Below are 104783 nucleotides of genomic sequence, written 5' to 3'. Positions count from 1 at the left end.
CTTCCGCGGAGCAGCACTAGTCGTTCAGCGGGAGTTGTACGACGAGCAGCTTGCCCGCCATCGTCACGCCGCCGTCCATCGCGATGGCCAGGCCTTCCGCGTAGACGTGCGGGCCCACCACGGCCTCCGGGCCGCGCGATTCGTCGCCGTCCTCGGTGCCCACCTCGCCCAGCAGGTACGGGATGGGGCTGTGGCCGTGCACGACGCGGCTGCCGCCGTAGGCGCCGAGGAGCTCGCGTACGGCCGCCGGGCCGCTCTCCTCGTCCCGGAAGGCGAAGCGCTTGGTGAACTTGCGGAACAGGTCCCAGGTGATGTCGGCGTCGTTGCGGTTGAGCAGCTCGTGGATGGTGTCGTTGACGTCCTCGACCGAGTCGCCGTAGTCGCGGTAGGCGGTGGTGTCGGAATGCAGGAGCAGGTGGTCCTCCACCAGGACGGCCGCGTCCAGCCGGGACATCCACTGCAGGTGGACGTCCTGGAGGCGCTCCATGTCGGTGCGCTGGCCGCCGTTGAGGAGCCAGGCGGCCTGGAAGGTCGCGGTGCCGGCGCCGGAGACGACGGGGGTGTCGCCGAACCGCTTGGCGCCGATGAGGAGCAGCTCGTGGTTGCCCATGAGGGCCTTGCAGTAGCCGCCGGCGGCCGCGGCCTCGGCGGAGAGCCGCATGACGAGGTCGATGACGCCGATGCCGTCGGGTCCGCGGTCGGTGAAGTCGCCGAGGAACCAGAGCCGGGCGTTGCCGGCGGACCAGTTGAGGTCGGCGTCGATGAGGCCCTGGGCCTGGAGCTCGGTGACGAGCTCGCCGAGGTAGCCGTGGACGTCGCCGACGACGTAGAGCGGACCCGGGCCGTCCGCCGTGGCGTCCTGGGGCACGTACTGGACCTGGACGGTGTCGCCGGGGCCGCCGACGGAGCCGCGCCCGATGACGGGCAGGTCCCGCCGCGTCGGGGTGTAGCCCTCGTCGGGCTCGCCCTCCTCGGCGGCGTGGCCCATGGCGCGCACGGGTTCACCGCTGCCCGTGCCGTACGCGGCTTCGTGACCGGAGCCGTACGGGTCTTCGTGACCGGAGCCGTGCTGCGCGGCCGGCCGCGCGGGACTCTCGTACCGGTAGCCGTACGCGTGCTGCGCGGGGACGGGGGACGGGCTCCCGTCGTAGTACGCGGGGTACTCGCCGTAGACGGGCGCGTCACCGGGAAGCCCGATGGCCGCCACGGTCACGGCATATGGGGCTGGTTCGGCGACTGGCAACCGGAAGTCCCGCTCGGTGTCCGTCCGCACCGCGGGTCCCTGACCGGCCCCCTGAGTCATCGACCCCTCCACCACCGTCGCGCTGCCGTACACCTGCGGACCTTCCTGCCTCCGGGGCGGAGGGTCCGTGATGTCGTGCGCCCATCATAGGAATGCGGCTCGCGCTCTGTGACGCACCAGGGGTGGTGAATCCTGTGCGGAGCCGATCGTTCCTACCGATTTCTTCCGATATCGGTGTTGCAGAAATCCTCGGCGGGGCCGGCGGCCCTGCCGAGGAGCCGGCGTGGTGGTCAGTCCTGGGCCGGGGAACGGGGCGGGCTGACGGTCGTACGGGGCTGCCTGCGCTGGGAGGAGGTGCGGATGATCAACTCGGTCGGGATGACCTGTTCGACGGGGCCACCCGTGTCGACGCCCTCGATGGCGTCGATGAGGAGCTGTACGACGGCGGTGCCGATGCGGCGCGGTTTGAGGGACAGGGTGGTGATGGGCGGTTCGGTGTTGGCGTACACGGTGGATTCACTGCAGCACACGAGCAGCAGATCCTCGGGAACACGCAGGCCGTAGCGCCGGGCGGCGGCCAGCAGGTCGGTGCCGTTGGGGTCGAAGAGCCCGTACACGGCATCGGGCCGGTCGGGCCGGGCGAGCAGCCGGTCGGCGGCGACGGCGCCGGCGCACGGGTCGTGGGCGGGGTAGGACTCGTAGACGGGATCCTGGCCCACGCGCTCGCACCAGCGCAGGTACGCGGTGGTGGAGAGCCGGGTGTAGGTGTCGGTGGTGGTGCCGGTCAGCAGCCCGATGCGGCGGGCGCCGGCGGCTGCGAGGTGGTCGAGGAGGCCCAGTACGGCGGCCTCGTGATCGTTGTCGACCCAGGCGGTGACGGGGAGCGAGCCGGCCGGGCGGCCGTCGGAGACCACGGGCAGGCCCTGGCGGACCAGTTCGGTGACGACGGGATCGTGGTCGGAGGGGTCGATGACGACGGTGCCGTCGAGGGCCACGTTGGACCAGACGTCGTGTCGGGAGGTGGCGGGGAGGATGACGAGGGCGTAGCCGCGGGCGAGCGCGGCGGAGGTGGCGGCTCTGGCCATCTCGGCGAAGTACGCGAATTCGGTGAAGGTGAAAGGTTCATCCCCGTACGTCGTCACGGTCAGGCCGATGAGGCCCGACTTGCCGGTACGGAGGGTGCGGGCCGCCGCGGAGGGGCGGTAGCCCAGCCGGTCTGCGACTTCGCGAACGTGGCGGCGGGTGGCGTCCGGAAGGCGCCCCTTGCCATTGAGCGCGTCGGAGACGGTCGTGATCGAGACGCCCGCCGCGGCGGCCACGTCCCTGATGCCGGCCCGGCCTTGTCGGCCGGCGGCCCGCCGGGTGGTCTCGGTCCGGCTCACCTGATGCTTCCCTGCTGCTGTCATGGCGAGCCGATAGTAGGGCGCGGTGGGCCGGGTGGTCCGGGTGCATATGCAGGCGTTGACAGGCACGATTCTGCATGGTTCGCCACCCCCAATGACCTTGGAAACAAAGGTTTTTGGTTGCAGAGAGTGTCGGGTGCACTTGTCGTCGGGCCCGAGCATGCCAAAACGGAGGGCTCTCGGGCCGGTCTCAACTCACCTGTACGAGGGACGCGCGCCACGGCGCAGGCCACCGGCGCACGCATATATGCGTGCGCTCTCCCGCATTCCTGGCGCCTGCCGTTCTCGGATGGACGGAATCCTCATAAGGTGAGGAGTATTGAGTCGACGGTGACGTCGTACGGGACGGTCGAGGAGGACCTGCGGTGAGCGAGAAGAGCCCGAGGCTGCGCGCCGAGCTGGACGGCATCCCCACCTACAAGCCCGGGAGGCCCGCCGCGGCGGGCGGTCCCGTGGCGTTCAAGCTGTCCTCGAACGAGAACCCGTACCCGCCCCTGCCTGGGGTGCTGGAGAGCGTGGTCGCGGCGGCCGGCCAGTTCAACCGCTACCCGGACATGGCGTGCACGGGCCTGTCGAACGAGCTCGCGGATCGGTTCGGGGTCCCGGTCGAGCACATCGCCACCGGCACCGGATCGGTCGGGGTCGCCCAGTCGCTGATCCAGTCGACCGCGGGTCCCGGCGACGAGGTCATCTACGCCTGGCGGTCTTTCGAGGCTTATCCGATCATCACGCAGATCTCCGGTGCGACGTCCGTCCAGGTCCCGTTGACCGACGGCGACGTGCACGACCTGGACGCGATGTTCGAGGCGATCACCGAACGCACCCGGCTGATCTTCGTCTGCAACCCGAACAACCCGACCGGCACCGCCGTGCGCCGCGCCGAGCTGGAGCGGTTCCTGGACCGGGTGCCCTCCGACATCCTGATCGTCCTCGACGAGGCGTACAAGGAGTTCGTCCGCGACGTCGAGGTGCCGGACGGCATCGAGCTCTACCGCAACCGCCCGAACGTCGCGGTGCTGCGCACGTTCTCCAAGGCGTACGGGCTCGCCGGCCTGCGCGTGGGCTTCGCCGTCGCACACGAGCCGGTGGCCGCGGCGCTGCGCAAGACGGCGGTGCCCTTCGGCGTCAGCCAGCTCGCCCAGGACGCGGCGGTCGCCTCGCTGCGCGCCGAGGACGAGCTGATGGGCCGGGTCGGCTCGCTGGTCAGCGAGCGCACCCGGGTCTACGGGACGCTGCTCGCCCAGGGCTGGACGGTCGTGCCCGAGACGCAGGCCAACTTCGTGTGGATGCGGCTCGGGGAGCGGACCGCCGACTTCGCGGCGGCCTGCGAGAAGGCCGGAGTGGTGGTCCGGCCCTTCGCGGGCGAGGGCCTGCGGGTCACGATCGGCGAGTCCGAGGCGAACGATCTCTTCCTGCACGCCGCGGCGGCCTTCTTCAAGGAGTTCTAGCCGGGCTCCCCGGCCGGGTCTCCCGGTCGGGGTTCGCCGGGATTCGCCGGGATTCGGGCCGGGGTCGCCGGCCGGGTCTTGCGGCCAGTGCCCAGGCCGGTTCCACCCAGGCCGCTTCCACCCAGGCCGCTTCCACCTATGCCAGTTCCACGCGGATCGGATCGCCGTCGCGGACGGTGGACAGCAGGCGGGGGTCGCCGTCGAACGAGCCGAGCACGTTGCACGGGCTCGCCAGGCGGCTCTCGCCACCGCGGGAGATGGGCGTCGGACCGTAGGGCAGCGCGAGCGCGTCCCCCTCGGTCCAGAACGCGACGGTGCCCGGCTCGACGACCTGCCGGGCGTCGTCCTCCAGCGACACGGAGACGCCGGTGTCGAAATAGACCTCCTCGCCCCAGGTGTTGGCGGACGCGGAGATCGGCAGTGCCTCGGAGAGCGCCTTGGCGGTCGGGGTGTCGTCGAGGGTCGCGGTCAGGTGGCCGGAGGGCCAGGAGATTCGAATCTTCATGGATCGCATTCAACAATCTGTTGAATTTATTCGCTAGGGGGACCCCCCCTGAAAGACGCCGGGAGCAGTGCGACATAATGCTTGTGAATGTGAACGCGTTCACAAGCGTGTCCTGCTTCCTCCCGGATTGAGTGGGACACAAGAGGCAAAGTGCAGCTGTGACCACGACGAAACGAAGGAGACGACGACGTGGAACTAGCTCTGGCACCAGAGACCCTGGCGCGATGGCAGTTCGGTATAACCACCGTCTACCACTTCCTCTTCGTCCCCTTGACGATCTCGCTGGCCGCGCTCGTCGCGATCTTGCAGACGGCCTGGGTGCGTTCGGAAAAGGAGAAGTACCTCAAGGCCACCAAGTTCTGGGGCAAGCTCTTCCTGATCAACATCGCGATGGGTGTCGTCACCGGCATCGTCCAGGAGTTCCAGTTCGGTATGAACTGGTCCGACTACTCGCGGTTCGTCGGTGACATCTTCGGAGCCCCACTGGCCTTCGAGGCGCTCATCGCCTTCTTCTTCGAGTCCACCTTCATCGGCCTGTGGATCTTCGGATGGGACAAGCTGCCGAAGAAGGTCCACCTGGCCTGCATCTGGATGGTCTCGATGGGCACCATCCTCTCCGCGTACTTCATCCTCGCGGCCAACTCCTGGATGCAGCACCCGGTCGGCTACCGGATGAACGAGGAGCGCGGCCGGGCCGAGCTCACCGACTTCTGGCTGGTGCTCACCCAGAACACCGCGCTGAACCAGTTCTTCCACACCATGACGGCGGCCTTCCTGGTCGGCGGCGCGTTCATGGTCGGCGTCGCGGCCTTCCACCTCGCCCGCAAGAAGCACGTAACCGTCATGCGGACCTCGCTCAGGCTCGGCCTGGTCGTCATGGTCATCGCGGGTCTGGGAACCGCCATCAGCGGAGACCTGCTCGGCAAGGTGATGTTCAAGCAGCAGCCGATGAAGATGGCCGCCGCCGAGGCGCTCTGGGACGGCGAGGCGCCGGCGCCCTTCTCCCTCTTCGCCTACGGCGATGTCGAGAAGGGCCACAACAAGGTCGCCATAGAGATCCCGGGACTGCTGTCCTTCCTGGCCAACGACGACTTCACCTCCTTCGTCCCCGGCATCAACGACATCAACAAGGCCGAGCAGGAGAAGTTCGGGCCGGGCGACTACCGGCCGAACATCCCCGTCGCCTACTGGGGCTTCCGCTGGATGATCGGCTTCGGCATGGCCTCGCTCAGCGTGGGTGCGCTGGGGCTGTGGCTGACCCGCAAGAAGTTCTTGCTGCCGCCGGGGCTGCGCACCGGCGAGGACGAGGTCCCGCACCTGGTCCTCTTCAAGAAGGCGCTGAACCCGAAGTTCTCCCGGCTGTACTGGCTCGTCGCCCTCTGGACCATGGGCTTCCCGCTGATCGCCAACTCCTGGGGCTGGATCTTCACGGAGATGGGCCGCCAGCCCTGGGTGGTCTACGGGGTCCTGCGCACGAGGGACGCGGTCTCGCCGAGCGTCTCCCAGGGCGAGGTGCTCACCTCGATGATCGGCTTCACGCTGCTCTACGCCGTGCTCGCCGTGATCGAGGTCAGGCTCCTCCTGAAGTACGTCAAGGCCGGCCCGCCGGAGCTCACCGAGGCCGACCTCAACCCGCCCACCAAGATCGGCGGGGACGACAAGAACTCCGACCGGCCGATGGCCTTCTCTTACTGAGGCTGAGGAGACCACACCATGCAACTTCACGACGTCTGGTTCGTGCTCATCGCCGTCCTGTGGATCGGCTACTTCTTCCTGGAGGGCTTCGACTTCGGAGTCGGCGTACTGACCAAGCTGCTCGCCCGCGACCGCAAGGAGAAGCGGGTCCTGATCAACACGATCGGGCCCGTGTGGGACGGCAACGAGGTCTGGCTGCTCACGGCCGGCGGCGCGACCTTCGCCGCCTTCCCCGAGTGGTACGCCACCCTCTTCTCCGGCTTCTACCTACCGCTCCTGATCATCCTGGTCTGCCTCATCATCCGCGGCGTCGCCTTCGAGTACCGGCACAAGCGGCCCGAGGACAAGTGGCAGACCAACTGGGAACAAGCGATCTTCTGGACCTCGCTGATCCCCGCGTTCCTGTGGGGCGTGGCCTTCGCCAACATCGCGCGCGGCGTGAAGATCGACGAGCACAAGGAGTACGTCGGAAGCTTCTTCGACCTGCTCAACGTCTACTCGATCCTCGGCGGCCTGGTCACCCTCACCCTGTTCACCTTCCACGGCGCGGTGTTCACCTCGCTCAAGACGGTCGGTGACATACGGGACCGCTCGCGCAAGCTGGCCGCCCGGCTCGGGGTGGTGACCGCCGTCCTGGCGCTCGTCTTCCTGATCTGGACCCAGGTCTCGCGGGGCGACGGCTGGAGCCTCGTCGTGATGACCGTCGCGGTCCTGGCACTGCTCGGGGCCCTCGGCTTCAACTTCAAGGGGCGGGAAGGCTGGGCGTTCGCCCTGTCGGGCGTCACCATCGCGGCCGCCGTCGCGATGCTGTTCCTGACGCTCTTCCCGAACGTCATGCCGTCCTCGCTGAACGACGCCTGGAGCCTCACGGTCACCAACGCCTCGTCCAGCCCGTACACCCTGAAGATCATGACCTGGCTCGCGGCGGTGGCGACCCCGCTCGTCCTGCTCTACCAGACCTGGACCTACTGGGTGTTCCGCAAGCGCATCGGCACCCAGCACATCGCCGACGCGCACTGAGTCCGACGCGCACCGAGTCCGATCGGCTTGCCCGGCCCCGACTGACTCCGCCTGGGGGATGTTTCACGTGAAACCGATCGACCCGCGCCTGCTTCGGTACGCCCGTTCCACCCGCCTCTTCCTGGGGGCGGTGGTGGCCCTCGGGCTCGCCGGGGCGGGGCTGGTCGTCGGCCAGGCGATGCTGATCGCCGAGATCGTGGTCGGCGCCTTCGAGGACGGCCTGGACGGCGAGGCCCTGCGGACCCCGCTGCTGCTGCTCGCGGCGGTGGCGCTCGGCCGGGGCCTGGTCGCCTGGCTGACGGAGCTGGCCGCGCACCGGGCGAGCGCGGCGGTCAAGTCGGAGCTGCGGGGCCGGCTGCTGGAGCGGGCCGCGGACCTCGGCCCCGGCTGGCTGAGCGGCCGGGGGACGGGGTCCCTCGTGGCCCTGGCCACCCGGGGCGTGGATGCGCTCGACGACTACTTCTCCCGCTATCTGCCCCAACTGGGGCTCGCGATCGTGGTCCCCGTGGCGGTGCTCGCCCGGATCGTCACCGAGGACTGGGTGTCGGCGGCCATCATCGTGGTCACACTGCCGCTGATCCCGCTCTTCATGATCCTGATCGGGATGGCCACCCAGTCCCGGATGGACCGCCAGTGGCGGCTGCTGTCGCGGCTGTCGGGGCACTTCCTCGACGTGGTGGCCGGCCTGCCGACCCTGAAGGTCTTCGGCAGGGCGAAGGCGCAGGCGGAATCGATCCGCAAGATCACCGATGACTACCGGCAGGCGACGATGCGCACGCTGCGCATCGCGTTCCTGTCGTCGTTCGCGCTCGAACTGCTGGCGACCCTGTCGGTGGCGCTGGTCGCCGTGACCATCGGCATGCGGCTGGTCCACGGGGAGCTGGACCTGTACACCGGGCTGGTCATCCTGGTCCTGGCGCCCGAGGCGTACCTGCCGCTGCGCCAGGTGGGTGCGCAGTACCACGCGGCGGCGGAGGGTCTGGCCGCCGCGGAAGAGATCTTCGAGGTGCTGGAGACCCCGCTCGCCGCGTCGGGCGGGACGGCCGCCGTGCCCGCTTCGGGGCTGCGGATCGAGCTCGACGGGGTGGCGGTCCGGTACGAGGGCCGGGGCGAGGACTCCCCCGCGCCGGTCTCGCTGTCCGTCGGACCGGGCGAATGCGTGGCCCTCACCGGGCCGAGCGGGGCGGGCAAGTCCACGCTGCTGCAGGTGCTGCTGGGGTTCGTGACGCCGAGTGCGGGCCGGGTGCGGATCGACGGCACGGACCTGGCCGGGCTGTCGGCCGAGCAGTGGCGGGAGCGGATCGCGTGGGTGCCGCAGCGGCCGCACCTGTTCGCCGGGACGATCGCGGAGAACGTCCGGCTGGCCAGGCCGGGGGCGGCCGACGCCGAAGTGAGCGCCGCGCTGGAGGATGCCGGGGCATGGGAGTTCGTACGGGCCCTGCCGCGCGGCGCGCAGACGTCGCTCGGCGAGGGCGGGGCCGGCCTCTCCGCCGGGCAGCGGCAGCGCCTCGCGCTGGCGCGGGCTTTCCTGGCGGACCGGCCGGTGCTGTTGCTGGACGAGCCGACGGCGGCGCTGGACGGCGAGACCGAGGCGGCCGTCGTGGACGCCGTACGCAGGCTCGCGGTCGGCCGGACCGTGCTGCTGGTGGTGCACCGGCCGGCGCTGCTGGCGGTGGCCGACCGCGTCGTACGGGTAGAGGCGGGCCCCGCGGGGCTCTCCCCCACCGTGCCCCTTCCCGCCCCCGCGGGCGAAGGCGCGGCCGGGCCGCCCGGGGCCGGGCCGGGAGCCGGACCGCGCGATCCCGGGGAGTGGATCCTCGGGACGGCCGCGGAGCGGCCCGACGGCACGGACGCGGCCGAGGCCGGCGGGCAGGATCCGCTCGGGCGGGTGCGCGGGGTGGCCAAGGCCTGGCAGGGGCGGTTCAGGCTCGGGCTGTTGCTCGGGGCGCTGGCCGTCGGGTGCAGCGTCGGGCTGATGGCCGTCTCCGGATGGCTGATCTCGCGGGCCTCCGAACAGCCCCCCGTGCTCTACCTGATGGTGGCCGTCACCGCCACGCGCGCCTTCGGCATGGGGCGTGCCGTCTTCCGGTACGCGGAGCGGCTCGTCTCCCACGACGCGGTGCTGCGGATGCTCGCCGACCTGCGCGTCGCGGTGTACCGCCGGCTGGAGCGCATCGCGCCCGCCGGGCTGCGCGCGCAGCGGCGCGGCGACCTGCTGACCCGGCTGGTGGCCGACGCCGACGCCCTGCAGGACTACTGGCTGCGCTGGCTGCTGCCCGTCGGCACCGCCGTGCTTGTCGCGACCGGCTCGGTGGCCTTCACGGCCTGGCTGCTGCCCGGGGCCGGGGCCGTCCTCGCCGTGGGGCTGCTCGTCGCCGGGGTCGGGGTGCCGCTCCTCAGCGCGGTCTGCGCGCACCGCACCGAGCGCCGTCTCGCGCCCGCCCGGGGCGAGCTCGCCACCCGCGTGGCCGATCTGCTCACCGGAACCGCCGAACTGACCGTCGCCGGCGCGCTGGGCGGCCGGAAGGCGGCCGCGAAGGACAGCGACCGCACGCTGACCGGGATCGCCGCCCGCGCGGCCGCCGTCACCGGACTCGGGAGCGGGCTGTCCGCGCTGGTGTGCGGACTGACCGTGGTGTGCGCCGCCGCCGTCGGCGCGAACGCCGTCGCCGGAGGCCGGCTGTCCGGGGTCGCCATGGCCGTGGTCGTCCTGACCCCGCTCGCCGCGTTCGAGGCCGTCGCCGGGCTTCCGCAGGCGGTCCAGTACCGCCAGCGGGTCCGCCGCAGCGCCGAGCGGGTCTACGAGGTCATCGACGCTCCCGTCCCCGTCGCCGAGCCGGAGCGGCCGCTGCCGCTGCCCGCCTCGCCCTTCCCGCTGCGGCTGGCCGGCCTCGCCGCCCGCCACCCCGGGCAGGAGCGTGACGCGCTGTGCGGGCTCGACCTGACCCTGGAGGCGGGCCGTCGGATCGCGGTCGTCGGCCCCTCGGGATCCGGCAAGACCACGCTGGCGCAGGTCCTGCTGCGCTTCCTGGACCAGCACGAGGGCTCGTACACCCTGGGCGGGACCGACGCGCGCGCCCTCGACGGCGACGACGTGCGCCGGGTCGTGGGCCTGTGCGCCCAGGACGCGCACATCTTCGACAGTTCGGTACGGGAGAATCTGCGCCTGGCCCGGCCCGGGGCGAGCGAGGCGCAGCTGCGGGAGGCGCTCGCGGCGGCCCGGCTGCTGGAGTGGGCCGACGGGCTCCCGGAGGGGCTGGACACGCTGGTCGGCGAGTACGGCGAGCGGATCTCCGGCGGCCAGCGACAGCGCCTCGCGCTGGCGCGGGCGCTGCTCGCGGACTTCCCGGTCCTCGTGCTGGACGAGCCGGCCGAGCACTTGGACCTGGCGACGGCCGACGCGCTGACGGCGGATCTGCTGGCCGCGACCGAGGGCCGCACCACCGTGCTGATCACGCACCGGCTGGCCGGTCTGGAGGAGGTCGACGAGGTGCTCGTGCTGGACCGCGGAGCGGTCGTCCAGCGCGGTGCGTACGCGGAGCTGGCCGCCGACCCGGGGCCGCTGCGGAGGCTTCTGGAGCGGGAGCGGGAAGCGGAGGGGACCATGGCCGGATTCCCCCGGCCTCGGCTTTCCTCACTCTCGACTTTCCTCACCAAACCGGACTAACTACTCTCAAGACCATGTCAGCGCAGCAGTCCCAGGAATCGCCCGAGTCGTCTCCGGAGCCCTCGCCGCAACAGCCCGACGCGCTGGAGGCCGCGACTGCCGCCACCTGGAGTCTCCAGGGGCTGTCCACCGAGCTCACGGCCCGGGTGCCGCAGCTGCTTGAGGCCATGCGGTCGGTCGGTACCGGCCTCGAACTGCACTCCACGCTGGACCGGATCTGCGAGACGGCCGCCGAGCTCGCGGGCGCCCGCTACGCGGCCATCGGCGTCGTCGACACCGAGGGCCGGGGACTCTCGGACTTCGTCACCTTCGGCATCAGCGACGCGCTGGCGAAGAAGATCGGACACCGCCCGGACGGGAAGCGCGGACTGCTCGGCGCGCTGATCTCGCACCCCGACACGGTGCGCCTCGGCGATCTGAGCAAGGATCCGCGCGCGGCGGGCTTCCCCGAGAACCACCCGCCCATGAAGACCTTCCTCGGCGTTCCGATCCGGGTGCAGGGCGAGATCTTCGGCAATCTCTACCTCGCCGAGAAGAACGGCGGCGGCGAGTTCAACGACTACGACGTCCACATGGTCCGGGTGCTGGCCACCGAGGCGGGCATCGCCATCGGCAACGCCCGCCTCTACGAGGCCGCCACCCAGCGCGAGCGCTGGATCGACGGCTCGGTCGCCGTCACCACCGCCCTGCTGTCGGGCGGGGACGCGGACGACGCGCTCGCGGTCGTCGCCGAACAGGCCCGCCGGCTCGCCGACTCGGCCGCCGGGATCGTGATGCTGCCGGCCGAGGACGGCGGGATGGAGATCGTCGCGGTCTCCGCGGAGAACCCGGCCACCTCGCTCGGCGTCGTCATCCCGGCCGAGAGCCCCGTGGTGGCGCGGCTGCTGGAGGGCGAGCCGGTCTTCGTGGACGACGTCTCCTCGGACCCGCGCATGATCAGCCGGCTCACCAGCCAGTACGGGGCCTGCATGATGCTGCCCCTGCACAGCGGCGGCCGGGTGCTGGGCGCGCTCGTCACGCCCCGGGCACGCGGCAAGCGGCCGTTCAGCGAGGCCGAGCGGACCCTGGCCACGCAGTTCGCCTCCCAGGCGGCGCTGGCGCTGATGATGGCGGAGGCGCAGCGCGACCGGGAGCGCCTCGCGGTCTTCGAGGACCGCGACCGGATCGCCCGCGATCTGCACGACCTCGTCATCCAGCGGCTCTTCGCCACCGGGATGATGCTGGAAGGCGCACAGCGCCGGTCCATCGTGCCCGAGGTGCGCGACGGAGTCGGCAAGGCCGTGGACGAGCTCGACGTGACGATCCAGGAGATCCGCACCGCGATCTTCGCGCTCCAGCAGGGACCGGCGGAGGCCCCGTCGGGTCTGCGCACCCGGGTGTTGCGGGAGATCAACATGGCTGCCGTGCCGCTGGGCTTCAAGCCCGCGCACCGCTTCCTCGGGCCGATCGACGCGGTTGTCGGCGAGCTGGTCGGGAAGAACCTGATCGCCGCCCTGCGCGAGGCCCTGTCCAACGCCTTCCGGCACTCGGAGGCGTCCCGGATCGAGGTGGTGCTCGACTCCACCGTCACCCTGGCCGACGGCCGGCCCGGGGTCCGGCTGGAGGTCGCCGACGACGGCGTGGGCATCGCGGAGGGCGGGCGGCGCAGCGGGCTGCGGAACCTGCGCCGGCGGGCGGAGTCGCTCGGCGGCGCCAGCTCGTACGGCCCCGGCCTCGGCGAGGAGGGCGGCGGGACCACCCTGGTGTGGGAGGCCCCGCTCTAGACACCGCTCAGGGCCCGGGCCCTGGTGTCGCGCTACGGCCGGGCGCGGGCGGCCCGTTCGGCCAGGATGCGCTCGATGACGAGGGCGACGCCGTCCTCGTTGTTGGCGACCGTACGGCCCGACGCGGCCGCGATCACATCCGGATGGGCGTTGCCCATCGCGTACGAGGTGCCCGCCCAGGTGAGCATCTCCACGTCGTTCGGCATGTCTCCGAAGGCGACCACCTCGGCCGGCGAGATACCGCGCTCCTCGCAGCACAGCGCCAGGGTGCTGGCCTTGGAGACATCCGGACCGCTGATCTCCAGCAGGGAGGTCGGGCTGGAGCGGGTGATCGAGGCGTACGCGCCGGCGGTGGAGCGGGCCAGCGCCAGGAACTCGTCCGGAGCCAGCTCGGCGTGGTGGGCGAGCACCTTGAGGACGGGCGCCGAGTCGTCGTCCCTGGCCTCGTCGAGCAGCTGCTCGGCGGTGGCGACGTTGGCACCCGGGTCCTGGAAGAAGGGCGGGTAGGCCGGCTCGTAATTGATGCCGGTGGTCAGTTCCACGGCGAAGGAGGTGCCGGGGGCGGCGGCCCGCAGGGCCTCCACCACCTTGAGCGCCGTGATCCGGGGCAGCGGCCTGACCTGTACGAACTCCCGGCCGGTGGGGACCGGACCGATGGCGTGCAGATCGACGACGGCGGCGCCGTTCGCGCAGATCGCGAGGCCGTGGCCCTGTACGTGGTCGCTGACCACGCCCATCCAGCGGGCCGGCCGTCCGGTCACGAAGAACACCGCGATGCCCGCCTCCTCGGCGGCGGCGAGTGCGGCGACCGTGCGGCTCGAGACGGTTTTGTCGTCGCGCAGCAGGGTGCCGTCGAGATCGGTGGCGATGAGCCGGGGGATGGGGGTGGGCCGGGAGGTGGGGGTGGGCCCGTCCGGGCGCTGGGGAGCCGAGGTCACGCGTCCATCTTCGCGCATGCCGCCGGGGCGATGTTTCACGTGAAACACGGCTCATGCCTCAGGGGGCCGGGGGGCGATGTTTCACGTGAAACATCGCCACATGGTTGTCAGTGGTGGGTGGAAGGATTTCCTCGCCGGTTCCGACGACGTCACACGGGGGGCGCCGTGCTCATCCCTTCAGCCCGGAAGTCGGACTGTGACGCCTGCGGCGGCCCGCACGCGAAGTGGGTCGCGAGCCTCTGGATGGCGCTCTGCGCGGTCTGTGAACGGGTGGGCGCCGCCCGTCCGGAGCGCGAACCGGTCCGGGTGGGCGAGATCCTGGCCGGCGATGCGTACGCCCGGTTCCGCTCGTGCCGTGGCGAGGGCGCACCCGGTGCGCGGCGTGACGAGAGCCCGGGCGGCGGTCGTGGGCTCGGGGCATGACTCTGCGCCTGAGCACCGTGATCCTTCCCGTCCACCGCTGGCACGAAGGCGGACGCGACCGCTGGCAGCGGGCCGAGGAACTGGGGTTCCACGCCGCTTACACCTACGACCACCTGTCCTGGCGGACCTTCCGGGACGGGCCGTGGTTCGGCGCGCTGCCGACGCTCACGGCCGCCGCGACGGCAACGGAGCGCCTGCGTCTGGGCACCCTCGTCACGTCAGTCAACCCTCGTTCGCCTATCGCATGTTGACCTGCGAAAGCGCTTGTTGAGATCGGCTGGGCCTCGTCCTGGCTCAGATCGCGATGAGCCGGACTCGGCTGCCACAGAGTTTGGCCATGTCGTCGACGTCCGAGGTGAGCATCGCCACGGGTCCCGGCCGGCGGAGCGCCATCTCGGCGACGGTCGCATCGATCGCATACTTGTGGCCGTGCAGGCTGGCCTGCTTCAGCAACTCGGCCGACGCTCGTGCGGCCTGCTCGGTGACCGCCTCGATCTTGACCTGCGAGAGCACCCAGTTCAGCCGTGGGGTGTTCACCCGTGCGTGCACGACCTCCACGATGGTGTTGGCGCAGACCACCAGATCGGCTGCCATGGAGTGGAAGGACCGGATCATCGCGAGCACGCTGCGGTCCTGCGAGATCCAGGCGGATACTCCCTGGGAGTCCAGTACGACGGTCTCAACGCGCCCGCTCACGCGGCGTTCGCCGTGCTCTCAGGTTCGGCCGAGCCGAAGATCCTTGCCTGTGCGGCAGCAAGCTCCTCCTCAGTGAACGCGCCGTGCTCCTCCTCGTAGCGGCGCAGTTCCTCGCCGAGCAACTGGTGCCGGATCTGGCGGGCCACCGCCTCTGCCACGTACCCGGAGACGTTGTCCGTGAGCTTCTTCAGCTCCGCCACCTGCTCAGTGGGCAGGGTGACCGTGATGCGGGTCGTATCAGCCATAGATGCAGCATACTGCGGTATGCGTGTCGGCCGTCGGGGCTTCCGCGCACAGGCTCTCAGCGCCGCGCGCCACGGAGCAGCTCACCCAGACGGTCGCCGATCACGGAGACACCAGGGCGCGGCTCGTTCTCGTAGTACCAGGGCTTGCGTCGGCGCAGCAGCGTCTCACCGTGCTCGCTCCAGGTGAATCCGGGCTTCCGCAGGAGCTTTCGGAACACCAGGTCAGCGGTCGCCGGGTGGGCGGCGGCCAGTCGGCGGATCGGCAGCGGCGCGATCGACTCCTCGCGCAGGTACGTGCGCAGCAGGTCCTGGTGCTGCCCGCGACCCGCGAGGGCCGGGTCAGTGAAGAGGTCCCGCAGCATCCCGTAGTCCGAGTAGAAGTTGAGCCCGTCGACCTGGTCATAGATGACACCGATGGTGTCCGAGTCCGCCAGTTCTCGCGGCAGTTCGAAGAAGGGCAGGTCCAGGCCGGGGAGCCGCCGGCCCCGGGCACGGCCGGGCTGTCCGGCGACGGCGGCCTCCTGGCGGTGGCGGTAGTAGGCGTTGAGGCGGTCCTCGGCTTCGGCAGGCCGAAGGACCAGTTCGTCGCTGCCGCAGAACGTGACGAAGGCGGCCCGGTCCTCCCGCATCCGCTGCCATCCCTGCTCGATCTTCTCGGGGTTACGGAAGACCAGCTCGGGTTGGCTGGTGGCCAGTTCGAGCGCCGCCTGGGCGATCTCGGTGGCGCTGGACTTGGGGTAGCTCGACATCGCCCCGGATACCAGCCACGCCCCGTCGGCCGAGTGGACGGGTACCAGGCAAGTGTGGAGGAATGCTCCCTTGGACACTCCACGGAACGCCGCCCGCCCGACATTCGAGTACGTGCGGTACTCCAGGTCGTCGACCAGGTTCAACAGGACGACGGCATCCCCCTTCTTGCGCTGTATCTCGAAGATGCCCTCGACCGGGTCTCGCCAGCCGAGCAGCATCTCCCGGTCGACCGCGGTCAAGTCCCTCCGTCCGGCGACGAACCGGTCCACCACGGTCGAACCGTCCGGCAGGCGGTACCGCAGGATGAAGTGGTCGGTGATACGGATCGCCGCGCCCTCATCCAACTGCCGCTCTGGCCCCGCGGCCTCCAGCAGGAGGGGCGTCAACCACCGGTCGAAGCGGGCGCTCTGCGCGAAGGCGACCAGCTGCCCTTTCAACTCGGCACTGCGCTCGATGAGGTCGGTCAGCGACGGTCCTACGGCGCCCTGATGCGTGCCCTGTGCGGCGTTGGCCACGTTCAGCCTTTCCATACAAGCCGGTTCCGTGTGAACTGTGCGGTGCCCTGCCTCAACCGGCCCAGTGGCGGTATGCCTCGATCCACTCCGCGCCCTCGGGCGCCGGGGTGGGCAACGGCAGCTCCAGGATTCCGATCGACTGCCGCATGCCGCCGCGAGAGCACAGGGCGATGATCCGGCCGTCTGGCGTGAGGTCGATGCCGCGCACGGTTACCTCGACGCCGAGAACCGCAGTGGTGAAGGGCAGGCCGAGGTGCTCCTCAAGCATGGTGAACAGACCGGTCAGCTGCTCGTCCTCGTTGTAGGCATCAACAATCGCCTCGTCGATCAGGGCTTCGAGTTCGGCCTTACCCAGCGTGCCCATGGGGCCACGGTAGCGGCCTCCATCGCGATGCCGGCGTGGCTTCCTGAATCTGTTCCGCTGGCACATCCGTGGCAGCGGAAAGCCCGCGTATCTTCTAGGGCATGCGTCTGAGCACGGTGATCCTCCCCATCCACCGGTGGGGCGAAGGACAGAAGATCTGGCGGCGGGCCGAAGAACTCGGGTTCCACGCCGCATACACGTACGACCACCTGTCGTGGCGGTCGTTCCGGGACGGGCCTTGGTTCGGCGCGATCCCCACGCTCACGGCCGCGGCGACGGTGACGCAGCGTATGCGCTTGGGCACCCTCGTCACGTCTCCGAACTTCCGTCATCCGGTGACGCTGGCCAAGGACCTCATGTCCCTCGATGACATCTCGGGCGGCCGGATCACCCTCGGCATCGGCGCCGGAGGCAACGGCTTCGACGCCACCGCGCTGGGCCAGGACGCGTGGACTCCGAAGGAGCGGGCCGACCGTTTCGGTGAGTTCCTGCCGCTGCTCGACCGGCTGCTCACCGAGGCGGACGTCTCGCAGGAGGGCACCTACTACTCGGCCGTGGAGGCCCGCAACATCCCCGGCTGCGCCCAGCGGCCCAGGCTGCCCTTCGCCGTCGCCGCGACCGGCCCGCGCGGTCTGAAGCTCGCCGCGCGGTACGGGCAGGCGTGGGTGACCACGGGTGACCCGAAGATCTTCGAAGAAGGCACCCCGGAGGACTCGGTGGAGGCCCTGCGAGGTCAGATCACCAAGCTCGGCAAGGCCTGCGCGGACACCGGCCGGGACATGGCCGAGCTGGACAAGGTCCTGCTCACGGGCTTCACCCCGGACCGGGGGCGCCCGCTGGAGTCCGTGGACGCCTTCGTCGACTTCGCCGGCCGCCACCAGGAGCTCGGCTTCACGGAGCTGGTGATCCACTGGCCGATCCCGGAGTCCGACTTCGCCGCCGACCAGGGGGTCTTCGAGCGGATCGCCACCGAGGGGCTCGCCCAGCTGGGCTGACCGGACCCGCGGGGGAGGTCCTCGGCGCTGCCGCCCGCGCTGCCCCGCCTGACGAAGAGGGGCAGCGCGGGAGTGCGTCAGGACGAGGCGCGCAGCAGGTGGTCCCGGGCGCGTTCGGCTTCCCGCAGCAGCCACTCCGGCGCCGTGCCCTCGGGCAGCGCCCGCACCTCGTCCATCAGCGCCTGGAACCGGGCGGCGCCGGCTTCGGGCCGGCCCAGCTCGCGCTCGGTCCAGGCGGCGTTGTTCACGCAGTGGTACCGGGCCTCCAGATGGTCCGGACCCAGCTCGGCCTGGAGGGCGGCGGCCCGGTTCCAGAGCGCGACCTCCTCCAGCTGCAGTGCCTCCAGCTCCGCCGCGCCGAGCGGCTCGGCGGGACCCGGGGCCCCGGCCGCGCCCTCCTCCTCATCGAAGTCGTCCTCGTCCGCGGAGACCCGCCGGTCGAGGATCTGGGCCAGCTGGTTCCAGGTCTCGGCGAGCTCGGCCCGCGTCTCGATCGCGTCCGGAGCCTCGGCCACGGCGGCACTCAGCACCTCCACGGCCTCGTCCATCCGCACCCGGGCCCGCGCCACCGCCGCGTCGGTGACCTTCTCGCGCAGCCCCAGCCAGGCCAGCGACCGCAGGATCCGGACCTCGGCGACCGGCGCGTCCTTCGCGCGCCGGTGCAGGTCGAGGGCCTGCTCGTAGGCGGCGACCGCCTCCGGCACCAGCCGCGCCTCGGAGAGCCGGTTGGCCGCCGCCTGGGCGAAGCGCGCCTGTGGACGCGGGTCCTCCCAGTCCTTGGTCACCTCCGCCGCCAGCAGGTACTGCTCCGCCGAGCCCCGGGCGTCCCTCAGGTCGCGCAGCAGATCGCCGAGGAACTCCCGTACGGAGACGGCCTGGCCCTCGCCGTGCTCCAGCAGGTCGGGCAGTGTCGACTGCAGCACCTCGGCCGCCTCGGCCGTGCGGCCCTCCCGGGCGTGGCAGCGGGCGAGCAGCAGCCGGGCCTGGGCCCCGCCGTCGGCGGTGAGACCGGCCTGGTCGAACCAGTGCGCCCCTTCCAGGGCGTGCCCGGCGGCCTCCGCGTCGGCCCCGCCCCGGCGCAGCAGGATGTCGGCCAGGGTGAGGCGTACGACGCCCTGCGTCTCGGGGTCGGTGGTCTCGGCGGCATGCGCCAGCCCCGCGCGCGCCGCCTCCTCGGCCTCCTCGGGGCGGTCCAGCGACATCAGGATTCCGGCCCGCAGCACCAGCGGGTCCACGGCCAGCCAGGGCCGGCCCGCCGCGAGCGCCCGGTCGGTGCAGGTGGCGAGCAGGGCCACGGCCCGCTCCGGATCGCCCTGCGAGAGCGCGAGCCGGCCCAGCATCTCCTCGGCCTCCGCCGCGACGTCCGGCAGGGCGGGCCCGTAGGCGTCGGCGAAGGCGCGGAGCTCGGCGGCCAGTTCGCCGTGCCCGTGCCCCTGTCCCCCGTCGTGCCCGTGTCCGTGGTCGTGTCCGTGGTCATGTCCGTGCTCGTGTTCCCCGGCCGCCTCGACCGAGCGCAGGTAGGACTCCACCCGGATCGAGGTCAGTTCCGCGTAGGCGATCCGCCGGGTCCGCAGCGGCTCGTCCGCGTCCAGCGCCTCGGCGGCGCGCAGGGCGACCGCGATCAGCTCGCGCAGCTCCCCCGCACCGGCCCCGGACTGCGCGGCCACGGTCGCGAGCCGCAGCTCGGCCAGGGCCGCGCGCTCGGCCCGCCCGAGCTCCCGGTAGTCCTCGCGTACGCCGGCCAGCAGTTCCGCGGCCTCGGCGGCCCCGGCCCGTGCTGCCGCCAGGGCCCGGTGGTCCGCCACATCGGCGGCGACCAGCGGGTCCGCCCCGGCCTCGGGGCGTGCGGCCACCTCGGCCCACAGCGCGTCCGCACCGGGGTGTCCGAGATCCCGCGCCGCGCGGGCCCGCTCCACCAGCTCCGCGAAGCCCCCGCCCGAGGCCGGGGCCGGCGCCGCCGCTTCCCGTACGGGGGCGGACGCCGCCTGGGGCAGCGCCGAGCTGCGCACGCCCAGCGGCAGGGTGTCCAGCAGCGGGGCCCGGCCGATGCGTTCGACGAGCCGGTCGCCGACGCGGGTGGTGCCGTTGCGCTCGTCGAAGCGCCGGGCGATCGCCAGGGCGTCCTCGCGCAGGATCCCGTGGAGCTCGTCCACCGTGCGCGCGGCGCCCTCGTAGGAGACGGACAGGTCCGCCCCGTGCCCGAGTTCGCCGAGGCGGCGCAGCAGCACGAGGATGCCGCCGTAGAACCGCATCTGCGCCTCGACGTCGACGAGCGGTCCCAGGTGGGCGCTGTGCTCGGCGAGGATCTCCAGCCCGCGGGCCTCGTTGCCGGTCAGCGCGCAGAACTCGATGTGCTCACCGATGGATCGCAGCAGGCTCTCGTTGCCCCGCGCCATGCGGTAGCCCCGCAGGTGGTGGGCGCGGGCCTCGGCGCCTCGGCCGAGCCGGACCAGGGGGAGCAGGGAGCGGGCGAGCACCCGGTGGGGCTCCTCGAGGCAGCTCTGCTTGCCCGCCAGCACGGGCTCCCAGATGGCGACGGCCTTCGCGTCGTCGTCGCGGCCCGCCCAGAACCAGCCCTGGGAGTTGGTCTCGCAGGCGTGGCAGTCGCTCATCGCGTCGCGGTCGGCGGACTGCCAGCGGTTGACGGCCCGCTCCGCCCGCTCGTCGTCGCCGGTGGCCTCGGCGAGGTAGAACTCGGACTGGCGCACCGCGCGCTCGCTGTATCCGGCGAGCCGGTAGCGCCGCTCCATGTCCTCCAGCCAGCCGGTGACCGAGGACAGGGGGATCTCGGGGGAGCTGACGAGCTGGCCGGCCACCCATTTGAACCGCCAGAACAACGAGTGGGCCTGGCCACTGTCGAAGCCGCCCGGGTCGCGGTCGTACTCCTGGAGCAGGCGGGCGAAGGGGACCACCATGCGGGTCCGCTCGGAGCTGTACTCGTAGGCGTCGATCTGGTTGAGCAGTGTCTGGCGGAACAGACCGCTGTCGCCGCAGGCTTCGGCGGCGTTGGCCAGGGCCTCCGCCTGCGCGCTGCGCGCGGGTCCGTTGGGCAGGCACTGGTTGTCGTAGAGCGCCTGGCGGACTTCGGCCGCGGTCATCGTGCTCACTTCTGGTCCTCCTGGGTGTCTGCGGGGTGCGTGGCCCATTCCAGGAGCCCGAGGAAGGCCCGGTTGAGCAGGGTGGCGTCGGCGGGGCGCAGTGGCCGCTGGGACATCAGCAGGGCCTGCCCGTACAGCGATTCGACGGCGGTGGCGGTCAGTGCCTCGTCGGGGAGGGCGGCGATCCGGCGGATCAGCGGGTTGTTGTGGTTGAGGACCAGGCGGGCGCGTGGCGCGGAGCCGCGCAGCGCGCCGAGGATTCCGCTCCACAGCGAGTCGGCGCTGTCGAGGGCGGCGGTGCGGTCGCGTTCCTGACGGGCCTGGCGGTCGTCGAGGTAGAGCGCGGGGATGGAGACGGGCTGGAAGGCGCGCAGCACGACGTCGCAGCTCTGGGGTTCCAGCCGGGTGCGGGCGGTAGCCAGGAAGGGGGCCAGGGACAGTTCGGCGGAGGTGGGGACCGGGTCGAGGCGTTCGGTGACGGCTCCCGCGTCGAGCTCGCTGACCTTGATCTGCGGCCGTACGGCGGGCAGCAGGGCCAGCAGGTCCGCGTCGTAGGTGTAGCCGGCGTTGATGACGCCGAGGCCGTGGGCCGCCGCGATCGGGGCGATCTGGCGGAACTCCTCCACCGTGCGCGTGAAGTGGATCTCGGTGTGCGCGGCGGCGAACTCCTCCAGGCTCATCGAACCGTCGCTGGTCTCGAACGGCAGCCAGGGCAGCATCAGGCCGAGCAGCTCGGAGTCGTGCCGGGCCAGCGATTTCACCCCGAGGTGGTGGACGCTCAGGAAGGCGGCCAGGCGCTCCGGTTCGCTCGCGGCGAGCTCGGCGAGCCAGGCGCGGACGCGGGCGCCGAGGGCCTCGCGTACGGCGGCCAGGGTCTCGTCGTCGTAGAGGTTCTCGCGGGAGGCGGTGGGCCGCAGCGTGTCGGTGTCGATGACTGCGCGGACGAAGAACGCCCAGTCGGGCAGCAGGTTGTCGGCCTTGTCGGTCAGCAGCATGCCCTTGAGGTGGACGCGGTGTCCGGACCGGTGGGCGGGGCTGGTGGGCTCGGGCAGGACGTACGCGACTCCGCGTACGCCGGCCACGGGCAGGTCGAGCTCGATGCTGTCGAGCGGGGTGAAGCCGAAGAGCCCCGCGCAGTGCCCGGCGAGCGCGACGCGGCGGGCCGCGGGGGTCGGGAACGCCCGGTCCCATACGGCGGGCCGGTCGGTGACCGGGCGCGGCTCGGCGCCGGAGCCGTCGTCGAAGGTGATGTCGTAGGGGAGGAGCGAGCCGTAGTCACGGGCCAGCTGCTCGACCTTGGCCGGGACCATCCATTCCTCGGCGCCCGGCCGGGCCTCCAGGATGACGGTCGTACCGGGCTCCGGGCGGGCGTCGGCGGGTAGTTCGCGGACGGTGTACGAGCCGTCGTCCGTGGCCAGCCATTCGACGGGGGCGGCCTGGGGGTCGCGGGCGGAGCGGGTGACGACGCGGATCCGGCGGGCGACGACGAAGCAGGCGAGCAGGCCGATGCCGAACTGGCCCAGGAATTCCTGGCGGGTGGTCTCCACACCGTGCTCGCCGCCCCGCTTGGAGCTGCGGCCGATGGTGGCGAGGAGGGAGTGGGCCTCGGCGGCGGTCAGGCCGATGCCGCTGTCCTCGATGGTCACCCGGTTCGCGGTGGCCGACAGGCGGATGCCGATCTCGGCAGCGGGGTCCAGGGCGTGGCGGGCGGTGACCGCGTCGACGGCGTTCTGGAGCAGCTCGCGGACGTAGACGCGCGGGCTGGAGTAGAGGTGGTGGGAGAGCAGGTCGACCAGGCCGCGCAGATCGACCTGGAAGGTGTTCGGGTTGGGTTCTTCGGACGTCATGGTGCGTCACCTCGCGTGCTGGTGGGTCTTGTTCGGCGACCGCGAGGCACCCCCCTCACAGATCCCGGAGTGAGGAACAGAGTAGGGGGATGATCTGACAATCCCTCTGTGAATTCCCGGGCTTTCCGCGGCCTTCCGCGGCTTTCCGAGCTATTGGAACCGCAGGAATTGCGGCGGCACGGAGTCCACCAGCCACACCCCGTTGGCGCTGATCCGGAAGACGTGTCCGGCGGCGCGCATCGCCCCTGCGTCCACGGCGAGGACGATCGGCCGACCGCGCCGCGCGCCCACACGGGTCGCGGTCTCCCGGTCGGGGGACAGGTGGACGTGGTGGCGGGCCATCGGGCGCAGCCCCTCGGCGCGGATCGCGTCCAGGGCGCCCGCGACGGTGCCGTGGTAGAGGTGCGCGGGCGGTTCGGCCTCCGGCAGGCCCAGGTCCACGGGGACGGTGTGGCCCTGGCTGGCCCGGATCCGGGTGCCGTCGACGGCGAAGCGCTGTTTGTCGTTGGCGGCGACGACGTGGTCGAGCTCGGCCCGGCTGATGGGGAAACCGTGGGCGGCCGCGGCTCCCAGCAGGTCGTCGATCTCGACCCAGCCCTGTGGATCGAGCACCAGTCCGATGCGTTCCGGCTGATGCCGCAGGTGTTTCGAGACGTATTTGGACACCTTCACGGTGCGTCTGTCGTCCATCCGCCCAGAGTGCCGCGTCGGCGGGGGCCGGCGCAGGGATTTTCGACCGTCCCTCCGAACGTGGACTCCCTCTATCGCGTTTCCAAGATACGGAATACATTTTCCGCTGAGCTGAGACCCAAGGGGGAAGAAAGTATGACAAATGGTGCGTCTTTGTCACGTCGCGCGGCCGCCGAGCTCATAGGTACCGCCGCGCTGCTCGTGGTGGTGATCGGATCCGGAATCCAGGCCGCCGCCCTCACCGCCGACATCGGCGTCGCCCTCGTCGCCAACTCGTTCGCCTCCGCCATCGGGCTCGGGCTGATCATCACGCTCTTCGGGCCGCTCTCCGGCGCCCACCTCAACCCGGTGGTCACCCTCACCGCCTGGTGGGGCCGGCGCACCGGCGGCGAAGGGCTCGACGGGCGGGAGGCCCTGGTCTACGCCGTGGCCCAGACCGCGGGGGCCGTAGGCGGCGCCGTCCTCGCGGAGGCGATGTTCGGCCGCGTCCCGGGCACCTTCTCCACCCAGGTCCGCGACGGCGGGCACCTGCTCGTCGGGGAGGTCGTGGCCACGGCCGGGCTGGTCCTCGTGATCCAGGGCCTCGGTCGCATCGGCCGTCCGAAGCTGATCCCGGCCGCGGTCGCCGCGTACATCGCCGCCGCGATCTGGTTCACCTCCTCGGGCTCCTTCGCCAACCCGGCCGGCACCATCGGGCGCAGCTTCAGCGACTCCTTCACCGGCATCGCCCCGCAGTCGCTGCCGGGGTTCGTGGCCGCCCAGCTGCTCGGCGGGATCCTCGGCCTGATGCTCGCGGCCCTGCTCTACGGGAGCACCAGCCGGGCCGCCACGGGCAGCCCGGCGGCGAAGGGCGCGGTGGCGGACGTGGCCGACGCGATCGACACGACCGACGTGGCCCACGCGACCGACGCGACGGGACCGGCCCGCGCGATCGACGCGACCGGCCCGGGCAGCCCCGGCAGCCCGGCCGGGATCAGCCGTCCGGTGGCCGAAACCGGCCCGTCCGGTCCGGCGTACCAGGCTGTCGGATGACGTCCGAGGCGTAGTTCCCCACAGGGTGGACGGAGTTGTCCACAGCCCTTTGCGCCGGTTTCGGCGGCAAAAGCGCGATCCGCCCTGTGGACTACTGATCGAGCACTACCGGCCGCCCCGGCTCGCCAGATCGTTCATCGTCCGGGCCCGCAGCTCCCGCTCGGTGGCAGCCCGGACGAACTCCGCCACGTGCTCGGCCCCCACCAGTTCCTGCACCGCCCGCACGGTCTCGGCGGGCAGCGCCACCGTGGCCGGCCCCGGAGGCTGCGGGGTCCCGACGGCCCCGAGGTGCCGCTGCAGGTGCCGGGTCGCGAAGAGGCGCATCGCCCGCGCCAGTTCCGCGTCCACCGTCTGCTGCGCCAGTGGCCGCAGTCTGCGTACCATCGTCGCCGCCTCGGCCGCGTCCGAGTCCGTCGGCGGGACCGCGCCCAGGTAGCGGGCGAAGACGTGCTCCGTGGTGAACTCCAGGAAGCGCGAGGCGATGTGCTCCACCTGGCCGCGCAACTCCCGCAGGTGACCGGTGATCGCGGGCAGCGGGACGCCGGCGGCATACAGCTCGGCGGCCACCGCCAGCTCCTGCGGGGAGGGCACCAGGTACTGGTCCGGGCGCCCGGGGATCCGCTCCAGCACGCCCAGTTCGCAGGCCTCGCCGACCGCCTCGTCGTCGGGCTTGCCGCCGAACCGGTCGTTCAGCTCGTCCCGGCTGATCCGGGCCGCTTCCTCGTCCGTCCACGGCCCGTGCACCTCGGCGACGAGCCCGAGGACGCCGCCGAGCCCGCGGCCCGCGTCCCAGGCCTCCAGCAATTCCTTGATGGAGGCCAGGGTGTACCCGCGGTCCAGCAGGTCGGCGATCTGGCGCAGCCGCGCCAGATGCGTGTCCCGGTAGACGTTGGAGCGGCCCCGCCGCTCCGGCTTCGGCAGCAGACCGCGGTCCTGGTACGCCCGGATGGTGCGGACGGTCGCACCGCTGTGGTGCGCCAGATCCTCGATCCGGTACTCGGCTACTGCCTGATCGGACAATCCCGGCTCCCTACGACATGGCGGCTCGGCCGACCGCGCCCGCGGCGGACCGGGCGGCAGGCGAAGCCGCAAGGTACTCGACCGCCCTGCGCAGCGAGCCCTCCTGCGAGGGATGGTACGACCGCCGCAGGTAGCGGGGTATGGCCATGCCGAGCTCTCTCCAGGTGGGCAGCAGACCCTTGGCCACGGCCCGGTTGTGCTCGCGCAGCGAATAGCGCTGCAGACCGGGCAGTTCCGGGTCGTTGCGCAGGAGGTAGGAGGTCCCCCACACCCACAGCCAGGCCAGCACCGGGGCCACCACGACCATGCCCTCGATCCGGCGCGCGTAGCGGGGCAGCCCCGCGCCGCCGCAGTGCTGGTACATGTCGAAGGCGACGGAGCGGTGCTCCACCTCCTCCGCACCGTGCCAGCGCAGCAGATCGAGCATGATCTCGTCCGCGCCGGCCCGGTCCAGCCCCTCGGCGCCGAGCACCCAGTCCCCGAGGACCGCCGTGAACTGCTCGATCGCGGCGATCAGCGAGAGCCGGAAGCGCAGCCACTCCTGCGCCGTGATCGGAGCCCCGAAGGGCGGGGTCTCCCCCAGCAGCCTCTCGAAGAGGATGTCCACGTACTTCGTGTACGCCTCGGTGGGCAGCCGCTGTTCGGCGAGGTGGTCCAGGACGTAGGAGTGCTGCACGCTGTGCGTGGCCTCCTGGCCCATGAACCCCTTCACGGCCCTGCGCAGGGCCGGGTCGGTGACCAGCGGCAGGCCTTCCTTGAAGACCTTCACGAACCACCGCTCGCCGGCGGGCAGCAGCAGGTGCAGCACGTTGATGACGTGGGTGGCGGTGGGCTCGTCCGGTATCCAGTGCAGCGGGGTGGTCTTCCAGTCGAAGGCCACCCGCCGCGGCGCGATCGCGTACGGGGCCGCCCCGCTCACAGCCTGGGCTCCAGTTTCGCGAGCCGCCGCAGGGCGCCCGGGGCGAACCGGGACATCCACAGGGCGCCCTTGGACTCGGGAGTCACCGGGACCACTGCCTGGTTCTTCACCACGGCGAGCAGGATCGCGTCGGCGACCTTCTCCGGCGGGAAGTTGCGCAGCCCGTACAGCCGGGAGGACTTCTGCTGGCGGCGCTTCTCCTCGGCCTCGTCCACCCCGGCGAAGCGGGAAGTGGCGGTGATGTTGGTGTTGACGATGCCGGGGCAGATCGCCGAGACCCCGATCGACCGCGAAGCCAGCTCCGCGCGCAGGCACTCGCTCAGCATCAGCACCGCCGCCTTGGAGGTGCTGTAGGCGGGCAGCGTCTTGGACGGCAGGTAGGCGGCGGCGGAGGCGGTGTTGACGATGTGCCCGCCCTGGCCGCGCTCGGCCATCTGCTTGCCGAAGATCCGGCAGCCGTGGATGACCCCCCACAGGTTGACGTCGAGGACCTTCTTCCAGTCCTCGGCCGTCGTCTCAAGGAACGGGCCGGACAGGCCGATCCCGGCGTTGTTGACCAGGACGTCCACGATCCCGTACTCGGCGGCGACCTTCGCGCCGAGCTTCTCCATCGCCTGCTCGTCGCTGACGTCGACGCACTCGCCCCAGGCCTGCGGCGAGCCGACGAGGCGGGCCATGTCGGCGGTGCGGGCCGCGCCCTCGGCGTCCCGGTCCACGCACACCACGCGGGCGCCGGCCTCGGCGAACGCGAAGGCGGTGGCCCGCCCGATGCCGCTGGCGGCTCCGGTGACCAGGACGAGCTGGCCGCCGAACCGGTCGGCGTACCGGCCCGGGGCCTTCTGCTCGGGCACCCGAGTGGCGGGCTCCTCCCGGGAGGTGACGAACTCGGTGATCCACGCGGCCAGCTGGTCGGGCCGGGTCCGGGGCACCCAGTGCTTGGCCGGCAGGGTGCGCCGCACCAGGTCGGGGGCCCACAGCTCCAGCTCGTCGTAGAGCCGCTCGGACAGGAAGGCGTCCCCGGTGGGGGTGATCAGCTGGACCGGCACGTGCGCGTACGCGTCGGCACGCGGCCGGCGCAGCCGGGGCCGGATGTTGTCCCGGTAGAGCCAGGCGCCGTGCGCGGCGTCGGAGGGCAGCGAGGCCGTGGGGTAGTCCCCGGCCGGGACCTTCTCGATCCGCTGGAGGATCTTCGGCCACTGCTTGCCGAGCGGTCCGCGCCAGGCGAGCTCCGGCAGCACGGGCGTGTGCAGCATGTACACGTACCAGGACTTGGCGCCCTGGTTCAGCAGCTGGGCGGCCCGGCGCGGGGTGGGCCGCGCCATCCGCTTCTTGATCCAGTGCCCGAAGTGGTCGAGGGAGGGCCCCGACATCGAGGTGAAGGAGGCGATCCGGCCCTCGGTGCGGGCGACCGTCGCGAACTCCCAGCCCTGTACCGAGCCCCAGTCGTGGCCGACCAGGTGCACCGGGCGGTCCGGGCTGACGGCGTCCGCGACCGCGAGGAAGTCGTCGGTCAGCTTCTCGAGGGTGAAGCCGCCGCGCAGCGGGCGCGGGGCCGTGGAGCGCCCGTGGCCCCGTACGTCATAGAGCACGACGTGGAAGTGGGAGGCCAGGCGCTCGGCTACCTCCGACCAGACCTCCTTGCTGTCCGGGTACCCGTGCACGAGCACCACGGTCGGCCGCTGTGCGTCACCGAGCTCGACGACGCACAGTTCGACCCCGCCGGTGCTCACCCAGCGCTCGCGCGCGCCCGCCAGACCCGTGTCCGTCATCCCGCTCATGCCGCCTTCTCCTCAGCCCAGCGCCGCACGTGCGGCAGATCGTCGTCCAGCCAGTACGCGCTCTCCTCGGGGTCCCTGGAGTCGGTGACGACCAGGATCTCCTCGAACTTCGCGCCGGTGCCCCGGAAACCCAGGTGCGGTTCCACCGCCCACAGGCCGGCCCGCGGCGGGTGGTCGGAGAAGTGGTACGGGCTCCACAGCGGGGACCAGCCCTCGCGGTGGCCGTGCAGGGCGTCGGAGGCCAGGCCCTTCAGGGCCTGGGTGCCGAACCCGAACGCGGTCGGCGACCAGCGCCGCTCCTTGACCCGGTCTATCTTGTGCGCGATGACGCCGAAGGGGTAGGCTCGGTGCCGGTTGGCGTACCCCTGGCTGATCATCAGCCGCTCGACGTCCTCGTAGATGTCGCGCAGGGAGCGGCGCTCGCGCACCTGGTCCAGGATCAGCGCGCGGTGCGCCTTCAGGTCGGACATGAGCCGGTCCTGGACCGGATTGAGGCCGAGGCTGCCCGAGTACCCGATGTCGGCGGTGTAGCCCTTGTAGACCGGGGCCATGTCGAGGATGAAGGGCATCCCCGGCTCCAGGGCCCGGTTCGTCGGGAAGAACTGCAGGGGGATCCTGAAGTTCGTGAAGGCGGTGCGGTCGCCGAACCACGCGAACGGCATGTGGAACCAGTCCCGCACCCCGCGCTCGCGCAGCCACTCGCGCTGCATCCGCGCGGCCTCGCGCTCGGTGACACCGGGGCGCAGCTGCGCCGCGACGGCCTCCGCGCACTCGTAGGAGAGGCGCTGCACTTCCTTGAACCCGCGCAGTTCGGCGGAGAGTTCTGTCGTGCGTTGCTTGGTGTCCCCAGCCATGCCAGCCGTCCGTCCGTGTAGCCGTACGCGCCCGTAACTTGACACTGATGAATGTGACAATGACCGGAGATCACGTCAAGGCCCGTGCATGGACCTGTGGACAAACTTGTCCGGTGCGCGTCAGCCTTGAGTCAGCCTTCCGTCGGGGTCCGTAGTCCTGAAGGCGGAGGAAGGATCGAGCTCCAGGTCTGACGATCGGACCGCCCCGCGCCACTAACGTCGGTGACGTGACTGTCATCGCGACCGAAAGCCTGAGCAAGCGGTACCCCCGAGTGACCGCTCTCGACCGGCTCTCCCTGGACATCGGGCCCGGCGTAACCGGGCTCGTGGGCGCCAACGGGGCCGGCAAGTCCACGCTGATCAAGATTCTGCTGGGACTCTCCCCCGCCACCGAGGGCACCGCCGCCGTGCTCGGACTCGACGTCGCCACCCATGGCAGCGCGATCCGCGAGCGCGTCGGCTACATGCCCGAGCACGACTGCCTGCCGCCTGACGTCTCGGCCACCGAGTTCGTCGTGCACATGGCGCGCATGTCCGGGCTCCCGCCGACCGCTGCCCGCGAGCGCACCGCGGACACCCTGCGCCACGTGGGGCTGTACGAGGAGCGCTACCGCCCCATCGGCGGCTACTCCACCGGCATGAAGCAGCGGGTCAAGCTCGCCCAGGCGCTGGTCCACGACCCGCAACTGGTCCTCCTCGACGAGCCCACCAACGGACTCGACCCGGTCGGCCGCGATGAGATGCTGGGCCTGATCCGCCGCGTCTACACCGACTTCGGCATCTCGGTCCTGGTCACCTCCCACCTCCTCGGCGAGCTGGAGCGCACCTGCGACCACGTGGTGGTCGTCGACGGCGGCAAGCTGCTGCGCTCCAGCTCCACCAGCGACTTCACGCAGAGCACCGCGACCCTCGCGGTCGAGGTCACCGACTCCGACGCCCACCCGGACGGCACCGCCGCCCTGCGCAAGGCGCTCACCGAGGCGGGCGTCACGCTGCACGCGGCAGAGGAGGAGGGCCTGCCCGGGGCCGGCCACATCCTCCTCGTGGAGGCCACCGGCGAGGCGACGTACGACATCGTCCGCGACACCGTGGCCGACCTCGGTATCGGCCTGGTCCGCATGGAGCAGCGCCGCCACCACATCGCGGAGGTCTTCCGCGGCAGCGACCCGACGGCGGTCCAGGCCTCGGCCAGGTCCGCCGCCTGGGCGGCCACCCAGGCCACCGCCCTGTCCGCCACCCAGCAGAAGGGAGCCGGTTCCGATGGCGCCTGACACCTCGACCCAGATCCACAACATCGGCTACCGGTCCTACGACGGTCCCCGGCTCGGCCGCGCCTACGCCCGCAAGTCGCTGTTCGCGCAGTCCCTGCGCGGTGCCTACGGACTCGGCCGCTCGGCCAAGTCCAAGGTGCTGCCGATGCTGCTCTTCGCGGTGATGTGCGTCCCCGCGCTGATCCTCGTGGCGGTGGCCATCATGGTGCCCACCTACACCGACCTGCCGATCAAGTACACGACATACGCCCTGACCACCCAGGTGATCATCGGCCTCTACCTCGCGTCGCAGGCGCCCCAGTCGGTCTCGCGGGACCTGCGCTTCAAGACGGTGCCGCTCTACTTCTCGCGCCCGATCGAGCGCGTGGACTACGTCGTGGCCAAGTTCGCGGCCATGGCCTCGGCCCTCTTCATCCTCACCGCCACCCCGCTGGTGATCATGTACATCGGCTCGCTGCTCGCGAAGTTCGACTTCGGCGACCAGACCAAGGGATTCGGACAGGGACTGGTGTCGGTACTGCTGCTGTCGCTGCTCTTCTCCGGGCTGGGCCTGGTCATGGCCGCGCTCACCCCGCGCCGCGGCTTCGGCGTCGCCGCGATCATCGCCGTGCTCCTGATCCCCTACGGCGCCGTGTCCGCCGTGCAGGGCATCGCCTACAGCACCGGCTCGACCGGTGTCGTCGAGTGGCTGGGGCTGTTCTCCCCGATCAGCCTCATCGACGGATTCCAGGCCGCCTTCCTCGGCGCCACCTCCGCCTTCCCCGGCCAGGAGGCCCCCTCGGCCGCCGCCGGCTCCGTCTACCTGCTCGTCATCCTCGGCCTGATCGCCGGCTCCTACGCCGCCCTGATGGCCCGCTACCGGAAGGCCGGGCTGTGACCACCATCGACATCGACCACACCTCCCGCTGGTTCGGGAACGTCGTCGCCGTCAACGACGTGACCATGCGCATCGGTCCCGGCGTCACCGGCCTGCTGGGCCCCAACGGCGCGGGCAAGTCCACCCTCATCAACATGATGGGCGGCTTCCTCGCCCCCTCCACGGGCACCGTCACCATCGACGGCACCCCGATCTGGCGCAACGAGCAGGTCTACAAGCAGATCGGCGTCGTGCCCGAGCGCGAGGCCATGTACGACTTCCTCACGGGCCGGGAGTTCGTCGTCGCCAACGCCGAGCTGCACGGCCTCGACGACGTGGCCGCCCAGCGGGCCCTGGCCACGGTCGAGATGGAGTACGCGCAGGACCGCAAGATCTCCACGTACTCCAAGGGCATGCGCCAGCGCGTGAAGATGGCCTCCGCCCTGGTCCACGACCCGTCCGTGCTCCTGCTCGACGAGCCGTTCAACGGCATGGACCCGCGCCAGCGCATGCAGCTCATGGACCTGCTGCGGCGGATGGGCGACGAGGGCCGCACGGTGCTGTTCTCCTCGCACATCCTGGAGGAGGTCGAGCAGCTCGCCTCGCACATCGAGGTGGTCGTCGCCGGCCGGCACGCCGCCTCCGGAGACTTCCGCAAGATCCGCCGCCTGATGACGGACCGCCCGCACCGCTACCTCGTCCGCTCCTCCGACGACCGGGTGCTCGCCGCGGCCCTGATCGCCGACCCCTCCACCGCCGGGATCGAGGTCGACCTGAAGGAAGGCGCCCTGCGCATCCAGGCGGTCGACTTCGGGCGCTTCACCGAGCTGCTGCCGCGGGTCGCCCGCGAGCACGGCATCCGGCTGCTGACGGTCTCGCCCTCCGACGAGTCCCTCGAGTCGGTCTTCTCCTACCTCGTCGCGGCCTGAAGGAGCTGGCATCCATGTACAACCCCACTGTTGCCCGGCTCACCTACCGGGCCCTGCTCGGCCGCCGCCGCGCGCTGATCCTCTTCGCGCTGCCCGCCCTGCTGATCGTCATCTCCATCGCCGTCCGCGCCTTCACCGGCCTGGACGACAAGGTCGCCGCCGACCTCCTCGGCGGTTTCGCCCTCGCGACGATGGTCCCGCTGATCGGCGTCATCGCCGGCACCGGCGCCATCGGCCCGGAGATCGACGACGGCTCGATCGTCTACCTGCTCTCCAAGCCGGTGAAGCGTCCGACGATCATCATGACCAAACTGATCGTGGCGATCGCCGTCACCATGGTCTTCTCCGCGATCCCCACCCTGATCGCCGGCTTCATCCTCAACGGCAACGGCCAGCAGATCGCCGTCGCCTACACCGTCGCCGCCCTCATCGCCTCCGTCGCCTACAGCGCCCTGTTCCTGCTGCTGGGCACCGTCAGCCGGCACGCGGTCGTCTTCGGCCTGGTCTACGCGCTGATCTGGGAGTCGCTCTTCGGCAGCCTCGTCGACGGCGCCAAGACCCTCAGCGTCCAGCAGTGGGCGCTCGCCCTCGCGCAGAAGGTCGCCGGCGAGGGCTACGTCGACGCCACCGTCGGGCTGCCGACCGCGGTGATCCTGCTCGTCGCGGTCACCATCGGCGCCACCGTCTATGCCGGACAGAGGCTCCGCCGCCTCACGCTGGCGGGCGAGGAGTAGAGCCCGCGTCACCGGCACCCGCGCCGGATGTTTCACGTGAAACAGTGCCCCGCCCGGCCCACCGGCCAGGCGGGGCACAGGTTCGCGCGGCATCATCGGGGACATGATCGAGCACCCCGAGCCCGAGCCGTCCAGGCCAGTACGGTCCTGGATACGGTCCGCGCCCGGCACCCACGTCTGGATGCTCATCATCGCCCTGACCAGCGTGGTGGTCGTGATCGTGCCCGACCACCTCGAACACGTCCTGCTCCGCCGCAACAGCAGCAACATCCACGAGCTCGCCCGCCACCCGATACGGGCCCTGCTCAGCAGCGCGTTCTGGATTGAGAATCCGGCCTCGCTGCCCCTGTACGTCGTGCTCTTCGAGATCTTCCACGCCAATGTCGAACGCTGGCTCGGCACCCTGCGCTGGCTCTTCATCATCGCGACCGGCCACATCACCGCCACGCTGATCAGCCAGAAGCTGGTCCTGATGGCCATTGAGGACCACCGGGCCCCGCGCAGCATGGTCCACGTCGTCGACATCGGCGTCAGCTACGGGCTCGCGACCGCCATCGGAGTGGTGACCTACCGCCTCCCCGGCCCCTGGCGCTGGCTCTACCTGGCCGGGTCCGTGGCGTTCTTCGGGCTCCCCCTCGCCACCGGCGGCACCTTCACCGACCTCGGCCACGCCATCGCGCTCGCCGTCGGACTGCTCGCGTGGCCGCTGACCCGGCATCCGTACCCGCGCGCCGCCCGCGCGTGTTTCACGTGAAACACGATCAGGGGCGTTCCGGTCGCACCACCCCGTGCTCCCAGGCCCACGAAGCGATCCCCACCCTGTTGCGGACCTCCAGCTTCGCCTGGACATTGGCGATGTGCGTCTTCGCGGTCCCCGCGCTGATGAAGAGCTCGGCCCCGATCTCCGCGTTCGTGTGACCCTTCGCCACCAGCCGTACGATCTCCACCTCGCGCTCCGTCAGGGGATGCGCGCTGCGCGGCGGCGCGGTCCCCTGTTCCCCGGCCGCCCGGCTCAGCAGCCGCACCGTGAGCTGCGGGCTGATCAGGGTGTCCCCGGCCATGGCCGCCCGCACCCCCTCGATCAGCAGGGCCGGTCCGGACCGCTTCAGCAGGAAACCGCAGGCGCCGACGGCCAGCGCGGTGTGCACGTACTCGTCGAGGTCGAAGGTGGTCACCACCACGACCCGGGTCTCGGGCGCCAGCAGCCGGGTCACCTCCAGCCCGTCCAGCCGCGGCATCCGGATGTCCGTCAGCACCACGTCCGGCCGCAGTTCCCGGGCCAGCGCCACCGCGCTGCGCCCGTCGGCCGCCTCCCCCACCACGGTCATGTCGGGCTGCGAATCGAGGATCAGCCGGAAACCGCTGCGGATGTCCTCTTGGTCGTCGGCTATCAGGATGCGTGTGGTCACGCCGACATGATCACCCGGTGGGGCGCCCCACCGCCGGGAAGACCGCGGAAACCCGCCAGCCGCCGTCGGTGCCCGCCCCCGCCCGCAGCGTCCCGCCCGACGCCTCCACCCGCGCGCGCAGGCCGGCCAGTCCCGTACCGCCCCGGCGCCGGCGGCCCAGCAGCCCGCCCGGGCCGCGCCGGGCGCCGGAGTCGGCCACGCTGATCTCTATGCCCGCCCCGGCCCGCCGTACGGCGACCCGCACCGCGGCCGCCCCGGGCGCGTGCCGGCGTACGTTCGTCAAGGCCTCGACGGCCACCCGGTACGCCGTGGCGTCCGCCTCCCGTGACAGCTCCCCCACCGCCGCGGGGTCGGCGTCCAGCTCCCCGCCCTCGAACCGCTCCACCAGCTCAGGCAGCTCCGCCAGACCCGGCACCGGCGCCGTCGGCCCGCCCGCGGCCTCCCGCAGGGCGTGCACCGTCCGGTCCATGGAAGCCAGCGCGCTCAGCCCCGAGGCCTCGATCCGCTCCAGCGCGCGGACCGCCTGCCCGGGGTCCTGCGCGGCCACGAACCGGGCCGCCTGCGCCTGCACCACGATGGCGCTCACGTCGTGCGCCACGAAGTCGTGCAGATCCCGGGCCAACTCCAACTGCTGGTCGCGCCGCGCGTCCAGCACGGCCTGCCTGACCCGGCCCGCCTGGCGGCGCAGGTAGCCGCCGGCGGCCACCGCACCGAAGGCCGGCAGCGCCCAGAAGGCCGCCGCCCCGCCGATCTCCAGCCACGATCCGTCCTCCCACACCAGCGGGACCGGCCACAGCGTCACCGCTGCCACGCCCAGGGTGCCCGCGAGACTCCCGGACCGCACCGGGGACCAGCGGGCCACCAGGGCCAGCAGCGGCAGCAGTGCCGCCATCCCCGCCAGCGTCCAGGTCTCGGGCACGCGGGCGGCCGAACCGGTCAGGGACAGCAGGCCCGCCACGGCCAGGGCGGGGGCGTACAACGCGCTCGGTCTCAAGGTCACGCCCCGACCCTACGAGCGCCTCGCGCCCCCGGACATCTGCCGTTCGGCAGAGACCCGCCGACCCCGCCGCCTTCCCTGCCTGCTGATCGGCGGATGGTCTCGCGGCGCCCGCCGGACCAGGCTTTGAGGCATCACCAACCGCCTTCCGCAAGGGACTTGGACATGACCACGCTCACCGCCGCTCCGGCCCGTTCCACCGACCCCGCCGTCAGCCGCCCGATCCGCTGGGCCGCCCACGCGGCTGCACTCACCCTCGTCCCCAGCGGCCTGTGGAGGGTTGCCATCGCGGTCGGCATACCCGTCGGCTGGGGAGCCGGAAGCGGCCTGGAGGCCGACCTCTTCCCCGGGGTGTGGTCCTTCTACCTGGTGGCCCTCAGCGCCTTCGCCGAAGGCCTGGGCCTGCTCTCCCTCGGCCTCGTACAGCGCTGGGGCGAGGTGGTCCCGTGCTGGATCCCCCGGCTGGGCGGCCGCCGGATCCCACCGCTCGCGGCCGTCGTACCCGCCGCCCTGGGGGCAGCCGCCGTCACCCTGGTCACGGTCCCCGGTGCCTTCGCCTGGTCCGCCAACATGACGATGCCGGGAGCACCCACCGGGGCCGGCTGGTGGCTCATGACCGTCTGCTACGCCCCGCTGCTGCTGTGGGGCCCGCTGCTCGCGGTGGTGACCGCCGCCTACTGGCGCCGGCGCCGGCTCCACGGCTGAGTCACGGAAATTGACTGGTACGAGGCCTGCGGCAGGGGCAGAGTGAGTCGTGCGGGGAGCAACAAGAAGGTCCGGAACAGCCACTTCGAGCGCGCCTCGCGGCGCGGGCTGTTCCGGACCCTTCCCTGCGTCGAGTCCTCGGTTACGCGGCGCCCAGCAGACGTTCCAGCACCACCGCGATGCCGTCCTCCTCGTTGGAGGTCGTCACCTCGTCGGCCACCGCCTTGAGCTCCGCGTGGGCGTTGGCCATCGCCACGCCGTGCGCGGCCCAGCCGAACATCGGGATGTCGTTGGGCATGTCGCCGAAGGCGATCGTCTCCGCCGCCTTCACGCCCAGCCGGCGCGCGGCCAGCGAGAGGCCGGTGGCCTTGCTCAGCCCCAGCGGCAGTATCTCCACGACGCCCGGACCGGCCATGACGACGCCGACCAGGTTGCCCACGGTCTGCCGGGCCACCTGGACGAGGGCGTCCTCGTCCAGCTCCGGGTGCTGGATGTACAGCTTGTTCAGCGGAGCCGTCCACACATCGGCGGTGTCCTCCAGGTAGAGCGCCGGAAGCCCCTCCTGCACCTGGTAGCCGGGGCCGAACAGCACCTCGCCGTCGACGCCGTCACGGCTGGCGGCCAGCGCCAGCGGACCCACCTCGGCCTCGATCTTCTCCAGCGCGAGGGCGGCCAGCTTCCGGTCGAGCGTCACCGAGGTGAGCAGCCGGTGCGCTCCCGCGTCGTAGACCTGCGCGCCCTGTCCGCAGACCGCGATGCCCTTGTAGCCGAGGTCGTCGAGGACGTGCCGGGTCCACGGCACGGCACGGCCGGTGACGACGATGTGCGCCGCGCCCGCCGCCGTGGCCGCGACGAGCGCCTCACGGGTGCGTTCCGAGACGGTGTCGTCGCCGCGCAGCAGCGTGCCGTCGAGGTCGGTCGCGACGAGCTTGTACGGGAACGGGGCCGTGCTCACTTGGTGATCGGCTCCAGGACTTCGCGGCCGCCGAGGTAGGGACGGAGCACCGGGGGCACCCGGACCGTACCGTCGGCCTGCTGGTGGTTCTCCAGGATCGCGACGATCGTGCGCGGGACGGCGCACAGGGTGCCGTTCAGCGTGGACAGCGGCGCGGTCTTCTTGCCGTCGCGGTAGCGGATCGACAGGCGGCGGGCCTGGAAGCCGTCACAGTTGGAGGCGGAGGTGAGCTCGCGGTACTTGCCCTGGGTGGGGATCCACGCCTCGCAGTCGAACTTGCGGGAGGCGGAGGAGCCCAGGTCGCCGGTGGCGACGTCGATCACCTGGAACGGCAGCTCCAGGCTGGTCAGCCACTGCTTCTCCCACTCCAGGAGCCGCTGGTGCTCGGCCTCGGCCTCATCCGGCGCGACGTACGAGAACATCTCGACCTTGTCGAACTGGTGGACGCGGAAGATGCCGCGGGTGTCCTTGCCGTACGTGCCGGCCTCGCGGCGGAAGCACGGGGAGAAGCCGGCGTACCGCAGCGGCAGCTTGTCCGCGTCGATGATCTCGTCCATGTGGTACGCGGCGAGCGCTACCTCGGAGGTGCCGACCAGGTAGTAGTCGTCCTTCTCCAGGTGGTACACGTTCTCCGCGGCCTGGCCGAGGAAGCCGGTGCCCTCCATGGCGCGCGGGCGGACCAGCGCCGGGGTGAGCATCGGGACGAAGCCGGCCTCGGTGGCCTGGGCGATGGCCGCGTTGACGAGCGCGAGCTCCAGCAGGGCGCCGATGCCCGTGAGGTAGTAGAAGCGCGAGCCGGACACCTTGGCGCCGCGCTCGACGTCGATGGCGCCGAGGGACTCGCCGAGCTCCAGGTGGTCCTTGGGCTCGAAGCCCTCGGCGGCGAAGTCGCGGATGGTGCCGTGTGTCTCGAGGACGGTGAAGTCCTCCTCGCCGCCGACGGGCACATCGGTGTGGACGATGTTGCCGAGCTGCAGGAGCAGCTGCTTGGCGGCTTCGTCCGCCTCGTTCTGCTCGGCCTCGGCCGCCTTGACGTCCTGCTTGAGCTGGTCGGCCTTCTTCAGCAGCTCGGCCCGCTCCTCCGGAGAGGCCTTGGGGATGAGCTTGCCGAGCGACTTCTGCTCGTTGCGGAGTTCGTCGAATCGCATGCCGGAGGACCTGCGGCGCTCGTCGGCGGAGAGCAGGGCGTCGACGAGGGCGACGTCCTCTCCACGGGCGCGCTGCGAGGCGCGGACACGGTCAGGGTCTTCACGGAGCAGCCGGAGGTCAATCACCCCTCCAGGCTACCGGGCCGGGCTTCCTGGGATCACACCGATATCACGCTGCGTGTCACTATGTCCCAATTGCCGCGAATGGAAAACTTCTGCAAGGTGACCGGAAGTGGTCCTTCCTCCGGTGTCGATAAAGGCACCGCCATTCCGTGAAAGGGGGACCTGGCGGCACCGGCCGGGGAGCCCCTGAGCAGGGCCGGAGGGCGTTCCTTGTCCACAGGGATTTCCCCTGGACCCGGCTTATCCACAGGCTGTGCGCCGCATCTGTGGACACAGGAATAGATCAATCCCGGCGGTGGAGCGAGCGGGCTCAGTCAGGGTTCAAACCGGGCTCACACACTCATTCGGGTGGGAATGGCTCGCCCCAAAGAGTTGATCGTCGATGCGGGGGTGACGCCGTTCACCTCTCGCTCCCCAGCGCGAAACCTGTGCCACCCGACCGATTTGTCGACCTTGTCGTGCTGCTCTGTCGACTTGTCCCCAGGTTCACATCTCTGCCTGTGGATAACTCTGTGGACAGTGGACGGAGCGCTACGGGCGCCCGTCGAGGCAGCGCGTCAGCCAGTCCGAGGCCGCCGTGAAATCGCCGTCCGAGGTACCGGGCCGGGCCCCCTGGACGTCACCCTGAGCGACACCGGCGCGCGGGTACGAGCCGAGGAAGCGGATCTGGGGGCAGGTGCGCTTGAGGCCCATGAGCGCCTCTCCCACACGGCGGTCGGAGATGTGCCCCTCGGCGTCCACGGCGAAGCAGTAGTTGCCGATCCCCTCGCCCGTCGGCCGGGACTGGATCAGCATCAGGTTCACGCCGCGGACCGCGAACTCCTGGAGGAGCTCCAGCAGCGCACCGGGGCGGTCGTCGCCGAGCCACAGCACCACGGAGGTCTTGTCGGCGCCGGTGGGCGCGGCCGGCCGGGCGGGACGGCCGACGAGCACGAAGCGCGTCTCCGCGTTCTGCGCGTCGTGGATCTCGGTGACCAGCGGCACCAGCCCGTAGGTGGTCGCCGCGAACTCGCCCGCGAAGGCGGCGTCGAAGCGGCCCTCCTGGACGAGGCGCGCACCGTCGGCGTTGGAGGCGGCCGACTCCCACACCGCGTCGGGCAGGTTCGCCCGCAGCCAGTTGCGCACCTGCGGCTGCGCGACCGGGTGCCCGGTGACGGTCTTGACGTCCGACAGGCTCGTCCCGGGCCGGACCAGCAGCGCGAACGCGATCGGGAGCAGCACCTCCCGGTAGATCATCAGCGGCACGCCGGAGGCCAGCTCGTCCAGGGTCGAGGTGACCCCGCCCTCCACCGAGTTCTCGATCGGGACCAGCGCCGCGGCGGCCTCGCCGTTGCGTACGGCGTCCAGGGCGGCGGGGACCGAGACCATCGGGACGAGCTCCCGGGTCGCGGCTTCGGGCAGTGTGCGAAGGGCGGCTTCGGTGAAAGTGCCCTCGGGACCGAGATAGGTGAAGCGGGTGGCCGACATGCGATCAGCCTAATGCCGGGGCCCGGACGTCACCTGAGCTGTTCATCCCTCGAGCAGCCGCTGCCCCACGTACTCCCCGGCGCGTGCGCCGGGGGGCACCGCGTACAGGCCGCTGGACTCGTGCCGGATGAACTCCGACAGCGCGTCGCCGCGGTCGAGCTTGCGCTGGACGGGGACGAAGCCGCGCGCCGGATCGGCCTGCCAGCAGATGAAGAGCAGCCCCGCGTCGGGGGTCCCGTCGGGGGCGATCCCGTCGTGGAAGGAGAAGGGACGCCGGAGCATGGCCGCACCGCCGTTCTGGGCGGGCGCGGAGATCCGGGCGTGGGCGTTGGCGGGGATGACCGCCTTGCCGTCGGCGCCGATCTTGGTGAGGTCCATGGCGGTGGTCTCGCCGCCGCCGGTCAGCGGGGCGCCGGTGGCCTTCGTACGGCCGATGACCTGTTCCTGCTGGGCGAGCGACCGCTGGTCCCAGGAGTCGAGGAGCATGCGGATGCGGCGTACGACCGCGTACGAGCCCCCGGCCATCCAGGCGTGCTCGGCCGGCCCGGTGCCCTGCACGAAGATCCGCTTGTCGAAGTCGGCCTCGGAGGGCTTCGGGTTGTTGGTGCCGTCGACCTGGCCCATGAGGTTGCGGGCGGTCATGGGCGTCGCGGTGGCGCCGGGAGACCGGTTGAAGCCGTTCATCTGCCAGCGGAGGCGGGCCGCCTGTCCGGCGTCCTGCTGCAGGGCGCGCAGCGCGTGGAAGGCGACCAGCGCGTCGTCGGCGCCGATCTGGACCCACAGGTCGCCGTTGCTGCGCTGGGCGTCGAGCCGGTCGGAGGAGAAGTCCGGCAGGGGGTCGAGGGCGGCGGGACGGCGGGCCGTCAGGCCCGTGCGCTCGAAGAAGGAATGTCCGAAGCCGAAGGTGACGGTGAGCGAGGAGGGGCCGGAGTCGAGGGCGATCCCGCTGTCGGCGGTCGGCGCGCTCTCGCCCGCCGACAGCCGCCGGGCGGTGTCGGACCAGCGGCGCATCAGGGCGGCGGCCTCGGTCCGGCCGGCACCGGGTGCCAGGTCGAAGGCGAGGACATGGCCCTTGGCCTGGAGGGGCGTGGTGATACCGGCCTGGTGCTCCCCCTCGAAGGCGACCCGCGTGGAGCCGATGGACGCCAGGGTGCCCGGGGCGCCGCCGGAACCCGCCGTCTGGGAGCCGGACACCGCGGAGTGCACGAGGGCCCCGCCCGTTGCGCCGAGGGCGAGCCCGACGGCGCCCGCCGCGCCGACGGTGCCCAGCAGACGGCGCCGGGAGATCTCGACGTCGGGGGTGCCCTGAGTGCCCTGGGTGCTCTCGGTGGTCTCGCTGCTGTTCTGGGTCACGCTTGTCAGCCGATCTTGACGTTCTTCTGGACGGTCGTCTGGTCGATGTCGGAGGTGCGGACGGTCACGTCGATCTGCCAGTCGCCGGGCAGCGGCAGCTGGACGCCCGAAGCGCTCCAGTGCCCGGGAGCGGCGCGCTCGGGCGCGACCGGCAGCGGGCCGATGTCCTTGGCCGGGAGGGTGAAGGACACCTTGACCTCGGGGAGGTCGAGCGGCTTGCCGTCGGGGCTCTCGGCCCATACGTGGAGGGTGTTCGCGCCGACGCGGCCCGGGTCCAGCTGGAGCCGGACGGAGCCCTTGCCGTTCTGGCCGCCGGTGTCGAAGGGCAGCGTGATCTTGACCGCGCGGTCGGGAACGGCGCCGGCGTCGGTTCCGCGGCTGGTTTCCAGCTCCGCCGCGCGGCCGGGCTCCGTACTGGTGAGGATCGTGGTGACGGCCAGCAGGACCACGGCGACACCCGCTTCGGCGAGCACGGACCGGCGCAGGCCCGCGCGGTCCGGGTCGGCGTCGCGCGCCCGCTTCTCCCGCGCGCCGCGCCGGGCGGCGCTCTGGCGGGCGAGCTGGGCGGCGCGCCGGGGGTCCGCGGGGGCCGCCCCGGCCGATGTTTCACGTGAAACATCGCTCGGCTCGGCGGCCACGGCCTTCACGGCCACGGCCTTCGCTTCCTCGTCCCCGGTTTCCTCGTCCCGCGCTTCCTCGTCCTTCGTGTCCCCGTTCCCGGCCGCCTCGTCGGCTGCCTTGCCGGCCCGGGCCGTTGCGACGAGCCGCGAGGTCCACTTCCGGGAGACGTAGGCGACGGCGACCAGGACGAGGACGAGGCCGATCTTCGCGAGCAGCAGCCGGCCGTAGTCGGTCCCCGTGAGGGCCGACCAGCTGCCGACCTGGCGCCAGGACTGGTAGGCGCCGGTGGCGGTCAGTACGAGAACGCTGGTGAAGGCGACGGCGGAGAACCGCCGGACGGCCTCGCGCTCGATCCCGGGGACCTTGTGGAGGGCCACGAGCAGGGCGGTGAGTCCGCCGAGCCAGGTGGCGACGGCCAGCAGGTGCAGGATGTCGACGGGCATGGCGAGGGCGGGCTGGATGCCGGTGGAGGCGTGCTCGGACAGCGCCCATGTGGCGGCGATGCCGGCGGCGACGACGGTCCCGCCGATACCCAGGCCGAAGACGAGGTCGCTCTCGGCCTTGGCGTCCTCGCCCTCGCTGCTCCGGCCCGTGGAGTCGGCGGATTCCCCGCCGGCCTCGGCGGCCCCGCCCCTCTGGTGGCGCCGCGCGTAGGCGCCGAAGAGGACGGTGATGAAGAGCGCGGCGGCGCCCAGTAGGAGCAGCCGCGAGACGAGCGAGGCGCCGGACTTGGTCTCCAGTACGGCCTTCAGCCCGGCGAGGTCGAAGGCGTCGGCGAAGTTCCCGGACCCGGTGTACGGGTTGCGGAGCATCAGCATCGCGAGGGTGGCCACGGTGAGCGTGACCCAGGCCCGTACGACCAGCTTCTGCATCGGCCGCTCGGCGGCGCCCCGGCGCCAGCACAGGAGGATGAAGGCGGCCGCGCCGACGAGCACGGCGAACCCGGCGTAGGCGGCGTAGCGCGCGACTCCGTAGGCGATGGCGACGGGACCGTCGCCCGCGGCCCGCGAGGGCAGCGAGACGGAGGTCGTGGAGGGGGCTCCGATGGAGAAGGTGAAGGCGCCGGCGATCGGGTGGCTGTCGGCGGATATGGCCTGCCAGGCGACCGTGTAGGTGCCGTCCGGCTGGCCCGGGCGCAGGGCGGTGCCGTAGCGGATGGTGTTCCCGCTGCAGAGGTCGCGCAGTTCACCGGTGTCGACGCGCCTGCCCTGCGGGTCCAGCACGCGGATGGAGTCGCCGTTCATGGCGACCCCCTCCGAGAACGAGAGGGTGACCTGGGCGGGCGCCGTGGCGACCACCGCCCCGTCCTTGGGGTCGCTCGCGGTGAGTGCGGCGTGCGCCGAGGCCGGGGTGGCCGCGGTGAAGAAGACTGCCAGCAGGGCTGCGAGGACCAGCGTGAGCCGCGGCAGGAGTGCCGTGGCACGCACGCGGGCCGTGGATGGGGTCGGGGTGGTGGCCGTCATGGCGTGTCAGTCCCTCGGTCCGTCAGTGGTCGGTGCCATCGGTGGGTGTCGAAGTCCGTGCCTTGTACGTCCGCTCCTTGACGTCCAGCTCGACCTTGACCGGGTCGGACTTCTCGAAGCGCAGCTCGACGGTGACCTTGTCGCCGACCTTGGGGGTGTTCTTGAGACCCATGAACATGACGTGGTTGCCGCCGCGTTCGAGCTTGAGCTCACCGTTCGCGGGCACGTCCATGGACTGCACCTGCTGCATCTTCTGATTCTTGGTCTCGTGGATCTGCAGATCGTCGGAGAGCGTGCTCGTGACCGCGGTCAGCCTGTCGGCCGTCTTGGAGTCGTTCTTGATGACCATGAACGCGCCGGCCATCTCCTCGTTGACGGGCTCGGGCATGTATCCGCCGCTGACGGACAGCTTCGGCTTGTCGCCGGAACCGGAACCGGCCCCCGTCGGGGAGTCCTTGCCGTCCGAGGAGCAGCCGGATATGGCGAGCGCGGCCGTCAGGGAGAGGGCGGCGGCGAGGGTGCGGGTGGTGCGGGCGTTCACGGGTTCTCTCCCTTGACGATCTTCGGCAGGTCCTTGGTGTAGTCATCGACGGTGGCGCTCTCCCCGTAGAGGAGGTACCCCTCGTCCGTCTTGGGCGAGAACGCGATGACCTGCGCGCCGTGCATGGAGACGACGCCGCCGTCGGCCTCCTTCTTGGCGGCCTCGATACCGATGCCGAGGGTGCGCGCGGCGGCCTGGATGGTGGCGAAGTCCCCGGTCAGCCCGGTGAATGCCGGGTCCTGGGCCTTGAGCCACGCGCCGAGGGATTCGGGAGTGTCCCGTTCGGGGTCGGTGGTGACGAAGACGACCTGGAGCTTGTCCTGGTCGGCCTTGGGAAGTGCCTTCTTGGCGACGGCGATGTTGCTCATCGTCAGGGGGCACACGTCGGGGCATTTCGTGTAGCCGAAGTAGATGAGCGTCGGCTTGCCCTTGGTCTGCTCGCGCAGGTTCCACGGCTTGCCGGTGGTGTCCGTGAGGACGAGGTCCGGCTTGTCGAAGGGCCGCTCGAGCACGGTCGCGGAGCCGTCCTTCGCCTGGCCTCCGCTGATCTGGGTGACCTGGCCGGACTTGGCAGGCTGGTCACCGCAGGCGGTGAGGGTGAGGGCGGCCGCCGCCACGAAGGCGGCGACCGTCACACGTGTGGTGCGCATGGGAATGTCCCTGGGATCGGGGTTGGTACGGGTGGATCCGCGGGCCGGGCGGCCGCTACGGCCGGCCGGAAGCGCGGGACCGGCGGATCAGGAGGTGCGGCGGCGCGAGGCGACGCCGAAGGCCACGCCACCGAGGCCGACGACGATGCCGGCGACGCCGAGGGCCCGCGCGGTCGTGTCGGAGCTGCTCTTGGCGGCCTCGGAGTGGCTGTCCTCGTGGCCGGCGCCGGCGGTCTTCGCGCCGTCCGCCTTGGCGTCGTCGTGGTGGTCGCCCGCCGCGGGGGCGGCGACCAGCTTCAGGACGGGCGCGGGGTTCTGCGGTTCCGCGGCGCCGTCCTTGGCCTCTTCGATCCAGCGGACGACCTCGCCGTTGTCGTACGTCTGGATCGCCTTGAAGACCATCTTGTCGACGCTGTCGGGCAGCTTGCCGACGGACAGCGGGAACTGCTGGAACTTGCCGGGCTCGATCTTGCCGCCCGACCAGGTCACCTTGGTGACGGCCTCGTTGATCTGCTTGCCGTGCACGGTGAGCGGCTTGTCGAGCTTGCTCTTCTCCACGTTCACGGTCCAGCCGGGAACGTCCTGCGGCATGACCGAGGACAGCGGCTGGTCGACGGGGAAGTTGACCTCGAGCTGAGTGGTCGAGGCCGCGTCGCGCTCGTTGGGGACCTTGAAGTTGATCGTCGCGTAGCCGCCCTTGGTGGCCTCGCCGGGCTGTACGCCGACGTGGGCGAAGGCGGTGCCGGAGAGGACGAGGACGGAACCGGCGGCGAGGGCGGCGGCGAAGGAGACGCGAGAGGTCTTCATGGCGATCATGGCGGAAACACTCCACGGAAGCTGTGGTGACGGTGGCCCCGCGTGCGGCGCGCGCGGAGTTCCGCGGCACCGGTGTTCCCGTCGTGTGTCCCGGGGAGGAGGTGCCGCGTCAGGCTGCGAGGGCGAGCGCCGAGGGCGGCCCGCGCCTGATCACCGTGTGCTGGAGCGAGTCCCGGCCGGTGGAGGCGGCCGGTCCGGCGGCGGCCCGCGCCGTCCGGCGGGTACGGGCCGGCGTGCCCGGGAGCCCGGCGCCGAGGGCCCGTACGTAGGCCAGCGCGGCACGCAGCGGGCGCACCGGGCCGGCTTCGGCGGAGAGCCTGGACAGTTCGAGGAGGCGGAACAGCGCGGCGTCGCCGCGCCCGAGCAGCCAGCCGGCGGCGAGCGCCGCCAGCAGGTGGCCGAGCAGCATGGCCGGGCTGAACAGCCCGACCAGCCCCGTGGCCGGTTCGATGAGGCCCTGGCCCGTGTGGGCGTGCGCGAGGGTGCCCTGCGCCTCGGCCTGCGCGGCCAGGGCGGCGGGGTCCAGGCCGGCGCTCTCCAGGATCCGGCGGGCTTCCGCCGGCGCGATGGGCACGGAGTTGCCCCCGCACACCAGTTGGGCCGCGAGCTCCGCGAGCGAGGTGTCCGAGGTGCCGGCGCCGCCCGCCGGGGCCGCGGCGCCGTGCTGGCCGAGGCCGAACACCGTGTGGAGCGTGAGCTGTCCGACCGCCAGCCCGGCGGCGATGCCGGGGAGCGAGCGGCGGCGGCCCGCGAGCGGGGCCGCGACCGCGAAGACGGCGAGGAAGCCCGCGCAGAGCGACCACCAGGGGACCGTCGCGCAGGAGGCCAGTGCGTGCCCGGCCGCGGACAGCACGACACAGACCGCGGTGAACACCGCGGCCCGGATCAGCCTGAGGCCGGGTCCGGCCTGCGTCGCGTGGGGGGCAGTCATGGCCGGGTCATCATCGCACTGGGCTTAGGCGCCTCATACGGCAGGTGCGCAGGATAGTTTGCGTTCCCGCGCCCGGACACCGCGGCCGGAGCCCCGGCTTCCCCTCGGGTGTCGGTCGCGCCGGCGTCCGTACGGCCCCGCCCACCGTCGCCCATACCGCCGCATACACCGCTGCCCGGGAGCGCCGCATCGGCCGAACGAGGGCTCTGTCGGGCCCCGGGGGCTTACTCGGCACCCAGGGTGGCAATAGGTAACGGTATGAGCATCTGGTGGTCTCTCCACTTGAGGCGCGAAGCAGCGAGTGTGCCCTTCGCCAGGCGGCTGCTCCTGGGGACGATGGAGACCGCGGGGGTGGACCCGGACATCTCCTTCGACCTGTCGGTGGCGCTGAGCGAGGCCTGCGCGAACGCTGTGGAGCACGGTGGCCGCGAAGCCGCCGCGCGTGCGGGCGCCCCGGACGAGACCGGGGCGTACCACGTCACGGCCTATCTGGACGGGGACCGCTGCCGCATCGAGGTGAGCGATTCGGGTCCCGGTTTCCCGCCCGCGACGGTGGACCGCCGCAGACCCTCCCTGGCCGAGCACGGCCGGGGCATGCACCTGATCGCGGAACTCGCCGACCACGTCCGCTTCCGCAACCGGCCGGGCCGGGGAGCCGTGGTGAGCTTCGACAAGATGCTGAAGTGGCGTGACGACTCGCTGCTGAAGGTGTCGTAGACGTGCCGATGGGCGGGACCCGTACGGGTCCCGCCCATCGGCACGTGAGCGATCAGCGGACGGGTCAGCCCTTGAGCCGGGCCATCCACGCCTCGACGTCGTCGGAGGTGCGGGGCAGACCGGCAGACATGTTCCGGTTGCCGTCCTCGGTGACGAGGATGTCGTCCTCGATCCGGACGCCGATGCCGCGGTACTCCTCGGGCACGGTCAGGTCGTCGGCCTGGAAGTACAGACCGGGCTCGACCGTCAGGCACATGCCCGGCTCCAGCGTGCCGTCCACGTACGCCTCGGTGCGCGCGGCGGCGCAGTCGTGGACGTCCATGCCGAGCATGTGGCCGGTGCCGTGCAGGGTCCAGCGGCGCTGCAGGCCGAGCTCCAGGACGCGCTCGACCGGGCCCTCCAGCAGGCCCCACTCGACGAGCTTCTCGGCGAGCACGTGCTGCGAGGCGTCGTGGAAGTCGCGGAACTTCGCCCCCGGCTTGACGGCGGCGATGCCGGCTTCCTGGGACGCGTACACCGCGTCGTAGATCTTGCGCTGGATGTCGGTGTACGTGCCGTTGATCGGCAGCGTGCGCGTGACGTCGGCGGTGTAGAGGGAGTGCGTCTCCACGCCGGCGTCGAGCAGCAGCAGGTCGCCGGAGCGGACGTCGCCGTCGTTGCGGACCCAGTGCAGGGTGCAGGCGTGCGGGCCGGCGGCGCAGATGGAGCCGTAGCCGACGTCGTTGCCCTCGACGCGGGCGCGCAGGAAGAACGTGCCCTCGATGTAGCGCTCGGAGGTGGCCTCGGCCTTGTCGAGCACCTTCACGACGTCCTCGAAGCCGCGGACGGTGGAGTCGACGGCCTTCTGCAGCTCGCCGATCTCGAACGCGTCCTTCACGGCGCGGGCCTCGGAGAGGTAGACGCGCAGTTCCTCGTCGCGCTCCTTGGTGACCTTGTCGGTCAGGGCGGCCTCGATGACGGAGTCGTGGCCGCGGACGGCGCGGACCGGACCCTCGGCCTCGGCCAGCTCCTCGGAGAGCTTGCGGACGTCCTTGGCGGGGATGCCCAGGAGCTGCTCGGCCTCGGTGAGGGAGTGGCGGCGGCCGACCCACAGCTCGCCACTGCCGGAGAGCCAGAACTCGCCGTTCTCGCGGTCTGAGCGGGGCAGCAGGTAGACGGTGGCGGTGTGGCCGCTCACGCCCGCGGGCTCCAGGACCAGGACGCCGTTCTCGGTCTGGTCGCCGGTGAGGTACGCGTACTCGGTGGACGCGCGGAAGGGGTACTCGGTGTCGTTCGAGCGGGTCTTCAGCCGGCCGGCGGGGACGACGAGGCGCTCGCCGGGGAAGCGCTCGGACAGCGCGGAGCGGCGGGCGGCGGTGTGCGCGGCCTGGGCGATCGGCTCCAGTCCGTGCAGCTCGGTGTCGGCCCAGCCGGTGCGCATGCTCTCCGCGAGCTCCTCGCTGACGCCCGGGTACAGCCCGTTCTTGCGCTGCTTGTGCTTCTTCTTGGGCTGCTCTTCTTCCGGGGTCTCCGGGGTGAGCTCGTCAGCCACGTCTTCTCCTCAGTACGACGGACACGGACCGGGTATGGACCTCATCCATCGTATGTGTGAGCGGACGGCGCCCGGCGGGCCGTGTGACAAATCAGCCAAACCGGGTCACTCGACCCAGCCCCTCCGCCCTGTCCGGCCGCCTCACTCGAACCGGGCCGCGAGCAGCACGATGTCCTCGTCGGCGCCGCCCTGCGGTCCGGCGGCGGCCGTGTCGCCCTCGGGCAGCACGGTCCGCAGGATGTGGTCGCAGATGGCGGCCGGGTCCTCGCGGGCGCTACGGGGAATGCCCGCGGCCGCGGCGTGCAGCCGTGCGTAGGCCCGGTCCATGGGGTCGCCGGTACGCCGGAGCAGCCCGTCCGTGTACAGCAGCACCGTTTCTCCGGGCGCGGGCTCGATCTCCACGCTCGGCGCCTCCCAGCAGGACAGCATGCCCAGCGGCGCGGAGAGCGTGGTCTCCACGTACTCGGTGCGGCGCTCGCCGATCAGCAGCGGCGGCGTGTGACCCGCGCCGGCCAGGATGAGCTTCCTCCCCCGGCCGCCCGAGCCGGGGCTCCCGGCGGGCTCGCAGTACGCGAAGAGCGCGGTCGCCGAGCGCGCGGGCTCGGTCAGGCGCAGCAGCAGCTCCAGGTCGGACAGGACGGCGACGGGGTCCTCGCCCTCCATGACGGCGTACGCGCGCAGAGAGGCCCGCAGCCGGCCCATCGCGGCGACGGCGCTCGGGCCGGAGCCGGTGACCGAGCCGACGGCCAGCCCGAGGGCGCCCTCCGGCAGCGGCAGTGCGTCGTACCAGTCGCCGCCGCCGCGCGGACCGGTGTGGTGCCGGGCGGCGAGCTGGACCCCGGAGATCCGGGGGAGCCGGCTGGGCAGCAGTTCCTCGGCGACGGTGGCCAGGTCGCAGCGGGAGCGTTCCACCTCCACCATGCGGGCCAGGTGCTCGGCGGCGTGCCGGACGTACAGCCCTACCAGGTCGCGCTGGCGGTCGCTGGGTTCCGCCTGTTCGTCGTAGAGCCAGACGGCCGCGCCGAGCCGTCCGGTGGCCTCGGCGGTCAGCGGCAGCGCGTAGCTGGCGGCGAAGCCGAGGCGGGCGGCGACCTCGCGGTGGCGGGGGTCGACGGGGGCGGCGTATCCCCCGGAACCGGGGGCCGTGCCGGGTTCGGGGAGCACGTCGGAGCCGCCGTGGGCGTCGGGAAGTCCGTCGAGGATGCGGCCGTAGGAGGTGGCGCTGCGCGGCACCGTCTCGATGTGGCCGAGGTCGGCGTGGCCGAGGCCGAGGCCGATCGTGGTGGTGGGGCCGAGGCCGTCGGAGGGCTCCAGGACGATCAGTCCCCGCCGGGCGCCGACGAGGGCAGCTCCGGCGCGCAGGAACTCCTGGAGGGAAGAGGCGAGGTCAGTGGCGCGGGCGAGCCGCTCGGTGAGTTCGTGGAGGGTGGTGAGGTCGGAGACCATGCCCGCCAGGCGGTCCTGGATGACCGAGCTCGCGGCGGGGGCCGGCGCCGGAGCGTGGGCCGTGCGCGCGGGCGTGGACGTGGGAGTGGACGGGGACGTGGGCGCCGGTGCGGGCGCCACAGTGTGCGGGGATGCTGTGACTGCTGGATCGATTCCAGCCACTTTCGGCAAATGCGGGGCGCTCATGGCGTCCGCCTTTCCAGCTGGTGCGATTCGCCATATAGCATCGCAAACCCCCAGATCATGCTGCGCCGCCATCAATGAATCCACATCTACACGCACACAAGGAGCGATGTCCAGCATTGCCCAGGTGGGAATCCTGGTGTCCGTGGGACGGCAACTCACTGTTCGGTCGAGGCTAGAACTTGGCCGGAAAATGCGGGAAGCGGACGGTTTTTGCGGTCGACTGGGCGGGTCCGCCAGCCGGTCCGGGTACGTAATCGGTGGCAACCGGGGACAGTTGGCGCACTCCGGCACCCGCCGGGAACCGTCCGGCGCGTCCCGTCGTCCCCATCGACGACGGCCGTTCCCACCCCGGCCAGGGGTCGCGACCCGGGTCGCGTTCCGCCCCGCCGGACGTTCCATGGACCCGTAAGAAAACTGCACGAAGCGTGTGAACCTGCTTCAGGTGGACAGTGGCGCGAAACGTGTACGTGTGGTGAAACACCGCTTACGTGGTGTGATGTGGCCCTCGGCGTTCAACGGAAAGGAACGAGCGCTCATGCGCGAGATCCTCGGAAGGCGTCTCCAGCGGCTCCGCAATCGCTTGCGATCCCTGCGCCCCGCCCCGCCGCAGGGCGACGAGCCCGCCCTGCTCGACGCGGCGCTCACCTGCGCCGCCACATGGCGGTGGCCCGTACTGCCGGGCGTCGGGCGCTCCGGCGCCGACAGCTCCCGGTGCGCCTGCCCCGACCCCGACTGCGTCGTACCCGGCGCGCATCCCTTCGACCCCGGGCTCCTCGCGGCCACCACCGACCCCCGGATGGTGGCCTGGTGGTGGGCCAACCGGGCATCCGCCCCGGTCCTGCTGGCCACCGGCGGGACCGCGCCCTGCGCCGTGAGCCTGCCCGCAGCCGCGGCCGCGCGTGCCCTCGTACGACTGGACGCGCAGGGCATGCGGCTCGGGCCGGTGGTCGCCACGCCCACGCGGTGGTCGCTGCTGGTGGCGCCGTACTCGCTGGAGCGGCTCGGCGAACTCCTGTACGCCAAGGACCACGTGCCCTCCTCGCTGCGCTTCCACGGTGACGGCGGCTACCTGCTGCTGCCGCCCTCGGCCGCGATCGGCGGCGGCCAAGTGCGGTGGGAGCGCGAGCCGGCGGCGGCCGGGGAGGTCTGGCTGCCGGAGGTGGAGGCGGTCGTGGACGCGCTGGTCGAGGCGAGCACAGGGGCGCCGGGCGGCGGCAGCAGGCTCGCGTACTGACCTTCGGGTACGGGCCTTCGGGTACCGGCCTTGGTGGACGGCCCTTCGTGGACGGCCCTTCGTGGACGGGCCTTCGGCGCTGACGGATCACTCGTACGGGTGCCAGCGGGACGAGTTTCCAGGGGAATTGGGCGCGGGGATCTCCGCGCCCCATTCCCGCGTCGCTATGTTCGGCGAATGAATCTCCGCCTGATCGGTATCGGTGCCGGTGTGCTGATCATCTTGTCGCTCCCGCTGGCGGGAGCGATCGCCGGGCCGGATTTCGCCGGTCAGAGTGACGGAAAGGGCGGCGGGCTGCTCTCCACGTTCGGCCTCGGCCGCTCTTCTCCCGGCTCTTCCGGCTCTTCGGGCTCTCCCGGTTCTTCCGACTCCGGTGAATCCGGCGATTCCGAGGCGAGTTCCGCTTCCGGCCGGTCGCGTACGCCGGCGTCCGCCGGGCCGCCGGCCGGCCCGGGTCCGTCCGAGCAGCCCCGTACGGACGCGCACTGCGGGCCCGAAGTGTCCTCCCCCCAGGGGGTGGAGGCGCAGACGTGCGTGCTGACCGGCGAGGGGCGGACGTGGGGGCGCAGCTACTACCGCAACACCAGCGGCCATCCGCTCGACGCGGTGCTCACGGTGATGGGGCCGGCGGGGCGGACGGTGCAGATCCGCTGCGCGGTCGGCGCGGGAGACGAGCCGGGTCTGTGCGAGACGCCGAGGGATCCGTCGGCGGGTACTCCGGACGGCTACTCGGCCGTGGCGGAATTTGCAGTTCCGGATTCTGAAGGGACGCTGCTTCTGCGGTCCGGGAGCAACTCACCGGCACCGGGCGACGGTTGAACACGCCGGAAAATCAAGGGCCCGGTCGCTGGCGACGGGGGATGCACCAGCGACCGGGCTACAAGAACGGTAACAAGAGATCGCCTGTTCGCAAATTCGATCTCTGATATTCAGACATCGATTTGCAGGCGATTAGCGGGAGTTGTGACACCGGTCACCGGTATCCGGGCACCTGCGACCCGCCCCGGGCCGGGGGACCGCGCACGGCCCCCGGCCCCCGGTCAGCTGAGCGTCACCTGGCGGTTGGTGAGACCGCCGCGCGCCCGGCGCTCCTCCGTGGTCAGCGGCGCGTCCGTGGCGAGCGCGACGGCCAGCCGCTCAGCGAGCTCGGCCGCCGGCTTCTCCACGTCGTCCGCCGAGACCCCGGTGGGCAGGTCCCAGACGGGGACCATCAGGCCGTGCGCGCGGAAGGAACCGACGAGCTTGGTGCCCTCGCCGAGCGAGGAGGTGCCGGCCGCGTGCAGACGCGCGAGCGCGTCGAGCAGCTTCTCCTCGGGGTGCGGCATGACCCAGCGCAGGTGGTTCTTGTCCGGGGTCTCGCACCAGTAAGCGGCGTCCACGCCGGTCAGCTTGACCGTCGGGATGGCGGCCGCGTTGGCGCGCTCCAGGGAGGCGGCGACCTCCGGCGAGGCGCTCTGGGCGTTCTCCGCTTCCGGAATCCAGAATTCGAACCCGCTGTGTACAACCGGCTCGAAACCGCCGTCCGCGGACAGGAGGTCCTGGAGTCGGGTCCCCTCGGCCGGGACCCGGCGGGCCTCGACGGCGGTGCCCGGCTCGGCGGCGAGCGCGCGCTCCAGGGTGTCGGCCATGTCGCGGGAGAGGTCACCGGTGCTCGACTCGTTCTGCAGGCCGAGCAGGACGGAGCCGTCCTCGCGGCGCAGCGCGGGCGAGGCCAGCGGGAGTACGGTCACCAGCGTGACGGAGGGGACGCCCTCGGGCAGACCGCCCTTGAGGGTGAGCGGCACGGTGGCGGCGGGGACGAGCTCGCGCAGCGCCACCCAGTCGCACTCGCCGGGCAGGCCCTCGAAGGGGCGCCGGACGTGCTCGGTGACGGCGTGCGCGGCGGCGGCGCCGTGGCAGGCCTTGTAGCGGCGCCCGGATCCGCAGGGGCAGGGCTCGCGAGCGCCCACCACCGGGATCTCACCGTTGTTGAGCTGCGGCTTTGCGGTCTTCGCTGCGGGGCGCTTCTTGGCCATCGTGGGTGTCTCCCGGTTGCGGCGGTACGGCGTGGGTCTCTGGGCGCGAGCCTAGCCGTTCGTACCGCCGCAGCCGGTGGGGTGCGGCCGGGAGCACGGTCGGCGTGCGCTCCCGGACGGCCGCCATCTGCTTTCTCGTGGCCGGTGATCGGTGATCGGTGATCGGTGATCAGGGATCAGTGAATCGGTGAATCGGTGAATCGGTGATCAGGGATTGGGGATCAGGGATCCAGATCGTCGAAGGCCGAGACGAAGTCGATCGCCGGGGGCGCGACGCGCGTAGCGAAATCCTCGTGCCGGGCCCCACAGGCGACGATCACCCAGACGGTGACCTCACCCGCCGCTCCGTCCCGGACACCCCAGTCCAGGGCCAAGGCGCTGATGATGTTCAGCCCCCGCCCGCCTCGCGCGGTGACCGAAGGTGTGGCCGGGACCGGGCGGGTGGGCCCGCCGCCGTCCGTGACCTCGACCGTCAGCCGCCCCGCCTTGTCGACGCGCCACGACGCGCGTATCCCTCCGTCACCGATGTCCCGCGCGCCCAGCGGTCTGCCGTGTCGGCAGGCATTGCTGAGCAGTTCGGAAAGGATCAGTACGGCATCGTCCACGACCGATTCGGACACCCCGCTGATACGCAATTGCTCGCGCATCCGGTGCCTCGCCTCGCCTACTCCCGCAGGACCATGGCGTACATCCATGCACGACGACGTGGGCACTTCTTGTGCCACCATCAACGCCACCCCCGGAACCTCCTTAGCCCCACGCATGGTCTGGATGCCCCAATGGCCTGGACCGGAAACCGCCTAAGCGGAGCCCTCTGGCGCATTGACGACGGCCGAATGCGGAGCGGATGCGCCGGTGCACACCCCGTGATGTCCGGTGCCTGTGTGACGTGTGGGCAAATAGGGACGTCAGCGTCCTAGTTGTGACAGAACCTGTCGGGGCCTGTTCGTGATGATCGCTTCTACACCCAGATCAGCGCAGAGCTGAACATCTTCCGGATCGTTCACTGTCCATACGTGTACGGGGTGGCCTGCGGCCTGAAGTTTGCGGATGAAGCCCGGATTGGCGCGCACGATCCGGATCCCGGGCCCCGCGATACGCACCCCGGCCGGCAGCCGCCCGTCCCGCATCCGGGGCGAGACGAACTGCATCAGGTACACGGTCGGGATCGTCGGCGCGCCCGCCCGCATCCGGTGCAGGGAGCGCGCGGAGAAGCTCATCACCCTGACCGGGTGCGGCCCCTCGGCGGTCGGCGCGTCCAGGCCGAAGCGCTTGAGCAGGAAGAGCAGCCGCTCCTCCACCTGTCCGGCCCAGCGGGTCGGGTGCTTGGTCTCGATCGCCAGCTGTACGGGCCGCCCGGAGTCGGCGACCAGTTCCAGCAGCCGCTCCAGGGTGAGTACGGAGGTCCGCTCGGGGTCGGCGTCCCAGTCGGGGGACTCCTCGCGGTCCTTCCACGAGCCGAAGTCGAGGGCGGCGAGATCGGCGAGCTCCAGGGCGGAGACCGCGCCGCGGCCGTTGGACGTGCGGTTCACCCGGCGGTCGTGGACCAGGACCAGATGGCCGTCGGCCGTGAGCCGGACATCGCATTCGAGGGCGTCGGCCCCGTCCTCGATGGCCTTGCGGTAGGCGGCCAGGGTGTGCTCGGGGGCATCCTCCGAGGCGCCGCGGTGGGCGACGACCTGGATGGGGCGCGGCATTGCGTGGGTCACCGGGTCATGGTGCCACCGGGAGGGCCCCGGATGTCGGGGAGTGGCCTGCGGGTGCTTCTGCGGATGCGCCTGAAATGTCGGAGATAAAGGATGGGAGGAGACGCACAGGTCCGGCTTACAGTGCTCTGACGGGTCATGGGAAAGGCTTTGCCCTGGAACTTGTACGGCACGTCGAACGTTCAGTCGGACCGACCGCCAGTATTTCTGAAGCCGTGTGTGACGAGGAGAGAGCGCTGTGAGCACCGAGAACGAGGGCACCGCGGCCCCTACGCCCCCCGCGGCCCCGCCCGCACCCCCGGTGGCCGCTCCCGTGGACGCCGCGCCCGCCTCCGCCGCTCCAGCGGCCGCCGAGCCGGTGACCCAGCAGCTGCCGCCGACGCCCGCGCCCGGCGCCGAGCCGACCCAGCAGCTCCCCCACACCACGGCCGCGCAGCCCGCGGCCCCGACGGTTTTCCCGGCCCCGGCCCCGGCCGCACCGGCTTCCGCCCCCGCGTACGCCGAGTCCCCGGTCCCGCCCGCCGCTCCGGCCTACGCCCAGACGCAGCACTCCGCCCCCGAGCCGCAGGCGCACGGCGCCGAGGGCTGGCCTCCCCCGCCGCCCGCGGCCCCCGCGTACGGGACCGGCGGCGGCCAGGGCGGCGGCGCCTGGGGCATGCCTCTGGGCACCGAAGGCGCCCCGCAGCCCAAGCCGAAGGGCAAGGGCGGCATGATCGCGGGCGTGCTCGCGGCGGCCCTCCTCGCGGGCGGCGTCGGCGGCGGTGTCGGCTACTGGGCCGCGGACCGCAGCGCCAACGGCTCCGGCTCGACCACGGTCAGCGCCGGCAACACCCCCAAGGACCTCAAGCGGGACTCGGGCTCCGTCGCGGGCCTGGCCGCCGGCGCGCTGCCCAGCGTCGTCACCATCGAGGCCTCGGCCGGGGACGGCGAGGGCGGCACCGGCACCGGCTTCGTCTACGACCAGCAGGGCCACATCCTCACCAACAACCACGTCGTCGCCTCCGCGGCCAACGGCGGCAAGCTCAGCGCGACGTTCTCCGACGGCAAGAAGTACGAGGCCGAGGTCGTCGGCCGGGCCCAGGGGTACGACGTCGCCGTCATCAAGCTGAAGACCCCGCCGTCCGGGCTCAAGCCGCTGCCGCTGGGCGACTCCGACAAGGTCGCCGTCGGCGACTCGACCATCGCGATCGGCGCCCCGTTCGGCCTGTCCAACACGGTCACCACCGGCATCGTCAGCGCCAAGAACCGCCCCGTCGCCTCCGGTGACGGCTCCGGCAGCAAGAACTCGTACATGAGCGCGCTGCAGACGGACGCCTCCATCAACCCGGGCAACTCCGGCGGTCCGCTGCTCGACGGCCGCGGCGCGGTCATCGGGATCAACTCCGCGATCCAGTCGGCGGGCAACGGCGGCTTCGGCGGCGGCCAGGCCGGCTCCATCGGCCTCGGTTTCGCCATCCCGATCAACCAGGCGAAGAACGTCGCCGAGTCGCTGATCAAGACGGGCAAGCCCGTCTACCCGGTGATCTCGGTCTCCGTGGACCTCGCGGCCAAGATCGACGGCGCCAAGATCTCCGAGACCGGGGCGAGCGCCAACGAGTTGGTCGACCCGAACGGCCCGGCCGGCAAGGCGGGGCTCAAGCCCGGCGACATCATCACCGAGTTCGGCGGCAAGCCGATCGACAGCGGCCCGACCCTGATCAGCGAGATCTGGACCTACAAGCCGGGTGACACGGTGAAGCTGACCTACCTGCGTGGCGGCAAGCCGAACACGGTGGACATCACGCTCGGCTCGCGGGTGGGCGACAAGTAGGCGGTACGCCGCCGGCTCGACTGGCTTGTTGGGAGGGGCCGTAGGCGGGATTCCGCCTACGGCCCCTCCCAATATCCGCTTATGCTTCGGGCGTGTTCGATACTCGGCACATACGGACGTTCCACGAGGTGGTTGCCTCCGGGTCCTACTCGGCCGCCGCCCGGGTCCTGGGGTACACCCAGCCCGCGGTCACCCAGCAGATGAAGGCGCTCGAACGCGCCGCCGGCACCCCGCTGTTCACCCGCGTCGGGCGCCGCATGCAGCTCACCGAGGCCGGGGAGTCCATGGCCCGGCACGCCGAGTCCATCCTCGGCAGCCTCTCCGCCGCCGAGGCCCAGCTCAAGGCGTACGCCCGGCTGCGCACCGGCCGCGTCCGGCTGTGCGGCTTCCCCAGCGCCAATGTCACCCTCGTCCCGGAAGCCCTCAGCAGTCTCGCCAAGGACCACCCGGGCATCCAGGTCGAACTGCTGGAGCAGGAACCGCCGGACTCCCTGCGCAGGCTGGAGCGCGGCGAGTGCGACATCACCCTGGCCTTCACCTATCCAGGGCTGCACGAGGCGGTCCCCGAGGAGGTCTGCGAGGTCAAGCTGCTGGAGGACCAGCTGACCGTGCTGCTGCCGACCGGCCACCCGCTGGCCCGGCGGCGGGCCGTGCACCTCGCGGACCTCTCCGAGGAGCGGTGGATCGCGGGCTGCCCGCGCTGCCGGGCGAACCTGCTGCACGAATGCGCGGAGCTGGGCTTCGTCCCCGACATCCGGTTCGCCACCGACGACAACCTGGTCGTGCAGAGCCTGGTCGCGCAGGGCCTGGGCGTGGCCATGATGCCCGCCCTCGTGCTGCCCTCGCTCTCCCTGAGCAAGGCGTGCGGCCGGGTCCTGGAGCCGGCCGCGCGACGCCACATCGCCGCCTACGTGTACCGCGACCACGCGCGGATCCCGGCGACCGCGGTGGTGCTCGAAGCCCTGCAGCGGGCGGCGTCGAACCGCGTCGGCTGCTGAGCGGGCCACCGGGTCCGGGCCTCGCGGCCCCGCCAACCCATAAGCGGAGCTAGGGCTTTCAGCTCGGAACTGTCGTTGGACGTGATGGATCGGCTCCCCGACGCTCCGGGTATGACCACCACCACGCCGGCCCGCACGACCGCGAGGATGGCCGCCCTCGTCAGTGAGATCCGCACGGTCGTGAACCGGGGGCTCGCCCCGGACCTCACCGCCTACCTGGTCGGCGAACGCCTCGCCCCGCACCTGGGGACGCACGGTCTGCTCACCGCCGGACAGCGCGAGGGCCACTCCGATCGCTACCGGCAGCACATCCTGCACGCGGAGCCGGACGGCAGCTTCTCGGTGGTCGCCCTGGTGTGGCTTCCGGGTCAGGAGACCGCCATCCACGACCACGTCTCGTGGTGCGTGGCCGGGGTGCACGAGGGCGAGGAGAGCGAGCTCCGCTACCGCCTCGCCCCCGCCACGGCGACCGACGACGCCCGGCTGGTGGCGACCGAGCAGGTGGTCAACGGCGTCGGCGACGTCTGCGGCTTCGCCCCGCCCGGGGACATCCACAAGGTCCGCAACTCCTGTTCCACCAAGGCGATATCCCTCCACGTATACGGCGCCGACGTCGCCCGCCTGGGCAGCAGCGTCCGCCGTGTCTACACGCTCCCCTCCGACTGATGGCCCTGCTGAACCGCCCGGTGAGGGGGGCGGGATCGCCGGGTCCGAGCGATGTTTCACGTGAAACATCGTCACCCTGGCCCGGGTTGGGCCTCGCGGCCGCCGGAGTGCTGGTGGCCTGGTCCCTGCACCGGCTGGTGCCCGCGGTGCCGATGCTGACGGCCGCCGTGGTGCTCGGCATCACCGCGGCGCACCTCCCCCGGCTACGGGGCTTCGTACGGGGAACCGCGCGCCCGGGCCTCTCCCTGGCCGGGAGGCGGCTGATGCGGATCGGCATCGTCCTGCTGGGCCTGGCGCTGGGACTGGACCAGGTGCTCCGGCTGGGCTGGGCCACGGTGGCGATGGTGGCCGGCGTAGTGGCGGCCACCTTCTTCGGCACGCTCTGGCTCGGCCGCCGGCTCGGACTCCCCGGCGACCAGCCGCTGCTGATCGCCACCGGTTACTCGATCTGCGGGGCCTCGGCCATCGGCGCGGTCAGCGAGGTGTCCGGCAGCGACGAGGAGGACGTGGCCTCCTCGGTCGCCCTGGTCACCCTCTGCGGCACCCTCGCCATCGCCGTACTCCCGCTCCTGCAATCCCCGTTGGGCCTCTCCGACCCGGAGTTCGGCCGCTGGGTGGGAGCCAGCGTCCACGACGTCGGCCAGGTGGTGGCGACCGCCCAGACGGCCGGCCCGGGAGCGCTCGGCGAAGCGGTGCTGGTCAAGCTGATGCGGGTGGCCATGCTCGCCCCGCTGGTGGCCGCGGTGGCCTTCTCGGTACGGGCCCGCAGGCGCGGGGTGCGCACGCCCTCGGGCCGCCGGCCGGCCCCGGTGCCGCTCTTCGTGGCCGGTTTCCTCGCGGCGGCCGCGCTGCGCGCCACCGGGGTACTGCCCGGCGCAGCCCTGGAATGGGCGCACACCGCACAGGAGCTGCTGCTGGCGGCCGCCCTGTTCGGCCTGGGCAGCGCGGTCCACCTGCCCACCCTGTCCCGTACCGGCGGCCGGGCCGCCCTGCTGGGCCTGGGGGCCTGGATCATGGTGGCCGGAGTCTCGTACGCGGGTGTCCTCCTCACCGCGTGACCCCTGGACGGAACGGAGTTGGCCAAATCCTGGCCGGAACCGACCGAACGTTCCGACTGGTGCCTGACATCTCGCCTCCGGCGTGTCACTCTGCCCCCGATCCGCACCGACCACTCTTCATCCGGGCACGGCAGAAGGAGTCATTGCGTGAATCGTCATCGCACAGCCGTATCGGTCTTACTCGCGGCGGGCGCCCTGATCGCGGGCGCCCTGACGTCGGCCTCCGCCTCGGTCGCCGCGGAGAGCCAGTCCTCGTTCCGGCAGCAGCAGACCCAGGGGTTCTGGACCGCGGAGCGCATGCGCGCCGCCACCCCGCTGGACATCACGGCGGCCCCGGGCGCCGGCCACCGGGTGCCCACCGCCGCGGCCCGCCCCACGACGATCGCCCCGACGGCTGCGAGCGCCTCCCCCACGGCGTTCCCGCAGGCGGGCGGCGCCTGGACGGGCGGCGGTGCGGTCGTCAAAACCTCGGGCCGGGTCTTCTTCACCTTCGGCGACCGCACAGCCTCCTGCTCCGGTGACTCGATCACCAGCGCCAACGGCAGCACGGTGATCACCGCCGGCCACTGCGTGAAGTACCAGGGCACCTGGCACACCAACTGGGTCTTCGTCCCGGCGTACGACAACGGCAACGCGCCCTACGGCCAGTGGTCGGCCACCAAGACCTTCGCCACCGACCAGTGGGCGGCCAGCGAGGACATGAACATGGACGTCGGCCTCGCGGTCGTCGCCCCGCTGAACGGCCAGAAGCTCAGCCAGGTCGTCGGCGCCCAGGGAATCGTCTTCAACGGCGGTTACAACAAGAAGATGTACTCCTTCGGCTTCCCCGCGGCGGCCCCGTACGACGGCACCAAGCTCGTCTACTGCAGCGGCAACACCGGCAAGGACTTCCTGCTGACCAAGGACCACAGCATGTCCTGCAACATGACCGGCGGCTCCAGCGGCGGCCCCTGGTTCCAGGACTTCAACGAGGCCACGGGCCTGGGCACGCAAGCCTCGGTGAACAGCTTCGGCTACACCTTCCTGCCCAACCGCATGTACGGCCCGTACTTCGGCAATGAGGCGAAGGCCGCGTACGACAAAGCCCAGACCGCCTGACCCACCCCGAAATCCCGAGCGCCGCACACCCTCACCGCCCGGTACTCTGTACCCGCCAGGTGGGTTGCCCGAGCGGCCTAAGGGAACGGTCTTGAAAACCGTCGTGGCGCGAGTCACCGTGGGTTCAAATCCCACACCCACCGCCAAGCGGGCCCGAGGCCCAGCTCAGAAGGGGTGCCACTGATCCGGTGGCACCCCTTTGCGCGTGCGGGCCGTGGGGTCAGCCGAACCAGACGACCAGGCGGACGCCCTCGTCGCCGTGCAGGCTCGCCAGTGTGCGCATGACCGACCAGACGGCGCCCCAGTCGCTGTCGGGCACGGCCTGCTTCCGGGTGAGGCGCCCGATGCGGAAGACGCGGTCGCCGTCCGGCCACTCGGTGCCCTCGGGGTAGGCGCGGCCCGCGCGGTGGAGGACGCGGGGATCGGTGAGTCCGGAAAGCTCGGCGAAGCGGGTGAGGCTGGTGTTCGTGCCCCACAGCTCCCAGGTGCCGTCAGGGCCGCGGCGGTACTCGTGGACGCAGTCGTCGACCTCGTCGGCGAGCTCGTCCCAGTCCGCGGCCGCCAGCTCCGCCCAGGTGATCCAGGACGCGCCCCGCCCGTCCGAGCCCCACGGCTCGACGGCGGCGAGGCTCTGCGGCGAAGCGTCCGGGGGCAGCCCGCGGTTGTCGGCGAGCGGGCGGAAGGAGCCGGTGTCGCGCACGCCGAACAGGGACCCGAAGGCGAGGTAGGAACGGCCGTTGTAGAGGTGGTCGACGTCGGCGGCCATGTTCCAGCTGCGGTCGTCCTCGTCCAGCCAGCGATCCCAGCGACACTCGATGAACCCGTAGATGTCTGTCCCCATGTCCGGAATTGTTCACTGCCGGAGTAGGGCGCGCGAGGAGTTTTCGGGCTGCTGCCCGGCTCCGCGAAGGGTGCCCCGGGAGCGGGCACCCTTCGCGGAGGGGGCGGTGGTCCCGGTCAGTCCGCATGGCCATGTGCTTGATGTTCGAGGGGGATCCCGGCGCGGGCGGCCACTGTCTGGTTCCGCATGGACACCTGGTCCCCCGACCGTCTGAAGAAGATCCGTCGCGCCGCCCGTGGAGCATGGTGGGAGGGCTGAATTGATGTCAACATCCAGTCAGAGATGGCTGGATGGCGATGAATCCGGCCGGGCGAGGTGGGTTCACAGTCGGTGATCTTCAGGGTGGAAAATCGTGTGATTGGTCCCTTTGGGTGGTGTTTGTCGGAAGATCGGCGCGGGGCGTGGAGTCGTTCCGGTTGCGCTCGCATCATGACGAATGTATTCAGATCCGCCCGTCGGAACATCGCGAAATGAGGGACCCGTCATGGCTCACCGCAGCACCATCACGTCGATCTGGACCACCGTCCTCGCAGCGCTCGTGGCCCTCCTCGCCGCCCTCGGCCTCGCCGGCAAGACCGCCCCCGCCGCCGCCTCCCCCTCCACTCCCTCCCCCGTCCCCACGGCCGCCACCGCGGCCCGGCCGGCCTTCATGGCCCGGCGGACCTGGCGGGCGATGGTGCGGGGCGGCTCGCTCCCGCCCACCATCAAGCAGCGCATCCGCGCCGAGGCGCACGGCAAGACCCCGTCCGTCCGCCGCTCGACCACCGCCGCCGCCCTCACTGCCGGGACCGGGTCGGGATCCGCGTCCGGGTTCGCCTCCGGTGCCGCCGAGGGTGACCGTACGGCCGTGCTCGCCGCCGCGGGCCGCATCGCAGCCGCCCGCCGGGAGATGGCCCTCGCCGCGTAGCCGGCCGTACGGAACGCGGAGCGCAGGACGCAGTACCTACGACGCAGTACGGACGGCCGCATCACGCACGACGCGGCACGCGTGACATGACGCAGCACCGCAGGCGCAGCGCAGCGCACACAGCGCAGCGCACCACACACATCACAGCACGTACGAGTAGGACAGCAGGCGCTGGAGCCCGGTCGGTCGGTGTAGGCAGGCCGCGACCGCGGATCGCGCCGCGCTGGTGCCCCGGAGCGGGGCACGGTGGGATGGCCCCGGCGGGCGCCGGGGGCGTGCAGGGGGCGTGAAGCTTGGTAGGGCAGGGCCGCAGGCCCGGGAGACCTTGGGGTTCCCGGACGGCGCGGCTCTTTTCGGCATGTCCGGGGTGTGGCCGTGGCGGGGCGGTTTGGCGGAACGCTTCGCCCCTTGCGCGGCGGTGGTTCCGGCGGTTGCCGAGGCGCTGACCTGGGGCGGCTGGGGCGGCTGGGGCGCGAATGAGGTTTATCCGATGTTGGTCATGCTTGCGGGGGAATCGTGGGCTCCGGGGTGGTTCGCCGGGGATTCGGTGGGCAACTCTGATCTCGCGACGTCGTCACCACACGGAACGACCGAGGCGGTCGGCCAACTGCCTTGGAATGAAACCCACTTCGGTTTTATGGAGGATAAAGACATGGCAAGCATCCGTACCGCCCGCGTCATCGCCGCCGTCGCCGCTCTCCCCCTCGCCGTCGCCCTCTTCGGCGGCGTGGCCTCGGCCGACAACGGCTCCTTCGCGAACGACGGATCGAATGCGAGCGTCGCCAGCATCATCGGCAGCGGCGTAGGCGGCAGCAACCACGGCAACTCCTCCACCTCGCAGCAGGTGGCCACCGGTTCCGGCGCGTCCAACCAGAACAACACCGCGCAGGTCAACGGCTCGGCCTTCACCGCGATCGAACAGCACAACTCCAATGTCGCGGTGAACTTCCACCCCTGGTGGTAGCCGCGGCCTGAGCCGCACCGACTGTTGAGGGCGCCTGTGCGACCGGACCGGCTGGGGTCCGGTAGCGCAGGCGCCCTCGGGCGTTTCCAGCACCTCGTCACCGCGCCCCGGCCTTGACATCCACCTGGAATCTGACGGACAGTCAGGTCCACTCGATGATGTGAAGCCGGGAGGCCAGCGCCGTGCACCTCGCCCCGACCGAAGGCCAGTTGCGGCTCCGCGCCGAACTGCGTGAGTACTTCGGAAATCTGCTGCCGGACGGGTTGCCCGAGGACCCCGCCGCGCAACGCGCACTACTGCGCCGCATCGGCGCCGACGGACTGCTCGGCCTCGGCTGGCCCGTCGAGTACGGAGGCCAGGGCCGCGGCCCCGACGAGCAGTTCGTGTTCTTCGACGAGGCCTACCGGGCCGGCGCCCCCGTCTCCATGGTCACGCTGAACACCGTCGGCCCGACCCTGATGAAGTACGGGACGCAGGAGCAGAGGGACTACTTCCTGCCCCGGATCCTCAAGGGCGAACTCGTCTTCGCCATCGGCTACTCGGAACCGGAAGCCGGTACCGACCTCGCCTCTCTCCGTACCAAGGCCGTGAGGGACGGCCGGGACTGGCTGGTCGACGGGCAGAAGATCTTCACCTCCAACGCCCAGAACGCCGACTGGATCTGGCTCGCCTGCCGCACCGACCCGGACGCCCCCAAGCACAAGGGCATCTCCATCATCCTGGTGCCCACCGACGACCCCGGTTTCGCGTGGACCCCGATCGAGACGGTCGGCGGCCTGACCACGACCGCCACGTACTACGACTCCATCCGCGTGCCCGCCGGCAATCTCGTCGGCCCGGAGCACGGCGGCTGGGGCCTGATCACCAACCAGCTCAACCACGAGCGCGTCGCCCTCGCCGCCATCGGCATGCAGGCAGAGGACTTCTACGACGACGCGCTCGCCCACGCCCGCACCCCCGACCCGGTCACCGGCGAGCGCCCGGCCGACCGCCCCTGGGTGCGGTCCAGGCTCGCCGAGGCGCACGCGCGCCTGGCCGCCGTACGCCTCCTCAACTGGCGCCTCGTCCAGGACGTCGGCGCCGGCACGCTGGCACCGGGGGACGCGAGCGGCGTGAAGTTCCTGGGCACCGAGTCCACCGTCGAGGTGTACCGGATCTGCCAGGAGGTGGTGGGGGAGGAGGCGCTCGTACGGGGACCGGGGCCCGAGGCCTTCGCCGGCGGCGAGCTGGAGCGGATGAACCGGGCCGCCCAGATCAACACCTTCGGCGGCGGCGTCAGCGAGGTCCAGCGGGAGATCGTCGCGATGATGCGGCTCGGCATGAAGGGGAGGAAGCGATGACCGCCACGGCCGACGGGCCGGTCGGGGCAGCCCGAGCGGAGCAAGCGGAACAGGCAGCCGAGGCAGCCGAGGCCGCGGACGCCGCCCGGTTCCACACGCTGCTCAAGGCCTTCGAAGGGTATCCCGCCGCGACCGCCGGACAGGGCAAGGACGCGGTCAACGAGCCGATGATCCGCCACTGGTGCGAGGCGATGGGCGACACCAACCCCGCCTACACCGGGCCGGACGCCATCGCCCCGCCCACGATGCTCCAGGCCTGGACGATGGGCGGACTCTCCGGTCACGGCGAGCGCTCCGGCGGCTACGACGAGCTCCTCGCGCTGTTCGACGGCGCGGGCTGCACCTCCGTGGTCGCCACCGACTGCGAGCAGGAGTACCTGCGGCCGCTGCGCCCCGGCGACGCGATCACCTTCGACGCCGTCATCGAGTCGGTGTCGCCGCGCAAGACGACCAAATTGGGCACCGGCCACTTCGTGACCACCCGCATGGACGTCCGCGCGAACGGCGAACTCGCCGGGACCCACCGCTTCCGGATCCTCAAGTACGTCCCGGCGGCGAAGAAGGCCGCGCAGCCGGCCCAGCCACCGAAGAAGGCGGCCCGGCGCCCCCGCCCCGTCGTCAACCGCGACAACCAGGGCTTCTGGGACGGAGTTCGCGAGCACAAGCTGCTGATCCAGCGCTGCACCGCCTGCGCGGCGCTCCGCTTCCCCTGGCTGCCCGGCTGCAACGCCTGCGCGAGCCCGGAGTGGGACACGGTCGAGGCGTCCGGCGCCGGCACCGTCTTCAGCTACGTCGTCATGCACCACCCGCCCTTCCCGGCCTTCGACCCGCCTTACGCCGTCGCGCTCGTCGAGCTCGCCGAGGGCGTCCGGATGGTCAGCAACATCACCGGGGTCCCGTACGACAAGGTCCGCATCGGACTGTCCGTCCGACTGGAGTTCCTGCGCGTCGACGAGGAACTGGAACTGCCCGTCTTCCGGGGGAGTGAGGGCTGATGGACTTCCACCCCACCGAGGAGCAGGCGGCCGCGGCCGGGCTCGCCGCCCGGATCTTCGGAGACCTCGCCACCCACGACCGCCTCGCCGCAGCCGGCACCGGCAGCGACGCCGAGTTGTGGAAGGCCCTCACCGCCGCCGGCCTGGTCGCCGCGGTCGAGGACGTCGGCCTGCTCGGACTGGTGCTCCTGCTGGAGGAACAGGGCCGCACCACCGCACAGGTCCCGTACGCCGCCACGTGCGTGTACGGGGTCCTCGCGCTGGCCCGTCACGGCAGCGACGAGCAGCGCGCCCGGCTGCTGCCCGCCCTCGGCTCCGGCGACGCGGTCGCCACCGGAGCCTTCCCGGACCGCGGCCGGATCACCGCGTCGGCCGACGGCCGCCTCACCGGAACCGCCCCCGCCGTCCCCTGGCTGCGCGAGGCCACGCACGTCCTGGTCCCCGACGCGGCCGGGGCCCTGTGGCTCGTACGGACGGACACGCCGGGGGTGCGCACCTCGCCGGTGGAGACCACCGCGCCCTGGTCCGCCGGGAACCTGACCCTGACCGGAGCCGAGGCGGAGCGGGTCGGTGCGCCGGGTGCCCACGCGGACGTGCTGGCCGTCGCCCGCACCGCTTTCGCCGGTCTCCAGGCGGGTGTCTGTGCGGGCTCACTGGCCCGCGCGGTGGAGTACACCTGCACGCGCGAGCAGTTCGGCCGCCCGCTCTCCACGAACCAGGGGGTCATGCTGCGCGCGGCCGACGCGTACATGGACACCGAGGCGATACGGGTCACCGCGTACGAGGCGGCCTGGCGCGTCGACGAGGGGCTCCCGGTGGGCGATCACGCGCTGACGGCGGCCTGGTGGGCCTCGGAGGCGGGCAAGCGGGTCGTCCACGCCGGCCAGCACCTGCACGGCGGGATGGGCGCCGACCTCGACCACCCCGTCCACCGGCACTTCCTGTGGGGTCGCCAGCTCGACGCGTACCTGGGCTGCGGCAGCGAACTGCTGGCCGAGCTGGGCTCGCTCCTTTCCGAACACGCGCCCGAGAGGGACCAGGCATGAACATAGGCGACACACTGCCGCCGCTGGAGATACCGGTCACCCGCACCCTGATCGTCGCGGGCGCGATCGCCTCCCGCGACTACCAGGACGTGCACCACGACGCGGTGCTCGCGCGGGAGAAGGGCTCCCCGGACGTCTTCATGAACATCCTGACGACCAACGGCCTGGTCGGCCGGTACATCACCGACCACCTGGGCCCGGCCGCCGTGCTGCGCAAGGTGGCCATCCGTCTCGGCGCCCCGAACTACCCCGGCGACACCATGACGCTCACCGGGACCGTCACCGCCCTCGACGGGGACACCGCCGAGATCCGCGTGGTCGGCGCCAACGGCATCGGTCACCACGTCACGGGCACGGTCACCGTCACCCTGGGCACCCCGGAGGCCACGGCATGAGCGTCCGCACCCGCGACGAGCTCGGCGGCCGCGCCGCCATCGCCGGCATCGGCGCCACCGAGTTCTCCAAGGACTCCGGCCGCAGCGAGCTCAAGCTGGCCGTCGAAGCCGTACACGCCGCCCTCGACGACGCCGGTCTCACCCCCGCCGACGTCGACGGCATGGTCACCTTCACGATGGACACCAGCCCCGAGATCACCGTCGCCCAGGCGGCCGGGATCAGGGACCTCTCCTTCTTCTCCCGCATCCACTACGGGGGCGGCGCCGCCTGCGCCACCGTCCAGCAGGCCGCCCTCGCCGTGGCCACCGGGGTCGCGGAGGTCGTCGTCTGCTACCGCGCCTTCAACGAGCGCTCCGGCCGCCGCTTCGGCTCCGGCGTCCAGCAGCGCGAGCCCTCGGCGGAGGGCGCGGCGCTCGGCTGGTCGCTGCCATGGGGCCTGCTCACCCCGGCTTCCTGGGTGGCCATGACCGCCCAGCGCTACCTGCACACCTACAACCTGACCCCCGAGGCCTTCGGCCACGTCGCGGTTACCGACCGCCGGCACGCCGCGAACAACCCCGCCGCCTACTTCTACGGCAAGCCCATCACCCTCGCCGACCACGCCGCCTCGCGCTGGATCGTGCAGCCGCTGCGGCTGCTGGACTGCTGCCAGGAGACGGACGGCGGCCAGGCCATCGTCGTCACCACCGCCGAGCGGGCCCGGGACCTGCGGCAGAAGCCGGCCGTGATCACCGCCGCCGCGCAGGGTGCGGGGCGCCGCCAGGAGGGCATGACGTCCTTCTACCGCGACGGCCTCACCGGGCTCCCCGAGATGGACGTGGTCGCCCGCCAGCTGTGGCGGACCAGCGGACTGCGGCCCTCGGACATCGACGTCGGCATCCTCTACGACCACTTCACGCCGTTCGTGCTGATGCAGCTGGAGGAGTTCGGCTTCTGCGCGCCGGGGGAGGCCGCCGACTTCGTGGCCGCCGACGCGCTGCCGCTCAACACCCACGGCGGCCAGCTCGGGGAGGCGTACCTGCACGGCATGAACGGCATCGCCGAGGCGGTCCGCCAGCTGCGCGGCACCTCCGTCAACCAGGTCGACGGCGCCGCGCACGCCCTGGTCACGGCCGGCACCGGGGTCCCGACCTCCGGCCTGATCCTCGGCGCGGACGGCTGACCCGCCCCCGTACGGGCGCCCAGCCCCTCAGACGGAAGCCCCGCCTCCTCCACCTTCAGGAGGTGGGGCCAGCCCCACCCCTACAACCTGAGGCGGACCCCTCTTCGGCACTTGCGGCCGATCCCACGAGGCCGCGTCGCTCCTAGCGTGGAGGCATGACCACGCCTGTGTGCACGCTCGCCTCGAATCCGACGCCGTACCCGTCGTTCTCGGCGTACGTCCGGACCCGTGGCACGGTCCTGATGCGGACCGCGCGTTCGCTCACCGCAAACCCCTGCGATGCCGAGGACCTCCTCCAGACCGCGCTGGCCAAGACCTACGTCGCGTGGGACCGCATCGAGGACCACCGCGCCCTGGACGGCTACGTCCGCCGGGCCCTGGTCAACACCCGCACCAGCCAGTGGCGCAAGCGCAAGGTCGACGAGTTCGTCTGCGACGAGCTCCCCGAGGCCGACGAGCCGCCGGCCGCCGACCCCGCCGAGGCCCAGGCGCTGCGCGACGCGATGTGGCGCGCGGTGACCCGGCTGCCCGACCGGCAGCGGGCGATGGTCGTCCTGCGCTACTACGAGGACATGAGCGAGGTCCAGACCGCCGAACTGCTCGGCGTCTCCGTCGGCACGGTCAAGAGCGCCGTCTCGCGGGCGCTGGTCAAGCTCCGCGAGGACCCCGAACTGACCCCGGTCCGCTGACACCACCGGGGCGATGTTTCACGTGAAACGCCGACCCCACCCGGCCGATGTTTCACGTGAAACATCCGCCGTCGGCCCGTCCCTCCGTTTTTCTGGCCCCGTTTCTACCGCTGGGTAGTGACATGCCGACCGGTACGTGCGCAGAATCGGCAGCATCCGTAGCCGCCGCAGCGCCGCAGCGCTCACCGGGAGGACGCTTTGCTGAGCACGATGCAGGACGTACCACTCCTCGTCACCCGCATACTGCAGCACGGGATGACGATCCACGGGAAGTCCCAGGTCACGACCTGGACGGGGGAGGCCGAGCCGCACCGGCGCAGCTTCGCCGAGATCGGCGTCCGCGCCACTCGCCTGGCCAACGCCCTGCGCGACGAGCTCGGAGTCCAGCAGGACGACCGCGTCGCCACCCTCATGTGGAACAACTCCGAACACGTCGAGGCGTACTTCGCGATCCCCTCCATGGGGGCCGTCCTGCACACGCTGAACCTGCGGCTCCCTCCCGAGCAGCTGGTCTTCATCGTCAACCACGCCGCCGACCGGGTCGTCCTGGTCAACGGCACCCTGCTGCCGCTGCTCGCGCCGCTGCTGCCGCACCTGCCGACCATCGAGCACGTCGTGGTCGCGGGCATCGGCGACCGCTCCGCGCTCGACGGACTCGGGGTGCGCGTGCACGAGTACGAGGAACTCCTGGCGGGCCGCCCCGACACCTACGCCTGGCCCGAGCTGGACGAGCGCCAGGCCGCGGCCATGTGCTACACCTCCGGCACCACCGGGGACCCCAAGGGCGTCGTCTACTCCCACCGCTCGATCTACCTGCACTCGATGCAGGTCAACATGGCCGAGTCGATGGGCCTGACCGACAAGGACACCACCCTCGTCGTCGTCCCGCAGTTCCACGTCAACGCCTGGGGCCTGCCGCACGCCACCTTCATGACCGGCATCAACATGCTGATGCCGGACCGCTTCCTGCAGCCCGCCCCGCTCGCCGAGATGATCGAGCGGGAGAAGCCCTCGCACGCCGCGGCCGTCCCCACCATCTGGCAGGGACTGCTCGCCGAGGTCACCGCCCATCCGCGCGACATCAGCTCGATGAAGCAGGTCACCATCGGCGGCTCGGCTTGTCCGCCCTCCCTCATGGAGGCGTACGACAAGCTGGGCGTCCGGGTCTGCCACGCCTGGGGCATGACCGAGACCTCCCCGCTGGGCACGATGGCGCACCCGCCGGCCGGGTTGAGCGCCGAGGAGGAGTGGCCGTACCGCCTCACCCAGGGCCGGTTCCCGACGGGCGTCGAGCCCCGGCTGGTCGGCCCGGCGGGCGACGTACTGCCGTGGGACGGTGAGTCGGCGGGCGAGCTGGAGGTCCGCGGCACCTGGATCGCGGGCGCCTACTACGGCGGAGCGTCGGGCGAGCCGATCCGTCCCGAGGACAAGTTCAGCGCGGACGGCTGGCTCAAGACCGGCGACGTCGGCGTGATCAGCCCTGACGGCTTCCTCACCCTCACCGACCGGTCCAAGGACGTCATCAAGTCCGGCGGCGAGTGGATCTCCAGCATGGAGCTGGAGAACGCGCTGATGGCCCACCCGGAGGTCGCCGAGGCGGCGGTCGTCGCCGTGCCCGACGAGAAGTGGGGCGAGCGTCCGCTGGCCACCGTCGTCCTGAAGGAGGGCGCCACCGTGGACTACGCGGGGCTGCGCGCCTTCCTCGGCCGGTCGATCGCCAAGTGGCAGCTGCCGGAGCGCTGGGCGGTCGTCGAGGCCGTGCCGAAGACGAGCGTCGGCAAGTTCGACAAGAAGGTGATCCGCAAGCAGTACGCGGACGGCGCCATCGACGTCACCAAGCTCGACTGAGTCCCGCGGGGGCTACTGGCCCCGCGTGAGCCAGGGCCGCAGCAGCTTGCTGATCGCGGGCATGGCCACGTAGGTCATCAGGGTGCTGAAGACGACGGCGAAGGCGGCCGTCCGCAGCACGAAGTGCAGGTTCACCAGGTACGGCCCGAGCAGCGCGTTGCCCGCGAGCGAGATCGGGAAGATGGCCAGCCCGGAGCTGATCGCCATCTTCCAGCGCGGCGGCGCGGGCCGGGCCGTACCCGGCTTCGCGAACCAGGTCTCCATGCCGTGCAGTTCGCGCCGGGCTATCTCGGTGTGGTGGTGGCCGAGGCAGTTCGAGAACCACGCGGCCCGCTCGGCGGAGTCCTGCCACCGCTGGAAGGCCGCCTGGTTGCGGAAGCGGTGCACCAGGAACCACGGCCCGCCCGCCACGGCCGGGCGGAACAGCCCGTACCCGAGGTGGTCGGGGAAGGTCGCGGCCGTCTCCAGGATGCCGTGGGCCCAGGCCTCGAAGGTCTCCTCGTGCCCCGGTTCCACCTGCCGGGCGATCAGCAGGCTGACCTCCCCGCTGTCTGCCGGGACGGTCTGCTCAGTCGTGTCGATGACGGCCATGCGGCCAGGATGACTAGTTGGTGCCGATCTTGGCCAGCAGGTCCACGATGCGACCCTGCACGTCGGCCGTGGTGGACCGCTCGGCGAGGAAGAGCACGCTCTCGCCCGAGGCCAGCCGCGGCAGTTCGGCCGGGTCGATCCCGGTGGCCGTGTAGACGACCAGCGGGGTGTGGTTCAACCGCCCGTTGGCACGCAGCCAGTCCACGATCCCGGCCCGGCGACGGCGTACCTGCATCAGGTCCATCACCACCAGGTTGGGCCGCATCCGGGTCGCCAGCTCCACGGCGTCCGTGTCGGCGTCCGCCCGCGCGACCTGCATGCCGCGCCGCTCCAGGGCGGCGGTCAGCGCGGTCGCGATCTCGTCGTGCTCCTCGATCAGCAGCACCCGCGAGGGGTGCTGGTCGCTGTCGCGCGGCGCGAGCGCCTTGAGCAGGACGGCCGGATCGGCGCCGTACGCGGCTTCGCGCGTGGCGTGCCCCAGCCCGGCCGTGACCAGCACGGGGACCTCGGCGGCCACCGCGGCCTGGCGCAGCGACTGCAGGGCGGTCCGGGTGATCGGCCCGGTCAGCGGGTCCACGAACAGCGCCGCCGGGAACGCGGCGATCTGCGCGTCGACCTCCTCGCGGGAGTGCACGACCACCGGGCGGTAGCCGCGGTCGCTGAGCGCGGCCTGCGTCTGCACGTCGGGAGCGGGCCACACCAGGAGCCGGCGGGGGTTGTCCAGCGGCTCGGGCGGCAGCTCGTCGTCCACGGGACGCGGCACGGGCCGGTTGACCACCTCGACGGCGCCACCGGGGCCGTCCAGCGGCTCGGGGCCCTCGTCGGAGCCCGCCTCGGGGGCTCCTATGGCGAAGGCACGGCCCTGGGGCGCGGGCTCCGCGAGGCGGCGCCGGCGCCCGGAGCCGTTGGTGTCGGTCGATGCGCCCTGGCCGAGGCTGCCCAGCGCGCGGACGCTGATGGGCGCTCCGGCCTCCGGGGTGTCCTGCGGCTGCCGGGCCCCGGGCACGGCGATCTGCCCGGCGGCCTCGTCCTCCGGAGCGGTACGCGCCGAGGGAACTGGCCAGGCCGGGGTGGCGGGCAGCGCGCGACGCCGCCCGGTCGGATGCGTCTCGGGGTCTACGGAGCCCTGCGCGCCCGCGTCGGACGGCCCGGCGGGGGCTTCGGCCTCGGCGGGCGGCGCGCCCAGTACCCGGCGCCCACGACGCCCGCCCGTGGCTTCGCCGTCGGCCTCACCGGGAGCGGGGGTGACGGGCGCCTGCGGGGGCTGCGCCGCCGGGACCGCGGTCGGGCCGGCGGGCAGCGCGAAGCCGCCCTCGGGGGCGATGGGCCGCTGCGGAACGGGAGCCGAGAGCCCGGTCGCCGGCACCGGACCGCCGGGCTGCGCCGGTCCCGCCGTGCCCAGGGCTCGCCGCCGCCCGGCGGGGTGCTCGGTCAGCGGAACCGGGAGCACCGGAACCGGGGGCATCGGCAGGGGCCCCACCGGCATGGGCGGGAGCGCGGGCATGGCGGTGCCCTGCGGCGGCACGGGCCGCCCGGCACCGCTGTCGCCGTGGCCCTGGCCCTGGCCGTCGCCGCTGCCGCTGCCGCTGCCGCTGCCGTCGCCGTTCTGGCCGCGGCGCCGCCCGGTGCCGGATCCGCCCAGGCCCGCCGGGTTCACCGGGGACTGCGCGAGCTCCGCGGGACCGCCGTCGCCCGGAACGGCCTCGCCGCCCCGGCGCCGCCCGGACGGCAGCGCGAGCGCGCCACCGCCGTCGGCGGCCGGTTCCGCGGCCTTGGCCAGGCCCGTGCCGGGGGCGTCCGCGCCCGCACCGCTTCCGGGGCCCGCGTCCGCGTCGTCGAGGAAGGCGTCCACGCCGCGCCGGGCCCGCCGGCCGCCGGAGACCTGCCCCGGCCCGCCCTCGGTCCCGGGCTCCTGCGCCGGAGCCGCCGCCGGCTCGGGCAGGGTGACCGTCCCGGCTCCCGCACCCAGCGGCAGCTCCAGCACGTACGCCCCGCCGGGCGCGCCCGGCACCTCCACCGTCTGCAGCACACCGCCGTGCGCGGCCACGATGCCCCGCACGATCGGCTCGTGCACCGGGCTCCCGCCTTCGTACGGCCCGCGCACCTCGATCCGTACGACGTCACCGCGCTGAGCGGCGGCCACCACGATCGTCGAGTCCATGTACCCGCTGCCCTGGCGGGTCTTGCCGGTGGCGTCCACCCCGGCGACGTCCGCGACCAGGTGCGCGAGGGCGGTCGCGATCCGCTCGGTGTCCACCTCGGCCTCGATGGTCGGGGCGTGCACGGCGAACTGGGCCCGCCCGGGGCCGATCAGCTCGACCGCGCCCTCGACGCCGGCCGCGACGACCCCGTCGATCAGGACCTTCTTCTTGCTGAGCTTGTCGGCGCCCGAGTCGAGGAGCTGGAAGCCGAGCACGTTGTCGACGAGCGTGGTCATCCGGGAGTAGCCGGCGGCAAGGTGGTGCAGCAGCTGGTTGGCCTCGGGCCACAGCTGTCCGGCGTCGTCGGCGGCCAGCGTGGCCAGCTCGCCGCGCAGCTCCTCCAGCGGTCCGCGCAGGGAGTCGCCGAGAACGGCCAGCAGCTGGGCGTGTCGCGCGGCCAGCGCGTCGTAGGAGCGCCGGTCGGTGAAGGTCATGACGGCGCCGACGAGCTGCTCCCCGTCCCGTACGGGAGAGGTGGTCAGGTCCACGGCGACGGGCTGCCCGGCCTTGTTCCACAGCACCTGGCCGCGTACCCGGTGCTTGCGTCCGCTGCGCAGCGTGTCGGCGAGCGGGGACTCCTCGAAGGGGAACGGCGAGCCGTCGGCGCGCGAGTGCTGGACCAGCCCGTGCAGCTCGCGGTTGCCGAGGTCGGTGGCGCGGTAGCCGAGGATCTGGGCGGCGGCCGGATTGACCAGCACGACGCGGCCGTCGGTGTCCGTGCCGACGACACCCTCGGCGGCGGCCCGCAGGATCATCTCGGTCTGGCGCTGGGACCGGGCCAGCTCGGCCTCGGTGTCCACCGTCTGCGAGAGGTCGCGTACGACGAGCATCAGCAGCTCGTCACCGGTGTACGAGGGCTGCGGCTCGCGGTAGGCGTCGCGGCCGTCGAGATGGGCCGCGGTGACCTCGACCGGGAACTCGCTGCCGTCGGTGCGGCGCGCGACCATCCGCTTGGGCCGGGCCCGGCCGCCCTCGTCCTCGCCGGGCCGGCGCATGGAGCCGGGGATCAGCTTGGAGTCGAATTCGGGCAGGAGGTCGAGCACGCCGCGGCCTACGAGCCCCGTACCGGGGCTCTCCATGACCTCGAGGGCGATCGAATTCGCGTTGACGACCGTGCCGTTGGCGTTGACGAGCAACAGCGCGTCCGGAAGAGCGTCGAGTATTGCTGCGAGGCGAGCAGCGCCTCGGGATGGCCTGCTGCTCACGACGAGCTTCCTCCCTGACCACAACTACCGGCATGTCACGGGAGGAGTCTAAGGGCATGGGCCCGCGGCGAGGGGGCCGATGTCCGGCGGATACCGCGTGATCACCGCATCTCCCCAGGTCAGGAACGCCCACGTGGAAGCACAGGTTCCAAGTCGTTCCACCGGCTGATCTCGCATCCGTTCGTCCGGCGGAACTCGGACCGGACCCTGCGGCCGTGCCACGTTCCGGTGATGCGGGCGGTGGCACGGCCGCCGTCGACCATGGTGCACATCTGCCGCTTGGCCTCCGGGGCGAAGGGGTCCTTGCCCTCGCCGGTGAGGGCTTCGAGGCGGGCACAGGCGTCCTCGGCGCGGGGGTGGTTCCCGCCGGCCGGATTGCACTCCAGCCGGTACTCGCCGTCCGCCCGGGGGTTGCCGGTGTCGGAGACGGCGATGGTGAGCCGGTCGGGAGCCGCCAGCAGCCGCCCCAGGGGCGGCAGCGGGGGCAGGGGCCCCGCCGCCGCCGCGGCCAGGGCGGAGGTGACGGCGAAAGCGGCGAGACGCAGCATGGGGCACTCCAGGTCGTCCGTACGTCGTACGACAGACCAACGACGGGCCGCCCCCGACGTTCCGTGTTTGGGAGGGCTTAAGGCTTTGCCCTGCGGGCCGCCCTCCTTGTACCGTGGGAGCGGATTGGTGACCGGCCCCTGGCCTGTGTCATCATCTGCACGCACCTTCGTACGCGGGGGTGTGCTGGAGGCGTCGCCTAGTCCGGTCTATGGCGCCGCACTGCTAATGCGGTTTGGGGCTTACCCCCCATCGAGGGTTCAAATCCCTCCGCCTCCGCACTTCACGAAGCCCCGGTCCTTGCGGACCGGGGCTTCGGTGCGTTCCGGGTACGAGTGGCGGCGCGGGCTGCCCGCAACAGGCCGCGAAGAGCCGCGCCGACCGCGCCCCGAGTCCAACCGGATGATCTTCTTCCAGGCCGTTTCCGCAGGTCAGCATGGGTGGGGCTAATGGATTTCGCGTCCCGGCGAGGTCCATGTATTGTTGTTCTCGCAAGGCCAGCGGGGCGCAAAACCCCGGCCAGCCAAGCACTCGTAGCTTAACGGATAGAGCATCTGACTACGGATCAGAAGGTTGCAGGTTCGAATCCTGCCGAGTGCACAGCCCAAGAGGCCCCCCGGTTCACCGGGGGGCCTCTTGCGTTACCCCGTCGCCGATGGATGCGCCGGTCCACCCTCGGGTGGACCTTGGGCGCGACCAGGAGCGAGCCGCACGTGTGCCGGGTGTTCCGCGGTGGGATCCCCCGAAGATCGTCACGCCGAGCCCGCTGTCGCAGTGCTGGGCCGGCTCGCGCTTCACCTGGGGCGGCGTGGCGATCTTCGGGGGTGGCGGGAGGAGGCGACCCAGGCCTTCCGGGCGCCGCCGCGCGTGCGGCGCAGATTTTCATCCCCCTGGGGCCGGGCCGGGGCTGGGACAGCCGGCGCTTACACGCCGATGTGGTGGCGAGGACGAGCCGCTCCTCGATCTACCGTGACGAACCCGATAGCCCTCCCGGAGGAGAGCCTGATGGCGACAAGCACCGGCGGGTCAACCTGTGGCCGGCAGGCGTCAGTTCTACCGCGGCCCTGCTGGGAGCGCTAGCGGCAGTGATCACCGCGATTCGCGGGTAGTCGTTGGCGGAACCGGTCCGTCGCGGGGTGCGTCATGGAGTCGCCGGTGCCAAACTGGTAGGACACGGCTATAGCGCATGCCAAGCCAAGCCTGCGGGGCGATGGCCAATGATTGAACAGTTGCGCATTGAAGTCGAGCAGGACGACGGAGACGTCGAGTCATTGCAGCAGAGCGTGAACGCCCTGCGCGAGGATCTTCTGGTGCTGGATGTGGAGAAGGTGGACCATCCTGCAGCCGGTCCGGCTCCGCCGGGTACCCGATCCGCCGCCCTCGATCTGGCGAACGTCCTCGTGGTGACATTGCCCGCGGTGACGCCACTCATGGAGCGGGTACTGCACGTCGTCGACGAGTGGCGCAACCGGCCGGAAACGCCACACCGCGTAGTCGTCGACTTCAATGGCACCCGGATCGAGTTGTCGCATGCCAGCCCTGCGGAGCGACGACAGCTGATCGGCCTCGCCAGCGCCAGCGCCGCCGATGCCCGGGAGGAGGCGGGAGGCATTGAGCGAGACGAATAGGCATGCGCTCGTCGTCGCGACCAGTGCCTACGACGACCCGGGCCTCAGCAAGCTGCACGCTCCGGATCTGGATGCGGCCGCGCTTCGCGCGGTTCTCGGCGATCCGGGCATCGGCGCCTTCAACGTGGAGGTGCTGCGCAACCCGACGTGCCAGAAACTGCGCGAGGGGATACAGGAATTCTTCGAGGACCGGAAAGCCGAGCAAACCCTGCTCCTCCACTTCTCGTGCCACGGGGTGAAGGACGCCAGGGGAAGACTGTTCCTGGCCGCCAGCGACACCAAGCGCAGTCGACTGGCTTCCACGGCCGTCGACGCCAGGTACCTGAGTGAGCGGATGCAGGACAGCAGGGCGCGACGCGTCGCGGTCTTCCTCGACTGTTGTTATGCGGGAGCGTTCGGGCGGGATCTGTTCACACGGGGCGACTCGGATGTGCACGTGCAGGAGAGTTTCCAGCAACTCAAGGGATTGGAAGAGCAGCAGGGGCGCGGTGTGATCACGGCGTCGAGCGAGATCGAGTGGGTCTTCGAGGGCGATCGTCCTGTCCTGGGACAGCCGGGTCTGGACATGGTGGAGGGGCCTTCGAATGAACCGTCTCTGTTCACACGCTCCTTGGTGAAAGGCCTGACCACAGGGGATGCCGACAGGGACGGAAATGGTGAGATTGGCCTGGTCGAGTTGGCGGACTACGTCCTTCAAGAGGTCAGGCAGGTAACCCCCCTTCAGACACCGCACTATTGGGTGTTCGGTGGTCTCGGAGGCGACCTTCCCATCGCCTATACGAAGCGCAAGCCGGCTCGGATCCCCCCCAAGGTGAAGACTCGTGCGAAGTCGAGCAATCCTGAGCGACGGCTCTTGGCGGTGCTGGACCTCGAACCGCTTCTGTGCGGCGACGACCTGGGGATGGCGCTGGCGGGCGCGGACGAGCTGGCCGCGCTCGTACACGACGACAGCCTCCGGGTCAGGGACGCCGCCGACAAGGCACTGCGCAAGGCATTGCCTCGGGTCTCCAAGACCGAGTACCACCTCGGCACGGTCACCGCGGGCAGCACGGGAACGCCGACCGTCATCTCTCTTGAAGGACCGCTGATCGTCCGCGAGACCGTGGAAGCCGAGGTGGATGGGGCGGCGGAGAATTGGTTGAAAGCGCGTCGTGTGGGGGGCGGGATCGAGCTGTGCGCGGCCGTGGCGGTTGCGTCTGAGCCATGCCACTACGAGGGCCGTGTCCTCCTTCGTACCGCGGCAGGGGAAGTGCCGGTCAAAGTCGAAGTGGACGCGGTGCCGGCAAAGCGCAAAGTATCGGGCGGACCAGTCCCGTTGACGACAACGGCGACCAAGACGAACGCTCCCAAGACGCGTATGAAGTCCATCCCCTTCCTCCTCGCGTCGGTGCTGACCGCGATCGCTCTGTTCACGCCGTTGCTGAACTGCGATGACGACACCCGTCGCTACACGCTCTCCAACGCATGGACGTGGAGCGGGTCCTACGGGCAGGTCTGGCCGGTGCTGATGCTCGGCCTGGCCACGAGCGCGGTGCTGGCGGCATTCGCGTGGCGTGGATCCGAGCACCTTCGTCGCGTGCTCGTGTGCTGGTCGTACGTCGCCGTGACCCTGCTGACCATGTGGTACACGGGCTTTGTCTTCAGCGTCATGGGCGATGGCCGCTACGCCACCTACCACCTCGGCGTCGGAGTCGTGGTGATGGCCGTTGGCTGCGTCGTCGAAGCCTGGGGATGCGTGGCGTTGTGGCGCAACAGGGCTCGTACGCGTGCCGGCGGCGCAACCTGAGTCCCCTTCGTCCTCCTCAGGGAGGAGGGCTGGCTCCGGGGAGCCACGGGGGGAGATGGCTCCGGCGGGGGACGCCGGGTGACGTGGGGTCCGGATACGGTTCTCGGAGATCGAGGCCGCGGTCTCGATCGGGATCGATTCACCGGAAAGGCAGGGGGGACCCTCATGGGACTGTTCGGGAACGCGCACGCTGTGGATCCGGCGTCGGCGCACCGCGAGTACGCGCGGCTGCTGGGGCAGGGGGAGCAGGTGCATGCCGCGTATCTGCTGATCCGCGACACGATCCTGTTCACCGACCGGCGGCTCGTGCTCATCGACAAGCAGGGGCTCACGGGGAAGAAGGTGGAGTACCACTCGATTCCGTACCGGAGCATCACGCACTTCTCGGTGGAGACCGCCGGCCACTTCGACCTGGACGCGGAGCTGAAGATATGGCTCTCCGGCAGCTCGGAGCCGATAGCGAAGACCTTCACCAAGGGCGTCGACATCTACGAGGTACAGGCGATCCTGACGCAGTTCGTCACCCGGTAGCCGGCGGGCCGGGCGGGCGATGGCTACCGTCTCAGCCCGTAGGCGTGCAGGAGGCGTGGGAGGAAGATCGCGTGGACGACATCGACCGGGCACTGGTCCGGTGACCTGGTGGTGCACCGGAATCCGGTGGAACGACGGCCGCCCCGCCATCGGCTGGTACCAACCGGGGCAGCCGGGACGGGCGGGCCTCCAGGGCCGGCCAGGGGGAATGGAGCGGAGCAGCCTCCTCGCGTACGGGCAGCCGCTGGCCTTCGCCGCTCGGGGGGAGCGCCACTGCCTCGGTGTGCGGCGGGCCGGCCGGCGGACACCGTGTCCGACGGCCCGGACCGTGCCCGGGCGGACCGGGAACGCCCAGTGCCCGGAGTGTGCCCGCCTGGACCGCTCCTTCTCGGTGGCGGCCGACACCAACGCGGCCGATCCGCGCACCTACCGCGTGTACCTCGCCTGGTTCGGGCCCGGCCTGCTCAAGGTCGGCATCACCGCCGAGGAACGCGGCTCCGCCCGGCTGCTGGAGCAGGGGGCGGTGACGTGGGCCTGGCTGGGGCGGGGCCCGCTGATGGCCGCGCGGCGGACGGAAGAGCTGCTGCGGGCCGCGCTCGGGGTGCCCGACCGGATCGCCTACGCGCGCAAGCGGGCCGTACGGGCCCACCTGCCGCCGGAGTCGGAGCGGGCGGCGGAGGTCGCCGGGCTGCACGCGCGCGCGGTCGCTCTGGACGGGTGGCCGGAGTCGCTGGAGCGGTTGGAGTGCGAGGTGGCCGACCACGGCGGCCCCTTCGGTCTCGGCGCGCTGCCCGCCCCCGACAGGGTGATCACCGAGATGGTGCCCGGCGGGACGGTCTCCGGTCGGCTCGTCGGCGCCGCCGGACCCGATCTGCACTTCGCAGAAGGGCTGGTCGTGGACACCCGGCTGCTGGCGGGGTGGGAGCTGGTGGCCCCGGCCGAGGGGGCGGGGAGCGATGTGCCGACTTCCGGGATCCCGTCGTCCGGGCCCGAGACGCCCGCCGCGCAGGACGGGCTGTTCTGACCACGGCGCGCTGCCGGTTCCAAGGTCAAAACTTGGATCCCTTTGCCCGTCGGGGACGGTTTCCGGTGGACATGCCAGGTCCGGACCGCAGAGGGTGGTGGGCATGAGCATCCAGCCTGTGCAGGCCTTCGAACCGCCTTATGTGATGAGTGTTTTCACCAGCGTCCGGACCGCTGACGACGACGGATACCCCGAGACCCTCGAGCGGATGACCGAGCTCGTCAGCTCCAATCCGGGCTTCCTCGGCTACGAGTCCGCGCGCACCCCCGGCGGACTCGGCATCACCGTCGGCTACTTCCGTGACCACGAGTCCCTCGCCCTGTGGCGCAAGGACCTGGAGCACCAGGCGGCCATGAGGCAGGGTCGCGCCGACTGGTACGAGAGCTACACGCTGCACGTCGCGACCGTCGAGCGGAGCCACGGTTTTGTCCGCGACGACGGCTGAGGCGGTCCGCGCCTTCCGGGAACGGCTCGGCGTGCCCGGACTGGTCGACGTACACACCCACTTCATGCCCGAGCGGGTCCTGGACAAGGTGTGGGACTACTTCGACGCGGTCGGCCCGCTGACCGGCGTCGAGTGGCCCATCACCTACCGGCACGAGGAGGAGCAGCGGGTCGCGCTGCTGCGGGAGTTCGGGGTCCGGGCCTTCACCGCCATGCTCTACCCGCACAAGCCGGCCATGGCGGCCTGGCTCAACTCCTGGTCCGCGGACTTCGCCGCCCGCACGCCCGACTGCCTGCACACCGCGACCTTCTTCCCGGAGGACGGGGTGGCGGCGTACGTCGGCCAGGCCGTCGAGGCGGGGGCCCGGGTCTTCAAGGCACACCTCCAGGTGGGCGGGTACGACCCTGCCGACGTCCGGCTCGACCCGGTCTGGGGGCTGCTCGCCGAGGCCGGGATCCCGACCGTGGTCCACTGCGGTTCGGGGCCCGCCCCGGGCAAGTACACCGGGCCCGAGCCGATCGCCCGGCTGCTGGCTCGCCACCCCCGGCTGCCGCTGATCGTCGCGCACATGGGGATGCCCGAGTACGCCGACTTCCTGGACCTCGCCGACCGGTACACCGAGGTCCGCCTCGACACCACGATGGCTTTCACCGACTTCTCCGAGCGGCTCAGCCCCTTCCCTCCCGAGGACCGGGGCCGGCTCGCCGACCTCGGAGACCGGATCCTGCTGGGCACCGACTTCCCGAACATCCCCTACCCCTACGAGCACCAGCTCGCCGCCCTCGAACGGCTCGGCCTCGGCGACGCCTGGCTGCGCGCCGTCTGCCACGACAACGCCGCCCGGCTCTTCCACCTGGCCTGACGGGCCGGCGGTGTTTCTCAGCTAATTCACAGGTTCAGGCAAGAACGCTCTCAGAGGCGGCGGCCAGCTTGTAGGCATGACTGCGACGACCACCTCTCACGCGTCCACGTCCACCGGCAACCCCACGGCCCTCGTACGCCCCGATGGCGGACCCTGCCGGGTCCTCGTCGTCGACGACGAGGCCGCCCTCTCCGAACTGCTCTCCATGGCCCTGCGCTACGAGGGCTGCGAGGTCCGCAGCGCGGGCGACGGGGCGGGCGCGGTACGGGCGGCACGGGAGTTCCGCCCGGACGTCGTCCTCCTCGACATCATGCTTCCCGACATGGACGGGCTGGCGGTCCTGGGCCGGCTGCGCCGGGAGATCCCGCACGTCCCGGTGCTGTTCCTGACCGCGAAGGACTCGGTCGAGGACCGCATCGCGGGCCTGACGGCGGGCGGCGACGACTACGTCACCAAGCCGTTCAGCCTGGAGGAGGTGGTGGCCCGGCTGCGCGGCCTGGTCCGGCGTTCCGGCGCGGCGCAGGCCGCGCGCGGCGGCTCGGTCCTGGAGGTCGGGGACCTGCGGCTCGACGAGGACAGCCACGAGGTGGCCCGGGGCGGCCGGGAGGTCCACCTGACCGCCACCGAGTTCGAGCTGCTGCGGTACCTGATGCGCAACCCGCGCCGGGTGCTGAGCAAGGCGCAGATCTTGGACCGCGTGTGGTCGTACGACTTCGGGGGCCAGGCCAACGTCGTCGAGCTGTACATCTCCTACCTGCGGCGCAAGCTGGAGAGCGGCACCGGACTCCCGCCGATGATCCACACGCGGCGCGGCGCCGGCTACCTGATCAAGCCCGCCGAGTAGCGCGCGGCTCGCCCCGGCTCGCCCCGCGGTTCCCCCGGCTGGCCCCCGCCTCGTCCGCTTCCTCGGCTCCCCCGGATCCCCTCATGTCCTGGCTTCCCCTGATGTCCGATCTTCCCCGGCCGCCCCTGCCGTCCCGCCGTGCGCGCGAGGCCGCGGCCCCCGGCGTACGGGGGCCCGGGCTCTCCCGCCGTCCCCGCCGGCCGGGCCGCCCCGCGCGCCCGGCCGGACCCCGCCGCCCCCGCCGGGGCCACCGCCCCTGGTCCCTGCGGACCCGGCTCGTCGTCTCGGCGGTGGCCCTCATCGCCGTCGTGGGCGCGGCCATCAGCACCGTCACCACCCTCGCGCTGCGCTCGTACCTGGTCGACAAGGTCGACGAACAGCTGCGCGTCTCCGTCGAGATGGCGAGCCGCCCCAACGCCGGCAAGCTCGCCCGGGACAACAACCTCGGCGTCGTGCTGGGGCCCGGGTCCCCGCTGGGGGCCGCCGGGGTCCGCCTCGACACCTCGGGGAAGATCGTCGACAGTGTCCGCAGCGAGCGCAGTGCGGCCGTCGGCGGAGCCGGGCCCGGCGGCTACCCGCCCCTCACCGCGGACCAGGCCGCGGCCCTCGCCGGGGCCGCCCGCAAGGCCGCCGACGGCCGTCCCGGCGGCCCCGTCGAGCTGCAGCTGCCCGGCCTCGGCGGCTACCGGGTGCTGACCGCGCCCGACGGGAGCATCGTCCTCGGCTTCCCGCTCACCGAGGTCGACTCCACCGTGCACACCCTGATCGCGGTGGAGGTCTGCGTCACCCTCGCCGGGCTGATCGCGGCCTCCCTCGCCGGACAGGCCCTGGTCGGTGTCGCCCTGCGCCCGCTGAGCCGGGTCGCCGCCACCGCCACCCGGGTGTCCGAACTCCCCCTGCACAGCGGCGAACCCGCCCTGCACGAGCGGGTCCCCGACGCCGAGGCCGACCCCCGTACCGAGGTCGGGCAGGTCGGCGCCGCCATCAACCGGATGCTGGGCCACGTCTCCTCGGCCCTGACCGCGCGCCAGCAGAGCGAGACCCGTGTCCGGCAGTTCGTCGCCGACGCCAGCCACGAGCTGCGCACCCCGCTGGCCTCGATCCGCGGCTACGCCGAACTGACCCGCCGGGGCCGGGAGGAGCCGGGCCCCGACACCCGGCACGCCCTCGGCCGGATCGAGTCCGAAGCCACCCGGATGACCGGCCTGGTGGAGGACCTGCTGTTGCTGGCCCGGCTCGACGCGGGCCGCCCGCTGTCCACCGAGGACACCGATCTGGCCCCGCTCGTCGTGGACGCCGTCAGCGACGCCCGGGCCGCGGGCCCCGAGCACCACTGGCGCCTGGAACTCCCCGACGAGCCCGCGCCCGTGCACGCCGACCCCGCCCGAATCCAGCAGGTCCTGGTCAACCTGCTGGCCAACGCCCGGACCCACACCCCGCCGGGCACCACCGTCACGGCTCGTGTTTCACGTGAAACATCCGCCGTCCGGCTCCGGATCGAGGACGACGGCCCCGGCATCCCGCCCGCGCTGCTGCCCCACGTCTTCGAGCGCTTCGCCCGGGGCGACGCCTCCCGCTCCCGGTCGGCGGGCTCCACGGGACTCGGCCTGGCCATCGTCCAGGCGGTGGTCTGGGCCCACGGCGGCCACGTGGACGTCCGCAGCACCCCGGGCCGCACCTCCTTCGAGGTCCACCTCCCCCTCGCCCCCGCCGGGGACTCACAGGCGGGGCACAGGGTCAGCACACAGCGGTGACAGGACCGGCCGGGAGGGTCGGGGCATGCCTACCGATACCTCTCCCGGAGCCCTCCCGGTGCGGGCTCCCCTCGCAGCCGTACCGGGGGAGCCCGTACTCGACGTGGTGATCCCGGTCTTCAACGAGGAGACGGATCTCGGGCCTTGCGTGCGCCGGCTGCACGAGCACCTCACCCGGACCTTCCCGTACCCCTTCCGCATCACCATCGCCGACAACGCGAGCACCGACCGCACCCCCGAGGTCGCGGCCGCCCTCGCCGCCTCCGTCGCGGGGGTGCGCAGCACCCGGCTGGAGCAGAAGGGCCGCGGCCGTGCCCTGCGCACGGTCTGGGGGGACTCGGACGCGCCCGTCCTCGCGTACATGGACGTGGACCTCTCCACCGACCTCAACGCGCTGCTGCCGCTCGTCGCCCCGCTGATCTCCGGCCACTCCGACCTTGCCATCGGCACCCGCCTCGCCCGTTCCTCGCGGGTGGTCCGGGGAGCGAAGCGGGAGTTCATCTCCCGCGCCTACAACCTGCTCCTGCGCTCCTCGCTGTCCGCCCGGTTCAGCGACGCCCAGTGCGGTTTCAAGGCCATCCGCCGCGAGGTCGCCGAGCGGCTGCTGCCGCTCGTGGAGGACTCCGGCTGGTTCTTCGACACCGAACTGCTGGTCCTCGCTGAGCGGGCCGGGCTGCGGATCCACGAGGTGCCGGTGGACTGGGTGGACGACCCCGACTCCACCGTCCACATCGCCCGCACCGCCGCCGAGGACCTCAAGGGGGTCTGGCGGGTGGGCCGGGCGCTGGCCGTCGGCGCGCTCCCGCTCGACCGGCTCGCCCGCCCCTTCGGCGACGACCCGCGCGACCGCACCGCCCTGCCCGGGGTGCCGCGCGGGCTGGCCCGCCAGCTCCTGGGCTTCTGCGCGGTCGGGGCCGCGTCGACCCTGCTCTACCTGCTCCTCTACTCCGTCGCGCGGGCCGCCGCCGGCCCGCAGCTCGCCAACGCCGCCGCGCTGCTCCTCTCCGCCGTGGCCAACACCGCCGCCAACCGCCGGCTGACCTTCGGCGTCCGGGGCCGCGAACACGCCGCGCGGCACCAGGCCCAGGGGCTCGTGGTGTTCGGCATCGGCCTGGCCCTGACCAGCGGATCGCTCGCCGCCCTCGCGGCCGCGGGCGGCCGGCCGGCGCACGGCACCGAGGTGGCCGTCCTGGTCACCGCCAACCTCGCCGCCACCGTGCTGCGGTTCCTGCTCTTCCGCGCCTGGGTCTTCCCGGAACGGCGCACCCCTCCCGCGAAGGACCACTCCTGATGACCACGGCAGCACTGCCCCTCCACCCGCGCCCCCCGTCCGTCACGGCAGCCGGGGCACACACCGCCCGGCCCGGGTGGGAGCGCCCCGCCTTCGTCGGGCTGCTGCTCGCCACGGCCGTCCTGCTGCTGTGGGACCTGGGCTCCTCCGGCTACGCCAACTCCTTCTACTCCGCCGCCGTCCAGGCGGGCAGCGAGAGCTGGAAGGCCTTCTTCTTCGGCTCCTCCGACGCCGGCAACTCCATCACCGTCGACAAGCCCCCGGCCGCCCTGTGGCCGATGATGCTGTCCGTCCGGCTCTTCGGGCTCGGCTCCTGGCAGATCCTGGCGCCCCAGGCGCTGATGGGAGTCGGCACGACCGCCGTCCTCTACGCCGCCGTACGCCGCCAGTTCGGGCCCGCGGCCGCCCTGATCAGCGGCGCGGTCTTCGCGCTCACGCCCGTCGCCGCGCTGATGTTCCGCTTCAACAACCCCGACGCGCTGCTGACCCTGCTGATGACCGTCACCGTGTACTGCGTACTGCGGGCCCTCGACGGAGCACGCACCAAGTGGCTCGTGTGGGCCGGGGTCGCGGTCGGCTTCGCCTTCCTGACCAAAACCCTGCAGGCCTTCGTCATCCTGCCGCCGCTGGCCCTGCTGTACGCCGTCTGCGCGCCGACCCGGCTGCGCCGGCGCCTCGGGCAGCTGCTGCTGTCCACGCTCGCGATGGTGGCGGCCGGCGGCTGGTGGGTGGCGATCGTCGAACTGTGGCCCGCCGCCTCCCGCCCGTACATCGGCGGCTCGCAGACCAACTCCTTCCTGGAGCTGACCCTCGGCTACAACGGACTCGGCCGGATCAACGGCGAGGAGACCGGCAGCGTCGGCGGCGGTGGCCGCGCGGCCGTGGAAGGCGCCGCGGGCGGTGCGGGCCCTGGTGGCGGTGGCGGTGGGATGAGCTGGGGAGAGACCGGCATCGACCGGCTGTTCTCGTCCAACATCGGCGGCCAGATCTCCTGGCTGCTGCCCGCCGCCCTGATCCTCTTCCTCGCCGGCCTCGTGGTCACCTGGCGGGCCCGCCGGGCCACCGACTCCGTGGAGGGCATGGCCCGCGCGGCCTTCCTCGCCTGGGGCGGCGCCCTGCTGATCACCGGGCTCGTCTTCAGCTACATGCAGGGCATCTTCCACGAGTACTACACCGTCGCCCTGGCCCCCTTCGTGGCCGCGCTCGTCGGCATGGGCATCGCCGTCCTGTGGGAGGAGCGGGGCAGCCGGGCCGCCTCCCTCACCCTGGCCGGGACCCTCGCCATCACGTCGTACTGGGCGTTCGTGCTGCTCGGGCGCTCCGCCGGGTACGTGCCGTGGTTGCGCTGGGGGCTGCCGGCCCTGGGACTCGGCAGCGCACTCCTGCTGCCGTTCGCCGCGCGGCTGGGCCGCCGTGCCGCACTCGGTGTGGCGGCAGTCGGCTTGGCCGCGGCGCTGGCCGGACCCCTCGCGTACAGCCTGACCACCGTGACCACGCCGCACACGGGGTCGATCGTCACGGCCGGTCCCGCGGTCGCGGGCGGCCGGGGCGGCCCGGGCGGCGGCGGCATGCGCAACTTCGAGATGCGGGGCGGGGGCGCGATGCCCGGTGGCGGCGCCGCACCGCAGGGCATGCCCCCGGGCGGTGGCCCGCAGGGCGGCCGGTCTCCCGGCGGCCAGGCCCCGGGCGGCCAGGCTCCCGGCGGCAACCAGGCCGCCGACGGCGGCGGGACCGAGCGGACCGGTGGCGGTCCGGGCGGCGGTGCCGGCGGTGGCGCGATGGGCGGTCTGCTCGGCGGGACGAAGACCAGCGCCGAGGCGACGGCCGCGCTGCGCGCCGACGCCGCGAAGTACACGTGGGCGGCAGCCGCCATCGGCTCGCAGAACGCGGCGAGTTACCAGCTGGCGTCGGAGAAGCCGGTGATGGCGATCGGCGGCTTCAACGGCAGCGACCCCTCCCCGACGCTGGAGCAGTTCAAGGCGTACGTGGAGGCCGGAAAGATCCACTACTTCATCGGCCAGAGCAGTGCCCAGAGCAGTGCCCAGAGCAGTACTCAGAGCAGTACTCAGAGCGGTGCCCAGAGCAGCGCGGGAGCCGGTGGCACGGCGGACGGCACGGGCGAGACCGCCACCCCGGCCCGGGGCGGCGGCGGTCCCGGCGGGGGCGTCAGCAGCACCATCGAGAGCTGGGTCAAGGCCACGTTCACGGCCTCCACGGTCGGCGGAGCCACCTTCTACGACCTCACGGCGCCGACGTCCGGGCTGTCCTGACCCACGGGACCCCCGGGTCCCCGGGCCCCCGGACCACCCGGTCCACCCGTCGGGCCCTGTCGGGGCGCCCGAGCACCTCCGGCGCTCGGGGGCCCTTCCGCCTTGCGACGCACGCCACCGGACACCGCGCATCACCGGCGCGCCGTTGACGACAGGACCTAGCATCAAGGGGGCGGACCGGGCATTCCGGGCTGATCCCGTTGTCGTGAGGAGGGTGCCTCTATGGTGACCGCGGCCGATCCCGGCAAGCCCCGGACCAGTGTCTGGCTGGCCGCGCGGCCCGCCGCACCCGCCAGGCGGCGCAGCGAGGCCCCCTCCGGGCTCGACCGGGAGCGGATCACCGCCGAGGCGGTGCGGCTGCTCGACGTCGACGGACTGGCCCGGTTCTCCATGCGCCGGCTCGCCGCCGGGCTCGGGGTGACCGCGATGTCCCTGTACTGGTACGTGGACACCAAGCACGATCTGCTCGAACTCGCCCTGGACAGTGCCCTGGGCGAGCTCGCCCGGCCGCCCGGGGCGCCCGGGGAGGGGTGGCCCGGCCGGCTGCGGGCGCTGGCACGCGGCTACCGGGGACTGCTGGCCGACCACCCGTGGGTGGCACCGCTCACCGCCGCGTATCCGAACATCGGCCCGCATGCGCGGGCCTTCGACACCGTCCTGCAGCGGCTGCTGGACGCCACCGGCCTGACGGATCCCGCCCGGACCGGCGCCCATCTGGCCGTCTCGCAGTTCCTGCACGGCTGCTGCGGCACGGTCCGGCGGCCGCCCGACGGGGAGTTCTGCCTCGCGCTCGACGTCCTGATCGCCGGCATCGAGGCACACGCCCGGCGCGGCCGGCCCGCCGGACCGGCCGCGCCCGCAGCCCCGTAGAACGCCCCGTTGAGTGCCCCGGGAGGGCTACTCGGCCGCCGCTGAGGTGGTCCCGGCAGCGGTCGGGGCGTGGGCCGCCGGCTTCGACTTCAGGGCGACCTCCTTGATGAACACCACCAGCACCAGCGCGAGGAGCGCGGTGGGGGCGGCGTAGAGGAAGACGTCGCCGACGCCGTGCCCGTACGCGCTCTCGACGACCTCGCGGAACGGTGCGGGCAGCTTGGCGAGGTCGGGGATCCCGCCTCCGGCGGTGCCGCCGTGGCCCATGGCCGCGGCCTTCGGGCCGAGTGCGGCGAGCCCGTCCTGGACGTAGTGGGTGACCCGGTTGGCCATGACCGCGCCGAGTGCGGAGACGCCCATCGCGCCGCCGAGGGAGCGGAAGAACGTGACGACCGAACTGGCCGCGCCCAGGTCCTCGGGGGCCACCTGGTTCTGGGCGGCGAGGACGAGGTTCTGCATCATCATGCCGAGACCGAGGCCGGTCAGCGCCATGAAGATCGCGATGTGCCAGTACGCGGTGTCGTACCGCAGGGTGCCCAGCAGGCCGAGGCCCGGCCGTCAGGAGCACGCCGCCGGAGACGAGCCAGGCCTTCCACTTTCCGGTCTTGGTGATCACCTGACCGGAAACGGTGGAGGAGACGAAGAGCCCGCCGATCATCGGAATCGTGAGGATTCCGGACATCGTGGGGGACTCGCCACGGGCCAACTGGAAGAACTGGCTGAAAAAGACCGTCCCCGAGAACATCGCGATGCCGACGAAGAGCGAGGCCGCCGAGGCCAGGCTGATGGTCTTGTTGCGGAAGAGGCGCAGCGGAATGATCGGGTCGCTCGCCCTGGACTCGACGAGGACGAAGAGCAGGCCGAGGGCGAGCGCGCCGCCGGTCATCGCCCAGGTCTGCCAGGAGATCCAGGCGTACGAGCTGCCGGCCTGGGTCACCCAGATCAGCAGCAGCGAGACGGCGCCGCTGATCAGGAAGGCGCCGAGCCAGTCGACCTTGACCTCGCGCCGCACGACGGGCAGGTGCAGGGTCCGCTGGAGCACGACCAGCGCGATGATCGCGAACGGGACGCCGACGTAGAAGCACCAGCGCCAGCCCAGCCAGCTGGTGTCGGTGATGACCCCGCCGAGCAGCGGACCGCCGACGGTGGCGACGGCGAAGACCGCGCCGAGGTAGCCGCTGTACCGGCCGCGCTCGCGCGGGGAGATCATGGCGGCCATCACGATCTGGGCGAGGGCGGAGAGGCCGCCGACGCCGATGCCCTGGACCACGCGGCAGGCGATGAGCATGCCGGTGTTCTGGGACATGCCCGCGACCATCGAGCCGAGGACGTAGATCACCAGGGATATCTGGACCAGCAGCTTCTTGCTGAAGAGGTCGGAGAGCTTGCCCCACAGCGGGGTCGCCGCCGTCATCGAGAGCAGGGCGGCGGTGACCACCCAGGTGTACGAGGACTGCGTGCCGCCGAGGTCGCCGATGATCTGGGGCAGGGCGTTGGAGACGATCGTGGACGACAGGATCGCCACGAACATGCCGAGCATCAGCCCGGAGAGCGCCTTCATGATCTGCGGGTGGGTCATGGGCGTGCTGTCGGACGTGGTCTCCGACCGGCCGCCTCCCCGCACACCGGTGGGTGTGGTCGTAGCCATGTGTTTCCTTCGGTACTAGAAGCTCGATCGGAGTCGGGCCAGCAGGGTGTTCAGGTGGTCGATGTCCGCGTCGGACCAGTCGGCCAGGGCCTTCTCCAGCGCGGTGGTGTGGCGGGCGCCGAGCTCGGTGAGGAGCGTGCGGCCGGCCGGGGTGAGGCGCAGGATCCGGCAGCGGGCGTCGCCGGGGTCGGTGTCGCGGGTGATCCAGCTGCGGTCGGCGGTGTGCGCGACGTGCCGGCTGGTCACGGAGATGTCGATGGCCAGGTACTCGGAGAGGCGGCCGAGCCGCATCTCGCCGTGCCGGTCGAGCACGGTGAGGACGGCCGCCGGGCCGGGCGGGCAGTCGGCGGGCAGGGTGCGGGCGAGGTCGCGCCGGACGGCGCCGATGCCGGTGAGCTGGCGGGCCAGTTCCGCGTAGCGGGTGGCGGGTGGGGCGGGTGGGGTCAGCGGGCCCGGTGCGGTCGGTGTGGTCATGCGGTGGCCTCCCTCCGAATGTCGTTGCTTCGGGCAACCATAGAAGCGGATGGTTGTTACAGGCAAATGAATCGGGGGACCGGGCGGTAAAGGAATCGGAAAACCCGCTAGGGTCCTGCGCATGGCTGCGAATCACAACTCGAACCACAACTCACCGGCCCCCGAGGGTGACTACGACCCCGCGGGCAGCACCCAGATGTTCCGGGCGTTCGTCGACGAGCCGGTTCCGGCCCCGGCCGTGCCGGGGTCGCGGATGCAGAACCGCGCCGCGCGCAAGTCCGGACCGGGCGCGGGCGTGTGGGTGGGCCTCGGCGTCGGCCTGGTGGTCCTGATCGCCGTGGTGGCCTGGCTCGCGCTCTGACGCCGGGCCGGCCGCCCGGGCGTCAGCTCCAGGTGGCCGTGACCTTCCGGGTCTCGATGCGCATGCCCAGGGGGACGCGCCAGGACTCGACGCAGACCTCATAGGTCTGCGTCTTCGTCGTGTTGCCCGCTATCGGGGCCGGCAGTGGCTGGGTCGAGGTGATCGTGGCCCAGTCGATGCCCAGGGCGCCGATGATGTGCGTCGCGAAGCTGACCGTTCCCGAACGGGCCGCCGTGCCACCGGTGTTGGTGAACGACACCGTGACCTTCTCGCACCAGCGGTCGGCCGCCGCGCTACGGGTGGGCGCGCCGACGCTCAGCTTCGCCGCCGTGGCCGCGGGCAGCGAGGGCGCGGTCGTACCCGGCTTCGCGGACGGCGCCGGTCCCGTGCCCGGGGTGCCGCCCGGGGTGCCGGGGGACGCCGTGCCGGGGGACGCCGTGCCGGGCGCGCCCGCGGAAGGGCCGCCGGAGCCGCCGCGACCGGTGGCCGCCGTCCCGCCCGGGGGCTGGGACCCCGGGGCGCCGGGCGACGTACCCGCGGGAGACTCGGAAGAGGCCGAGGAGGCTGACGAGCCGCCCGCGGCCTGCGGCAGAGGCTGGAACTCGACCCCGCCTTGCGGTGCGACATTCGCGCCGGCGCCCCGCTCGGAGCCCGGGCCCACCGCGCCCACGGCCACGTAGCCCTCGCGCGCCGGGCCGCCGCAGCCGGTCAGGGCGGCGGCGGCAGCCGTGGCGCACAGGATGAGCAGGGCGGCTGACCGGGATGCCTTTCGCATCCCGGCAGTTTTCCTGACGTGCCGTCAATTGGGAAGCCAAGGCGACCGATTGACGGGCCGGCTATTCGCCGATTAGGCCGACGCGGAGCTGCGCGAGCGTGCGCGTGAGCAGCCGGGAGACGTGCATCTGGGAGATGCCGACCTCCTCGCCGATCTGCGACTGCGTCATGTTCGCGAAGAACCGCAGCATGATGATCTGGCGTTCCCGGGGCGGGAGTTTGGCCAGCAGCGGCTTGAGCGACTCGCGGTACTCGACGCCCTCCAGCGCGGTGTCCTCGTACCCGAGCCGGTCCGCGAGCGAGCCCTCGCCGCCCTCGTCCTCGGGAGAGGGCGAGTCGAGCGAGGAGGCGGTGTAGGCGTTGCCGACGGCGAGGCCGTCGACGACGTCCTCCTCCGAGACACCGAGCACGGCGGCGAGCTCCGGCACGGTCGGTGAGCGGTCGAGCTTCTGGGCGAGCTCGTCGCTGGCCTTGGTGAGGGCGAGGCGCAGCTCCTGGAGCCGGCGCGGGACGCGCACGGACCAGGAGGTGTCCCTAAAGAATCGTTTGATCTCGCCCACGACCGTCGGCATCGCGAAGGTCGGGAACTCCACGCCGCGTTCGCAGTCGAACCGGTCGATCGCCTTGATCAGGCCGATCGTGCCGACCTGGACGATGTCCTCCATCGGCTCGTTGCGGCTGCGGAAGCGCGCCGCCGCGTACCGCACGAGCGGGAGGTTCAGCTCGATCAGGGTGTCGCGTACGTACACCCGTTCGGGGCTGTCCTCGTCGAGGGCGGCGAGTCGGTGGAAGAGGGAGCGGGAGAGGGTGCGGGTATCGATCCGGGTGTCGATGGCTTCCGAGCGGTGGGACACTGCCGGCATTTCACGCTGCTTGACGAGCGTGAGCACCTTGGAGCTGCCCTGGTCTACGGACATGCCACCCCCTTGAGGTCGCGGACGGTCGCGCTTCTCTGCGCGCCCGTCGGAGGAACGCAGCCTCCACCTGAATACCGGAGGCGGGGCTGCGGCAAACGCGGTTCCAGCAGAATGTCACATGTCGGCAACACGCTGTAGCGCCATGTCGACATGTATCTCCAGCGACAGAACGCGAATGGGCTGCTCTAGGGCGGAATACCACCGGTCTGTCAGGAAACGCGGAGAATGATCTCCACCCGATCCGGTTAAGCCTCGATCCTGTTTGCGGATCGCAGCCGGGCGAAGCTCCTGGCGAGCAGCCGTGAGACGTGCATCTGGGAGACGCCGAGCTCGGCGCTGATCTGTGACTGCGTCAGGTTGTTGTAGTACCGCAGGAGGAGGATCCGCTGCTCGCGCTCGGGCAGTTGTACGAGGAGGTGGCGTACGAGGTCGCGGTGCTCGACGCCGGCCAGCTCGGGATCCTCGTAGCCGAGGCGGTCGAGCAGCCCGGGGAGCCCGTCGCCCTCCTGGGCGGCCTCCAGGGAGGTCGCGTGGTAGCTGCGGCCGGCCTCGATGCAGGAGAGCACCTCGTCCTCGCTGATGCGCAGCCGCTCGGCGATCTCCGGGGTGGTCGGGGTGCGGCCGTGCAGCGTGGTGAGGTCCTCGGTGGCGGCGTTGACCTGCACCCACAGCTCGTGGAGGCGGCGCGGGACGTGGACGGTGCGGACGTTGTCGCGGAAGTACCGCTTGATCTCGCCCACGACGGTCGGCATCGCGAAGGTGGGGAACTGCACCCCGCGCTCGGGGTCGAAGCGGTCGATCGCGTTGATCAGGCCGATCGTGCCGACCTGGATCACGTCCTCCATCGGCTCGTTGCGGCTGCGGAAGCGCGCGGCCGCGTACCGGACGAGCGGGATGTTGGCCTCGATGAGGGCTCCGCGCACCCGGGTGTGCTCGCTGGTGCCCGGCTGCAGGTCCTTCAGCTGCCCGAACAGCACCTGGGTGAGGGCCCGGGTGTCCGCGCCCCGGCTCGGCGGCCTCGGGGCGGGCGGAGGCCCTTCCGGGGGCTCCTGCTGGGGCGGTACGTGGGACTCCTGCTGCGGGGCCTGCTGCGGGGCTTGCGGCTGCGCCTGCTGCGGGTCCTGAGGCTGCGCCTGGTGAGGTGCCTGAGGCTGCGCCTGGTGAGGCGTCTGGTGCTGCTGCGCCTGCGGCGGGGCCTGGTGCGGCTCCTGCGGGTGCCCCTGCTGCGGACGCCCTGGCTGCGGGTGCCCCTGCTGAGGCCGCTCCTTCGGGTGCTCCTGCTGAGGCCGCTCCTTCGGGTGCTCCTGCTGCGGGTCCTGCTGGGGTGGCACCTGAGGCGCAGTACTGGCCGGCACTGTCACGCCACCCCTTCGCATCACGTCATGGACTCATCTGTCAAAAGCGGTCATAGCATCACAAGAGATGTGCACTGTGTGCAAGCACCGTATAACCACGTGTTGAAGGCAAGTTGGGCATATAGGTAGATCTCGCCCATCCATGGGGACGCAAAAAGCCCCCCACCCGTCGGAGTGGGGGGCCGGGGAGTCCGGAAACCGCTTCAGCGTACGGGTTCAGCGCACCAGTTCGGTCATGAACTCGCCGATCGCCGTCGCGGCATCCGAGATTCCTTGGAAGCCTATTTGGACCATATCGGCGGCTTTTTTGGGCTGAGTGATGATGACGAAGAGGACGAAGACGACGAGGGCGCCCGAGATCAGCTTCTTGGTTTCCATGTGGGCGTCGGCCTCTCCAACCGGTCCTGCGGGTCGGTGGAGTCTAACCGGTCGTGTTCGAACCCTCACCTGCCCTTTAAGGACCAATGACCCGGCGGTCCGGGCCCTTTGCCGGTGTGCCGAGGGCCCGGGAGGGCGCAGGATTGAACACGTGCCCACCGGTTCTGGCAGGAAATCGGTGAGCGAGGGACAGGACCTCACTGCGGGGTCCGAGCCGCAAGCTTCCCCCCTGACTGCGGCTTGGACTGGCAGGTCCCGTCCTCGTCGGGGGAAGTGGCTTGTCCCCCCGATGCCACTTCCCCCGTCCCAACCGTCGAAGGTCCCGACTCCGGTCGGGGCCTTCTTCGCGTTGTCCGCCGGCTCCTCGGGGCCGCTTCCGCTGAGGCCGCTTCTACTCCAGGCCGCCGGCCAGGTCGGTGATCGGCTGGACCGGGGCGATCACGGGCGCGAGCTGGTTCGGCAGCTCCATCAGCTGGTTGAGCTGGTTCAGGCCGCCGCTCACCTGCCCGCCGATCTCCTGCACCGAAGACGGCGTGGCACCCGCCGGCATGCCCGGGGCCGCCGTCGGCAGGTCCGGCAGGGTGAGCGGGGCGATCGGGGCGGCGGAGGCCGCCGGAGCCGCGAGGCCCGCGGCGGCCCCCGCGAGGGCGAAGGCTGCGAGCATGCGCTGGGTCTTGGTCATGCCGTGACAACGGCCGAAGGGGCGGGCGGTCACGCGGTTGTCCCCCGGAGGGCAGACAAGGGAAAACGCCGAGAGCCCCGACCCTTGCGGGGCGGGGCTCTCGATCAGAGCGGTAGCGGTGGGATTTGAACCCACGGATAGCTTGCACCATCACACGCTTTCGAGGCGTGCTCCTTCGGCCGCTCGGACACGCTACCGAGAGAGAGCTTAGCCCAAGGAGACCCGTGCTCTGAAATCCATACCCTCGGAAGTGGCGCCGGTGGAGTCGGTGCTGGAGTCAGGGCTGGAGTCAGAGCTCGCGGAAGAAGTCCGTCAGCTGCCGCGCGCACTCCCCCGCGAGCACGCCCGCGATCACTTCCGGCCGATGGTTGAGCCTGCGGTCGCGCACGAGGTCCCACAGCGACCCCGCCGCGCCCGCCTTCTCGTCGGACGCCCCGTAGACGACCCGGGCCACCCGCGACTGCACGAGCGCGCCCGCGCACATCACGCACGGCTCCAGGGTCACCACGAGGGTGCACCCCGGCAGCCGCCACTCCCCGAGCGCGGCGGCCGCCCGGCGCAGCGCCAGTACCTCGGCGTGCGCCGTGGGGTCGCCGGTCGCCTCGCGCTCGTTGTGCCCGGTGGCCAGGAGCTCGCCGTCCGGGCCGAGCACCACGGCGCCGACCGGCACGTCGCCGGTCGGCACCGCCCGGGCGGCCTCCTGGAGCGCCAGGCGCATCGAGTCCCGCCACGGGTCCCGTACGGGATCGGGTGCGTGCGTGGTGGTTCCGTCAGGCCGGTGCGCGGAGATCACTACCGGACGCCCTCCAATACCTCGGTGGCGCCGAGCGAGTCGGCGATCTCCGAGAGGGCGTCCCCGTCGAGGGTCATCAGTTGTTTGTGGCTCACCCCGAGGTCGTCGAGCAGCCTGGGGTCGCCGAGCGGGCCGGAGGGCACCGGTTCGGCGCCGGCGCGGACGTCGTCGTCCGTGTCGTCCTCCTCCTCGGATTCGTTGTCCGCGTACGAGGCGACGACTTCTTCCTCGCCGTCCTCGGTGCCGTCGAGGTCCAGTTCGTCGAGTTCGTCGTCCTCGTCGTCCTTGCCGAGCAGCTCGTCGGTCAGCATCGAGCCGTACGAGCTGCGGGAGGCGGCGGAGGCGCTGGACACGAAGTAGCGCGGGTCCTCCTCGCCGTCCACGCGGACGACCCCGAACCAGGTGTCCTCCTGTTCGATGAGGGCTACCACCGTGTCGTCGTCGACAGCGGCGGAGCGGGCGAGATCGATCAGATCACTCAGAGACTCGACGTCGTCGAGTTCCAGGTCGCTCGCTTCCCACCCGTCTTCGGTGCGCGCGAGCAGTGCGGCGAAATACACCGTGACTCTCCCACTGGTCATAGGCGTGCCGGTTGGAGGTCCCCCCGGCCGGAGGTGGGTGGGGGGTGGAACGACCGTCGTGCTCGCCGTTTCGTGCCCCGCCCAATCGGCATCGTGGCAGAAACGGAGGCTTTGCGAGAGGTCTTCCGCGCCGTGGCGCTGGCCGCGCGTGTTGTTCGGGGCTCCGGAGGGGCCGGTCGCGCGCGGCCCGGGGCGCTCACCAGCGGAAGGTGCGCATGCGCATTTGCTGGCGCATGCGGGCCGCTCGGGCCCGTCTGGGCTGGACACGGTCGCGCAGTTCCCGGGCCTCGTGCAGGTCGCGGAGGAACTGCGCGCGTCGGGCTCTTCGCTGCGCCGTCGTTTCCGGTGTCTCGTAGTCGTCGTCGGGCATGGGTCACCGCCCCTGGATGGTCCGGTCCGGTCCGCCCCCGCACCCCACCTTCCCCCGGACCGGCCGTTTGATGCCACCCTCGGTCGCGGCTCAGTGCCCGTTCAGTGTCAATTCAGTCGGATTCCGACAAAGAGGGAACGATCGCCACCGGTCCGTGCGCGTGCTGCAGCACGGCGTTCGCGACGGAGCCGATCATCAGGGACCCCACGTGCCGGCGCGGGTGGTGGCGGCCGACGACGACCAGGGCGGCGGAGTTCGAGGTGGCGACGAGGCGTCCCGCCGCGTCCCCGGGCACCGCGGCCTGCTCGACGGGGACCGAGGGGTACTCGGCGCGGAAGGGCGCCAGCCGCTCCGACTGGGAGCGCAGCATCTCCCGCTCGGCCGGCACGGCGTTCTCGTCCTCCCCCACCAGCGCCTCCGGCGGGATCACCGCGAAGGGGCTGTCGATCAGCGTCGTCGGCGAGGGCGGCACGCTGTACGCCGAGACCACCTGCAGGGTCGTGGCCCGCGCGGCGGCCTCCGTGAACGCGAAGCGGAGTACGTCGTCGGGTGTCTCCGAGGCGTGCAGCCCGAGCACGACCCGGCCGGCCGAGGGCTGGGCGGCGACCTCCACGCCGCGGGCCTCGTGCGCGACCACGACCACCGGGCACGGCGCGCTGGTCGCCACGGCGCGGCTGTTCGAGCCGAGCAGCAGCGCGGCGAAGCCGCCCCGGCCGCGCGAGCCCATCACCAGCATCCGGGCGTGCGCCCCGATGCTCCGCAGGGCCTCCGGCACCGAGCCCTCCAGGGACTCGTAGCGGACTTCGGAGGGCAGCGGGCCCCCGGCGGCCAGCAGGGCCCGGATCCGCTCGCTGACGGGGTCGGCGAGATCTTCCGGCTCGGTGGCGTCGTGCAGCGAGGAACGGCGTGCCGCGTACAGCTGGACGCTGTCGGGAAGCACGTGGGCGACGACCAGCCCCGTGCCGTGCCGCACGGCTGCGGCCCTTGCCCACTCCAGGGCCTTGAGGCTGTGTTCGGATCCGTCGACGGCTGCGATCACCATGGGGTGGGTCATCAGTCAATCGTGGTCGGGGTCCGGGCGGGGCGCATCTCCAGGCCTTTCCCGGGCGTGGCCGCGGCTTCGGGCGCGAAGGGGTGGGCACAGCGCGTAGCCTTTTGGGCGTGGGTCGCGTGGTTGCGACCATTTTCGCAGGTAGCGCAGTCGCAGGTCGCAGGTGGACCCGGCAGCTGAGTCTTGGAGGATGTTGTGCGTTTGCAGGTCGTCGATCACCCCTTGGTGGCGCACAAACTCACCACGCTGCGCGACAAGCGCACCGACTCCCCCACCTTCCGCCGCCTCGCCGACGAGCTGGTGACCCTGCTCGCGTACGAGGCCACCCGGGACGTGCGCACGGAGCAGGCCGACATCGTCACCCCGGTCGGCCCGACCACCGGTGTGAAGCTCTCCTACCCGCGCCCGCTGGTCGTACCGATCCTGCGCGCCGGGCTCGGCATGCTCGACGGCATGGTGCGGCTGCTGCCGACCGCCGAGGTGGGCTTCCTGGGGATGGTCCGCAACGAGGAGACCCTGGAGGCCTCCACGTACGCGACGCGCATGCCGGAGGACCTCTCGGGCCGCCAGGTCTACGTGGTGGACCCGATGCTCGCCACCGGCGGCACGCTCGTCGCGGCGATCAGGGAGCTGATCAAGCGCGGCGCGGACGACGTCACCGCGGTGGTGCTGCTGGCCGCGCCCGAGGGCGTCGAGATCATGGAACGCGAGCTGGCGGGCACGCCGGTGACGGTGGTGACGGCCGCGGTCGACGAGCGGCTCAACGAGCACGGCTACATCGTGCCGGGGCTGGGCGACGCGGGCGACCGCATGTACGGCTCGGCCGAGTAGGCCTCGACCGAGCCGGCCTGGGCCGGGTGGCCCTCGACCGAGCAGGCCTGGGCCGGGTGGCCCTCGGATCTTGGCAGAGCTGCGGGCCCGCGCCGTCGAGCGGCCGGGCCCGCGTTTCGTGGATTCAGCCGTTCAGCACTTCTTGGCGGGTGCGGGCTGGGGGTTGGCCAGTACGGCCAGCGCCTTGTCCGCGTCCGCCTTCGGCGTGAGTTCCTTGAAGGCGTCGCCGAGGATCAGGTCGATGTCCGCGCCCTCGCGGGCGTCGGTCTGTTGGGTGGCGCCGGCCAGGTTGGTGCCCAGTACGGAGAAGGCCGCCTTGTCGGTCTTCGGGGAGCCGACCAGTATCCCGGCGTCCGGGACCTTCTTGTCGAAGTCGGCGGGGGCGTTGCCGACCTGGCCGATGACGAAGCCGCGCTTCTTGAGCTCATCGCCGACCGCCTTCGCGAGACCCGCGCGCGGGGTCGCGTTGTAGACGTTGACCGTGATCTGGCCGGGCTGGGGGAGCGCGACCTGTGGTGCCGTGGACGCCGCGACGGCGCCGGCCTTGGGGGCGGGAGTGGCGCAGTCCTTGCCGGCGGCGGCGCTGTTGCGTTTGCCCGTGTCACCGCGGAACACATCGATGAGCTGCATGGCCCCGTAACCGATCAGGGCGAGCCCGACGATCGATCCGAGCACGAGGAGGACGATCCGGCGGCGGCGCCGCGGGCGGGACATGCGGGGGTAAGCCGCTCCCGTGACGCGGTACTTTCCGCCCATGCCAGGGGGTGTGAGCATGCTCATGTGCGCAGCGTAATGCCGACCGCTGCCGATGCCCACTGAATCATCTGTTGATAGGGCAAGCGTGACCCGAAAGGCGCAACCGGGACGCAACCGGCGCCCGGTGGAAGCCCCGCAGCACTCGCTCGGATCCGGCGGCGACGGCGTGTCGGCGGCGCGGCGCGTGGCGCGCGGCGGTCCGGCGGTGTCCCGCGGGTGGTGCGGCGGGTGGGTCAGCCCAGTTCGAGGACGCGCGCGTGCAGGACCTGGCGCTGCTGGAGCGCGGCGCGGACGGCGCGGTGCAGCCCGTCCTCCAGGTAGAGGTCGCCCTGCCACTTCACGACGTGGGCGAACAGGTCGCCGTAGAAGGTCGAGTCCTCGGCGAGCAGCGTTTCGAGATCGAGCTGGCCTTTGGTCGTCACCAGCTGGTCGAGCCGGACCGGGCGCGGGGCGACATCCGCCCACTGCCGGGTGGTTTCCCTGCCGTGGTCGGGATACGGCCGCCTATTTCCGATGCGCTTGAAGATCACACGGAAAGCCTACCGGGCAGGGGCCTGCGGGCGCAGCCTTGCGATGACGGTGCAAAGGTGGCAAATAGCGCTATTTCGGGAGTGATGTATGAGCCAGAGCACCGACCCCGCGTCCCCGGCCGGCCAGATCGCCGCCGGGTACGCCTTCACCGGACCAGCGCTCGATCTGGGTGCCCTGCTCTGGGACGGAGCCTGCCTGCCGGAGCTGCAGATCCGCATCCCGCTGTCGATGCTCAACCGGCACGGACTGGTCGCGGGCGCCACCGGTACGGGCAAGACCAAGACGCTGCAGCTCATCGCCGAACAGCTGTCGGCCAACGGCGTTCCCGTGTTCCTGGCGGACATCAAGGGCGACGTCTCGGGGATCTCCGCGCCCGGCGCGGGCAACGAGAAGATCGAGGAGCGCGCCAAGGACGTGGCCCAGGATTGGGAGGGCACGGGATTTCCCAGCGAGTTCTATTCGCTGGGCGGGATCGGCCCCGGGATCCCGCTGCGGGCCACCGTCACGAGTTTCGGACCCGTCCTGATGTCCAAGGTGCTCCAGCTCAACCAGACGCAGGAACAGTCGCTGGGACTGATCTTCCACTACGCCGACACCAAGGGCCTGGAGCTCATCGACCTCAAGGACCTGCGGGCGGTGGTCGCCTTTCTCGTCTCCGACAAGGGAAAGGCCGAGCTCAAGGGCATCGGCGGACTGTCCACCGTGACCGCCGGGGTGATCCTGCGGGCGCTCACCGCCTTCGAGCAGCAGGGCGCGGCGGAATTCTTCGGGGAACCGGAATTCGACACGAGTGAATTCCTCCGGACGGCGGCGGACGGGCGCGGGCTGGTCTCCGTACTGGAGCTCCCGGCGGTCCAGGACAAACCGCAGCTCTTCTCCACCTTCCTGATGTGGCTGCTGGCCGATCTGTACACCGACCTGCCGGAAGTCGGCGATCTGGAGAAGCCCAAGCTGGTCTTCTTCTTCGACGAGGCGCACCTGCTGTTCAACGGGGCCTCGAAAGCCTTCCTCGAAGCCATCACGCAGACGGTCCGGCTGATCCGGTCCAAGGGCATCGGCGTCTTCTTCGTCACGCAGACCCCGAAGGACGTACCGGGGGACGTGCTGGCGCAGCTCGGCAACCGGGTGCAGCACGCGCTGCGCGCCTTCACCCCGGACGACGCGAAGGCGCTGAAGGCGACGGTGAGGACCTTCCCGAACTCCGCCTACGACCTGGAGGAGCTGCTCACCCAGCTGGGGACGGGCGAGGCGGTGATCACGGTGCTCAGCGAGACGGGCGCGCCGACCCCGGTGGCGGCGACCCGGTTGCGGGCTCCGCAGTCGCTGATGGGTCCGATCGACGCGGCGGCGCTCGACCAGGCCGTGACGTCCTCCCTGCTCTACTCGCGCTACGCGGAGCCCGTCGACCGCGAGTCGGCGTACGAGAAGATCAGCGCCGAGCAGGCGGCGGCGGAGGCGGAAGCCGAAGCGGCGGCGTCCGCCGCGGAGGCCGAGAAGCAGGCGAAGGAAGCGCAGAAGGCCGCGGCGGCTGCCGCCCGGAACGCGCCGAAGCCGGACCCCTCCCTGGCGCAACAGGTGGCGGGCAGCAGCATCTTCCGCTCCCTGGCCAGGTCGATCGGCACCCAGCTGGGCCGCGAGATCTCCCGCTCGATCTTCGGTACGGCCCGCCGCCGCTGACGGCCCGCCGCCGCCGCTGACGGCCCGGCGTAGCGGGCGAGGCCGGGAACCCGTACCCGCGGACGCGCCCGGGCTGCGAGACTCGGAGCATGCGGACCGAACTCACCGATACGACCTCCAGCAAGGTCAACCTGGCCCTGCTCGACGCGCGACGGGCCATCGGGAGCCCGACCATGGGGCTCGTGCTCAACCTCCTCGTCGCCACGGACGAGGAGAACGCCTACGACGCCGTCCGCGCCGCCTCCGAGGCCTCGCGCGAGCACCCCTGCCGGATCATCGCGGTGATCAAGCGCACCGCGCGCGGCCCGCACCGGCTGCGGCAGAACCGGCTCGACGCCGAGCTGCGCGTCGGCTCCGACGCCGGGTCCGGGGAGATCGTGCTGCTGCGGCTGCACGGGTCGCTCGCCGAGCACGCGGGTTCCGTGGTGCTCCCGCTGCTGGTGCCGGACGCCCCGGTGGTGGCGTGGTGGCCGGCCGACGCGCCGGACGCGCCCGCCCTGGATCCGCTGGGCGCCCTCGCGCAGCGGCGGATCACGGACGCCGAGGCGGCCGTCGACCCGGTCGAGGCGCTCGACGTACGGGCCGGCTCCTACGCGCCCGGGGACACCGACCTGGCCTGGACCCGCCTGACGCCCTGGCGGTCCCTGCTCGCCGCCGCCCTGGACCAGAAGCCGCTCCCGGTGACGGGCGCGGCGGTGGAGAGCGAGCCCGGCAACGCGAGCGCCGAGCTGCTGGCCCGCTGGCTGGAGGACCGGCTCGGCGTGCCCGTGGCGCGGGTGGCCACCGACGGCCCGGTCATCACCCGGGTCCGGCTGGAGACCACGGGCGGCGAGATACGGGTGGACCGCCCGGACGGTGTCCTGGCCACGCTGCTCCTGCCGGGCAGCCCCGACCGCAAGGTGGCGCTGAAGATCCGCAGCAGCGCCGAGCTCATCGCGGAGGAGCTGCGACGGCTCGACGCCGATGAGATCTACGCTTCGGCGCTGCGCTTCAGGCGGCCGGCCCAGACGTCGCTCTCCGCGTAGTGGTTGTCGTAGACGGGCTGGCTGTCGATGATGTCCTGCACCGTGGCCTCGCCGGCCCGGACCCGGCCGAGCAGCCGGTAGTAGTCGAAGCGGGCCATGCCCGGGGTGAAGCCGACGAAGACCTCGGCCGTGCTGTCCGCGGCCGGGGCGAAGGCGTGCTTCACACCGGGCGGCACGGCGAGGAAGTCGCCCTTGACGAGGGTGTGTATCTCGTCGCCCACGAGGACGTCCAGCCGCCCGTCCGTGACGTGGAAGAACTCGGTCGCCTTGGTGTGGAAGTGCACCGGGGCGCCGGCCGCGCCGACCTCGAAGCTCGCCGTGTTGCAGGTGAGCTCGGGGGTGTCGGTGAGCAGCGTGATGAGGCTGCCGGGCGCGTCGGAGATGGTCTCGGCAGTGGCGGCGCGGGTCAGGTTCTCAGTCATGATCATGAGCTTAGGCGACGGGTCTGACAATCCCCGGGGCGCTCGTCCGAACGGTCAATTCCGCTTGTCGGGAGCCCCCTTCGCCGCCTTCGCCGCCGCCTTGGCCTCCTGTTTGTGCGCCCGCACCTTGGCCAGCGACTCCGGCCCGGTGATGTCGGCCGCCGACCGGTAGACGTTCGCCGGCCCGTAGCCGCCGGCCGCCTCCCGCCAGCCCTGGGGCCGCACCCCGAACCGCTTGCCCAGCAGCGCCAGGAAGATCTGCGCCTTCTGCTCCCCGAAGCCGGGCAGCGCCTTGAGCCGCCCGAGGAGCTCGGCGCCCGTCGCCACGTCGGCCCACACGGCCGCCGCGTCCCCTTCGTAGTGCTCCACCAGGTACGCGCACAGCTGCTGCACCCGCTTCGCCATCGACCCCGGGTAGCGGTGCACGGCCGGCTTCTCGGAGAGCAGCGCGGCGAAGGCCTCGGGGCCGTAGGCGGCGATCGCGTGCGCGTCGAGGTCGTCGGAGCCCAGCCGGCGGGCGATCGTGTACGGCCCCGAGAACGCCCACTCCATCGGAACCTGCTGGTCCAGCAGCATCCCGACGAGCGCGGCGAGCGGGCTGCGGCCGAGCAGCTCGTCGGCCTCCGGCTGCTGGGCCAGCCGGATGACGACGCCCGTGTCCTTGTCCTTGTCCATGCCTCCAGGGTCCCGCGCGGCGGCGCTCCCCGCGCGGTTGTCAGACCCCGCCCCTAGCGTGAGAACCGACAGATACGGCGACACAGGAGTCGATCGATCATGGCTGAGTTCCCGGAAGGCGCACCCTGCTGGGTGGACGCGATGTTCTCCGACGTGGAGGGCGCGAAGACCTTCTACGGTGATGTGCTGGGCTGGACGTTCGGAGAGGCCAGCAGCGAGTACGGCAACTACACGCGGGCCTACTCCGGCGGCAAGGCCGTCGCGGCCGTCGTCCCGCCGATGCCGGGCGCGGACGCGCCTTCGCAGTGGTGCCTCTACTTCGCCTCGGCGGACGCGGCGGCCACGGCCGAGAAGATCAAGTCGGTCGGCGGCGAGCTGCTGATGGAGCCGATGCAGGTCGGCACCTTCGGCACGATGGCGATCGCCAAGGAGCCGAGCGGCGCGGTCTTCGGCGTCTGGCAGCCGGGTGAGCACAAGGGCTTCGAGAAGACCGGCGAGAACGGTGCGTACGCGTGGGCGGAGGTCTTCACGCGGGACCCGGACAAGGCCGACGGGTTCCTGCCGAAGGTCTTCCCGTACGAGTCCCAGCAGATGGAGGCCGGGGACGACCCGGAGATGGCCGGCATGGACTTCAAGGTCTTCAGCCTGGGCGGCAGGGAGAACCCGGTCCTCGGCCGGATGAAGATGGGCGACGAGTTCCCGCCGGAGATCCCGTCCTACATCCAGATCTACTTCGGCGTCCCGGACTGCGACGAGGCGGTCGAGAAGACCAAGGCACACGGCGGCAAGCTGCACTTCGGCCCGATGGACAGCCCGTTCGGCCGCTTCGCGGCGGTGACGGACCCCCAGGGTGCGGCGTTCGCGGTGATCGACATGTCGAAGACGGTGGGCGAGATGCCGAAGTTCGCGTAGCGGTGGCTTGACCGTCCGACGGGCGGGCGGGGTTCCGGGACCCTCCCGGAGCCCTGCTCGGACGCGGTCCGGGAGCTCAGGAGCGTGGGGCTGAGGCTTCCAGGGCGGTCTGCGAGCGGGCGTAGGAGCCACCTGCGTCACCCGGGTCGGCGGCCGGCTTAGGCCGGGCTTAGCCTTGATCCACCGACTGGA

95 protein-coding genes, 4 tRNA genes and 2 pseudogenes are annotated in these 104783 nt (G+C 71.8%); 50 read left to right on the top strand and 51 right to left on the bottom strand.

What is annotated here, in order from left to right; genetic code table 11:
- Positions 1 to 16 precede the first annotated feature (16 nt).
- Together J7F03_RS29855 and J7F03_RS29850 are read right to left on the bottom strand one after the other, a co-directional pair.
- A complete protein-coding gene (locus J7F03_RS29855) occupies positions 17 to 1318 on the bottom strand; it encodes a metallophosphoesterase (protein WP_308380015.1) in 1302 nt (433 codons plus the stop codon).
- Positions 1319 to 1533: 215 nt separating this feature from the next.
- Positions 1534 to 2649, bottom strand: a complete 1116-nt coding sequence (locus tag J7F03_RS29850) for a LacI family DNA-binding transcriptional regulator (protein WP_214954921.1) — start codon at positions 2647 to 2649, stop codon at positions 1534 to 1536.
- 362 nt (positions 2650 to 3011) lie between these two features.
- On the opposite strand from J7F03_RS29850, the gene hisC reads away from it, so the two are divergent.
- Positions 3012 to 4094: a histidinol-phosphate transaminase gene (gene hisC / locus J7F03_RS29845; RefSeq protein WP_214954919.1), complete on the top strand. Its 1083-nt coding sequence runs from the start codon at positions 3012 to 3014 to the stop codon at positions 4092 to 4094.
- Positions 4095 to 4230: 136 nt separating this feature from the next.
- Here hisC and J7F03_RS29840 read toward each other — a convergent pair whose 3' ends face one another.
- Positions 4231 to 4599, bottom strand: a complete 369-nt coding sequence (locus J7F03_RS29840; protein WP_374104407.1) for a cyclophilin-like fold protein — start codon at positions 4597 to 4599, stop codon at positions 4231 to 4233.
- Between the two features lie 189 nt (positions 4600 to 4788).
- Between J7F03_RS29840 and J7F03_RS29835 the strand changes: the two genes are divergently transcribed.
- From J7F03_RS29835 to J7F03_RS29820, 4 genes are all read left to right on the top strand, one after another.
- The gene (locus J7F03_RS29835) at positions 4789 to 6294 is read left to right on the top strand and encodes a cytochrome ubiquinol oxidase subunit I (protein WP_214954915.1); all 1506 of its coding nucleotides are present in this window, start codon (positions 4789 to 4791) and stop codon (positions 6292 to 6294) included.
- Between the two features lie 18 nt (positions 6295 to 6312).
- The gene (cydB, locus tag J7F03_RS29830) at positions 6313 to 7314 is read left to right on the top strand and encodes a cytochrome d ubiquinol oxidase subunit II (protein WP_214954912.1); all 1002 of its coding nucleotides are present in this window, start codon (positions 6313 to 6315) and stop codon (positions 7312 to 7314) included.
- Between the two features lie 67 nt (positions 7315 to 7381).
- Positions 7382 to 10981, top strand: coding sequence for a thiol reductant ABC exporter subunit CydD (cydD, locus tag J7F03_RS29825; protein ID WP_214954910.1), 3600 nt, complete (start codon positions 7382 to 7384; stop codon positions 10979 to 10981).
- A gap of 14 nt (positions 10982 to 10995) precedes the next feature.
- A complete protein-coding gene (locus J7F03_RS29820) occupies positions 10996 to 12744 on the top strand; it encodes a GAF domain-containing sensor histidine kinase (RefSeq protein WP_214954908.1) in 1749 nt (582 codons plus the stop codon).
- Between the two features lie 32 nt (positions 12745 to 12776).
- Here the strand turns inward: J7F03_RS29820 and J7F03_RS29815 are convergent, their stop codons facing one another.
- The gene (locus J7F03_RS29815; RefSeq protein ID WP_214954906.1) at positions 12777 to 13700 is read right to left on the bottom strand and encodes a Cof-type HAD-IIB family hydrolase; all 924 of its coding nucleotides are present in this window, start codon (positions 13698 to 13700) and stop codon (positions 12777 to 12779) included.
- Between the two features lie 401 nt (positions 13701 to 14101).
- Between J7F03_RS29815 and J7F03_RS29810 the strand changes: the two are divergent.
- Positions 14102 to 14347, top strand: a pseudogene (locus tag J7F03_RS29810) (LLM class flavin-dependent oxidoreductase); the annotation flags it as partial.
- A gap of 52 nt (positions 14348 to 14399) precedes the next feature.
- Here the strand turns inward: J7F03_RS29810 and J7F03_RS29805 are convergent.
- The 4 genes from J7F03_RS29805 to J7F03_RS29790 are packed head-to-tail and all read right to left on the bottom strand — an operon-like array spanning position 14400 to position 16675.
- Positions 14400 to 14801, bottom strand: a complete 402-nt coding sequence (locus J7F03_RS29805) for a DNA-binding protein (RefSeq protein ID WP_214954902.1) — start codon at positions 14799 to 14801, stop codon at positions 14400 to 14402.
- Entirely contained in the window at positions 14798 to 15046 is a 249-nt protein-coding gene (locus tag J7F03_RS29800) for a type II toxin-antitoxin system CcdA family antitoxin (RefSeq protein WP_214954900.1), read from the bottom strand. Before J7F03_RS29800 ends, J7F03_RS29805 begins: the two co-directional genes overlap by 4 nt.
- A 56-nt stretch (positions 15047 to 15102) precedes the next feature.
- Complete coding sequence (locus tag J7F03_RS29795; RefSeq protein WP_214954898.1) at positions 15103 to 16326, bottom strand: hypothetical protein; 1224 nt, start codon at positions 16324 to 16326, stop codon at positions 15103 to 15105.
- Between the two features lie 37 nt (positions 16327 to 16363).
- The gene (locus tag J7F03_RS29790; RefSeq protein WP_214954896.1) at positions 16364 to 16675 is read right to left on the bottom strand and encodes a calcium-binding protein; all 312 of its coding nucleotides are present in this window, start codon (positions 16673 to 16675) and stop codon (positions 16364 to 16366) included.
- Between the two features lie 101 nt (positions 16676 to 16776).
- On the opposite strand from J7F03_RS29790, the gene J7F03_RS29785 reads away from it, so the two are divergent.
- A complete protein-coding gene (locus J7F03_RS29785; RefSeq protein ID WP_214954894.1) occupies positions 16777 to 17670 on the top strand; it encodes an LLM class flavin-dependent oxidoreductase in 894 nt (297 codons plus the stop codon).
- Positions 17671 to 17747: 77 nt separating this feature from the next.
- Here the strand turns inward: J7F03_RS29785 and J7F03_RS29780 are convergent, their stop codons facing one another.
- The 3 genes from J7F03_RS29780 to J7F03_RS29770 all read right to left on the bottom strand — a co-directional run bounded on the left by J7F03_RS29780 (position 17748) and on the right by J7F03_RS29770 (position 23305).
- Positions 17748 to 20777 (bottom strand): tetratricopeptide repeat protein, encoded by a 3030-nt coding sequence (locus J7F03_RS29780; RefSeq protein ID WP_214954893.1) that lies wholly within the window; start codon positions 20775 to 20777, stop codon positions 17748 to 17750.
- Positions 20774 to 22615: an HSP90 family protein gene (locus J7F03_RS29775; RefSeq protein ID WP_214954891.1), complete on the bottom strand. Its 1842-nt coding sequence runs from the start codon at positions 22613 to 22615 to the stop codon at positions 20774 to 20776. The genes J7F03_RS29780 and J7F03_RS29775 overlap by 4 nt, the downstream gene beginning before the upstream one ends.
- A 150-nt stretch (positions 22616 to 22765) precedes the next feature.
- Entirely contained in the window at positions 22766 to 23305 is a 540-nt protein-coding gene (locus J7F03_RS29770; protein ID WP_214954889.1) for an RNA 2'-phosphotransferase, read from the bottom strand.
- Positions 23306 to 23458: 153 nt separating this feature from the next.
- Here J7F03_RS29770 and J7F03_RS29765 point away from each other — a divergent pair, with 153 nt between their 5' ends.
- Positions 23459 to 24337, top strand: coding sequence for an aquaporin (locus J7F03_RS29765; RefSeq protein ID WP_251072681.1), 879 nt, complete (start codon positions 23459 to 23461; stop codon positions 24335 to 24337).
- 105 nt (positions 24338 to 24442) lie between these two features.
- Here the strand turns inward: J7F03_RS29765 and J7F03_RS29760 are convergent, their stop codons facing one another.
- From J7F03_RS29760 to J7F03_RS29745, 4 genes are read right to left on the bottom strand one after another with little or no spacing between them, the layout of a single operon-like run.
- Complete coding sequence (locus J7F03_RS29760; RefSeq protein ID WP_214954887.1) at positions 24443 to 25357, bottom strand: MerR family transcriptional regulator; 915 nt, start codon at positions 25355 to 25357, stop codon at positions 24443 to 24445.
- Positions 25358 to 25367: 10 nt separating this feature from the next.
- A complete protein-coding gene (locus J7F03_RS29755; RefSeq protein WP_214954885.1) occupies positions 25368 to 26276 on the bottom strand; it encodes a metal-dependent hydrolase in 909 nt (302 codons plus the stop codon).
- On the bottom strand, positions 26273 to 28045 hold the full coding sequence (locus J7F03_RS29750) for an SDR family oxidoreductase (protein ID WP_214954939.1): 1773 nt from the start codon (positions 28043 to 28045) through the stop codon (positions 26273 to 26275). The genes J7F03_RS29755 and J7F03_RS29750 overlap by 4 nt, the downstream gene beginning before the upstream one ends.
- 5 nt (positions 28046 to 28050) lie before the next feature.
- Complete coding sequence (locus J7F03_RS29745; RefSeq protein ID WP_214954883.1) at positions 28051 to 28908, bottom strand: M24 family metallopeptidase; 858 nt, start codon at positions 28906 to 28908, stop codon at positions 28051 to 28053.
- 227 nt (positions 28909 to 29135) lie between these two features.
- Here J7F03_RS29745 and J7F03_RS29740 point away from each other — a divergent pair, with 227 nt between their 5' ends.
- From J7F03_RS29740 to J7F03_RS29720, 5 genes are all read left to right on the top strand, one after another.
- Positions 29136 to 30179 carry an ABC transporter ATP-binding protein gene (locus J7F03_RS29740; RefSeq protein ID WP_214954882.1) on the top strand — a complete coding sequence of 348 codons (1044 nt, stop codon included), beginning with the start codon at positions 29136 to 29138 and terminating at the stop codon, positions 30177 to 30179.
- Positions 30169 to 31056: an ABC transporter permease subunit gene (locus tag J7F03_RS29735; protein WP_214954881.1), complete on the top strand. Its 888-nt coding sequence runs from the start codon at positions 30169 to 30171 to the stop codon at positions 31054 to 31056. Before J7F03_RS29740 ends, J7F03_RS29735 begins: the two co-directional genes overlap by 11 nt.
- Positions 31053 to 31964, top strand: coding sequence for an ABC transporter ATP-binding protein (locus J7F03_RS29730; protein ID WP_214954880.1), 912 nt, complete (start codon positions 31053 to 31055; stop codon positions 31962 to 31964). Before J7F03_RS29735 ends, J7F03_RS29730 begins: the two co-directional genes overlap by 4 nt.
- A gap of 14 nt (positions 31965 to 31978) precedes the next feature.
- Positions 31979 to 32698, top strand: a complete 720-nt coding sequence (locus J7F03_RS29725; protein WP_214954879.1) for an ABC transporter permease — start codon at positions 31979 to 31981, stop codon at positions 32696 to 32698.
- Positions 32699 to 32801: 103 nt separating this feature from the next.
- Complete coding sequence (locus J7F03_RS29720) at positions 32802 to 33452, top strand: rhomboid-like protein (RefSeq protein WP_214954878.1); 651 nt, start codon at positions 32802 to 32804, stop codon at positions 33450 to 33452.
- A 7-nt stretch (positions 33453 to 33459) separates the two neighbouring features.
- Here the strand turns inward: J7F03_RS29720 and J7F03_RS29715 are convergent, their stop codons facing one another.
- Positions 33460 to 34107 carry a response regulator transcription factor gene (locus tag J7F03_RS29715; protein WP_214954877.1) on the bottom strand — a complete coding sequence of 216 codons (648 nt, stop codon included), beginning with the start codon at positions 34105 to 34107 and terminating at the stop codon, positions 33460 to 33462.
- 10 nt (positions 34108 to 34117) lie between these two features.
- A complete protein-coding gene (locus J7F03_RS29710) occupies positions 34118 to 35107 on the bottom strand; it encodes a histidine kinase (protein WP_214954875.1) in 990 nt (329 codons plus the stop codon).
- Between the two features lie 162 nt (positions 35108 to 35269).
- On the opposite strand from J7F03_RS29710, the gene J7F03_RS29705 reads away from it, so the two are divergent.
- A complete protein-coding gene (locus J7F03_RS29705) occupies positions 35270 to 35809 on the top strand; it encodes a hypothetical protein (protein ID WP_214954873.1) in 540 nt (179 codons plus the stop codon).
- Between the two features lie 142 nt (positions 35810 to 35951).
- On the opposite strand, the gene J7F03_RS29700 is transcribed toward J7F03_RS29705, so the two are convergent.
- The 9 genes from J7F03_RS29700 to J7F03_RS29660 form a co-directional block, all read right to left on the bottom strand.
- Positions 35952 to 36764, bottom strand: coding sequence for an HAD family hydrolase (locus J7F03_RS29700; protein ID WP_214954871.1), 813 nt, complete (start codon positions 36762 to 36764; stop codon positions 35952 to 35954).
- A complete protein-coding gene (gene serS, locus J7F03_RS29695) occupies positions 36761 to 38038 on the bottom strand; it encodes a serine--tRNA ligase (RefSeq protein ID WP_214954869.1) in 1278 nt (425 codons plus the stop codon). Before serS ends, J7F03_RS29700 begins: the two co-directional genes overlap by 4 nt.
- Positions 38039 to 38566: 528 nt before the next feature.
- On the bottom strand, positions 38567 to 39502 hold the full coding sequence (gene pheA, locus J7F03_RS29690) for a prephenate dehydratase (RefSeq protein WP_214954867.1): 936 nt from the start codon (positions 39500 to 39502) through the stop codon (positions 38567 to 38569).
- Positions 39503 to 39544: 42 nt separating this feature from the next.
- Positions 39545 to 40789 carry an iron uptake transporter deferrochelatase/peroxidase subunit gene (efeB, locus tag J7F03_RS29685; RefSeq protein ID WP_308380014.1) on the bottom strand — a complete coding sequence of 415 codons (1245 nt, stop codon included), beginning with the start codon at positions 40787 to 40789 and terminating at the stop codon, positions 39545 to 39547.
- Between the two features lie 71 nt (positions 40790 to 40860).
- Positions 40861 to 42939: a copper resistance protein CopC gene (locus J7F03_RS29680; protein WP_214954865.1), complete on the bottom strand. Its 2079-nt coding sequence runs from the start codon at positions 42937 to 42939 to the stop codon at positions 40861 to 40863.
- 22 nt (positions 42940 to 42961) lie between these two features.
- Entirely contained in the window at positions 42962 to 43480 is a 519-nt protein-coding gene (locus tag J7F03_RS29675; RefSeq protein WP_214954863.1) for a copper chaperone PCu(A)C, read from the bottom strand.
- Positions 43477 to 44130 (bottom strand): SCO family protein, encoded by a 654-nt coding sequence (locus J7F03_RS29670; RefSeq protein ID WP_214954861.1) that lies wholly within the window; start codon positions 44128 to 44130, stop codon positions 43477 to 43479. Before J7F03_RS29670 ends, J7F03_RS29675 begins: the two co-directional genes overlap by 4 nt.
- Positions 44131 to 44217: 87 nt before the next feature.
- On the bottom strand, positions 44218 to 44937 hold the full coding sequence (locus tag J7F03_RS29665) for a YcnI family protein (protein WP_214954935.1): 720 nt from the start codon (positions 44935 to 44937) through the stop codon (positions 44218 to 44220).
- Positions 44938 to 45055: 118 nt separating this feature from the next.
- Entirely contained in the window at positions 45056 to 45877 is an 822-nt protein-coding gene (locus tag J7F03_RS29660; protein WP_214954859.1) for a hypothetical protein, read from the bottom strand.
- A gap of 258 nt (positions 45878 to 46135) precedes the next feature.
- Here J7F03_RS29660 and J7F03_RS29655 point away from each other — a divergent pair, with 258 nt between their 5' ends.
- Positions 46136 to 46594: an ATP-binding protein gene (locus J7F03_RS29655; RefSeq protein WP_214954857.1), complete on the top strand. Its 459-nt coding sequence runs from the start codon at positions 46136 to 46138 to the stop codon at positions 46592 to 46594.
- A 64-nt stretch (positions 46595 to 46658) separates the two neighbouring features.
- Here the strand turns inward: J7F03_RS29655 and J7F03_RS29650 are convergent, their stop codons facing one another.
- Positions 46659 to 48125, bottom strand: a complete 1467-nt coding sequence (locus tag J7F03_RS29650; protein WP_214954855.1) for an aminopeptidase P family protein — start codon at positions 48123 to 48125, stop codon at positions 46659 to 46661.
- A gap of 141 nt (positions 48126 to 48266) precedes the next feature.
- Positions 48267 to 49874 (bottom strand): PP2C family protein-serine/threonine phosphatase, encoded by a 1608-nt coding sequence (locus tag J7F03_RS29645; RefSeq protein ID WP_214954854.1) that lies wholly within the window; start codon positions 49872 to 49874, stop codon positions 48267 to 48269.
- 418 nt (positions 49875 to 50292) lie between these two features.
- On the opposite strand from J7F03_RS29645, the gene J7F03_RS29640 reads away from it, so the two are divergent.
- The gene (locus J7F03_RS29640; protein ID WP_214954852.1) at positions 50293 to 50991 is read left to right on the top strand and encodes a bifunctional DNA primase/polymerase; all 699 of its coding nucleotides are present in this window, start codon (positions 50293 to 50295) and stop codon (positions 50989 to 50991) included.
- Positions 50992 to 51168: 177 nt separating this feature from the next.
- Entirely contained in the window at positions 51169 to 51810 is a 642-nt protein-coding gene (locus J7F03_RS29635; protein WP_214954850.1) for a hypothetical protein, read from the top strand.
- 221 nt (positions 51811 to 52031) lie between these two features.
- Here the strand turns inward: J7F03_RS29635 and J7F03_RS29630 are convergent, their stop codons facing one another.
- From J7F03_RS29630 to J7F03_RS29620, 3 genes are all read right to left on the bottom strand, one after another.
- Positions 52032 to 53006 carry a DUF5926 family protein gene (locus J7F03_RS29630; RefSeq protein ID WP_214954848.1) on the bottom strand — a complete coding sequence of 325 codons (975 nt, stop codon included), beginning with the start codon at positions 53004 to 53006 and terminating at the stop codon, positions 52032 to 52034.
- Positions 53007 to 53227: 221 nt separating this feature from the next.
- Positions 53228 to 53734 (bottom strand): ATP-binding protein, encoded by a 507-nt coding sequence (locus J7F03_RS29625; RefSeq protein ID WP_374104408.1) that lies wholly within the window; start codon positions 53732 to 53734, stop codon positions 53228 to 53230.
- Positions 53735 to 53914: 180 nt separating this feature from the next.
- On the bottom strand, positions 53915 to 54703 hold the full coding sequence (locus tag J7F03_RS29620; protein ID WP_214954933.1) for a glycerophosphodiester phosphodiesterase: 789 nt from the start codon (positions 54701 to 54703) through the stop codon (positions 53915 to 53917).
- A 247-nt stretch (positions 54704 to 54950) separates the two neighbouring features.
- On the opposite strand from J7F03_RS29620, the gene J7F03_RS29615 reads away from it, so the two are divergent.
- The 6 genes from J7F03_RS29615 to J7F03_RS29590 all read left to right on the top strand — a co-directional run bounded on the left by J7F03_RS29615 (position 54951) and on the right by J7F03_RS29590 (position 60488).
- Positions 54951 to 56522, top strand: a complete 1572-nt coding sequence (locus J7F03_RS29615) for a S1C family serine protease (RefSeq protein ID WP_214954846.1) — start codon at positions 54951 to 54953, stop codon at positions 56520 to 56522.
- A gap of 92 nt (positions 56523 to 56614) precedes the next feature.
- Positions 56615 to 57520 carry a LysR family transcriptional regulator gene (locus tag J7F03_RS29610; RefSeq protein ID WP_214954844.1) on the top strand — a complete coding sequence of 302 codons (906 nt, stop codon included), beginning with the start codon at positions 56615 to 56617 and terminating at the stop codon, positions 57518 to 57520.
- Positions 57521 to 57631: 111 nt separating this feature from the next.
- Positions 57632 to 58186: a cysteine dioxygenase family protein gene (locus tag J7F03_RS29605; protein WP_214954842.1), complete on the top strand. Its 555-nt coding sequence runs from the start codon at positions 57632 to 57634 to the stop codon at positions 58184 to 58186.
- Positions 58186 to 59244 (top strand): YeiH family protein, encoded by a 1059-nt coding sequence (locus J7F03_RS29600; RefSeq protein WP_214954840.1) that lies wholly within the window; start codon positions 58186 to 58188, stop codon positions 59242 to 59244. Before J7F03_RS29605 ends, J7F03_RS29600 begins: the two co-directional genes overlap by 1 nt.
- 147 nt (positions 59245 to 59391) lie before the next feature.
- Positions 59392 to 60342, top strand: a complete 951-nt coding sequence (locus J7F03_RS29595; protein WP_214954838.1) for a serine protease — start codon at positions 59392 to 59394, stop codon at positions 60340 to 60342.
- A 58-nt stretch (positions 60343 to 60400) separates the two neighbouring features.
- Positions 60401 to 60488, top strand: a tRNA-Ser gene (locus tag J7F03_RS29590).
- A 74-nt stretch (positions 60489 to 60562) separates the two neighbouring features.
- Here J7F03_RS29590 and J7F03_RS29585 read toward each other — a convergent pair.
- Positions 60563 to 61183, bottom strand: coding sequence for a hypothetical protein (locus J7F03_RS29585; protein ID WP_214954836.1), 621 nt, complete (start codon positions 61181 to 61183; stop codon positions 60563 to 60565).
- A gap of 484 nt (positions 61184 to 61667) precedes the next feature.
- Here J7F03_RS29585 and J7F03_RS29580 point away from each other — a divergent pair, with 484 nt between their 5' ends.
- The 9 genes from J7F03_RS29580 (at position 61668) to J7F03_RS29540 (ending at position 70530) form a co-directional block, all read left to right on the top strand.
- Positions 61668 to 62090, top strand: coding sequence for a DUF6344 domain-containing protein (locus J7F03_RS29580; protein WP_251072680.1), 423 nt, complete (start codon positions 61668 to 61670; stop codon positions 62088 to 62090).
- A gap of 652 nt (positions 62091 to 62742) precedes the next feature.
- Positions 62743 to 63054, top strand: a complete 312-nt coding sequence (locus tag J7F03_RS29575; protein WP_214954832.1) for a hypothetical protein — start codon at positions 62743 to 62745, stop codon at positions 63052 to 63054.
- A 182-nt stretch (positions 63055 to 63236) separates the two neighbouring features.
- On the top strand, positions 63237 to 64394 hold the full coding sequence (locus J7F03_RS29570; protein WP_214954830.1) for an acyl-CoA dehydrogenase family protein: 1158 nt from the start codon (positions 63237 to 63239) through the stop codon (positions 64392 to 64394).
- Positions 64391 to 65389 carry a bifunctional MaoC family dehydratase N-terminal/OB-fold nucleic acid binding domain-containing protein gene (locus tag J7F03_RS29565; RefSeq protein ID WP_214954828.1) on the top strand — a complete coding sequence of 333 codons (999 nt, stop codon included), beginning with the start codon at positions 64391 to 64393 and terminating at the stop codon, positions 65387 to 65389. Before J7F03_RS29570 ends, J7F03_RS29565 begins: the two co-directional genes overlap by 4 nt.
- Positions 65389 to 66435, top strand: a complete 1047-nt coding sequence (locus tag J7F03_RS29560; protein ID WP_214954826.1) for an acyl-CoA dehydrogenase family protein — start codon at positions 65389 to 65391, stop codon at positions 66433 to 66435. The genes J7F03_RS29565 and J7F03_RS29560 overlap by 1 nt, the downstream gene beginning before the upstream one ends.
- Complete coding sequence (locus J7F03_RS29555) at positions 66432 to 66830, top strand: MaoC family dehydratase (protein WP_214954824.1); 399 nt, start codon at positions 66432 to 66434, stop codon at positions 66828 to 66830. The genes J7F03_RS29560 and J7F03_RS29555 overlap by 4 nt, the downstream gene beginning before the upstream one ends.
- A complete protein-coding gene (locus J7F03_RS29550; RefSeq protein ID WP_214954821.1) occupies positions 66827 to 67993 on the top strand; it encodes a lipid-transfer protein in 1167 nt (388 codons plus the stop codon). Before J7F03_RS29555 ends, J7F03_RS29550 begins: the two co-directional genes overlap by 4 nt.
- A 155-nt stretch (positions 67994 to 68148) precedes the next feature.
- Positions 68149 to 68682 (top strand): SigE family RNA polymerase sigma factor, encoded by a 534-nt coding sequence (locus J7F03_RS29545; RefSeq protein WP_214954819.1) that lies wholly within the window; start codon positions 68149 to 68151, stop codon positions 68680 to 68682.
- Positions 68683 to 68880: 198 nt separating this feature from the next.
- Positions 68881 to 70530: a long-chain fatty acid--CoA ligase gene (locus J7F03_RS29540; protein WP_214954817.1), complete on the top strand. Its 1650-nt coding sequence runs from the start codon at positions 68881 to 68883 to the stop codon at positions 70528 to 70530.
- 12 nt (positions 70531 to 70542) lie between these two features.
- Here J7F03_RS29540 and J7F03_RS29535 read toward each other — a convergent pair whose 3' ends face one another.
- The 3 genes from J7F03_RS29535 to J7F03_RS29525 form a co-directional block, all read right to left on the bottom strand.
- On the bottom strand, positions 70543 to 71121 hold the full coding sequence (locus tag J7F03_RS29535) for an antibiotic biosynthesis monooxygenase (protein ID WP_214954816.1): 579 nt from the start codon (positions 71119 to 71121) through the stop codon (positions 70543 to 70545).
- Between the two features lie 13 nt (positions 71122 to 71134).
- Positions 71135 to 74527, bottom strand: coding sequence for a PAS domain-containing protein (locus J7F03_RS29530; protein WP_214954815.1), 3393 nt, complete (start codon positions 74525 to 74527; stop codon positions 71135 to 71137).
- A gap of 119 nt (positions 74528 to 74646) precedes the next feature.
- Positions 74647 to 75075, bottom strand: coding sequence for an SSI family serine proteinase inhibitor (locus J7F03_RS29525; protein WP_214954814.1), 429 nt, complete (start codon positions 75073 to 75075; stop codon positions 74647 to 74649).
- A 186-nt stretch (positions 75076 to 75261) separates the two neighbouring features.
- Between J7F03_RS29525 and J7F03_RS29520 the strand changes: the two genes are divergently transcribed.
- The 13 genes from J7F03_RS29520 (at position 75262) to J7F03_RS29460 (ending at position 88378) form a co-directional block, all read left to right on the top strand.
- A tRNA-Ser gene (locus J7F03_RS29520) sits at positions 75262 to 75352 on the top strand.
- A gap of 248 nt (positions 75353 to 75600) precedes the next feature.
- Positions 75601 to 75673 (top strand) — tRNA-Arg (locus J7F03_RS29515).
- 617 nt (positions 75674 to 76290) lie between these two features.
- The gene (locus J7F03_RS29510; RefSeq protein WP_214954813.1) at positions 76291 to 76701 is read left to right on the top strand and encodes a hypothetical protein; all 411 of its coding nucleotides are present in this window, start codon (positions 76291 to 76293) and stop codon (positions 76699 to 76701) included.
- On the top strand, positions 76685 to 78487 hold the full coding sequence (locus J7F03_RS29505; RefSeq protein ID WP_214954811.1) for a caspase family protein: 1803 nt from the start codon (positions 76685 to 76687) through the stop codon (positions 78485 to 78487). The genes J7F03_RS29510 and J7F03_RS29505 overlap by 17 nt, the downstream gene beginning before the upstream one ends.
- A 165-nt stretch (positions 78488 to 78652) precedes the next feature.
- A complete protein-coding gene (locus tag J7F03_RS29500) occupies positions 78653 to 79018 on the top strand; it encodes a PH domain-containing protein (RefSeq protein ID WP_214954809.1) in 366 nt (121 codons plus the stop codon).
- 100 nt (positions 79019 to 79118) lie between these two features.
- Positions 79119 to 80042 (top strand): DUF2797 domain-containing protein, encoded by a 924-nt coding sequence (locus J7F03_RS29495; protein ID WP_308380013.1) that lies wholly within the window; start codon positions 79119 to 79121, stop codon positions 80040 to 80042.
- A gap of 103 nt (positions 80043 to 80145) precedes the next feature.
- On the top strand, positions 80146 to 80487 hold the full coding sequence (locus J7F03_RS29490) for an antibiotic biosynthesis monooxygenase (protein WP_214954805.1): 342 nt from the start codon (positions 80146 to 80148) through the stop codon (positions 80485 to 80487).
- Complete coding sequence (locus J7F03_RS29485) at positions 80468 to 81349, top strand: amidohydrolase family protein (protein ID WP_214954803.1); 882 nt, start codon at positions 80468 to 80470, stop codon at positions 81347 to 81349. The genes J7F03_RS29490 and J7F03_RS29485 overlap by 20 nt, the downstream gene beginning before the upstream one ends.
- Positions 81350 to 81425: 76 nt before the next feature.
- Entirely contained in the window at positions 81426 to 82193 is a 768-nt protein-coding gene (locus J7F03_RS29480; RefSeq protein WP_214954800.1) for a response regulator transcription factor, read from the top strand.
- Between the two features lie 83 nt (positions 82194 to 82276).
- Complete coding sequence (locus tag J7F03_RS29475) at positions 82277 to 83947, top strand: cell wall metabolism sensor histidine kinase WalK (RefSeq protein ID WP_251072677.1); 1671 nt, start codon at positions 82277 to 82279, stop codon at positions 83945 to 83947.
- Between the two features lie 25 nt (positions 83948 to 83972).
- Positions 83973 to 85238 carry a glycosyltransferase gene (locus J7F03_RS29470; protein WP_214954798.1) on the top strand — a complete coding sequence of 422 codons (1266 nt, stop codon included), beginning with the start codon at positions 83973 to 83975 and terminating at the stop codon, positions 85236 to 85238.
- Positions 85238 to 87508 carry a glycosyltransferase family 39 protein gene (locus J7F03_RS29465; protein ID WP_214954796.1) on the top strand — a complete coding sequence of 757 codons (2271 nt, stop codon included), beginning with the start codon at positions 85238 to 85240 and terminating at the stop codon, positions 87506 to 87508. The genes J7F03_RS29470 and J7F03_RS29465 overlap by 1 nt, the downstream gene beginning before the upstream one ends.
- A 222-nt stretch (positions 87509 to 87730) precedes the next feature.
- A complete protein-coding gene (locus J7F03_RS29460) occupies positions 87731 to 88378 on the top strand; it encodes a TetR/AcrR family transcriptional regulator (RefSeq protein WP_214954794.1) in 648 nt (215 codons plus the stop codon).
- Positions 88379 to 88411: 33 nt separating this feature from the next.
- On the opposite strand, the pseudogene J7F03_RS29455 reads toward J7F03_RS29460, so the two are convergent.
- A pseudogene (locus tag J7F03_RS29455) lies at positions 88412 to 90026 on the bottom strand (MDR family MFS transporter); the annotation flags it as partial.
- 15 nt (positions 90027 to 90041) lie between these two features.
- Complete coding sequence (locus tag J7F03_RS29450) at positions 90042 to 90500, bottom strand: MarR family winged helix-turn-helix transcriptional regulator (RefSeq protein WP_214954792.1); 459 nt, start codon at positions 90498 to 90500, stop codon at positions 90042 to 90044.
- A gap of 121 nt (positions 90501 to 90621) precedes the next feature.
- Between J7F03_RS29450 and J7F03_RS29445 the strand changes: the two genes are divergently transcribed.
- Positions 90622 to 90861, top strand: coding sequence for a hypothetical protein (locus tag J7F03_RS29445; RefSeq protein WP_214954790.1), 240 nt, complete (start codon positions 90622 to 90624; stop codon positions 90859 to 90861).
- Between the two features lie 22 nt (positions 90862 to 90883).
- Here J7F03_RS29445 and J7F03_RS29440 read toward each other — a convergent pair whose 3' ends face one another.
- The 10 genes from J7F03_RS29440 to J7F03_RS29395 all read right to left on the bottom strand — a co-directional run bounded on the left by J7F03_RS29440 (position 90884) and on the right by J7F03_RS29395 (position 97765).
- A complete protein-coding gene (locus J7F03_RS29440) occupies positions 90884 to 91636 on the bottom strand; it encodes a hypothetical protein (RefSeq protein WP_214954789.1) in 753 nt (250 codons plus the stop codon).
- Positions 91637 to 91697: 61 nt separating this feature from the next.
- Positions 91698 to 92552, bottom strand: coding sequence for an RNA polymerase sigma factor SigF (locus J7F03_RS29435; protein ID WP_214954787.1), 855 nt, complete (start codon positions 92550 to 92552; stop codon positions 91698 to 91700).
- A gap of 245 nt (positions 92553 to 92797) precedes the next feature.
- A complete protein-coding gene (locus tag J7F03_RS29430; protein WP_308380012.1) occupies positions 92798 to 93883 on the bottom strand; it encodes a SigB/SigF/SigG family RNA polymerase sigma factor in 1086 nt (361 codons plus the stop codon).
- 240 nt (positions 93884 to 94123) lie between these two features.
- Positions 94124 to 94285, bottom strand: a complete 162-nt coding sequence (locus tag J7F03_RS29425) for a hypothetical protein (protein WP_214954785.1) — start codon at positions 94283 to 94285, stop codon at positions 94124 to 94126.
- Between the two features lie 391 nt (positions 94286 to 94676).
- The gene (locus J7F03_RS29420; protein ID WP_214954783.1) at positions 94677 to 94967 is read right to left on the bottom strand and encodes a hypothetical protein; all 291 of its coding nucleotides are present in this window, start codon (positions 94965 to 94967) and stop codon (positions 94677 to 94679) included.
- A 110-nt stretch (positions 94968 to 95077) separates the two neighbouring features.
- Positions 95078 to 95164: transfer RNA gene (locus J7F03_RS29415), tRNA-Ser, on the bottom strand.
- 92 nt (positions 95165 to 95256) lie between these two features.
- On the bottom strand, positions 95257 to 95685 hold the full coding sequence (gene tadA, locus J7F03_RS29410) for a tRNA adenosine(34) deaminase TadA (RefSeq protein ID WP_251072683.1): 429 nt from the start codon (positions 95683 to 95685) through the stop codon (positions 95257 to 95259).
- A gap of 74 nt (positions 95686 to 95759) precedes the next feature.
- Positions 95760 to 96320, bottom strand: coding sequence for a hypothetical protein (locus tag J7F03_RS29405; protein ID WP_214954782.1), 561 nt, complete (start codon positions 96318 to 96320; stop codon positions 95760 to 95762).
- A 217-nt stretch (positions 96321 to 96537) separates the two neighbouring features.
- A complete protein-coding gene (locus tag J7F03_RS29400; protein ID WP_214954780.1) occupies positions 96538 to 96711 on the bottom strand; it encodes a hypothetical protein in 174 nt (57 codons plus the stop codon).
- A gap of 112 nt (positions 96712 to 96823) precedes the next feature.
- On the bottom strand, positions 96824 to 97765 hold the full coding sequence (locus tag J7F03_RS29395; protein WP_251072675.1) for a universal stress protein: 942 nt from the start codon (positions 97763 to 97765) through the stop codon (positions 96824 to 96826).
- A gap of 192 nt (positions 97766 to 97957) precedes the next feature.
- Between J7F03_RS29395 and upp the strand changes: the two genes are divergently transcribed.
- Positions 97958 to 98593: a uracil phosphoribosyltransferase gene (gene upp, locus J7F03_RS29390; protein WP_214954778.1), complete on the top strand. Its 636-nt coding sequence runs from the start codon at positions 97958 to 97960 to the stop codon at positions 98591 to 98593.
- A 132-nt stretch (positions 98594 to 98725) separates the two neighbouring features.
- Here the strand turns inward: upp and J7F03_RS29385 are convergent, their stop codons facing one another.
- Complete coding sequence (locus J7F03_RS29385; RefSeq protein WP_251072673.1) at positions 98726 to 99373, bottom strand: LytR C-terminal domain-containing protein; 648 nt, start codon at positions 99371 to 99373, stop codon at positions 98726 to 98728.
- Positions 99374 to 99582: 209 nt separating this feature from the next.
- Entirely contained in the window at positions 99583 to 99879 is a 297-nt protein-coding gene (locus J7F03_RS29380) for a type II toxin-antitoxin system VapB family antitoxin (RefSeq protein ID WP_112446725.1), read from the bottom strand.
- Positions 99880 to 99967: 88 nt separating this feature from the next.
- Here J7F03_RS29380 and J7F03_RS29375 point away from each other — a divergent pair, with 88 nt between their 5' ends.
- Together J7F03_RS29375 and opcA are read left to right on the top strand one after the other, a co-directional pair.
- Positions 99968 to 101557, top strand: a complete 1590-nt coding sequence (locus J7F03_RS29375; RefSeq protein ID WP_214954776.1) for a helicase HerA-like domain-containing protein — start codon at positions 99968 to 99970, stop codon at positions 101555 to 101557.
- Positions 101558 to 101646: 89 nt separating this feature from the next.
- Positions 101647 to 102582, top strand: a complete 936-nt coding sequence (gene opcA, locus J7F03_RS29370; RefSeq protein ID WP_214954774.1) for a glucose-6-phosphate dehydrogenase assembly protein OpcA — start codon at positions 101647 to 101649, stop codon at positions 102580 to 102582.
- On the opposite strand, the gene J7F03_RS29365 is transcribed toward opcA, so the two are convergent.
- The gene (locus J7F03_RS29365) at positions 102528 to 103004 is read right to left on the bottom strand and encodes a cupin domain-containing protein (protein WP_214954772.1); all 477 of its coding nucleotides are present in this window, start codon (positions 103002 to 103004) and stop codon (positions 102528 to 102530) included. The genes opcA and J7F03_RS29365 overlap by 55 nt on opposite strands.
- 54 nt (positions 103005 to 103058) lie before the next feature.
- Positions 103059 to 103679: an HhH-GPD-type base excision DNA repair protein gene (locus J7F03_RS29360; protein WP_214954770.1), complete on the bottom strand. Its 621-nt coding sequence runs from the start codon at positions 103677 to 103679 to the stop codon at positions 103059 to 103061.
- 99 nt (positions 103680 to 103778) lie between these two features.
- Here J7F03_RS29360 and J7F03_RS29355 point away from each other — a divergent pair, with 99 nt between their 5' ends.
- Positions 103779 to 104591: a VOC family protein gene (locus tag J7F03_RS29355; RefSeq protein ID WP_214954767.1), complete on the top strand. Its 813-nt coding sequence runs from the start codon at positions 103779 to 103781 to the stop codon at positions 104589 to 104591.
- The last annotated feature ends 192 nt before the right edge of the window (positions 104592 to 104783 follow it).

The sequence above is a fragment of the Streptomyces sp. ISL-43 genome (assembly GCF_018614195.1).
Lineage (GTDB): Bacteria > Actinomycetota > Actinomycetes > Streptomycetales > Streptomycetaceae > Streptomyces.
Note: the sequence above shows the minus strand (reverse complement) of the source record. Positions and strands in the feature narration are given on the sequence as shown.

What these genes read in the sequence shown, in the direction of transcription:
- J7F03_RS29850 (WP_214954921.1), bottom strand. Translation starts at nt 2,649, where the DNA reads ATGACAGCAGCAGGGAAGCATCAGGTGAGCCGGACCGAGACCACCCGG.
- J7F03_RS29840 (WP_374104407.1), bottom strand. Translation starts at nt 4,599, where the DNA reads ATGAAGATTCGAATCTCCTGGCCCTCCGGCCACCTGACCGCGACCCTC.
- cydB (WP_214954912.1), top strand. Translation starts at nt 6,313, where the DNA reads ATGCAACTTCACGACGTCTGGTTCGTGCTCATCGCCGTCCTGTGGATC.
- J7F03_RS29820 (WP_214954908.1), top strand. Translation starts at nt 10,996, where the DNA reads ATGTCAGCGCAGCAGTCCCAGGAATCGCCCGAGTCGTCTCCGGAGCCC.
- J7F03_RS29815 (WP_214954906.1), bottom strand. Translation starts at nt 13,700, where the DNA reads ATGCGCGAAGATGGACGCGTGACCTCGGCTCCCCAGCGCCCGGACGGG.
- J7F03_RS29800 (WP_214954900.1), bottom strand. Translation starts at nt 15,046, where the DNA reads ATGGCTGATACGACCCGCATCACGGTCACCCTGCCCACTGAGCAGGTG.
- J7F03_RS29795 (WP_214954898.1), bottom strand. Translation starts at nt 16,326, where the DNA reads ATGGAAAGGCTGAACGTGGCCAACGCCGCACAGGGCACGCATCAGGGC.
- J7F03_RS29790 (WP_214954896.1), bottom strand. Translation starts at nt 16,675, where the DNA reads ATGGGCACGCTGGGTAAGGCCGAACTCGAAGCCCTGATCGACGAGGCG.
- J7F03_RS29785 (WP_214954894.1), top strand. Translation starts at nt 16,777, where the DNA reads ATGCGTCTGAGCACGGTGATCCTCCCCATCCACCGGTGGGGCGAAGGA.
- J7F03_RS29775 (WP_214954891.1), bottom strand. Translation starts at nt 22,615, where the DNA reads ATGACGTCCGAAGAACCCAACCCGAACACCTTCCAGGTCGATCTGCGC.
- J7F03_RS29770 (WP_214954889.1), bottom strand. Translation starts at nt 23,305, where the DNA reads ATGGACGACAGACGCACCGTGAAGGTGTCCAAATACGTCTCGAAACAC.
- J7F03_RS29750 (WP_214954939.1), bottom strand. Translation starts at nt 28,045, where the DNA reads ATGACGGACACGGGTCTGGCGGGCGCGCGCGAGCGCTGGGTGAGCACC.
- J7F03_RS29745 (WP_214954883.1), bottom strand. Translation starts at nt 28,908, where the DNA reads ATGGCTGGGGACACCAAGCAACGCACGACAGAACTCTCCGCCGAACTG.
- J7F03_RS29735 (WP_214954881.1), top strand. Translation starts at nt 30,169, where the DNA reads ATGGCGCCTGACACCTCGACCCAGATCCACAACATCGGCTACCGGTCC.
- J7F03_RS29725 (WP_214954879.1), top strand. Translation starts at nt 31,979, where the DNA reads ATGTACAACCCCACTGTTGCCCGGCTCACCTACCGGGCCCTGCTCGGC.
- J7F03_RS29720 (WP_214954878.1), top strand. Translation starts at nt 32,802, where the DNA reads ATGATCGAGCACCCCGAGCCCGAGCCGTCCAGGCCAGTACGGTCCTGG.
- J7F03_RS29705 (WP_214954873.1), top strand. Translation starts at nt 35,270, where the DNA reads ATGACCACGCTCACCGCCGCTCCGGCCCGTTCCACCGACCCCGCCGTC.
- pheA (WP_214954867.1), bottom strand. Translation starts at nt 39,502, where the DNA reads ATGTCGGCCACCCGCTTCACCTATCTCGGTCCCGAGGGCACTTTCACC.
- J7F03_RS29680 (WP_214954865.1), bottom strand. Translation starts at nt 42,939, where the DNA reads ATGACGGCCACCACCCCGACCCCATCCACGGCCCGCGTGCGTGCCACG.
- J7F03_RS29670 (WP_214954861.1), bottom strand. Translation starts at nt 44,130, where the DNA reads ATGCGCACCACACGTGTGACGGTCGCCGCCTTCGTGGCGGCGGCCGCC.
- J7F03_RS29665 (WP_214954935.1), bottom strand. Translation starts at nt 44,937, where the DNA reads ATGAAGACCTCTCGCGTCTCCTTCGCCGCCGCCCTCGCCGCCGGTTCC.
- J7F03_RS29660 (WP_214954859.1), bottom strand. Translation starts at nt 45,877, where the DNA reads ATGACTGCCCCCCACGCGACGCAGGCCGGACCCGGCCTCAGGCTGATC.
- J7F03_RS29655 (WP_214954857.1), top strand. Translation starts at nt 46,136, where the DNA reads ATGAGCATCTGGTGGTCTCTCCACTTGAGGCGCGAAGCAGCGAGTGTG.
- J7F03_RS29645 (WP_214954854.1), bottom strand. Translation starts at nt 49,874, where the DNA reads ATGCTGGACATCGCTCCTTGTGTGCGTGTAGATGTGGATTCATTGATG.
- J7F03_RS29640 (WP_214954852.1), top strand. Translation starts at nt 50,293, where the DNA reads ATGCGCGAGATCCTCGGAAGGCGTCTCCAGCGGCTCCGCAATCGCTTG.
- J7F03_RS29635 (WP_214954850.1), top strand. Translation starts at nt 51,169, where the DNA reads ATGAATCTCCGCCTGATCGGTATCGGTGCCGGTGTGCTGATCATCTTG.
- J7F03_RS29630 (WP_214954848.1), bottom strand. Translation starts at nt 53,006, where the DNA reads ATGGCCAAGAAGCGCCCCGCAGCGAAGACCGCAAAGCCGCAGCTCAAC.
- J7F03_RS29625 (WP_374104408.1), bottom strand. Translation starts at nt 53,734, where the DNA reads ATGGTGGCACAAGAAGTGCCCACGTCGTCGTGCATGGATGTACGCCAT.
- J7F03_RS29620 (WP_214954933.1), bottom strand. Translation starts at nt 54,703, where the DNA reads ATGCCGCGCCCCATCCAGGTCGTCGCCCACCGCGGCGCCTCGGAGGAT.
- J7F03_RS29605 (WP_214954842.1), top strand. Translation starts at nt 57,632, where the DNA reads ATGACCACCACCACGCCGGCCCGCACGACCGCGAGGATGGCCGCCCTC.
- J7F03_RS29600 (WP_214954840.1), top strand. Translation starts at nt 58,186, where the DNA reads ATGGCCCTGCTGAACCGCCCGGTGAGGGGGGCGGGATCGCCGGGTCCG.
- J7F03_RS29585 (WP_214954836.1), bottom strand. Translation starts at nt 61,183, where the DNA reads ATGGGGACAGACATCTACGGGTTCATCGAGTGTCGCTGGGATCGCTGG.
- J7F03_RS29580 (WP_251072680.1), top strand. Translation starts at nt 61,668, where the DNA reads ATGGCTCACCGCAGCACCATCACGTCGATCTGGACCACCGTCCTCGCA.
- J7F03_RS29575 (WP_214954832.1), top strand. Translation starts at nt 62,743, where the DNA reads ATGGCAAGCATCCGTACCGCCCGCGTCATCGCCGCCGTCGCCGCTCTC.
- J7F03_RS29565 (WP_214954828.1), top strand. Translation starts at nt 64,391, where the DNA reads ATGACCGCCACGGCCGACGGGCCGGTCGGGGCAGCCCGAGCGGAGCAA.
- J7F03_RS29560 (WP_214954826.1), top strand. Translation starts at nt 65,389, where the DNA reads ATGGACTTCCACCCCACCGAGGAGCAGGCGGCCGCGGCCGGGCTCGCC.
- J7F03_RS29555 (WP_214954824.1), top strand. Translation starts at nt 66,432, where the DNA reads ATGAACATAGGCGACACACTGCCGCCGCTGGAGATACCGGTCACCCGC.
- J7F03_RS29550 (WP_214954821.1), top strand. Translation starts at nt 66,827, where the DNA reads ATGAGCGTCCGCACCCGCGACGAGCTCGGCGGCCGCGCCGCCATCGCC.
- J7F03_RS29545 (WP_214954819.1), top strand. Translation starts at nt 68,149, where the DNA reads ATGACCACGCCTGTGTGCACGCTCGCCTCGAATCCGACGCCGTACCCG.
- J7F03_RS29535 (WP_214954816.1), bottom strand. Translation starts at nt 71,121, where the DNA reads ATGGCCGTCATCGACACGACTGAGCAGACCGTCCCGGCAGACAGCGGG.
- J7F03_RS29525 (WP_214954814.1), bottom strand. Translation starts at nt 75,075, where the DNA reads ATGCTGCGTCTCGCCGCTTTCGCCGTCACCTCCGCCCTGGCCGCGGCG.
- J7F03_RS29510 (WP_214954813.1), top strand. Translation starts at nt 76,291, where the DNA reads ATGATTGAACAGTTGCGCATTGAAGTCGAGCAGGACGACGGAGACGTC.
- J7F03_RS29500 (WP_214954809.1), top strand. Translation starts at nt 78,653, where the DNA reads ATGGGACTGTTCGGGAACGCGCACGCTGTGGATCCGGCGTCGGCGCAC.
- J7F03_RS29490 (WP_214954805.1), top strand. Translation starts at nt 80,146, where the DNA reads ATGAGCATCCAGCCTGTGCAGGCCTTCGAACCGCCTTATGTGATGAGT.
- J7F03_RS29480 (WP_214954800.1), top strand. Translation starts at nt 81,426, where the DNA reads ATGACTGCGACGACCACCTCTCACGCGTCCACGTCCACCGGCAACCCC.
- J7F03_RS29475 (WP_251072677.1), top strand. Translation starts at nt 82,277, where the DNA reads ATGTCCTGGCTTCCCCTGATGTCCGATCTTCCCCGGCCGCCCCTGCCG.
- J7F03_RS29470 (WP_214954798.1), top strand. Translation starts at nt 83,973, where the DNA reads ATGCCTACCGATACCTCTCCCGGAGCCCTCCCGGTGCGGGCTCCCCTC.
- J7F03_RS29465 (WP_214954796.1), top strand. Translation starts at nt 85,238, where the DNA reads ATGACCACGGCAGCACTGCCCCTCCACCCGCGCCCCCCGTCCGTCACG.
- J7F03_RS29460 (WP_214954794.1), top strand. Translation starts at nt 87,731, where the DNA reads ATGGTGACCGCGGCCGATCCCGGCAAGCCCCGGACCAGTGTCTGGCTG.
- J7F03_RS29450 (WP_214954792.1), bottom strand. Translation starts at nt 90,500, where the DNA reads ATGACCACACCGACCGCACCGGGCCCGCTGACCCCACCCGCCCCACCC.
- J7F03_RS29445 (WP_214954790.1), top strand. Translation starts at nt 90,622, where the DNA reads ATGGCTGCGAATCACAACTCGAACCACAACTCACCGGCCCCCGAGGGT.
- J7F03_RS29440 (WP_214954789.1), bottom strand. Translation starts at nt 91,636, where the DNA reads ATGCGAAAGGCATCCCGGTCAGCCGCCCTGCTCATCCTGTGCGCCACG.
- J7F03_RS29435 (WP_214954787.1), bottom strand. Translation starts at nt 92,552, where the DNA reads ATGTCCGTAGACCAGGGCAGCTCCAAGGTGCTCACGCTCGTCAAGCAG.
- J7F03_RS29425 (WP_214954785.1), bottom strand. Translation starts at nt 94,285, where the DNA reads ATGGAAACCAAGAAGCTGATCTCGGGCGCCCTCGTCGTCTTCGTCCTC.
- J7F03_RS29420 (WP_214954783.1), bottom strand. Translation starts at nt 94,967, where the DNA reads ATGACCAAGACCCAGCGCATGCTCGCAGCCTTCGCCCTCGCGGGGGCC.
- tadA (WP_251072683.1), bottom strand. Translation starts at nt 95,685, where the DNA reads ATGCGCCTGGCGCTCCAGGAGGCCGCCCGGGCGGTGCCGACCGGCGAC.
- J7F03_RS29400 (WP_214954780.1), bottom strand. Translation starts at nt 96,711, where the DNA reads ATGCCCGACGACGACTACGAGACACCGGAAACGACGGCGCAGCGAAGA.
- J7F03_RS29395 (WP_251072675.1), bottom strand. Translation starts at nt 97,765, where the DNA reads ATGACCCACCCCATGGTGATCGCAGCCGTCGACGGATCCGAACACAGC.
- J7F03_RS29385 (WP_251072673.1), bottom strand. Translation starts at nt 99,373, where the DNA reads ATGAGCATGCTCACACCCCCTGGCATGGGCGGAAAGTACCGCGTCACG.
- J7F03_RS29375 (WP_214954776.1), top strand. Translation starts at nt 99,968, where the DNA reads ATGAGCCAGAGCACCGACCCCGCGTCCCCGGCCGGCCAGATCGCCGCC.
- opcA (WP_214954774.1), top strand. Translation starts at nt 101,647, where the DNA reads ATGCGGACCGAACTCACCGATACGACCTCCAGCAAGGTCAACCTGGCC.
- J7F03_RS29365 (WP_214954772.1), bottom strand. Translation starts at nt 103,004, where the DNA reads ATGACTGAGAACCTGACCCGCGCCGCCACTGCCGAGACCATCTCCGAC.
- J7F03_RS29360 (WP_214954770.1), bottom strand. Translation starts at nt 103,679, where the DNA reads ATGGACAAGGACAAGGACACGGGCGTCGTCATCCGGCTGGCCCAGCAG.
- J7F03_RS29355 (WP_214954767.1), top strand. Translation starts at nt 103,779, where the DNA reads ATGGCTGAGTTCCCGGAAGGCGCACCCTGCTGGGTGGACGCGATGTTC.